This is a genomic window from Micromonospora sonneratiae (assembly GCF_042679305.1).
Taxonomy (GTDB): domain Bacteria; phylum Actinomycetota; class Actinomycetes; order Mycobacteriales; family Micromonosporaceae; genus Micromonospora_H; species Micromonospora_H sonneratiae.
Genome location: NZ_JBHTMP010000021.1, coordinates 1 through 93589 on the forward strand (window position 1 = coordinate 1; position 93589 = coordinate 93589).

Consider the following 93589-nt stretch of genomic DNA (forward strand, 5'->3'; position numbering starts at 1 on the left):
CGCGTCCGCGACCGGGGTCTTCGCGTCCGGCGAGCGGGTCTCCGCCGTACGGATCTGCGGCGACTTGGCGTCCGGGCCCTTGACGTCCGGGGCGGGGGTGCCGGTCGCGGCGGCCGGGCGGGTGGTGGCCGGCGGCGGCACGTCGGCCGCGCCCTTGCCCTTGATCGGGGTGCTCGGGTCGAACCCGGCCACGGAGATTCCGTGCTGGTCGGCGAGGCGCACACCGCGCAACGTCGAGTCACCGGCCGGCCCGTCGGCGACCGCGCCCTCGCGGGTGTCGGCAAAGCCGGCGAGTTGCAGTGCCATCTCCTTCAGCGTGCACAGCCGGGCACCCCGGGTGGGCATCGGCCGACCGCCGGTCTGCAACTCCTTGACCACGCCGAGCGCGGTCTCCGGCTCGACCTTGTCGAAGAAGTCGTAGTTGACCGTCATGACCGGGCCGTAGTCACACGCGGCCAGGCACTCGGCGTGTTCCAGGGTGATGCTGCCGTCGGCGGTGGTCTCTTCGTGCCCGACACCCAGGTACTCGGAGAGGGCGTCGTAGACGTCCTGCCCGCCGAGCGAGTTGCACATGGTGTTGGTGCAGACGCTGACCAGGAAGTCGCCGGTCGGCCGCCGCTTGTACATGGTGTAGAAGGTGGCTACCGCGCCGACCTGGGCCTTGTTGAGCCCGAGCACCTCGGCGCAGAACTCGACCCCGGCGGGCGAGACGTAGCCCTCCTCCGACTGCACCAGGTGCAGCATCGGCAGCAACGCCGACCGCGACCGGTCGGCCGGGTAACGGGCGATGATCTCCTGCGCCCGCTCGCGCGTCTCCTGGCTGAACACAAAACGCTCGCTCTCCGCGCCCACGCTCATCGGTCACACCCGCCCATCACCGGGTCCAGTGAAGCCCCGCCGGCGATCACGTCGGCCAGCAGTGCGCCTTCGGCCATCGCAGGAACCGCCTGCAGGTTGACGAAGCTCGGCTCGCGGTAGTGCACCCGGTACGGACGCGTTCCACCGTCGGAGACCGCGTGCACGCCCAACTCGCCGCGCGGGGCCTCGATGCCGACGTAGACCTGGCCGGGCGGCACCCGGAAACCTTCGGTGACCAGCTTGAAGTGATGGATCAGCGACTCCATCGACTGGCCCATGATCTTGGCGACGTGTTCCAGCGAGTTGCCCATGCCGTCCACGCCGATGGCCAGCTGCGCCGGCCAGGCGATCTTCTTGTCGGACACCATGATCCGGCCGGGCCGGAGCCGGTCGACCGCCTGCCGCACGATCTTCATCGACTCGCGGATCTCCGCCATCCGGACCAGGTAGCGGCCCCACACGTCGGCGGTGTCCGCGGTCGGTACGTCGAACTCGTAGTTCTCGTAGCCGCAGTACGGGTTGGTCTTGCGCAGGTCCCAGGCCAGGCCCGCCGACCGCAGCACCGGGCCGGTGATGCCGAGGGAGAGGCACCCGGTCACGTCCAGCACCGCGACCCCCTGGGTGCGCTGCTTCCAGATGAGCTGCCCGCTGAGCATGTCCTCGTACTCCGCCAGCCGCTTCGGCAGGTAGTCGAGGAACTCGTCGATCTTCTTGATCGCCTCGTCGGGCACGTCCTGGGCGACGCCGCCGGGACGGACGTACGCCATGTTCATCCGCAGCCCGGAGCAGAGCTCGAAGATGTCCAGGACGTACTCGCGCTCCCGGAATCCGTACAGCATCAACGAGATCGCGCCGAGTTCCATACCGGTGGTGGCGATCCAGACCAGGTGCGAGGAGATCCGGTTGAGCTCCATCATCAGCACCCGGATCGTGGTGGCCCGATCAGGGATCTCGTCCGTGATGCCGAGCAGCTTCTCCACTGCCAGCGCGTACGCCGTCTCGTTGAAGATCGGCGCCAGGTAGTCCATCCTGGTGACGAAGGTGGTGCCCTGTACCCAGGTGCGGTATTCGAGGTTCTTCTCGATGCCGGTGTGCAGGTAGCCCACGACCGGCCGGCACTCCCGGACGGTCTCGCCCTCCAGCTCGATCACCAGTCGCAGCACGCCGTGGGTCGACGGGTGCTGCGGACCCATGTTGACGACGATCCGCTCGTCGTTGATCGGGTCGATGTCGGCAACGACGGTCTCCCAGTCACCGCCGGTGACGGTGAAGACCTTGCCTTCGGTGGTCTCTCGTTCCGTCGCGTAGCCAGGGGTGGTCATTGGTAGGACCTCCGTTGGTCTGGAGGGGGAATCTGAGCGCCCTTGTACTCGACCGGAATACCGCCGAGTGGGTAGTCCTTGCGTTGCGGGTGGCCCTCCCAGTCGTCCGGCATGAGGATCCGGGTCAGACCGGGGTGGCCGTCGAAGATGACGCCGAACATGTCGTACGTCTCCCGCTCCTGCCAGTCGGCGGTGGGGTAGACGGACGTGACGCTGGGCACGTGCGGGTCGGCTGCGGTAACCGCGACCTCCAGCCGCACCCATCGCCGGTAGGTCATCGACGTGAGCTGGTAGACCACGTGCAGCCGCCGCTCGTCGGTGCCGAGGTAGTCCACGCCGGACACCGAGCTGCACAGCTCGAAGCGCAGCGACTCGTCGTCGCGCATGATCCGGCAGACCTCGAGGATCTTCTCGCGCCGGATGTGCAGGGTCATCTCACCCCGGTCGATGACGACCTTCTCGATGGCCTCGGCGAACCCGGGGTACGCCTCCTCCAGCGCGTCGCGGACCTCGTCGAAGTAGCCGCCGTACGGTCGTGGGCTGTCCACGACGGGTACCGACCGCCGCTTCAGGCCACCGAAGCCGGAGGTGTCGCCGGTGCCCTGGATGCCGAACATGCCCCGGCCGGCCGGACTGGCCGGCGGGAACTCGGCGGGTGCGCCGCTGGTCGCGCCGACCGGCGGCGCGGCGACGGGTACGCCGCCGCCGGGCTTCTCACTGGGCGCGGGTGAGGGAGAGGTCATTTGTTGCCCCCGAGCTTCAGGTGGTTCTGCGCCTTCATCCAGTTCTCGATGCGCAACTGCTCCTCGCGGCCCTCGCGGACCGCCTCTTCCCACTGAGCACGCCGGACCTTGTCGACCCGGTAGGAGGAGGGCATCGCACCGGGTGCGACGACGGGCACGTCACCGCGCTCGCGGCGGGCCTCGAGCATCTTGCGGCCGTTGGGGCCGAGCGGCTGGGCCATCACCTTCTCGCGCATCTTGAGGATGGCGTCGATGAGCATCTCGGGCCGTGGCGGGCAGCCGGGCAGGTAGATGTCCACCGGCACGATGTGGTCCACGCCCTGCACGATGGCGTAGTTGTTGAACATGCCGCCGGAGGAGGCGCAGACGCCCATCGAGATGACCGAGCGGGGCTCGGGCATCTGGTCGTAGATCTGGCGCACGACCGGGGCCATCTTCTGGCTCACCCGACCGGCGACGATCATCAGGTCGGCCTGACGGGGCGAGGCGCGGAACACCTCCATGCCCCACCGGCCCAGGTCGTAGTGCGGGGTGCCGGCGGCCATCATCTCGATCGCGCAGCAGGCGAGACCGAAGGTCGCACCCCAGAACGACGACTTACGTGCCCAGTTGGAGAGCTTCTCGACCGAGGTGAGCAGGATGCCGCTCGGCAGCTTCTCTTCGATACCCATGACGAAACCTCAGTCCCAGTCCAGCCCGCCACGCCGCCACACATAGGCGTACGCGATGAACACCGTGACGATGAACAGCACCATCTCGACGAACCCGAAGAGGCCGAGCATGTCGAACGACACGGCCCACGGGTAGAGGAAGATGATCTCGATGTCGAAGACGATGAAGAGCATGGCCGTCAGGTAGAACTTGATCGGGAACCGACCGCCGCCGATCGGCATCGGCGACGGCTCGATGCCACACTCGTACGCCGCGAGCTTCGCCCGGTTGGCCCGTTTGGGGCCGACAATGGGCGCAATCGCCACGGAGAAGAGAGCAAAGAGTGCGCCCAGGATCAACAGACCCACGATGGGCACCCACATGGAGAGTGACATCTCCTCCTGCCGTCCTTTCCTGTCCGGCCAACCACCAGTCCAACGTATTCACTTCTTCGCCAACACCCTCGGAAGGGTGCTGCGAATCACACAGAGTGACGGGATGACCACTCAAACACTGGGCGCCACCCTGGTCATCGCGTTGATGATCCGGTCCATCGCGTCACCGCCGCGCGGGTCGGTAAGGTTGGCCAGCAGCTTAAGGACGAACCGCATCAGCAGCGGACGCGGCATGCCGTGCTTGGTGGCGATCCGCATGATCTGCGGATTGCCGATGAGCTTCACGAAGATCCCGCCGAGCCGGTAGTAGCCGCCGTAGCGGGCCTTCAGCTCGGTCGGGTAGTGCGCCAGCGCCCGCTCCCGGTCCATCCCGGCCGGTCGCGCCAGCGCCTGCACCACCACCTCGGCGGCCAACTCGCCGGACTCCATGGCGTAGGCGATGCCCTCCCCGTTGAACGGGTTGACCATGCCGCCGGAGTCGCCGACCAGCAGCACGCCCCGGGTGTAGTGCGGAACCCGGTTGAACCCCATGGGCAGGGCCGCGCCGAGGATCGGACCGTCGGCGTTGGCGCTGTCGTTCAGCCCCCAGTCCGCCGGGGTGTTGTCGAGCCAGTCGGTGAGCAGTCGGCGGTAGTTGGTCTTGCCGAACGCCGACGAGGAGTTGAGCACGCCGAGCCCGACGTTGACCCGGCCGTCGCCCATGCCGAAGATCCAGCCGTAACCCGGCAGCAGCTTGTCGGCACTCTCCCGGCTGCGCAACTCCAGCCACGACTCCAGGTAGTCGTCGTCGTGCCGGGCCGGGGACCGGTAGTAGCGGCGTACCGCCACCCCGATCGGCCGGTCCTCGCGCTTGGCCAGCCCGAGCGCCAACGGGAAGCGGCCGGAGACCCCGTCGGCCGCGATCATCAGCGGCGCATGGAAGGTCGCCGGCTCCTTGCCGGGGCCGACCTCGGCGGTGACGCCGATCGCCCGGCCGTGGCCATCGAGCACCGGGCCGGTGACGTTCACGCCGGTCCGCAGGTCCACGCCGGCCTCGACCGCCCGCTTGGCCAGCATGTCGTCGAAGTCGAGCCGGGTGCGGACCAGTCCGTAGTTGGGGAAGCTGGCCAGCTCGGGCCAGTCGAGTTCGAGGCGTACGCCGCCGCCGATGACCCGCAGTCCCTTGTTGTGCAGCCAGCCGGCCTCGGGCGAAGTGTCGATACCGAGCTTGACGAGTTGCTTGACCGCGCGGGGGGTGAGGCCGTCGCCGCAGACCTTCTCCCGTGGGAACTCGGTCTTCTCCAGCAGGAGGACTCGCAACCCGTGGTGGGCGAGGTGGTAGGCGGTGGTGGAGCCACCCGGCCCAGCACCTACGACGATGACATCCGCGTCGTTCTCGACGGCGGTCATCTGCGCCTCCCTCGACCTCCGAGTGCTCGTGAAATGCTTCACAAGCTTGGTTCGGGAGGAGTCTAAGACCGCGACAAGGCCGGTAACTGGTTAGGTGACCCTAACTACCCGAGGTGGGAGCGTTGGGACGGCACCGGCGGGCGCGGAAGGCGACCGAAGTCACTATCGATCGGGGGAGAAAGCGCCACTTTCGATCGGCGAAAGACGACACGTCCGATCAGAACCAACGGCCGACTCCCGCCGGGATGACAGCCACCGATGCCACGGGTGACAGTCACTCCCGGTCGGGATGGAACGGGAACGCGTCGGGCGACTGGGCGCGCAACGCACCGCCTGCCGCCCGGTCGAGGGCGGCCAGCACGTCGGCGATCACCTGCTGCGCACCGGCCGGGTCCGCTCCGGCCAACTGTCGAAGTTGATCAATCAACTCGGCCGCGTCCGTGCCGGCCGGGTGCGCATCGGCCTCCAGCCGCTCTACCCCGGTCATGCGGGCAGCCTATCCGGGCAAAGCCCTCCAAATGCCCGAAACGGCGAATCTGGAACAACTAGCCCATCAGCCGAACGCCACCAACTTGATGGCCGGGTACAGCTAGTCGCGTACGGCCCGGTGCAGGGCCGCGATGCCGCCGGTCAGGTTGCGCCAGGCCACCCGACTCCAGCCCGACCCGCCGATCCGCTCGGCCAACCCGGCCTGGTCCGGCCAGGACCGGATCGACTCGGCCAGATAGACGTACGCGTCGGGGTTGCTCGACACCGCCCGCGCCACGGTCGGCAGGGACCGCATCAGGTACGACAGGTAGACCGTACGGAACGCCGGGTTGGTGGGGGTGCTGAACTCGCAGACCACCAGCCGCCCGCCGGGCCGGGTCACCCGGGCCATCTCCCGCAACGCGGCCTCGGTGTCCGAAATGTTGCGCAACGCGAAGGAGATGGTCACCGCGTCAAAGGTCTCGTCCGGGAACGGGAGCCGCAGCGCGTCGCCCGCCAACAGGGGCACCTCCGGTCGGGACTGCTTACCGGACCGCAACATGCCCAACGAGAGGTCGGCACCCACCGCGTACGCCCCGGACTCGGCCAACTCCTGAGTGGAGACGCCGGTGCCGGCACCCACGTCGAGCACCCGCTCGCCCGGCAACAGTCGTAGCGCGGCCCGGGTGGCCCGCCGCCATCCCCGGTCCTGCCCGAACGACAGCACGGTGTTGGTCAGGTCATATCTTGCCGCCACACCGTCGAACATCGCGGCGACCTCGTGTGGCTGCTTGTCCAGGCTGGCGCGCTGTCCGCGCGGAGTACGGCTCACCCGTCCCACTCTGCCAGCCTGGACTTGCCGGACCTCGAATGGGTCAGCCGGTCGACGGACCGTCACCGGGGGTCTGCGGTGGCTGTCGACGTCGCCGGGTCGCCAGGACGAGGGCACCCCCGACGAGCACCGAGGCCAACCCGATCCCGCCGAGCAGCCCGGCCGGCGCACCGGTCACCGGCAATCCTCCGCCTGCCCCACCCGGCCGTCCGGTGAACACCGTGAACCGATCCTCGTTGTCGCTACCGTCGAGGTCCACACCCCGAAGACCGGTCACCCCGTCGGGCAACACGGTGCTGGCCGCGACCTCAGGCTTCGACTCGATGTCGATCGGCTCGGCGATCAGCACACCGCCGGCCAGGTACCCGGGGGCCGGAGCGTCGACTGACACCCGCAGCCGGTGCGTGAACCGCACTGCGGAATGGAGGTCGTCACCCGGCTTCTCGTCGTTCTGCACCGGAATCAGCAGCAGCTTCCGATACACGCAGGTCGCGGTACGACCGGCCGGGTCGTACACACAGTCGGACCGGGACTCCGCGAAGGTCACGTGCCGGGGCAGCTCGATCTGCACCTTGAGTCCCCGGGCCGACAACGAGCCGTTGTTGCCGATCTCATACCGCAGTTCCGCGGAGTTCCCCGGCACCACCGCGCCAACCTTCCCCGCCGCACTGGTCGGCACGTCCGACACCCGCGCATACAGGTCGACACCACGACCACCCCGCATCATGATTCGACCGCCTGCCGAATTGTTGGTCGTCACCGGGTCGACACCGGCATGGGAGACGACTGCGGCGAGTTCGCCGATCGAGCCATGGACCCCGGCCCAGAGGAGCGTCCGCGAATACAGTTTGACCGACTGACCGGCCCGTAGATCGGGCACCTTGCACTGATGTCCGATGTCGGCGTTCCGGGGATTCTGCGGGTCCGACCCCGCCCGACGCGTCTGCTGGTCGATCCAGGGCGGCCGGCAGAAGTTGACCGTCCCCGGGTCCACTGTCTCGCTATCCACCCATCCACTGAACTTGACGACAATGCCCCGCGCGGTCGACGGGCCGTGATTGGTCACGGTCGTGGTAATGACCTTGCGCCGGATGGATGGGTTCAGTTGCAGGCCAGTGAGCTGTACGGAGAGGTCGCTGCTGCTGGCAGCGGGCGCGGGTCGGGCCGGCGTGGTCGGGCTGGCTGCATACCCGGGCTGGCTGAATGCGACCTGGCCGGACGCCGCCACGAACAATGCGACACACGTCCGCGCGATGATCGACAGATTCGACTGCATGAATTCGCACTCTAGTTCCACGCGTTCGATGCCGTCCCGCCCCTTTGTCCGCATCGGCAGCACTGTCGAAACCGGTCATCCGCACTGTCGGAACAGGTCCGTTCCCGGGTCTTCGACCGACCTGACCGTCACTTCCGATCGGTAGCCGAGGGCATGCGAACGTGGCCGGAAAACGACAATGGGCGGGATGGTCGACCATCCCGCCCATTGTCATTGGCCGTACGTCCTCAGTCGGTCGACCTCTCGTCGGCCGGGGTGACCAGGACCACCCGCCGACGGCGGGCCATCAGGAACATGACGCCACCGGCGGCCACCACGGCCACCCCGACGCCACCGATCAGACCGGCCTGCACACCGGTGACCGGCAGACCGCCGCCTTCTCCGCCATCCGACAGGGTGATGGAGATCGCAGCGGTGTTGTTCTCCGGCTTGCTCTCCGGCGAAGGCAACCCGTTGCCGACCGCGATGCTGCCGTTCGAGCCGACCGGTGCCGAGACCACCCGGAACCTGAGCGAGAACTTGAACTGCGTGCCGGGCCGGAACTCGCTCTCGAACGAGCACCGCAGCTCCGGTGCCTCGACGAACTCGATCGAGCCGGAAGCCGTACGACATGTCGGGTATTCCCCGGTCGCCGGTCGCAGGGCCAGCGTGCCGCTCGGCGCCTTCACCGTCACGAACGGGCTGCCGGTGGCCGGGCCGTTGTTGTCCATCGTGAACCCGACCTCGACGGTCTCGCCGACCGCCCCCTCCGCCGGGGTGCTGGTGATCGCGAGGTCGATCGAACTGGCGGCGGCGAAGACCGAGAAGGACGCGACGTTGTCCGACGGATCGGACTCCAGCCGCTTCCGGACCTTGGCATCGGCCTTCCGCACGGTGGTGTCGTCCTCGGCGGCCGTCCGGTTCTCAGCTTCCTCGGCCAGGTCGCCGAGTCCGTAGCCAACCACCCGGCCACCGGTCAGCGTCATCGGCCCGGGCGCGTTCGCCGCCACCTTCACCTTGATCGGCTTGGCCAGTTGGAGGACCTCGCCGGGGCGTACCGTGCGGTTCGGCCGGGTGCACACCGCCGTGTTGTTCTCGTCGTCGTAGGTGCAGCCCGTCCGCTTCTCGGCGAAAGTCACCCAGTACGGCAACGCGATCTCGAACCGGATGCCCCTGACCGCGCGGCTGCCCTGGTTGTAGAGCGCCCAGTCCAACTCACCGGTGCCGCCCGGGGCGATCGGCGTCCTGGCGACGGGGTCGGCGTGGACGTCGTAGGCGACCGCGGCCAGGTCGTATCCGGCCGGTGCGGCCTGGACCTGCACCGTCTGGCTGTTGTTGCTGGTGTCCGGGTCGGTCGTCGCCGAGGTCACGGTCACCTTGAAGGAACCGGCGTCACCCTGCTTCTTCGGGGTGGTCGCGAACAGCGCCGGGAAGTCGGTGAGGTTGCCGCCGTCGGCCAGTTCGCCCAGCCCGCAGGTGACCCGGGTCGGCCCGTCAGCGACACAGTCCGGCCCGGCGGGCAGACCGAAGGCCAGCACGTCCTGCTTGATCTTGCTGGCGTCGATGGTGACCCGGATACCCTGCGCCGCGTCCGGGCCGGCGTTGGACAGGCGTACCCGGAACTGCTTGATGGCCGCGTTCTTGACGACCGTGTTCCCGGCGACGAAGAGGTTGAGATCCGCCGAAGCGGTGGGGGTGGCGGACGCCGGGGCAGCCAGGAGACCGAGGGCAACCAGGGCGGTGGCCATCCCACCACCCGCGCCGGCTCGCAGTACGCGATTGTTCATCTGACCCCACAGACATGGAAGCGGTGGTTCTGGGACCGATAGCGATCACAGTCTGGAGCACGAAGTGGGCGGGCGGTCCCCCGCCCGCCCACGACATCTTGCGTTATGTGAACCGGCTACTCAGCCGGAGTGGGGCGACCGTCAGACGGTCGACTTCTCGTCACCTGGGGTCACCAGGACCACCCGCCGACGGCGGGCCATCAGGAACATGACGCCACCGGCGGCCACCACGGCCACCCCGACGCCACCGATCAGGCCGGCCTGCACACCGGTGACCGGCAGACCGCCGCCGCCACCGCCGTTTCCGGCGAGAACGACCGCGAAGTCGTCCACGTTGTCACTGGCGTCGACCTCGTTGGCCTTGACGCTCTCGGCGCTGATCATCTTGACGTTCTTCGGCAGCGGCTTGGCCGCCTTGCGGACCTGCTTCTCCGGGGCCACCTGGCCCAGCGCCTCGACCGTCCACGAACCACCACCGAGGGTCACCGGCTCCTCGGCGTCCTCAGCCACCTGGATCGGCCAGTAGAACGCCGCACCCAGGTCGCCCTCGCTGTCCGGGTCCATCGGCAGCAGCAGGAGGTCCGTGTACGTGCAGGTCGCCGTACGCTTGTCGGCGCTGTACTCACAGGTCTCCTCGGCCTCGGCGAAGGTCACCTGCTTGGGCAGCTGCACCTTGACCTTGAGGCCGGTGGCGGCCACGTCGCCCCAGTTGAAGACCCAGCCGGAGACGACCGTCCGGTCACCGGCGCGAAGCTCGGGCAGCTCGTCGCCTTCGCCGGGGAAGACCGGGCCGTTCTCCCAGTCGATCCGGAACTTGACGTCCGGGACCAGTACGCCGAGGTCGACGCCGCTGGCCTCACCGGCCGTAATCTTGACGGTCTTGGAGTTGTTGCCCTTGTTCGTGTCGTCCGGCGAGTTGATGGTGAACTTCACCGGAGCGCTGTACGGGCTCTTGACTTCGGTCTTGTAGACGAAGACCGGCAATTCCAGGGTCTCACCCGGCCCGGGAATGGTGTCGGGCGACACCTCACACGTGACCTTGAAATCGTCCTGGAAGTCGCAATCCCCGGTGGAGAACGGAAGCGCGATGATCCGCTCAAGGTCGACCTGGGACAGGTCGGCCGTGATGCTCAGCTTGCTCGGGGTGCCTGTCCCCTTGTTGGTGATCTTTGCCCAACCGATCTTGCCGTCCGCCCCGGCGGCAAGCCGCGTACCGACGACGGTGAGTTCGAGATCGGTCTGGGTACCGGCCGCGAGGGCCGGCGCACCGGTCGCGGCGAACACGCCGGACGCCAGCAGAGTAGCGGCGCCAACGCGCGCCAACGCGCGGTTACGGAAATTCATAAAGGAATCCCTTGGGGGTAAAGGGCAAATACCAACGGCACGTTAGCGCCCCGCCCGGCCGCCCGCTACCCCGGTCGGGGACCCCCGCTGAGCTGCGCACCTATGGATCCCTTAAGGAATGTCCGAAATGATCATCCTTGTCGGGGAGCCGGAACACCAACCCCGGCCAAACGTACCCGGCAATTCATCGACTCATCAGACAACCATCGACCGAAAGGACGATGAATCGCTTTACTCGAAGCCGCCGGCGAATTACGTTGCGTCAACCAATGGCAGGGTACGGCCAGCACCCCCACCAGGCAACGCAATCGAGGAGAAGTGTGAGACGACCCGGTCGTCGCGCGGATCGTCAGCGGGAGTACGGTGCACCGCCAGGTGACGGTAGAGGGTGTCCCGCTGCGCCGGAATCCGGCCAGCCGACCGGATCATCCAGATCAGCTCGTGCAGATTGGAGCGGTGCCGGGCACCCGCGGAGGAAATCACGTTCTCCTCCAGCATGATCGAACCAAGGTCATCGACACCCATGTGCAGAGCGAGCTGTCCGACATCCTTACCCGTGGTCAACCAGGACGCCTGTAGGTGCGGCACGGTCTCGAAGAAAAGTCGGGCCACCGCGACCAGCCGGAGATATTCCAAAGTGGTCGCCTGGGTGCGCCCCTTGAGATGGTTGTTCTCCGGCTGGTACGTCCAGGGAATGAACGCCCGGAAACCACCCGTACGGTCCTGCACGTCGCGGATCATCCGCAGATGCTCGATCCGCTCGGCGTTGGTCTCGCCGGTCCCCATCATCATGGTGGCGGTGGACTCGATGCCCTGCCGGTGGGCCAACTCCATCACCTCGCACCACCGCTCGCCCGACTCCTTCAGCGGGGCGATCGCCTTACGGGGACGCGCGGGCAGCATCTCGGCACCCGCCCCCGCGATCGAGTCCAGACCGGCGGCCTTGATCCGGGCGATCGCCTCGTCCAGGCTGACGCCGGAGACCTTGGCCATGTGCAGGATCTCGCTCGGCCCGATCGAGTGGATCGCAAGCTGCGGGTAGGCCGCCTTGACCGAGGAGAACAGCTCCTCGTAGTACTCCACGCCGTAGTCGGGGTGGTGACCCCCCTGCAACATCACCTGGGTCGCCCCGAGGTCGACCGCCTCACCGCACCGGCGCAGGATCTCCTCGGTGGGGTGCGTCCAGCCCTCGCGGTGCTTCGGGGCCCGGAAGAAGGCGCAGAACTTGCAGGCCGTCACGCACACGTTGGTGTAGTTGATGTTGCGATCGATCAGGTACGTGACGATGTTGTCCGGGTACCTCCGACGGCGCACCGCATCGGCCGCCTCACCGAGCGCGTGGAACGGCGCATCGGTGTAGAGCAGCAGCGCCTCCTCGGGCGTGATCCGTCCGCCATCCGCGCCACGCTGCAGGATGCTGTCGATCTCCCGGTTCACCGTCGTCACCCCCTGAGCCTACGTCGCCCGGCTGCGGCCGTGCGGTCGGCGGTCACGCCGCTGCGGTCCGGCCCACACCGCCCCGGGGACGGACCGTGGCCCGGAGGTCCCGGCTCAGTCGGGCCGGCGCGGGAGCCGGACCGTCCGGTGCCGTAATCGCGGACCGTCCCGCGTCGTAGCCCGGACCGTCAGGCGTCGTAGCCCGGACCGTCAGGCGTCGTAGTCGATGGTGAGTTGATCGGTGACCGGGCTGGACTGGCAGGTCAGGACATAGCCGGCGGCCAGTTCGTCCGGTTCCAGCGCGTAGTTGCGGGCCATGGTCACCTCGCCGGAGACCACCCGGGCCCGGCAGGTCGAACAGACTCCGCCCTTGCAGGCGTACGGCAGCTCACCGCGTACCTTCAGGGCCGCGTCGAGCACCCGCTCGTCCCGGCCCATCCGGAAGGTCGACTCCCGCCCGTCCAGCATGATCGTCACTTCGCTGCCCGCCGTCGTGTCAGCCGGCCGCTCGGGCGGTGCGGGCGGCTCGTCGACGTGGAACAACTCCGTGTGTACGGCTGCCGCCGGCAGTCCGCGTTCGGCCAGCACCGCCTTGGCGTCGGTGACCATCCCGTACGGCCCGCAGAGGAACCACTCGTCGATCCGTTGCACCGGCACGATCGTGTCCAGCAGCCGGTTCAGCCGATCGGCGTCGATGCGGCCAGAGAGCAGGGGCGACTCGCCCGGCTCCCGGGACAGCACATGGACCAGGTGCAGCCGGTCCGGGTAGCGGTCCTTCAGATCGGCCAGTTCCTCGACGAACATCACGCTGCGGGCGTACCGGTTGCCGTACACCAGGGTGAAGGTGCTGGTCGGCTCGACGGACAGCGCGGTGGCGACCAGCGCGAGCACCGGGGTGATGCCCGACCCGGCGGCTACCGCGCCGTAGTGCCGCACCCGGGCCGGGTCGAAGTCGGTGGTGAAGTGGCCCAGGGGTGGCATCACCTCGACGGTGTCTCCGGGCCGGAGGGCGGACCCGGCGAAGGCGGAGAAGGCACCGCCGGGGATCGCCCGGACCCCGATCCGCAGCCGGCCGTGCTCGGCCAACTCGGCGGGGGTGGAACAGATCGAGTACGACCGGCGCACCTCCTCGCCGCCGGCCTCGTCCACCCGACGTACGGTCAGGTGCTGACCGGCCTGGAACGCGTACCGGGGTCGCAGGTCGGCCGGCACCTCAAAGGTGATCGCGACCGCGTCGTCGGTGAGCCGGTCGACCGCGGCCACCGGCATCGGATGGAAGACCGGCCGGCGGCGGACCGGCCGGGTAATGATCACGCTCACAGTGCCTTCAAGTGGTCGAAGGGTTCCCGACAGGCGCGGCAGCGCCACAGTGCCTTGCAGGTGGTGGACCCGAAGCGGCTGACCTGCTCGGTCTCGGCCGACCCGCAACGCGGGCAGGCCACGGTCAGGGTCAGCCGGACCGGACCGTCCCGACGAACCGGTCCGGGCGGGGCGATGCCGGCGGCGGCGAGCTTCGCCCGCCCCGACTCGGAGATCCAGTCGGTGCTCCAGGCCGGCGCCAGGACGGTCACCACGTCGGTGTCGGGATGCCCGGCGACACTGAGCGCGTGCCGGATGTCGGCCCGGATCACGTCCATCGCGGGACAGCCCGTGTAGGTCGGGGTGATGGTGACGGTGACCCGGCCGGTGTCCGGGTCCTCGGCGACGTCCCGCAGGATGCCCAACTCGTCGATGGTGACCACCCGGATCTCCGGGTCCACCACCGCCGCGACCACCGCCCGCAGGCTCATCGGACGGCCCACCCGGTCACGTCACCCGACTTCATGTTCACGATCGTGCCCCTGGCTTCCCGTTCACCATCGCGCACCCGGGTGGGCCCGGTGCAGAACCTGCATCTCGGCCAGTAGGTAGGAAAGGTGTTCGGTGTGCAGTCCGGCACGGCCACCGACCGGAGCCCAGGCGTCGGCCGGCCGGTCCAGCGTCGCCTGTGCCAGGACCGGCTCCACGAGACCCAGCCAGGCCTCCCGCAGCGTGTCGGGGGCCGCGACGACACCGGCCTCGTCGAGCCGCCGGGTCGGTTCATCGGCCTGGAAGAGCTCATGGGTGTACGGCCAGAGCTGGTCCACGGCAGCCTGCATCCGCCGGTGGGACTCGGCGGTGCCGTCACCCAACCGGAGCGTCCACAGCTGGGCGTGGTCCAGGTGGTAGGCCACCTCCTTGCGGGCCTTCGCGGCGATGCTCGCCAGCCGGCCGTCGGTCGAGGCGACCAGCCGGTCGTAGAGCAGCCGCTGGTAGGCCGACAGGAACAGCAGCTTGGCCATGGTGACCGCGAAGTCACCGTTGGGCAGTTCGACCAGCAGGCAGTTGCGGAACTCCCGGTCGTCGCGCAGGTACGCCAGGGTGTCCTCGGTCACCTCGCCGTCGACGGCTCCCGCCGGCCGCTGGCCGGACCCGGTCATCAGCTCCCCGGCGTACGACAGCAGCAACCGGGCCGCCCCGAGCTGGTCGAGGGCGATGTTGGCGAGCGCGATGTCTTCTTCCATCTCCGGAGCGGCGGCCACCCACTCGCCCAGCCGCTGGGCGGCGACCAGTGCGTCGTCGCCGGTCCGGAGCAGGAACTCGGTCAGTTCGTTCACAGGTGGGCCGCCCCGTCGGGGACCTCGTAGAAGGTCGGGTGGCGATAGACCTTGTCCGCAGCCGGGTCGAAGAAGGCGTCCTTCTCGTCCGGGCTGGATGCGGTGATCTGGCTGGCCGGCACCACCCAGATCGACACCCCCTCCTGTCGGCGGGTGTAGAGGTCCCGGGCGTTACGCAGCGCCAGCGCCGCGTCCGGGGCGTGCAGGCTGCCGACATGGCTGTGCGCCAGCCCACGCCGGGGCCGGACGAAGACCTCCCACAGCTGGGACACCTGCTCACTCACGCTGCCACCTCTGTTCGGTCCGCCGCTGTCCGTTTGGCGGCGTACGCGGCGGCGGCCTCACGCACCCACGCACCCTCGCTGTGTGCCCGGCGGCGGTTCTCCATCCGCTGCCGGTTGCACGGCCCGTCACCGGAGATCACCCGCATCAGCTCGGCGTAGTCCGGCGGGGTGAAGTCGTACGCCTGGCGCTGCTCGTTCCACCGCAGGTGCGGGTCGGGCAGTTGCAGCCCCAGCACCTCGACCTGCTGTACGCACATGTCGACGAATCGCTGGCGCAACTCGTCGTTGGAGAATCGCTTGATCTTCCAGGCCATGGACCGCTCGGAGTTGGTCGAGTCGGTGTCCGGCGGGCCGAACATCGCCAGTGACGGGTACCACCAGCGGTCGAGCGCGTCCTGCGCCATGGCCCGTTGGGCGGGGGTGCCGTGGGCCAGGACGTGCAGGATCTCGTACCCCTGCCGCTGGTGGAACGACTCCTCCTTGCAGATCCGGATCATGGCGCGGGCGTACGGGCCGTACGAGCACCGGCACAGCGGCACCTGGTTGACGATCGCCGCCCCGTCCACCAGCCAGCCGATGGCTCCCACGTCCGCCCAGCTGAGGGTGGGGTAGTTGAAGATCGAGCTGTACTTCTGCCGGCCTTCGAGCAGCAGGTCGACCAGTTCCTCCCGGGTCACCCCGAGGGTCTCCGCCGCGGCATAGAGATACAGGCCATGGCCGGCCTCGTCCTGGACCTTGGCCAGGAGGATGGCCTTGCGTTTGAGCGATGGCGCCCGGCTGATCCAGTTGCCCTCCGGCTGCATGCCGATGATCTCCGAATGGGCATGCTGGGCGATCTGCCTGATCAACGTCTTCCGGTACGGATCCGGCATCCAGTCCCGGGGCTCGATCTTCTGGTCCGCCTCGATCACGGCATCGAAGTACGCCTGGAGTTCCGCGACCGTCGGCTGCGGGCCGACCGTCCCGGGCCGCCCGTCGAACCCGGCCGCCCCGGGCTCGGCCCTGGCACCTACCGACCCGACACCCGCCGGCCCGCGTGCCCCGGAGGGCACACCACGCAGCTCACGCACAGCGGCGGCCCGGAGGTCCGCCTCCGCCGCCTCCACCTGATCGATCAGGCTCTTGTCCGACCGGTCGTCGGGACCGGGGAAGTCGTTGCCGTACACCGGACAAGTGTTACAGCTCGCATGGCACGAAACCAAGATGTGTCACACGAAAGTCCGGATCGATCGACTTCTTCGGCAACTCGCCAACCGTCACGAAATATTCCTTAATGGACAAATGATGCTCGTCACATTCGAGTCGCCAAGTCGAACGCTGGCCCCATAACGGCGCAAATCGTCCTCCTTCATAAGAACTTGGCGCTTCACGCTCTGGCGTGTCGCAGTTCCGCGCGTAAACTTCGACGAAATCGCACCCACCGCTGCAACCGCGGACCGACGATCAAACGTCTTGTGGGCATGCCACTCCCCCGGCCATCCCACACTGTGACCGCCTCACGGCCCACACGGAATTCCGTCGTGGGAGGTCGACGCACGGCCCGCATCGCCTGAGACGAAATCGGAGCAAGGCCGCCACACATCCCGATCCCCCCGCCGTTTCGACCCTGATCCTGGAGTTGCTCCGACCATGCGCCCCCGCGTGATGCTCGCGTTCGCAATCGCAGCAATCGTCCTCGGCAGTGCCATGTTGATCCCTGCCGCATACGCCCAGCTGAACAGCGGTGACGATGCCGAAAAGAACGCCGTCCAGGCCGCCGCCGAGGAGGCCACCACCAAGGCGCTCTCCGCGCCCGGCCCCCCGACCCTCGCCCCCGCCAAGGTCTCGGTGGAATGGGAGAGCGGCTTCCTTTCCTGGGCACTACTCGAACGGAAGTCCGGCCAGATCTCCGGATCCAGGAACATCACCGCCACCAACTCGACCGAGTCGATGATCAAGGTGTGGTTCGTTTCCGATGTACTACGCCAATCGGGTGACAGCGGGCCGTCCGAGGAGACGTTGAAACAGGCCAGCACCGCGATCCGGGACAGCAACGACGACGCGACCAACGCCCTCTACAGACGCGCTGGCGGCACGAAGAGCATCGCCCGCATGATCAGGATGTGCGGACTGACCGAGACGAAGGCGGTCATCCCGCCGGGAGCGAGCTCCGTCTGGTGGAGCTACACTTCGATCTCCGCTCGGGACGCCGTACGGCTGGGCGAATGTGTCGGGAACGGCACGGCGGCCGGGCCGAAGTGGACCGAGTGGGTCCTGGACGAGATGAGCAAGGTGCGCGGCACCACCGCGAAGAAGGACCAGAAGGCCCGACAGGGTGGCGGACGTTGGGGCATCATCGACGGCCTGCCGAACGAGATCAAATCGGAGACCCGGGTCAGCATCAAGAACGGCTGGACCCCGATCAACGCCGACGGGATGTGGCACATCAACTGTCTCGCCGTCACCGACGACTGGGTACTGGCCGTACTCATGCGTTATCCCATCGGACGCGGCCTCGATCACGGTGCCCAGGTCTGCGCCAGCGTGACCAGGCAGTTGGTGACCGCCCAACCGGGAGCCGGCCTGAAGGTCCCCCTACCTGTTGAGAAGAGTTCATGACGGGCAAGACTCGAAGGCGCAGACGGCACACTGGCGACATGACGCCGTTTCGGATCGCCAGCGTCGTTGGCGTACTGCTTGTCTTCGCGCTGACCGCGCTCCGGCTGTTGCCGGGCTCACCGTTCGCGGCCAGTGCCGCAGCAAGGTGGGGCGAACCGAGTCAGACCACCGACCGGGACGCCTCCCAGGCCCCCAGTCGCGGCAACCGGCCAGCTCCCACCCCCACCCCGTCGCCGACCCTGCCACCACTGGCGGTGCAGCCGAGGCCGGTCAAGATCGACGCTGTCGGCTGGTACTCCTGGGCCATGATGGACACCCGCACCGGCAAGATCGTCGGGTCGCCCAACATGGCCGAGACCAACACCACCGCATCCTTGATCAAGGCATGGATCGGAGCGGACTACCTCCGCCGGGCGGCCGAGCAGAACACGAAGCCCAGCCAGTCCCGGATGCGTCAGGTCAGCATCATGATCCGGGACAGTGACAACGCATCAGCCTCGGCCCTCTGGACCCAGGTCGGTGGGTCGGCGACGGTCAAGCGAATGATCAGCATCTGCAAGCTGACCGACAGCAGTACGCACCAGAACAACTGGAGCATCACCCGCCTCTCCCCGAGGGACATCACCCGACTGGGTGCCTGCATAGCCGACGGGCGGGCCGCCGGCCCCACCTGGACCGACTGGCTACTGAACGAGATGCGTGAGGTCCGGGGGGTGGGCGACTTCGGGATCCGCAAGGCCTTCCCCGCCGCAGAACGCGAGCAGATCGCGATCAAGAACGGTTGGGTCACCCGCGACGCCGAGGGGACCTGGCACGTCAACTGCCTGGCCATGGGGGACGGCTGGACCATGGGCGTGATGACGCGCTACCCGGCCAGCAAGGGCTACTCGTACGGCGCCAAGATCTGCCAGAACGTGGCGCAGCAGCTGCGCACCCCCGCCGCGACCGCCGGTACCGACACCACGTCGACCGAACCGTCGGCCGCGCCGGTCAGCTACTGACCGACCGGCCACCACCCAACCGACCAACCACAGCCCAAGCCATCTCTGCGGCTCAGGACCTCTCTGCTGCTCAGACGGATACGGCTCGGGCGGATCTGCGGCTCAGGACCTCTCAGCTACTCAGACGGATACGGCTCGGGCGGATCTGCGGCTCGGGCGGATCTGCGGCTCGGGCGGATCTGCGGCTCGGGCGGATCTGCGGCTCAGACGGAGAAGAACGTGGGCCCGCCCTCGGGCAGTGCCGGGACGGCACCCCGCAGGGCGGCCCGACGAGCGAACTCCCGCAGACCGGCCACCTGCCGCTCACCGAGCGAGAAGTCCAACACCCGGAAGTACGACGCCAGCGTCGCCGCGTCGAACGGCTCCCACCGGGCGGCGGCCTCGGCCACCTCGTCCAACTCGGCCAGGCACAGGTCACGGGAACGCAGGAAGGCTTCGTGCACCTCCTTGACCAGACCCGGGTGGTTGGCGGCGAAGTCTCGCCGTACCGCCCAGACGGCGAAGACCATCGGTAGGCCGGTCCACTCGCGCCAGGCCTGCCCGAGGTCGGTCACGGTCAGCCCACGGCCGGGTGCCTCGTAGAGCGCCCGCAGCGCGACATCGCCGATCAGCACCCCGGCGTCCGCCTCCAGCAGCATCTGCGTCAGGTCGGGCGGGCAGGTGAAGTACTCCGGGTCCGCGCCGTACCGCTCGGCCAACAGCATCTGGGCCAGCAGCACCCCGGTACGGGAGGTGGAGCCGAGCGCCACCTTGGCACCGGTGAGGTCCGGCAGCGGTCGGGTGGAGACGACGTTGACCGACAGCACCGGCCCGTCGCTGCCCACCGCCAGATCGGGCAGGAGCAGCAGTTCATCGGCATGCCGCAGATATTCGACATGCGAGATCGGCCCGATGTCCAGATTCCCGGCGACCAGATCGGCGCTGAGCCGTTCCGGTGTGTCCTTGTGGAGGTCGACGTCGATCAGGGCGCCGGAGCGCATCAGGCCCCAGTAGATCGGCAGACAGTTCAGAAACTGGATGTGCCCTACCCTGGGTCGCCGGGAGTCGCTCATGACCCGACCGTATCCGGTCCATCCGGACACCGCTCAGGCAGCCGGTCGGACAGTGGCGTACTCCGCATCCACCGCGCGCTCGCCGTCGGCAGTCAGGTCGCCGGCAGTCGGGCCGGCCGATGATCAGGTCACCGGCAGTCGGGCCGGCCGGTAATCAGGTCGCCCGCAGCAGCGGCGAGGCGTAGGATCGTACGCTCGCGCGAGGCGCGCATCTTCCCGTATTGGGCACAGCCGGCACCGGGTCGACGGAGCAGCCGGGCGGCCCAGGTCAAGCGATCACAAACAAACGCACCGGAAGGTCTGTCGCATGACCCTGTCCGCCGCCCATCAGTCTCCCGTGCCCGCCGGCCCAGCCACCGGGTCGATCGATCGTCCTGCCGCCGTCGACAGCGCCGCCGCCCCCATGGAGGACGACCTCGACCGGCAACTCGCCGCTGAACGGGCCCACCTGGACCTCTCCAGAGCCGCCCTGCACCGTATGCGGGAACGCGCCGAGGCGCTGTTCAGCAGTGGGGACCAGGTCGCCGGCGATCCGTACGCAGCGGAGATGCTCGGTCGTACCCTGTCCCGACGGGTCGCCGAGTTGGCCGACGACCCGAGCACCCCACTCTTCTTCGGCAAGCTCGACTTCGGCACCGCAGACGATGGCGGCACCACGCAAGGGCAGGATCCGCGTGATCAGGGGCCTGACGGCTCGACACGCCGCAGCGACACGGACGTACTCCCTGATCACCGGGATCATGCGGGGCGGACTTACCACATCGGGCGGCGGCACATCACCGACGAGGTGGGCGAGCCGCTGGTGCTGGACTGGCGGGCCCCGGTCTCCCGGTCGTTCTACCGGGCCAGTGTGCGCGACCCGCAGGGCGTGGCGACCCGCCGCCGGTTCGGCTTCGGCGCGGGCGTACTGACCAGCTTCGAGGACGAGCACCTGGATCGGGGCGAGGAGTTGGGCACCGCCTCCCGCATCCTCACCGCCGAAATCGAACGCCCGCGCGTCGGGCCGATGCGCGACATCGTCGCCACCATCCAGCCCGAGCAGGACGAACTCGTCCGCGCCGACCTGGCCGACTCGATCTGTGTGCAGGGTGCCCCGGGCACCGGGAAGACCGCCGTCGGCCTGCACCGGGCCGCGTACCTGCTCTATCTGCACCGGGACCGGCTGCGCCGCTCCGGCGTACTCGTCGTCGGACCGAACCGGGCGTTCCTGTCGTACATCTCGGCGGTGTTGCCCGCGCTCGGCGAGGTGGAGGTCGCCCAGGCGACCGTGGAGGACCTGGTCGCGCGGCTCCCGGTCCGTGCCACCGACGACCCGGCCGCCGCCGTGGTCAAGCACGACGCCCGGATGGCCGAGGTGCTCCGCCGGGCCCTGCACGGGTACGTCCGCAAGCCCGAGGAACCGATCGTCGTCTCCGACGGTTCCTACCGTTGGCGGATCGGGGCGGACGTGCTGCGTCGGCTGGTCGACGAGGCCCGCCGGGAGGGACTGCCCTACGGCACCGGCCGGGAACGGGTCCGGGCCCGGGTGGTGGGCCTGCTGCAACGGCAGTCCGAAGCCCGACGGGGTGACTCGCCCAGCGACGCGTGGCTGCGCAGGATGGGCAAGGCGAAGCCGGTCACCGACTTCCTGGACGCGGTCTGGCCGGCGGTCACCCCGGACGGGCTACTGTTCACGCTCTTCTCCGACGCCTCGGCGCTGGCCGCTGCCGCAGGTGACCTGCTCACCGCCGAGGAGCAGGCGCTGCTGGTCTGGGCAAAGCCGCCCCGTACGGCGAAGGCCGCGAAGTGGACCAGCGCCGACGCGGTCCTCATCGACGAGGCGGCCGGGCTGATCGAGCGTACGGCCAGCTTCGGGCACGTCGTGGTGGACGAGGCGCAGGACCTGTCACCGATGCAGTGCCGGGCGGTGGCCCGGCGCAGCGAGCACGGCTCGATCACCCTGCTCGGCGACCTGGCCCAGGGCACCGCCCCGTGGGCCGCCACCGACTGGCGGGTGTCCCTGGCCCACCTCGGCAAGCCGGACGCCGCCGTGGTCCCGTTGACCGTCGGTTTCCGGGTACCGGCCGCAGTCGTGGCGTTCGCCAACCGGCTGCTGCCGGCGCTGGCGGTGGACGTACCGCCGGCCGAGTCGCTGCGCCGCGACGGGGCGCTCGACATCCGTACCGTGGCCGAGGCTTCCGGGGTGGACGATGCGACGGTGGCCGAGGTACGGGCGGCGCTGGCGTACGACGGTTCGGTCGCGGTGATCGCTGCCGACGCCGCAGTCGAGCGGCTGCGGTCGGTGTTGGTCGATGCCGGAGTCGAGGTCGCCAGCGCCGAGGACGTCGAGTCCACCGCACGGGTCACCGTCGTGCCGGCCACCCTGGTCAAGGGCCTGGAGTACGACCACGTCATCGTCGTCGAACCGGCGCAGATCGTGGTCGCCGAGCCGCGTGGCCTGCACCGTCTCTACGTGGTGCTCACCCGGGCCGTCTCCCGACTGGCCGTCGTACACGCCGAACCTCTCCCCACCCCACTCTGAGGTGCAGGGAAGGGCCCCTTCTCATCGCTTCCGGCCTTGACAGGGGTCCTTCCCGACACCTCAGCGCCGGCGCAGCACCGCGATCCGGCCCTGCTCGCCGGAGGCCCAGCAGGCACCGTCGGCCACGCATTCCACCGAGTCGAAGCTGCCGGTGTCGAACCGCCGCCAGTTACGCCCACCGTCATAGCTGATGTCGCTGCCGGTCGGGCCGACGGTCAACGCAGTCTGCCCGCCGGCCCGGGCGACCCAGGCTGCCCCGGACCGGTACTCGCCCGGCTGCCGACCGGCCAACGTCCAACTGCGGCCACCGTCCCGGCTCACCGCCGCGCCGTCCGGGGCACTGGTCGGCGTCGCGTAGTCGCCGCCCAGCGCGATGCCGTGCCGGGGGTCGCGGAACGCCAACGTGTAGATGCCGGCCGACGGGCCGCTCGGCATCGGGGTGTCCGTCACCCGCCAGGTACGCCCCCGGTCGTCGGTACGGAACACCCGCGCCTCGGTCCCGCCACCGGTGGCGAACCAGGCCACGTCGGGGCCACGGTCGGCGGTGATCAGGCAGGTGCCGCTGGCCGCGAAGGCGAACTCGCCCTCCAGCGCCGACGGCATCCCGGCCGACGGCAGCACCGCCCAGGATTGCCCACCGTCCGAGGTGGAGAGGATGCGGAACCTGCCGTCGACCGGGTCGGAGAGGGCCAGGCCGTGCCGGCGGTCGAAGAAGGCCATGCAGTCGTAGAAGGCTCGTTCGTCGTCGTTACGGAACGTCTCGGTCCAGCTCTGCCCACCGTCGGAGGTTCGGTAGATCCGAGATTCGCCGCCCGCGCCGATGGACAGGATCACGGCATGGTCGGCGTCGAACGCCTCGATGTCGCGGAACTGTAGGGTCGGCTCCACGTCGGGGCCGACCTGCTGCCAGGTCGCTCCACCATCGACGGTACGCAGCACGGTGCCGCCACTGCCGCTGGCCCACGCCACCCGGTCGTTGATCGGGGCGAGCCCACGCAGCCGGGCCGTCGAGCCGGTCTCGGAGAGTTGCCAACTCGGCTCAGGTCGCCAGGTGAACCCCGAGGTGGTGGCCAGTACCGCGACGGAGAGGGCGAGAGCCGAGAGCACACGTAGCCGCATGGCCCCGGAACGTACCTGATATCGGCGTTCTTGAAAATAGTCGGCGTTCGTCGCGCCGGCTCACCCGCTCGGAAGCGACCGTCGGAGCGTGGCCAGTTTGTGTCTGAACTGATCGAGCGTGAATGGTGTCCGCATCGCCGGCAGGGGTGCCGGCGCTCCGGGCTCGAGAAGTACCGATGATCGGGTCCGGAGCGAGGCCTCCTGGAGCACCAGGGTAGCCGTCAGCGCCGGGCCGGTCTCCACGCGATGCAGCAGATCAACCCCCATGGTGTACGACCCACCCGGCGCCAGCTCGACGACGAGACACTCTCGGATCCTGGCCTGGCCGGCATGTTCGAACCGCCAGGTGCCATCGGCCAGCGTGCTCATCTCGTGGTGGTGCACCATCGGCCGGCCGCTTTCCGCGAACTGGAACATGTGGTTGCGTAGGGTCCCGGCGAGTACAACCGACGCGAACCGGAAACGGTGATCATGGATGTGCTCCCGTCGCCGAAGTTCACCGGGCCACCAAACGTGCAGTCGCAGCTCGCCGCCGCGTACGGCGAACAGCACGAACTTGTCGAACCCGAGTACATGCCGCGACGAGGCCGCCGCGACCTGACCCGCCACCTCGTCGTCGTGCTGAATTGCGTCAAGCAGGCTCCAGAGCGCTGCCGGTTTCGCCAGATTGCGCAACGCCGCAAGGGCTGCGACCGATCCCCCGCCCGGGTGGGGCAGCACTTCGGCAAGGCATGAACGGACCGCCGGAACACCGGACAGGTCTGGTGCAAGGCTGGACATGGGTCACCTCATCGAGGGCCGGGCGTGGTTTCACGTCATCAGCAGTTCCGCCACACACAGGTGATGATCGGAGAAGGTGCTGACCACTCGCGTCTCGGCTCCGAACTCCCACTCCGCCGAGAAGAGAATGTCATCGATCGGCATTCCCCGGTGGGTCGGCTGCGTCTCGTTGGCCCGGCGAGTTGTTCCTGCCCACGCTGCGTGGTCCGAAAATCGGCCAGTAGTCGCTGGCGGGCACCCTCGAAGACCGCATGGGCGCTTTGCGTCGTCGACACTGTCCGGACCGGAGTCCGGGGCCTCGGAATGGGCGGGGTGGCAATCGGTGCCGGCTCTCGGGAAGTCAATTTCTGCAGCAACACGCGAAGCGCAAGGCCGCAACAGAGCGCGGCCAGGCCGGCAAAAAGATAACGCACCCAGTCGGCACCGAACCACCCGGTCGGCAAATGGTCAAGTAGCACGCTGTAGACGGGAAAGATCAGAGCGAATGGTCCGAGCGTTGCCAGATGGCTCACCATTCGCGTACGTCGTGGTGGCCGGGGGACGGCCTCGGCGGGATCGGAGGCTGGATCGGTACGGCGCTGAGTCGCTGTCGACGGCGTCTCTCCCTGCGGCACAGCACCTCCCAGCAGTGCGCCTATGCAGCACCTGTCGCATCACCCGTACACGTTCATCGAACGACGTCACCGAAGTGCGGTAGGTCACACGGTAAACGGGCCGATCGATGATCGCCATGGAGCACACGCCGGAGACTGCCTGGTTGATCGGGCCCAACTCAGCCATCCGCGTACACGATCAGGCACCGTTGGACAGCTCGGCCACCACCTGGAAACCGCCGCGCGGCCCGGCCTGGGCCACCAGCGTTCCGCCCGCCTCGGCGAGTCGTTCCGCCAAGCCTTTCAGCCCGTTGCCGGAGGTCGCGGCAGGCTGGTCGTACGGCCGGTGCGGGGGCGAGTTGGTGCCGTTGTCCGTGATCTCCAGTCGGATCCGCTCTGGGTCGTGTCTCAGGACGATCTCGACCTGGGTGGCGTCGCTGTGCCGGATGATGTTCGTAGTGGCCTCGCGTACCACCCAACCGAGCACTGTCTCGACGTCCGGGGGAAGCGGTGGACCGGTGAGCTGAACGTCCTGCGTGACACCTGCCGTGGTCAGCGCCGACCTGCCACGTTCCAGCTCGGCGGCCAGGTTGCTTTCGCGATACCCCGAGACGGCTTCCCGGATCTCGGTCAGCGCCTGTCGGCCGACGGTCTCGATGTCGGACGCCTGGGCGAGCGCCTGCGCCGGGTTACGGTCCATCAGCCGGCGTACCGCTTCGGCCTTCACCACGATGACCGACATGCTGTGTCCGAGCAGGTCGTGCAGGTCGCGGGCGAAGCGCAGCCGTTCCTGATCCACTGCGGACCGGGCCAGTTCCTCCCGGGTCCGGCGCAGCTCCGCCGTGGTCGCGGCGAGACCGATGATGGCGGCCGTCACCAGGCCGGATATGAAGGTGCCGTACCCGTTGATCATGGCGGCCAACGGGTCGTGGTCCCGCTCCCCGGAGATCACCCCCGCCGAGCCACCCAGGACGATCAGCGCCATGATGAGGTGCTGACCTCGGAGTACGGCACCGCAGGCCAACGCCAACGGCATGAACAACTGGATCCAGCTGCCGCCGTACGTCAGGGCGAGCGGGTAGGTGACGGCGGCCTGCGCGGCAAGCAGGATCAGCGTGGTCCGGTTGGCGCGGCGGGGATCGAACGCCCGGTACGCCACCACGACGTAGAGGGTGACGAAGGCCAGTAGGCCGGCACCGCCCAGCCAGGGCCGGGACACTTCGCCGCGGACCAGGTCGGCGACGGAGCCGGCGGTCAACATCAGCCACGGCAGGAAGGCGGTCCCGCTGGTCAGCTCTGGCAGTTTGTCGACGTCGACGTTGGCGTTCGGATTCGGCCACCAGCGCTTCTTCATGCCCATCCTGCTCGACTCGATCCTGTTTCTTCTGCCTCGACTCGACTCGCCCGGTCAGGCGCGACGGCCGGCCCGACGGTACGCGTAGCCGGCGTACGCGCCGAACACCACCAGCCAGCCGACCAGGACAAGTACGGTGTCGAGCCCCACGGCGGCACCCTGCACGGTGTCCCAGCCCAGTTCCCCGAAGCGGTGCCCCGGGGTCCACCGGGCAACGGCGGCCAGCCAGTCGGGGAACTCCGACACCGGGAACCACAGACCACCGAGGAACGCCAGGAACAGGTTGGTCACGATGTTGGTCACGTTGGTGGTCTGGGCGGAGAGGGCATAGCCGTTGGCCAGGCCGAGCATGGTGAACGGCAGCGAGCCGATCCACAGCAGCAGCGTCAGCATCACCCACTGACCGAGCCCGAGCCGTACGCCGTTGACGATCGCCCCGGTGAGCAGCACCACCACGATCGCCGGCAGCACCATCAGCGAACCGGTCACGGCCCGTCCGACGACCGCCTGGGCCGGGGTCAGCGGGGTGATCCGCAGTTGACGTAGCCAGCCGACGGCCTTGTCCTCGGCCACCGCCGTGCCGGCGGTCAGTCCGGCGCTCAGCGCACCGTACGCGGCCAAGCCCACCATCGCGGTGACCGCCCAGCCGGAGGAGCCGTCGGCCTTGCCACCGACGTTGGTGAACATCAGGTACATCAGCACGGGGGTGCCGATGCCGAAAATGACGAACCCGGTGTCCCGGAAGGTACGACGGAGTTCCAGCTTGACGTACTGGTAGACCGGGGCGATCTGGCCGAGCATCAGAAACCTGCCTTCAGGGTTGGTACGAAGGAAAAATGAGGAAAGAGACGAACGTCAGGAAGGCGGGGTGGCGGTGAGGGTCAGGAACGCGTCCTCCAGTCCGGCGGAGGTCACTTCGAGGCCCCGTACCGGTCCGAGCAGGGCAAGGGCGTGTACGGTCGCGTCGGAGTCGGCGGTCCGCAGGAGCACCCGACCGTCGCGAACAGCCACGGAGAGCACCCCGGGCAGCGACTCCAGGCCGGCGGGCGCCGGGCGACCCTGAAGGTCGAAGGAGACGAGACTCGCCCCGACGGCCTGCTTGATCTCGGTGTTGCTGCCGTCGGCGACGACCCGGCCCCGGTCGATTACCACGACCCGGTCGGCGTTCTGGTCCGCCTCCTCCAGGTAGTGCGTGGAGAAGAGCACGGTCTTGCCCCGCTGGGTGAAGGCGTGCATCGACTCCCAGAACGAGCGCCGGGCCGCCACGTCGAGTGCGGCGGTCGGCTCGTCGAGGACCAGCAGGTCCGGGTCACCGACGAGGGCGACGGCGAAGTTGACCCGCTGCGCCTGACCGCCGGAGAGTCGGTCCACGCGGCGGCCGGCGAGGTCGGTGAGCCCGGCCAGGGCCAGGGCCTCGTCGACCGGCATCGGCTTCGGGTAGCTGCTGGCCACGAAGGTCACCAGTTCGCGCACCGTGACCCGGGGTACGGGCTTGCTGTCCTGGAGCATCGCACCGACCCGCCCGGCGCGTACCGCCCGCTGCGGGGTCTCCCTGAAGAGTCGTACCTGACCGGCGGTCGGCTCGTCCAGACCCAGCAGCAGGCTGATCGAGGTCGACTTGCCCGCGCCGTTGCGGCCGAGCAGGGCGACCCGCTCGCCCCGCCCGATGGTGAGGTCGAGCCCGGCGACCGCCCGTACGTCGCCGAACGTCCGGACCGCGCCGGCAAAGGCCACCACCGGTGCCGCGTCGTGTGTCTTCGTCATGCCAAGAACGATATGAGCGCAGCTCAGGTGCCTTGTAGACGAAAATATCCGGACTCCGGCAGGACAAATGTCATTGCCGCCAGCGCCCGAACGAAGGACTCAGAACCAAACGAAAAATCAGAGCCAAACGAAGAACTCAGAGCCAGCCTCGTTCGTCGGCGATCCGGGCGGCCTCCGTACGGTTTCTTGCTCCGGTTTTGCCAATGGCCGAAGACAGGTAGTTACGTACGGTGCTCTCGGAGAGCCACAGTTTCGCCGCGATGTCCGCCACCGTCGCGCCGCCCAGCCCGGCCGCCAGTACCTCCCGTTCCCGGGCGGTCAACGGGCTCGGCCCGGCGCTCAACGCGGCAGCCGCCAGCGTGGGATCGATTACCGACTCGCCGCTGAGCACCCGACGGATCGACGCGGCCAGCTGATCGACCGGGCCGTCCTTGGACAGGAAGCCCCTCGCCCCGACCTCCATCGCCCGACGCAGATAGCCGGGACGGCTGAACGTCGTGACGATGAGTACCTTGCAGGTGGGCAGTTGGGTACGCAGGTCGGCGGCGGCGTCCAGGCCGCTGCGGTGGGGCAGCTCGATGTCCAGGACCGCGACGTCGGGCCGGACCTCCAACGCGACCGGCACGATCTGATCGCCCTCGGAAACCTGGGCCACGACCGTCATGTCATCTTCGAGGTCGAGCAGCAGGGCGAGCGCGCCCCGCATCATTCCCTGGTCCTCGGCCAGCAGGATCTTGACGGGCTCCGCAGCGGCGGCTCCGACCAGGTCGTCTGTCATGGCCACCACGATACGGGGGTGCTGATCATGAACCGTCGAGCCCGAGCGCGTCCAGCGCCGCAGCAAGGTCGCCGGCGACGATCACCTGCCCGGTCCGGCTTCCATCGGGTACGAACACCCGACACCCACGCCGGTCGGCTGCACGTTCACCTCCACACAGTTCAGTGCGAACCAAGCCGTTCAGACGGTCGGTTCGTTGGGGGCGAGCGGTGGCCGCCGTGACAGGCGATCAGCGCGTCTACCACGATCTCGGCGTCAGCTTCTGCGATGTCCGCCGGGTACTCCGGCAGCAGATCGTCCCAGACGACCAGCCACGACCCGAACAGTTGGGCCTGCCCCTCCGGCCGAGCGAAGAACCAAATGTGCAGATGGGCACCACCATCTCCAATGCGGTAGACGTGGGCCCGCGAGATGTGCGGCAGTGCCTGCATGTGGCGGACGATGCGAGTGCTCAACAGCCCCAGCTCGGCAGCCAGTTCGTCAGGTAGATCCGCCATGTCGTAGTGATCGCGCGGATGCAACATGAGTACCAGCGGGACGCCCACGCCCGAAATCCGCACCAGCCGCCAGTGATCGTTGAACCAGATTCCTTCGTCCCGATCGCGGCAGGCGTTGCAGTCCGACGGATCCTCGCCGTGCCGCGCAGGCTCCGGTAGCACCGGCGGGCGCAACGGCGCTACGCGCAGACCGTCCGGCTCGAACGGACTGATATCCCATCCCGTCATGCGCGCCAACGGGAGCCGACGCTCGCTGTCCGCGATGGCTACTGCGTGGTCATAGAACTCGTCCGGTCGCAAGGCCATGCGGCGAAGACTAGTACGACAAGGTCCCGAGTGATCGACAACCCTGTTGTGGCCGCCAGGCACCGCCCGATGGACTCGTGCTCGATGGCTCGGACGAACCCCGAAGCATCCGCTCGTCGGCACGTCCGAACGCTCCTGCACCTGTTACGGCAGACCACCGTGGCGGATTCGGCATCGCTCGTGCCGGACGAGCCGCGGCCGGACCTCGTCCCGGCACCTCCACCCGGACTCTGCTGTGAACCGTGCCACCGCGCGTCGCCAAGCATTGCCTGCACGCTGTCCTGGTCAACTGTGGAGGGCTAACCTCCCAGGCCATGCGTGAGTATTTCATGGTTGGTGGTCGAAGGCTTTCGTATCTGGACTTCGGCGGCTCGGGTACTCCGCTCCTGGCTCTGCACGGGCACTACAACGAAGCGTCGGCATTCGCGCCACTGGCTGAGGCGCTGGCGCCTCGGTGGCGGATGATCGCGCTCGACCAGCGCGGGCACGGAGAGTCCGACCGCGCCGAGAGCTACGAGCGGGACGACTATGTTGCTGATGTCGCCGCCTTCCACCGGCATCTGGGAGTCGGCCCGGTGGCGGTGCTGGGCCACTCACTTGGCGGAGTTAACGCCTACCAGTACGCCGGCCGGCACGCGGACCAGGTTGCCGCGCTGATCGTCGAGGACGCCGGCGCGGTCTTGGACGTCGACTGGTCCTTCACCACCAGGCTTCCCCGTCACACGCCGTCTCGCCAGGCGCTGGTCTCGGACCTAGGCGCAGCCGCTCCCTATCTGGAATGTTCATTCCGCCGGTCGGGGGACGGCTGGGGCTTCTCGTTCGATATTGATGACACGGTGGCGTCCCAGAAAGCAATCAACGGTGACCACTGGATGGACTGGGTATCGGTAAACTGCCCCACCCTTTTGATCCGTGGAACGCGCAGCAATGAACTGGCAGCCGACCACGCTCGCGAGATGATCGCCCGTCGCGCTGGCAAGGCCCGTCTTGTCGAGCTGCCAGCCGGTCACGTTGTGCACCAGGATGCTGCGGCGCAGTTCGCCAGCGCTGTCGATGCTTTTCTGTCTGAATCCTGCTGAACTGGCCGGTCGCGCTGATGTGCGCGGTGAGCGCTACGCCATCGACCCCGCCACGGCGCGGGTCTGGAGGGCAATCTCACGCTCCTCGTCGGTGCCGATCACGCAGACGGTCACCTCCGAGTCCGGCGGCGAGATGACCCGGTCGCCGGTGCCGGCGTTGCGCTGTGGGTCGACGGCGATGCCGAGGCGGTCCAGCCCGGCCAGGGCGGCGGCGCGTACCGGCGCGGCGTGCTCGCCGACACCGGCGGTGAAGGTGATCGCGTCCACCCGGCCGAGCAGGGCGTAGTACGCCCCGACGTAGCCGGTGATCCGCCGGCAGTAGACGTCGAAGGCGAGGGTCGCCGCCGCGTCGCCGTCGGCCCGGCGGGCGAGCACCTCGCGCATGTCGTTGGCACCGGTCAGGCCGAGCAGCCCGCTGCGGTGGTTGAGCAGGTCGTCGATATCGTCGACCGAGAACCCGCCCTCGCGGCGCAGGTGGAAGATCACGGTCGGGTCCAGGTCACCGCTGCGGGTGCCCATCACCAGGCCCTCCAGCGGGGACATCCCCATCGAGGTGGCCACGCTCCGGCCGCCGGCCACCGCGCAGGCGCTCGCCCCGTTGCCGAGGTGCAGGGTGATGGTGTTGACCTCCGCGTACGGGCGGCCGAGTAGTTCGGCGGTACGCCGCGACACGTACGCGTGCGAGGTGCCGTGGAATCCGTACCGGCGGATGCCGTACCGCTCGGCGGTGTCCCGCTCGATCGCGTAGGTGGCGGCGGCCTCGGGCAGCGTGGTGTGGAACGCGGTGTCGAAGATGGCGACCTGCGGCACGTCCGGCAACGCTGCCCGGGTGACCTCGATGCCGATCAGGTTGGCGGGGTTGTGCAGCGGCGCGAGCGGGATCAGGTCGCGGATGGCGGTCAGCACCGCGTCGTCGATCAGCACCGGCTCGCCGAACCGCTTCCCGCCGTGCACCACCCGGTGCCCGACGGCGGTCAGCCCGGTCAGGTCGAGCCCGTCGAGGATGCCCCGGACGGCCGTCTCGTGGTCGGCCGGCCCGCCACCGGGCTCCCCGATCCGCTCCACGATGCCCTTGTCGGTCACCCGGTCGCCGTCGTACAGCCGGAATTTGACCGACGACGACCCGCAGTTGAGGACGAGGACCCGGTCGGTGGGTGCATCCTGCTGGGCGGTGGCACCGATGGACGGCGCGATCATGACGACTCCTCGACAGCAGCCTGGATGGCGGTGATTGCCACGGTGTTGACGATGTCCGCCACGGTGGCACCCCGGGACAGGTCGTTCACCGGCCGGCGTAGGCCCTGCATGACCGGGCCGACGGCCACCGCCCCGGCGGAGCGCTGCACCGCCTTGTACGTGTTGTTGCCGGTGTTCAGGTCCGGGAAGATGAAGACCGTGGCCCGACCGGCGACCTCGCTGCCGGGCAGCTTCGTCGCCGCCACCGCCGGGTCGATGGCCGCGTCGTACTGGATGGGTCCCTCGACGAGCAGGTCGGGCCGGAGCTGGCGGACCAGTTTGGTGGCGGCCGCGACCTTCTCCACGTCGGCGCCCATGCCCGACCTTCCGGTGGAGTAGGAGAGCATGGCGACCCGCGGTTCGATGCCGAACCGGGCGGCGGTGTCCGCCGACGAGATGGCGATGTCGGCGAGCTGGGCAACATCCGGGTCGGGGTTGACGGCGCAGTCGCCGTAGACCAGCACCCGGTCGGCCAGCAGCATGAAGAAGATGCTGGAGGAGACCGAGACGCCCGGCACGGTCTTGATGATCTCGAAGGCGGGGCGGATCGTCGCGGCGGTGGTGTGGGTGGCACCGGAGACCATCCCGTCGGCGTGTCCCGTCTGCACCATCAGCGTGCCGAAGTAGTTGGGCTGCGCGACGATGTCGTAGGCCAGTTCGGCGGTGACGCCCCGGTGCGCACGCAGCTCGGCGTACGTGGCGGCGAACTCGTCGCGCCACTCGCTGACGACCGGGTCGACGATCTGCGCGCCGCCGATGTCGATGCCCAGTTCGCGGGTGCGCCGGGCGATTTCGTCGGGGCGGCCGAGCAGGGTGATGTCGGCGACACCCCGGCGCAGCAGGATCTCCGTCGCCCGCAGGATCCGTTCCTCCGCCCCCTCGGGCAGCACGAGGTGCCGGCGTCGGGTCCGGGCGCGGTCGATCAGGTCGTACTCGAACATCATCGGGGTGACCCGCTCGGAGCGGCTTACCCGCAGCCGGCGGGCCAGGTCGTCGGTGTCGACGCAGCGTTCGAACGCGCCGAGCGCGGCCTCCACCTTGCGCGAGTTGGCCGCGCTGAGCCGTCCCTCGATGCGGCTGGAGGCGGCGATCGTGTCGTAGCTGTCGCTGGGTACCGAGATCACGGCGAGCCCGGGCTTCAGCGCCTCGACCAGCCGCATCGCCCGTGGGTCCGGATGCTCGCCGAGGGTGAGCACCATCCCGGCCAGCGAGACCTGCCCCGCCACGTGCGCCGCGCTCGTGCCGACCAGGAGGTCGTCCCGGTCACCCGGCATGATCACCAGCGCGCCCTCGGTCAGGTGGTCCAGCAGCGTCGGCAACTGGGCCGCCCCGACCACGAAGTCGAGCACGTCGCGGCTGAGGGCGTCGTCGTCGCCGGCAAGCAGGGTGCCGCCGAGGGCCACCGCCACCTCGGCCACCGTCGGCGCCGACACGGTCGGCACCTCCGGGATGGCGTACGTGGGCACGGGCAGCTCGGGCAGCGTCATCGGGCCGGGCACCCGGTTGGCGATCACCGCCAGCACCGTCGCCCCGAGGTCCGCCAGATCGTGGTACGCCCCGCGCGCCGCCGCCGCGATCGCGGCCGGCTCCTGCCCGAAGCCGTCGATGACGGGCACCACCACGCTGCCGAACTCGGTGGCCAGTCGGGCGTTGAAGGCCAGCTCGCGGGGGCCGGCACCGTCGCCGCCGTCGGCGAAGTCGCTACCCACCACGACCATTGCGGGGCAGCGCCGCTCGACCTCCCGGTACCGCTCGACGATGCCGCCGATGAGTTCCTCGCGCCGCCCGTCGGCGACCAGCGCGGTCGCCTCGGCGTAGCTGGTGCCGCTCAGGTCGGCCAGTGGCAGGTCGATCCGGTAGCGTTCGCTGAGCAGGGTGAGTATCGGGTCGGGGCCGGTTCCACCGACCAGCGGCCGGAACACGCCGATCCGCTCGACCTGTCGGGACAGCAATTCCGCGAGCCCGAGGGCGATGGTCGACTTCCCACCGCCGGATCCCACGCTGGTCAGGTACACACTGCGCGCCACGCACCCACCCTAGAAGATCTTCGAGCGGTCGGCCCGGGTCCGACGGCCCCTCTTCCGGGTCGGTTGTCCGTGGTCACGCGGGGTTGACCACGCAAAACGGCCGCTGCGGACCTGCCCAGCCCGGGCGAAAGTGAGGCGACTCGCCCGGGTGTGGACGTCCGGCGGCTGCCGTCCGGAGGTTACGTCCGCCTGTCGGCGTAACCGTGGTCAGCACCTCGGGGGCAGATCATCGGCGGCATCCTCGGGCAGATCCGAATAGATGTCCGGAACCCAGACGTCGTCGGTGGTTTTGTTCCAGGTCGTGGAGGAGAGTTTCTGGCCGGAAACCTCGTCCGTCACCAACCGCCCGTCATGCACCTGGCAAATGACGTAGATCACGGCTCCTTCCGGATAACCCCGGTCGGCGCGGCCGGGAACGTACGGACTCCGGGCGGCGACCACACCACGGAATCGTCGCTGTTCCTCGGAGTAGGTATTTACGATCTTCGCGGCCCAGGTCTTCGGCACGGGCGATCTCGACATCGTCGGTCCCGCACCGGCAGTGCTGGGATCAGCCTTCGGGGCCTCGGCCGGGCCGCTGGTCACGACTCCGCTGGGGACCTTTTCGGGCGTCGGTTGGTTCGTCGACCGCACGTCGTTGAGCAGGGCGGTCAGCGCCACGAGGAGGCTGGCCGCGCCGATCAGGGTGGTCTGTCGTTGATGGTTCGAGACCCATTGCCGCAGCCGCCCGACCAGACGCCGCAGCCGGGTGAGGAGCATACGCGTCACGCGACGCATCCGACCCAGCCGAAGTTGCCGACGCACAAGGTCCCCTCCCATCAAGGAGCGCCCTTTCGACCAGTGTGCAATTACCGAGCGAAGTTGCCAAGGTACGACACGTCATATTTCGCCACATGCCATTGCCGTCAATCGATTAATGCGCCGCGCCCTATTGGAGAAGTTTGCGAGCTTCGTGGTCAAATGAGCCTGGGCAGTCCCGAATACTGTCCACAGAGGAGGCAATGTGCGGGGATTACCAAGGAAGATAACGCGAGCCGCTGGTGCCGCCGTGCTGGCACTGGCCATGCTCGTCACCACAGCGACGCCGGCCGCCGCCACCAGCGGCCCGGTCCCGGCCCATCGGCAGCACGGCGGGTTGCCCGGCAGCGAGCTACGAGCCGCCCTCACCAGGGTCACCGACGCCGGCATGATCGGGGTGTTCGCGGAGGTACGCGACGGTCTGGACACCTGGCGGGGCGCCAGCGGGACCGCCGATCTCGACAGCGGCCAGCCGGTGGAACCCGGCTATCAGCACCGGATCGGCAGCATCACCAAGACGTTCGTGGCGACCGCCCTGCTCCAACTCGTCGGTGAGGGCCGGGTGGCACTCGACGAGCCGGTCGGCAGGTACCTGCCCGACTTCGCGGTCGACGGGGTGACCGTACGGATGCTGCTCAACCACACCAGCGGTGTCGGCAGCTACGACCGGATGCTGTTCAGCAGCCCGGAGGACGTGGAGCGGCACCGGACCGCCACGTTCGACCCGCGCGAACTGGCCCGGATCGGCCTGGCGATGCCACCGACCAACGCCCCCGGCGCGAACTTCTCGTACTCGAACACCAACTACATCCTGGCCGGCCTGATCCTGGAACGGGTCACCCGTCGCCCCGCCCAACTGGAGATCTACCGGCGGATCATTCGGCCGCTGGGCCTGTTCCAGACGTACTTCCCGGGCACCAACACCAGCATCGCCGGGCCGCACGCCAAGGGCTACGTCCCGTGGTACGACGGCGAACTCCGCGACTTCAGCGGCTACAACATGTCCTGGGCGGGTACGGCCGGCGAACTGGTCTCGACCGCAGCCGATCTGAACCGGTTCTACCGCGCGTTGCTGGAGGGCAAGCTGCTCCGGCCGAGCGAACTGACGCAGATGCGTACCACCGTGCCGTTCGACCCGACCGCGCCCGGCACCGGTGGCTACGGCCTCGGCGTGTTCGAGCTGACACTGCCGTGCGGCCGGGTATGGGGCCATGACGGAACGGTGTTCGGCCACGGCGCGGTCTCACTGCACACGCCGGACGGCCGCCGACAGGTCACCCTTGCGACGAACCTGACGCACTACCAGGCACCGGGCCAGCCCGACCCGATCGGCGACGCGACGGTGGGTTTCCTGGCCGCGGCGCTGTGCGGTCCGACCGGGACGGCAGCGACCTCCACCATCGACGGTCGTGCGTTGTCCATCACCCCGACACCCGGAAGTCCGCAGTCGATCCTCGGACCGACCTCCACCCGGCCGAGCGACGGCTGACGGACCCGGTGGTACGCCGGGCGCGGTGAGGCCCCCGGCTGCGGGGTGACGAAGGGGGACCGGGTGCCATCGGTCCCCCTTTGTCGCGGCATTGACTTTGAAATGTAAAGTACTTTACGTGGATCTAAGCAATGCCGACGCCCCGCCCGCCGACGCCGCGTCCGCGCTCCGCCTGATCGAGGAGCAGCAGGCCCGGGCGGCCCGCCAACTCAACCCGGACCCACGCCTGTTCCACTGGCCCTGGGGGGTGGCCTGGCTGGTCGGCTTCGGGCTGCTCTTCCTGCGCTTCGGCCCGGACGGTCGGGTCTTCGTCGACCTGCCCAGGTGGCTTCCGCTGACCGTCCTGTTCGTACTGCTGGCCCTCGCCGGGACGATCTCCAGTGTCGCCGGGGCCCGGGCGTACGGGCAGGTCTCCGGAGAGTCCTCCCGGCGCGGCGGGTGGTACGGATCGGCCTGGTTCCTCGGCTACGCCAGCCTCATGGCCGTCAACCTCAAGGTCGCCGGGCTGCTACCCGAGGACCTACAGGGACTGCTCTGGTCGGCGACGGCGGTCGGCCTCACCGGCGTCCTGCACCTGGCTGGTGGTGCGATCTGGCTCGACCGCGACATGTTCCTGCTCGGTGCCTGGATCCTCGTACTCAACATCGCCGGGACGCTGGCCGGAGCGGGGTGGCACTCGTTGGTCATCGCGATCGGGGGAGGCGGCGGCCTGCTGGTCACCGGCACCGTGGCCCGGCTGCGGCGCTCATGACCACACCGCCGCCGGAACTCGACCCGGTCATCCACGCCCAGGCCCGGCTCCGGGTCGTCGCCACCCTGGCCACGCTGCCACCGGGTGACCAGATCGCCTTCCCCCGACTCCAGGACATCCTGCAGATGACCCCTGGCAACCTCTCCGTACATCTCCGGAAACTCGAGGACGCCGGATACGTCGACGTCACCAAGACCCACCACGGACGTACCCCGGCGACCCTCGTCGCCCTCAGCCGGCGCGGTCGGCTGGCCTTCGAGGAATACACCGCAGCGGTACGCGCCCTGCTCGATCCCACCGAACCGCCCGGCCCCGCAGAACCGAAGGAGCGGAAATGATCCTCGCCCGCGCCGAGCAGGCCACCCGCAGATACGGCGATGTCATCGCCCTCGACCACGTCGACCTCGAAGTCCGGGCCGGTGAGATGGTAGGTCTCCTCGGCCCCAACGGTGCTGGCAAGAGCACCCTGCTCAGCCTCCTCGTCGGCATGCGCCGCCCCACGTCCGGCCGCGTCGAGTTGTTCGGCGGCGACCCACGCGACCCGGTCCGCCGCCGGCGGATCGGGGTCACTCCACAGGAGACCGGGCTGCCCCCGACGCTACGGGTCGGCGAGGTGGTCGACTTCGTCTCCGCCCACTACGCCGACCCGGTGCCCCGGGCCGAGCTACTCGGCCGGTTCGGCCTCGACGACCTCACCCGGCGACAGACCGGCGGCATGTCCGGCGGCCAGAAGCGTCGGTTGGCCGTCGCGCTCGCCTTCGTCGGCCGCCCCCAACTGGTCTTCCTCGACGAGCCGACCACCGGTCTGGACGTCGAGGCCCGGCACGCGCTGTGGGACGGCATCCGCAGCTTCCACGACGAGGGCGGGACGGTGCTGCTCACCAGCCACTACCTGGAGGAGATCGAGGCGCTCGCCCACCGGGTGGTGGTGCTCGGTCAGGGCCGGGTGCTGGCCGACGACACCGTGGACGCGGTCCGGGGCGTCGTGGGCGTCCGCCGGGTAAGCCTCGACACCCGCGACGACCTGCCGGAACTCGCCGGGGTGGTCGGTGTCGAGCAGGCCGACGGGCGTACCCACCTGCTGGCCACCGACGCCGACCAACTGGTCCGGGACCTGGTCCGGTCCGGTGTCGCGTTCAGCAACCTGGAGATCCGGCCCACCTCGTTGGAGGAAGCCTTCCTGACCATCACCGCGCGCGGCGACCAGCCGATCGCCGCCTGACCGGGAGACCTGCCGTGCAACTCGCCCTCGTCCACGCCAAGTACCAACTCCTGGAGACCATCCGGATCCCCGTCGCGGTGATCGGCAGCACGTTCTTCCCCGCCGCCTCGATGCTGTTCTTCGTGGTGCCGTTCGCCGGGGACGATCCGGTCGGTGCCACGTTCGCGACCGCGTCGATGGTGACCTTCGCGGTAATGATCAGCAACCTGTTCCAGTACGGCATCGGAGTGTCCGAGGACCGGGCCCAGCCCTGGGATCCGTACACCCGGACCCTGCCGGCCGGGGCGTTCCCCCGCTTCGCCGGTCGCATCCTCGCCGGCCTGGTGATGCTGGCCCTCCCAATCATCCCAGTTGTGATCATCGCGGCGGTGGCCACCGAGGCGACGATCACGGTCGGCGGCTTCCTGGCCGGGCTCGGGGTCGTGGTGATCGCTGCGCTCCCGTTCACCCTGATGGGGCTGGCCATCGGCTACGCGTTGCCCAGCAAGGCGGCCCTGGCCGTGGCGCAGCTGATCTTCTTTCCACTGGCCTTCGGCGGTGGTCTTCTCTCCGCGCCCGGCAACGCACCCGGCTTCATCGAGATGATCGCGCCGTACCTGCCGACCCGTGGTGCGGTGGAGCTGATGTGGGCTGCGGTCGGCAACTTCGAGCCCAACCCGGTCTCGCTGGTCTCGCTGCTCTGCTGGATCGTGGCGATGGGCGCGCTGGCCGTGTGGGCCTACCGACGGGACGAGGGCCGGCGGTTCAGCTGACCCGGCCGGCCACGCCGGTCCGGAAGCCGGAGGTCATCGGGGCAGGTGGTCAGCCGACCTGCCTGCCCCGCCACGAGAAGATCGCCAGAACCGCGAAGATGGTGACGGGGATGGTCACGATCACGGCAATGCCGAGCGACCGACTCCGGGTCGCCTCGCACAGTGCCCGCTCGTTCTCCCTTACCGGCTGCACGACACGCTTGCCCGCGTTCGCTTCCTCCGCCCGGTCACCGGACTTGAGCCCATCCTCGGTGGCGTCCTGCGGCACGTGTAGCACCGATGCGCAGACCACCCGTACGCCGTCGCGCGGGTCTGACGAGCGGTACGCCGACGGTGTGGTGGACGAACCGAGCAACCACATCAGGTAGCCCAGGCCAACCAACACGATCAGCAGATAGCCGAGGGAAGCCCACCTGTCGCGTCGCATCGGGGCAGTCTACGTCGATCAACGCGAAGGACATTCTCGACTCTGCTGCCCGACCGGCCCTCGGACCGGCACCACCAGGGGACCGTGGGCACCGTCGACCACCCGTACCCGGGCCCGGTAGTGGGTGGCCAGCAGTTCCTCGGTGAGCACCGCACGCGGTGGCCCGGCCGCCACCACCCGGCCACCGGCCAGCAGCACCATCCGGTCGGCGTACTCGCCGGCGATCGACAACTCGTGCATGGTGGCCAGCACGGTCAGCCCGTGGTCGTGGCGCAACTGGTCGACCAGTTCCAGCACCTCCTGCTGGTGGCCGATGTCCAGCGCGTTCGTCGGCTCGTCCAGCAGCAGCAGGGTGGCCCCCTGGGCCAGTGCCCGGGCCAGGAACACCCGTTGCCGCTCGCCACCGGACAGCGTGGACAGTGCACGGTCGGCGAACCTGGTCAGGTCCAGCCGGTCCAGCACCTCCCGGGTGGCGGCCAGGTCGGCGGCCGACTCCCGGCCCAGCGGCGGCATGTACGGGGTGCGACCGAGCAGCACGTAGTCGAAGACCGCCATCCCGTTCGGGATGACCGGTGACTGGGCCACCGTGGCGACCACCCGGGCCCGCTCGCGACGGCCCAGCTTCGCGCTCGGCGTACCGAAGAGGGAGATCGACCCGGATGCGGGCAGCAGGCCGCCGACGGCGCGCAGCAGGGTCGACTTGCCGGCGCCGTTGGGTCCGATGATGGTGACCCATTCGCCGGCGGCGACGGTCAGGTCGACGCCGTCCAGGATGCGTGCACCGCCCAGCGACACCCGCACGTCGGCTGCCACGACCGCCGGTGCGACCGTGCCGCTCCTTTTGTCGGCACCGCTCCTTTTGTCAGCACCACTGCTCATGTCAGTACCCGCCGGGTGGTACGCAGCACCAGCACGAAGAACGGCGCGCCGAAGAACGCGGTGACCACGCCGATCGGAATCTCGGCCGGGGCTGCGGCGGTACGGGCGACCACGTCGGTGAGGGCCAGGAACGCCCCACCGAACAGGGCCGACAGCGGCAGGATGGCCCGGTAGCTGGACCCGGCCAGCAGACGGACGGCGTGCGGAACGATGATCCCGACGAAGCCGATCAGGCCGGAGACCGACACGGCGGCGGCGGTGCCCAGGGACGCGGCGGCGATCAGCAGATAGCGGGACCGCTGCGGGTGCAGGCCGAGACCGGTCGCCTCCTCGTCACCGACGGAGAGCACGTCGAGTTCCCGGCGGTGCAGCAGCACCACGGTCGCGGTGACCACCGCGTACGGCAGCAGCAGCTTGACGTCGTGCCAGCCGGCGGTGGCCAACCGACCGAGCAGCCACGAGTAGACCTGCTGGATGCTGTCCGCGTTGCGCTGCAACAGGTACGTCTGCCCGGCGGCCAGGAACGCGGAGACCGCCACCCCGGCCAGGATCAGTGTCGCCGGTGACCGGTCCCGGCCGCCGGCCGCCCCGAGCAGGTACGTCATCAGCACCGCCCCGATCGCGCCGACGAACGCGGCCAGCGGAATGGTGACCGGCAGCCCGCTGAGTTCGCCACCGCCCGCGCCCAGCGCGATCACTGCGGTGACCGCCAACCCGGCACCGGCCGCCACCCCGAGCAGGTGCGGATCGGCCAGCGGGTTACGGAACACCCCCTGGTAACAGCCACCGGCCAGGGCCAGCAGGCCGCCGACGAGCAGCCCGAGCACGACCCGGGGCAGCCGCAGCTCGGTGATGATGGCGATCTCACGTTCGTTGAGCCCGCTGTCGAGCCGTACGCCGGGCAGGAGGTTGAGCAGCTCGATGGCGACGCTGCCCGGGGGCAGGCTGACCGGCCCGAGCGCCACACCGACGACCAGTGCGACGAACACGGCGACGACGCCGCCGGCCAGCCATCCGGGCCGCAGACCGGCCGGGCGGGACTTCATGACTGGTCCCGCCGGCCGACCCGGGGGTAGGGAAGGGCCCCTTGTTGTCGCTTCCTGTCTGGGAAGGGGCCCTGCCAAACCACGAACCCGGCGCAACGTCACGCCGGCACCTTGGCCACCGCGTCGGCGACCGCCCGCATCAGGTCGACGACCCGGGGCCCCCAGCGGGACGCGATGTCGTCGTCGAGCGGAACCACCTGGTTGTTCCTGACCGCGGTGATACCGGCCCAGCCACTACGGGCCTTGACCGTGTCCGGGCTCTGCTGGCAGCACTTCGTGTCGGCGAGGAAGACGAAGTCCGGGTTGGCCTTGACGATGACTTCCTGGGACAGCTGCGGATAGCCGCCCTTGCTCCCGTCGGCATCCGACGGGTCGGCGATGTTCTCCATGCCGAGCTGGGCAAAGAGCGACCCGACGAAGGTCCTGCTGGTCGCCGAGTACAGCTCCGGCCCCAACTCGTAGTAGTAGGTCAGCTTCTTCACCCGCTGCGGCACGTCCTTGACCAGCTTGGCGATGTCGTCCTTCATCCGCCCGGTGAGGTCGGTGGCTTCGTCGACGTGTCCGGTGAGCTTGCCCAGGTCGGCGAGCTGGGCGTACGTGTCGTCGAGCACCTTCGCTGCCGGGGTCAGGAAGACCGGGATCTTCAGCGTGGCCAACTGGTCAACGATCTTGTTGAGGTCGTTGGAGAGCACCACCAGGTCGGGGTTCTTCGCGGCGATCGCCTCGGCGTTCGGGGTGAAGCCCGACAGGTCCGTCTTCGGGGCGTCGGGCGGGTAGTTGGACTGGTCGTCCACCGCCACGACCTGCTTACCCGCGCCGATCGCGAAGAGCATCTCGGTGGCGGCCGGCGACAGCGACACGATCTTCTCGGGCCGCTTGTCGAGGGTGAGGTTGCCCACCGTCACCGGGAAGCCGGCCGTACCGCTCGGTCCGGCGGTCGGCTCGGGCGAGGAATTGTCGGCGCACGCGCCGAGGGTCAGAACCGCCGCGAGCGCGGCGGCGAAGATCGCTGACGTACGTCTGCGTCTGCTCATCGGTCCTCCTGTCGGTCGAGGGCTGGTGCTTCGCCGACAGGGACCTGCGATAGGTGGCGCCCCGCCTGCGAGGCGCCCTTCCTCGAGAGCGCTGTTCGCGACCGCGCCGCAGGCGACCTGGCTCGTCCCCGCGTCGGCCTGCCGGGGCAGGTCGAGGACCTCCGGCCGGGCCGGCGGTACGGGGCATCACAGTTGCGGGACAGCACCGGTTTCGCACCGGCTTCGCTGCGGGATGGTCGGTAGCACGGTAGCGCACCGTCCGCTGGCACCGACACCGGCGGCTGCTGACCGCCCTGGTCAGGGGCGGTCAGCGCCGTCGCCGAGAGTTCTTGGGTCAGGAAGGGCCCCTGCCCTGACCCGGAGAAGCGTCAGGAAGGGCCCCTGCCCTGACCCGGAGAAGCGTCAGGAAGGGGCCCTTCCCTACCTCAGATCACGAACTGGTGATCGTCACGTTGTCCACGGCTGCCTCGACCAGGCTGGCGCCGCTGGCGTCCGCCGCCTCGACGAGAATGCTGATCGTCTGCCCGGCGTACGCCGACAGGTTGAGGTTGGCCAGCGTCCAACTGCCGTTACGGTTGCTGGCCGCCCCGTTCTGGGTGAGCAGGGCGGTGGTGCCACCGCTGTGCACGACGCTGATCCGCAGGTAGTCCGCGGACGACGAGTTCGAGCCGTGCGCGAGGTAGTACGCCAGGGAGAGCGTCAGCGTGCCGCTGGCCGGCAGGGTCACCGCCGGTGAACGGGCGCTGGTCACACCGCCGTCGATGTCGTAGTCACCGGCGCTGACGCCGGCCAGCCGGCCGGTGACCAGGTCGTTGCTGCCGCCGTACGGGGCGAGTTGCTTGGCGCCACTGGAGGTGGTCGCCTGGGCCGTACCGCGTTCCCAGGCCCCGGAGGTGGCGGTGTCCGTACCGGACGGGTTGATGGTCCAGCCGGTCGACGCCTCGAAGTTGTCGGACCAGACGGTGGTGCCGCTTCCGCCGTCCCCGCAGTACTCCGCCTGCTTTCCGATCACCCGGTACGGGCAGTCGGCGTACTCGCTGAGCAGCAGGACGGCCTCGCGGTTGCGGGAGGTCTGTGCGGGGATGACCTCGTCCGGCGGGTAGAAGCCGCCGCCACCGAACTGACCGGGGTACATCTCGAAGGTGTACGCGAAGATCTGGTGCTGGCCCCACATCCAGTCGATGCTGTCACCGTCGGTGATGTAGAGGTCGCTGGACTGTTCCGGGGTGTAGTTGTTGGTGGCCGCCATCTGCTGGCCGAGGGTGCGGAACGTCGCCTCCTGGTCGGTGTTCAGGCCGGGCGCGGTGTTCGCCGTGGTGTAGCCGAACGGCCAGAGGATCAGTTCCGAGTAGGTGTGGAAGTCGATGTTCGCCTTGATCTGCTGGGTGCCACCGACGACGCGACTGTTGACGAAGTTACGCAGCGCCGCGGTTTCCGGGGCGGAGAAGGCCGACGGGCCACGGTAGGTCTCCGACGAGGTGGAGCCGGACGAGCCACCGCAGCAGCCCCACTGGTAGGACCAGTTGCGGTTCAGGTCGGTGCCGACGTACGACGATCCGCTGTTGGGCTGACGGTTCTTGCGCCAGGACCGGTAGGAGCCGGTGGCGATGTCGTACTCGCTGCCGTCCGGGTTGACGGTCGGCACGATCCAGATCTCGCGGGTGTTGACGATGTTGGTGATCCGCGAGTCCGAACCGTAGCTGTCGGTGAAGAGGTTGAGCAGGTAGATCGCCATTTCGACGGTCAGGTGCTCACGGGCATGCTGTTGGGAGTTGAACAGGATCTCCGGCTCGTCCTCGTCGGCGGCGACGTTGTCGGAGATCTTGATGACCGGCAGGTCCCGCCCCTCGTACGAGGTGCCGATGCTGCTCTTGCGGGCGATCGACGGGTGGTCGGTGACCACCTGGTTGATCACGGCGGTCAGCTCGGCGTAGTCGTGGTAGTTGGAGTCGGCCGGTGGGAATCCGTTGATGCCGACGTCCCCGGTCGGTGTGGTCGGCACGGCCTCCACCTCGAACCCGAGCGCCGTGATCGCCTTCGCCTCGGCGCCGGTGGCGGAGACGTAGAGCTTGCCGTGCTCGCTGTAGTCGATGGCCGCGCCGGTACGGGCGACCGCGTTGCGGTCGGCCAGCGTACGTGGGCCGACCACCCGATACTGCGTGGCGGCGTTGACTTCGGTGCCTGCCGGGGCAGGCTGGGGGTTGGCGGAGACCGGTCCGGTCACGGTGACCAGCAGTCCGATCGCGAGGGACGCCGCGAGGACGGTGGTCCGGCGCAGTGCCCTTGGTCGGGTGCTCGAGGCGCGTATGCGCATGCAAACCTCCTGGGGTGGGGAGGATCGGCGTTGTCGATGAACAACTGGACCACCAATTCATGGTCATATCAATATCTGTCACTTTCCTTTCTTTGCCGGCCGACTGCCTTTCGTCAATCATTTTCTAGTCAGCTAGATCTGGCGGAACTTCTCTACAGACGGGATAGTGGCGGCAGAACCCCCGACCCATCGGAGCATCGATATGGCTGGACCACGCCCCCGCGCGGTCGCCCTCGCTGGCGTAACCGCGCTCGCACTGCTCAGCACCGCCGCCCCGGCGCACGCCGGAACCGGTCCGCCCGTCACCCACGACGAGCAGATCACCTACCAGGACTGGAACAGCTACGCCGAATGGCGTGGCGGCACCCACAACGGCACCGTCGCCCTGCCCGGTGTCCGTACCGGCATCACGCTGTTGAAGCCCGCCGGCACCACCGACTACACCGATCCGCACACCGGCGTCACCCGGACCTGGCAGTACGGCACCTGGACCTCGCCGGTCACCCGGGTCGGCTTCGACGCCAGTGAACTGATCGCCTCCTGGAACGCCGACACCCCCGCCGGCACCTGGATCCAGATCGAGATGCAGGGCACGTACAACACCGGCAACCAGACGCCCTGGTACGTGATGGGCCGGTGGGCCTCGGGCGACCAGGACATCCGGCGTACCACCGTCAACCGGCAGGGCGACCCGTGGTCGTCGATCTGGACCGACACCTTCTCGATCGACGACGTGGCCAACGGCGTGATGCTTCAGGCGTACCAGCTCAAGCTGACGCTCTACCGGGCCCCGGGACAGTTGCGCGCACCCCGGGTCTGGATGCTCGGCGCGATGAGTTCGTACGTCCCGGACCGGTTCACCGTCACCCCGAGCACCGGCGGCATCGCCTGGGGTCGGGAGTTGGCCGTGCCCACCTACTCGCAGAACGTCCACGCCGGCCACTACCCGGAGTACGACGGTGGCGGGCAGGCCTGGTGCTCGCCGACCTCCACGGAGATGGTCGTCGAGTACTGGGGACGTGGACCGTCCGCCGAGGACACCTCGTGGGTGAACCCGGAGTACCCGGACCACACCGTCAACCACGCCGCCCGGATGGTCTACGACTACGCGTACGAGGGTGCCGGCAACTGGCCGTTCAACACCGCGTACGCCGCCTCGTTCCCCGGGCTGGACGCCAAGGTGACCCGGCTGCACTCGCTGGACGAGATCGAGCGGTTCATCGCCGCCGGCATTCCGGTGATCACCAGCCAGTCCTTCCTGGCCAGTGAGCTCGACGGGGCCAACTACGGCACCGCCGGCCACCTGTTCGTGATCGTCGGCTTCACCGCCGACGGCGACGTCATCGTCAACGACCCGGCCTCGGCCTCGAACGACGTGGTACGCAATGTCTACAAGCGGGAGCAGTTCGAGCAGATCTGGCAGCGCACCAAGCGCTACAACGCCAGTGGCGGGGTGTCCGGTGGCCCGGGTGGCGTCGTCTACCTGATCAAGCCGTGGTGGAAGCCCTGGCCGAAGGTCGCCGGTTCGACCAACTGGTGACCCAGCCGATCATCGGCAGTTCAACCTGAACACCACGTACGTCGCCCACCCTGGTCGACGTACGTGGTGTTTCTGTGTTTCTGCCGACCAGTCGTCATACCGGCCGGTAGCGGCGACTCAGGCGATTCAGTAGAGGCGACGGGGATACTGTTCGCCCGGCAGTTGGTACCAGTCACCAGGAAGATCCACCGCGACTCTGGCGCCCGGATGCTCGTGGGCCGCCGCCTCGCTCAACGCACCGTCGTAGTGGTTGCCATGTGACGGCCCGACCCACACCCCGTTGGCCCGCACCCCGCTGACCATCGCGCCCGGGGCGTTCGGATCGTGATAGTAATCCAGACAGACAGCCACATACTCCTCTGGCGGCGGCGGTTCGGTGCCCTCCCCGACCGGGAGGCCCACATCCACCCCCGCCTGGTCCCGATCGCCCAGTTCGCCGACCCGCCAGATGACCATTCCCGAGTGCATCGGATCGCTGTCGTTGATCACCGACTCGTCCTCGCCCGCCACCGGTACCTCCCCCGTGTCGCAGCCGGTCCGACCCTGATTCGGACCTGCCCGGGCACAGGGTGGTTCCCGCTCGGTTCCGGACTAACCATGCTGGTCGGCCGCACCGGAGGACGACGGATCGACTGCGGGGGCCTGTGATCACCCCGCCGCCCGATCGCGGCCACGAGCCCACCGGCAATTCGGTAACGGCAGGATCGTCGAGAATCTCGGCTGGTGCTAGTCCCGCTTCGGCTTCCCGTCGTCCGGCTTCGTGGACGGGTCCTCGGCCGTCACCCCGGCGGACTCGTCGTCGGTACCGGCCAGCGCGGACCGCAGCCGCTCCTTCTCCGCCTTGCGTCGGTCCGCCGCCTCGGCCATCTGCTGGCCCATCTGGTCCCGCCAACCCCGGAGCAGGAAGAACGACAACGCTGCGGAGAAGACCAGGGCCAGGATCAGCTTCAGGAAGATGTCGATGTCGACCGGCCAGAGCGCCAGCACGACCACCACGAACAGGCCGAGCCGGCCCAGCGTGTACTTTGCCGCGGCACTCATCCATCTTCCCTTTCGATCAGCCGATCCGGCGGGTCAGCCACCGGACGCCCAGAAACCAGATCAACGCGTACGCCAGCGCGAAGACCGCCGCCGCCAGCGCGCCCGACGCCATCGGCGGCAGCGTCGCGGCCACTCCGGCGACCAGCAGCCCGGAGGTGATTCCGACGGCCGCCGCCACGAATGCCGCCGCGATCCGGGCCGGTCCCGGCCCCCAGGCACGGAACTCCTCGACGAACAGCCAGGCCGGCAGGATCACCGCCAACCAGCCGTTGGCCCGGCCGAAGCTGTCCAGTCCGAGCAGGGCCACGGCCCAGTCGAAGACCACCAACGTCAGCACACCGATGACCAGCCCGGCCAGGACCATCCCGATCAGGTCGGTCAGGGCCATGATGCGTCCGTCGTCGTCCCGGCGGGGGAAACCGCTGCGCTGCTGCTCACTCATAACCAGTCGAGGGTACGTGAGCAGCCGAGCCCGGCCGCTGCCGGCCGTACCGGGGCGGTCGGGCTGCTCAGGCCGCCCTCGGTCAGGCCCAGACCTGCTGCGGTTCGGACCGGCGCTCCGCCAGCGACGGCGGGGCGTCGTATTCGCGTACCACGTTGTAGCGGGTGTCCCGCTCGACGGGGCGGAAGCCCGCGTCCCAGATCAGGTTCAGCAGGTCCTCGCGGTGCATGGTGTTCGGCGTGCCGTACGAGTCGGCATCGTGCGTGATCTTGTATTCGACGACCGAACCGTCGAGGTCGTCCACCCCGAAGTTGAGCGACATCTGGGCCACCGAAAGTCCGTGCATCACCCAGAAGCACTTGACGTGCGGGATGTTGTCCAGCATCAGCCGGGACACGGCGAACGTCTTCAACGACTCGGCCGGCGAGGCCATCGTGGTCCGCTCCTGGATCCGGTTACGGATCTTGCCGTCCGCGGAATCGACGAAGTCGTGCTGGTAGCGCAGCGGGATGAAGACCGCGAAACCACCGGTCTCGTCCTGCAACTCGCGCAGCCGCAGTACGTGGTCCACCCGGTGGCGGGGCTCCTCGATGTGGCCGTAGAGCATGGTCGACGGCGTACGGAGTCCCTTGGCGTGGGCCAGTCGGTGGATCCGCGACCAGTCCTCCCAGTGGCAGGCGTGGTCGACGATGTGCTGACGGACCTCCCAGTCGAAGATCTCCGCACCGCCCCCGGTCAGCGACTCCAGTCCGGCGTCGATCAACTCGTCGAGGATGGCATCGGCCGACAGGCCACTGATCTTCTCGAACCACTGCACCTCGGTCGCGGTGAAGGCCTTCAGCTTGACCTTCGGCAGCACCGCCTTCAGTTCGCGCAGCACCTTCGGGTAGTAGCGCCAGGGCAGCGTCGGGTGCAGGCCGTTGACGATGTGCAGCTCGGTGAGCTGCTCGTCCTCCATCTCCTTGGCCTTGCGGACCGCCTCGTCGATACGCATCGTGTAGGCGTCCTTCTCGCCCGGCTTGCGCTGGAACGAGCAGTACGCGCAGGAGGCGCTGCACACGTTGGTGAGGTTCAGGTGCCGGTTGACGTTGAACATCACCCGGTCGCCGTTGAGTTCGGTACGTCGGTGGTGGGCCAGCCGCCCCAGCCAGGCCAGGTCGTCACTGTCGTAGAGATCCTCGCCGTCCTGGCGGCTGAGCCGCTCCCCGGCGTAGACCTTCTCTTCCAGCTCGCTCTTGCGTGCGGCATCCATGCCTGTCACGTCCCTTCCACCAGCGTTCCCGCCCGAGCCTACGTGCCCGGGTTGACCGACCCCTCGACTGGCCGGGGACAGCGACGTACTTCACTAGATTTTCGACGCTACCCGTCACCGGATTCTCAGTGTCTCGTTATCACCAGCCAATCGACATCGCCGGCATATTGAGGTAAGACAAACTAGGACCCGAGGAACACTCGACCTCAGACCACCCGCCGCGCCATCCGCGCGGCTCTTCCAGCACAGACGGGGAGCAGGATGGCCGAGAGCAAGCGCAGGTGGCAGACCCGACCCGGCGACACGATCTCCCCGGTCCTACGCCCGTTGGTGTGGTCGGCCGTGCTCGGCGCGGTGGTCGCTTTCGCCTTCGCCGCCCCCGGGTACGCCGAGCCGGGCCGCGTCCCCGACAGCGGATCCCGCCCGCTGCCGAGCGGGGTGCTCCAGCTGCCCGGTGCTCCGCAACTCCCCGGCGCTCCCCTCTCCCCCGGGTCGGGCATCGGTGTCGACCCGCTCCAGGCCCAGATCGACGCCGCGCAGACCCAGGTCGCGATGATCGGCCAGCAGTTGCTGGCGCTCCGGCAGGACCGGGACGACGCCCGGCTCGCGTTCATCAACGCCCAACGGGAGCTACAACTCGCCAACGAGGCGCTGACCAAGGCCAAGGCGGTCGCCGACACCGCAGCCGCCGAAGCGCTCAAGGACGCCGCCGCGCTGCCCCCCGGGTCGTACGACTCCGACCTGCAGGGGCTCGGTGCGCTGAGCCGGCTACAGAAGGGCCAGCACTCCGGGATCGACACCAGTGCACCGGTTCGCGAACTGGCCCGGGCACAGGAGGCCCAGCAGGCTGCGGACCAGCGCTACCTCGCCGCCGGTGCCCGGGTCAATTCCGCCGACCAGCAGTTCGCCATCCTCGAGACGACCTACCTGCAACTGGAGAGCGCGCTCACCAAGCTGCGACAGGCGAACATCGAGCGGATCACGGCGCTGGAACGCGCGCAGGAAGCCGCCGAGCAGCAGCTCGGGGGCAACTACCCGGACGGCACGACCGTCAACGGCAAGATGGCCAATCCCCGGGCCCGGGCTGCCGTCAGCTACGCGCTCGCTCAGCTCGGCGATCCGTACCAGTGGGGCGCCGAGGGGCCGGACCGGTTCGACTGCTCCGGCCTGGTCTGGGCCGCCTACCGGTCACCGGGGGCGAACTACCGGTTCCTGCCCCGGGTGGCCAAGGACCAGTACTACGCCACCCGTAACCGCCCGGTGGACCGGTCCGCCCTGCTGCCCGGGGATCTGGTCTTCTTCGCCTCGACCAGCAGTTGGACCAGCATCCACCACATGGGGATGTACATCGGCAACGGCAAGATGGTGCACGCCCCCACCACCGGGGACGTGGTGAAGATCTCCACCGTGCGGTGGTCGCGCCTGTTCGCCGCCACCCGGGTCTTCGACGCGGTACCGGCACCCACCACACCGTCGCCGACGCCGACCCCCAGCCCGACGACCAAGCCGACACCTTCGCCGTCTCCGACGAAGCCACCGACCCCCACGCCGACTCCGACGACCCCCCCTCCCAGCGAGACTCCGTCCCCGAGCACTTCGACGTCTCCCTCGCCGTCCGTCACCGAGTCGACCGCGCCGAACGAAACGACCGCCGCCCCGAGTGTCGGCTCGGTCAGTGGCACCCCGAGCGGCAACTGAGGCCAACAACCGACTCCGGCTGTGCGCTCCGGCGCGGATATGGCACGGTGAGTTCGGAGCACTGGCGGACCGAGACATCCGGTCCGGGCGCGAGCGTGGGCGCGGGAGGCAACAATGGACGAAAAGCAGGGTTCACCGTACGAGGGAGAACCCGCGCCCGGGCCCGGTAGGACGGCTGCGCCGCCGCCACTGAGTGAGGACTCAATGGAGCTGCCGCCGTTGCCACCCCTGCCCGAGGTCGGTACGAAGTTGCCCGACCTGCCCTCGGCGGAAGCGGTTGGGGAGGTGGACCCGGCCGAAGGCTTCGAACCGCCACCAGCCCCGACCGCCGGAGCACTTTGGCCCGCCCGGCCCGCGCCCACCGGAGATGCTCCCGCCCCGGCTGCCGGGCAGTCACCCGTACGGGGACGTGCCACCGTCGCAGCCAGCGTGGCACCGACCGTGGACGGGGCCGGTCGGATACGCACCGAGACGACCGGCGGTACGACGTACCGGGCCGGTGGGCTGGGCGATACGTCGCCTGCCCAGCCGGACGTTGCGCAGCCAGCCGTTGCCCAGTCGCCCGCCCAGCCAGCCGTTGTGCAGTCGCTTGCCCAGTCGGCGCCGGCCGCTGCGCGGGCCGCGGTGCCGCCAGCACCGGCCGTCGCACAGGCGGCTGTGGTACCGACTGCTGCAACGTCTGTGCAGCAGCAATCCGGATCGACCGCCGCCGCTGGTACACCATGGGATGCCTTCGGCGACGCGTGGCAGAAGCCGGCGGCGACGGCAACCCCGGCCGCACCCGCCGAGAGCGGACCGGCTGCGGATGTGTCGAGTCCCGCCGTGCCAGCTGCGGACGTACCAGCCGCCGCTGCTGCGCCGGCTGCGGTAACAGCCTCCCCCGTGCCGACCGCCGACCCGGCACCGGCGTACACGATGCCTGACCCGGCACCGGCGGGTGTCTACTCGATGCCCTCACCGGTCAGCCCTGGACCGGTGTTCTCGGTGCCGGCACAACGAAGCGCCCCAGCCGTCGAGTCCCTGCCGGCTCGGGCGAGTGTCTCGGTTCCCGGTGTGCGGACCGTGGCGCCGAACGGATTCCCGGCGACCGGCCAGGCCGGCACCGGCAGTTCCAAGATCTACCGGGCCGGTGACGCCGCCGGCACAGCCCAGCCGCCGGCATCCCCACCGCCACCGACAGCGCCATCGGCACCGGTCCAGCAACCACGGCCCACCCAGCCGCCGGAGCCGGTTCAACCACCGGAGCCGGTCCAGCCGCCGAAGCCGGAGCCGCCCCGCCCGCCGGGGCCGGGACCGGTGCCTGATCCGTTCCCCGCCCCACCACGGCCACCGTTGCCGGGACCGACCCCACCCGGGCCGACGCCACCGGCACCCACACCACCGCCCACGCCACCTACCCCACAACCGCCACCGCCGTACCCGCCGGCCCCGCCCGCACCTGCGCCCCCGGGTCCCGCTCCGGTTCCGCCGTTCCCGCCGCCGCCGGCAACGAGGGCCACAGCCAGCGTCGCGCCCGTCGTCGTCCCGGCTCCGGCGCTGCCGACCTGGCCACCACCGACCAATCCGACGGCCCCGAACAGCGACCCCGCCGCCGGGACGCCGACCTATACGCTGCCGCCAGCCGCGCCCGGATCCGGCGCGGGCTCTCCGAGCAGCGCACCGCCGTCATCCGCACCGCCGGCCCCGGTAGCCACAGCCTCCCCGTACGCTCCGTCATCCCCGTACGCTCCGTCATCCTCTGCCGGGCGGATACCCGAACAACGGGCATCCGGCCAGCTGTACGGCGGACCGGACAGTCCGGGTGCCGGTGAGATGACGTTGGCCATGCCGACGGAGAACACCTCGGAGATCAGCGGATCGCTGACCGGGCACATCCTGGCGCAGGGTTGGGACGACGCCCCGACACCGAAGAGCAGGACCACCAAGATGGTGGTGATGCTGCTGATCGGCCTCGGCATCGTCGTCACGGTCGGCCTGCTGGCCGCGACCCTCGCCGGGGACGCGGTGAGCAGCATCTTCGACGGAGTCCTCGGTCACTGAGCCGAACCACCCCGCCCCGCGACACTGTCAAGGGTGAGTCTGCCCACTGGGGGTGTCGCGCGGGTGGCAGCAGAGCCGCACACCCGTACACTTGTGGTAATCACTGACCTGGCGTGTCCAACGCACGCCCATGGGCGATCTTGCGGGCGAATCAGCGGCGACACGGAGTCGTGGCGGGCCATCGCGAAGATGCGCCCCGCTTGAGAGGTTTTTCTTGACGTCTTTCGCTGACCCCAGCACGTTCCCGTCCGTCTTCGACGCTCCGATCGAGCCCACCGAACCGACCACCGAGTCCACCGATTCGGCCAACTCCGCAGCCGCAGCACCGGACTTCGGCGCACTCGGCCTGCCCAGGGACCTTGTCCGGGCACTCGGCCGGGAGGGCATCACCACTCCGTTCCCGATCCAGCAGGCCACCGTGCCGGACGCGTTGGCCGGACGGGACGTCCTCGGCCGTGGCCAGACCGGCTCCGGCAAGACGCTGGCCTTCGGGCTGCCCGTACTGGCCCGCATGGCCACCGGCGGTCGGGCCCGTCCGCTGCACCCTCGGGCACTCATCCTGGTGCCGACCCGCGAACTCGCCATGCAGGTCAACGACGCGCTCATGCCGTTGGGCAGGGCGCTCGGCGTCTTCCTCAAGACAGCGGTCGGCGGGGTGCCCTACGACCGCCAGATCGACTCGCTGCGGCGTGGCGTCGAAATCATCGTGGCCACCCCGGGGCGACTCGGTGACCTGATCTCACGCGGTGTGTGCAACCTCGACGACATCGAGGTCACCGTCCTCGACGAGGCCGACCAGATGGCCGACATGGGCTTCCTGCCCGACGTCACCGAACTGCTGGCCAAGACCCCGGCGGATGCTCAGCGGCTGCTCTTCTCCGCGACCCTCGACGGTGACGTCGACACGCTGGTGAAGCGGTTCATGACCGACCCGGTCACCCACTCCACCGCCCCGCCGACCGCAGCGGTGTCCACCATGGACCACCACCTGCTGCTGATTCCGCCGCACGACAAGTTCGCGGTGGCCGCCTCGATCGCGGCGCGGCAGGGCCGCACCATGATGTTCGCCCGGACCCAGATGGGCGTCGACCGGCTCGTCGAGCAACTCGCGGCCGTTGGCGTACGGGCCGGCGCACTGCACGGCGGCAAGACCCAGCGGGTACGCACCCGCACCCTGGCCGAGTTCAAGGAAGGCCGGATGAACGTCCTGGTCGCCACCGACGTGGCCGCCCGGGGCATCCACGTCGACGGGGTGTCGCTCGTGGTGCACGTCGATCCGCCGAAGGACCCCAAGGACTACCTGCACCGGGCCGGTCGTACCGCCCGGGCCGGCGAGTCCGGTGCGGTGGCCACCCTGGTCCTGCCGAAGCAGCGGCGTACCACCCTGGCGATGCTGGAGAAGGCCGGAGTCGAGCCCGCCCAGACCCGGGTCCGGTCCGGTGACGCGGCGTTGGCCGAGCTGACCGGGGCCCAGGAGCCCAGCGGCGTACCGGTGGTCGACGAGCCGGCTCCGCCACCGCGCCGGGGCGAGCGTCGCTTCGGCGACCGGCCACGCGGTGAGCGGCGGTTCGGGGACCGGGCCGAGGGCCGGGGCGAAGGCCGGTACGGTGAGCGTCGCTTCGGCGACCGGCCATCGGGCGAGCGTCGCTTCGGCGACCGTCCGCACGGTGAGCGTCGCTTCGGCGACCGGGCCGAGGGGCAGGGCGAGAGTCGGGGCGAACGCCGCCCCGGCCAGCACGGCTTCGGTGACCGGAGCGAACGCCGGGACCGTGGCGAGGGCCGCTCCACCAGCGGTGGCTGGCACTCCGGTGACCGACGGGGTGGCTTCCGGCACGAGGGCCGCTCCCGGGACGGCAGCCCCTCGCGGGACGAGCAGCGCCCGTGGGACGACCGGCCCCGGGCCGACCGGCCGCGCGAGGAGCGCCACGCCTCAGGTGACCGCCGCTTCGGCGGCCGTCGTCCGACGCGTACCCACTGACCCTTCCGTAACATCAGGCGCCGTTGCCGGCGCGGGTGTAGGCCGTACGGCCCGCCCGTTTTCCGGCAACGGCGCTTGTCGTCGTACGAGATGGGGTGCCGGCAGGGCCTACGGACGGTAACGTCCGCGACATGGCGACCATGCCGAAGTCACTTTTCTGGTCCCGGGTCGACACTGCCGGCAGTGACCAGGCGCTGTTCGACGACAGACGGGGACTTGCCGTACGGGGAGTCGCGCTGGCCGCCGACCCGCTGCCCTACACCTGTCGCTACGAGTTGGTCGCTGACGAGTCCTGGTCGGCGGCACGACTGGAGGTCGGCGTCGAAGGTGCCGGTTGGCTGCGTACCCTCCGGCTGGAACGGGCCGCCGGCCAGTGGCGGGCCAGCACCGCCGAACAGGGCGACCTGGATGCCGCCCTGGCCGCCGCCGGACGGCCGGGGGCCGGGTTGCCGGGAACCGACGACCCGGGCCGCCTCGACGACGCCATCGACGTCGACCTGGGTGCGTCCCCGCTGTTCAACACCCTGCCGGTACGCCGGCTCGGCCTGCTCGACGCTGAACCGGGAACCACCCATCGGATAGTTGTCGCCTGGGTGCAGGTGCCGAGTCTGCTGCTGGCACCCGCGGAACAGGTCTATACGGCGTTGGGGTCCGGCCGGGTGCGGTTCGAGAGCGAGGGCTTCACCGCCGAGATCCAACTGGACGCCGAAGGCTACGTCGTGCACTATCCGGGGCTTGCCCAGCGGTACGACGTCGGGCGCTAGGAGAGGGCCTCCTCGCCCCCTCAAACCGGCCAGGCTCCGGTGGCCAGGAACCGGTCGATGATGGCCAGGTACGGTGCCAGGTCCAGCCCCTGGCCGGCCACCCACTCGTCCGAGTAGTAGGTGTCGGTGTAGCGCTCCCCGCCGTCGCAGAGCAGGGTCACCACCGAGCCGGTCTCCCCGCTGGCCCGCATCCCGGCGATGAGGCCGAAGGCACCCCACAGGTTGGTGCCGGTCGAGCCACCCACCCGGCGGCCCAGTACGGCCGAGGCCGCCCGCATGGCGGCCAGCGACGCCGCGTCCGGGACCTGGGACATCCGGTCCACCACGGCCGGCTGGAACGACGGCTCGACGGTGGGGCGACCGATCCCCTCGATCCGAGATCCCTGGCTGGTCGTCGTCGTCCACTCACCGTCGCGCCAGGCCGGGTAGAAGGCCGAGTTCTCCGGGTCGACCACGTAGAGCTTCGTCGGCAGTCTCCGGTAGCGGGCGTACCGACCGATCGTGGCGCTGGTGCCCCCGGTGCCGGCCCCGACGACGATCCAGGCCGGTACGGGATACCGCTCCAGGGCCATCTGGTTGTAGATCGACTCGGCGATGTTGTTGTTGCCCCGCCAGTCGGTGGCCCGTTCGGCGTAGGTGAACTGGTCCATGAAGTGCCCGCCCAGGTCCTCGGCCAGCCACCGGGCCTCGACCACGACCCTGGCGGGATCGGTGACCAGGTGGCACTTGCCGCCCTGGAACTCGATCAGGGCGATCTTCTCCGCGGACGTCGAGGTCGGCATGACCGCGATGAACGGTAGCCCGAGCATCCGCGCGAAGTACGCCTCGGAGACCGCCGTCGATCCGGAGGACGCCTCCACGATCGTGGTCCTCGGTCCGATCCAGCCGTTGCAGAGGCCGTACAGGAACAGCGAGCGCGCCAGCCGGTGCTTGAGTGAACCGGTCGGGTGCACCGACTCGTCCTTGAGGTAGAGGTCCACTCCCCAGTCCCGGGGCAGCGGGAAGGGCAGCAGGTGCGTGTCGGCGGACCGGTTGGCGTCCGCCTCCACCGTGGCGATCGCTTCGATCATCCAGGCGCGGTCAGCGTCGTTACACCGGTCCACAGGTTTCATGTCGAGACCGTAACAAGTTTCGGCCGCCGCTCGGACACTCCCCCACGGCGGGCACCGGGACCGATCAGGACGGGCTGATCGGCTGGGGCCGGTTCTCCCACTTGGTCGACAACGCGATCGCCGTACGCGTCGACGCGACACCGGCTGTCCGGTTCAGCCGTACGATCAACTGCTCCAACTCGGCGATGGTGCCGACCCTGGCCTTGAGCAGGAAGGACTCCACGCCAGCCATGAAGTAGCAGGATTCGATCTCGGGCATCGCCCGCAGGGTTTCGAGGACGTCGTCGGTGTCGCCACCGGAGTCCTGGACGATGCCGATCAGCGCGGTCACCCCCAGCCCGACCGCTTCCGGCTCCACGTCGGCGCGGTAGCCCCGGATGACCCGGCTCGATTCCAGCTTGCCGACCCGCTCGTGTACGGCGGGCGCGGACAGGCCGACCTGTCGAGCGAGTTCGGCGTAGGAAAGTCGGGCGTTGCCGCGTAGTAACTCCATGAGCCTTAGGTCGATGGCGTCCACGGACTGAGACCCTAACCGTACGGATGAGTCGTACTGCCGGCGGTAACCCCTACCTCCACTATCGGTGGGATCAACCGGTGTGGCGACAAAAAGATTAAATGACCTGAATCCTAGCCGACTAACTTCCCACAAAGTGCGTTTTCGCGTTTGCCGGACACGCCATGCCGGCGGTGCTGTAATTGCCATACGTCCCTAACGAGGTCTCTGGCAGGCACCTGTCCGGGGGCGGTCTTATCAGTCCGGGGGCTTCGTCGACGCGAGGAGGGGGCTGTGGACACTGGAGATCGTCTCCTGACGCCGGGTGAGGTTGCGGCCTTGTTCCGGGTCGATCCAAAGACCGTCACACGGTGGGCCGCGGCCGGTCGTATCGGTAGTATCCGCACCCCTGGTGGCCACCGCCGGTTCCGCGAATCGGAGGTCCGCGCACTCCTCGAAGGCGAGGGCATGCTCGAGGAGATCGACGAGAGCGCGATCAACCGACCGACCGGTCCCGGTCCCGCCACCCCGGGCAGTCCGGGCGGTCCTGGCGGTCCGGGCGCAGGGGCCGCGCCCCCGCCACCCATGTACTGAGGGCGACCGCTCAGGCCAGGTCCGGATTCGGACTCGGGTTCGGGTTCGGGTTCAGGCCAGGTCCGACCGGCCAGCCGGGTCCGGGTTCGGGTTCGGTCCGGGTCGACGATCAGATACGGGCCGACGATCAGATACGGGCCGACGATCAGGTACGGGCGGCACCCAGCTCACCGGACCAGCGGCGGAAGAGCGAATGGGGGACGCCGAGCGCGTCCAGGACCTTGCCGGCGACGAAGTCGACCAGCTGCTGCGCCGACGCGGAGGCACCCGCACCGTAGAAGCCGGGACTGGCCGGTAGCACCACCGCTCCGGCATCGTGCAACGCGATCAGGTGCTCGAGATGGCTACGCGTCACCGGGGTCTCCCTCGGCACCACGACCACCGTCCGTCGCTCCTTCAGGTTGACCTCGGCCGCCCGCTGCAACAGGTCCTTGGACAGGCCGATGGCGATCCCGGCACAGGCTGCCGTACTCGCCGGGACGACCGCCATCCCCCGTACCGGGTAGGACCCGCTGCTCGGCCCGGCGGCCAGGTCACCCGCCGACCAGTACGCCAGGTCGGCACCGGTCAGGTCCCGGCCCAGCCAGTCGGCCAGATCGTCCGACCAGTGCGCGTCGCGGAACGCCCGACCGGTCTCGTCCAGGATCGTCAGCCGGGCCGCCCGGGACACCACCAGGTCGACCGCCTCCCCCGCGTCGAGCAGGCCGCCGATCACCGCAGCGGCGTACGGCGTACCTGACGCACCGGAAACCCCGACCACCCACGGCCTACGCATACGCCAAGCTTCCCCTGTCCGCTGCGACGCCGCGCAGCCGCCCCTGAGATGCTGTGCGCCGTAAACTGGCAACACCGCTGGCGGAGGCGATCGGCGTGGATAGCGACGTCCTACGGGCGATGCAAGCGGACTGCCCGATTCCGTCACGCATCTCCCCTCACGCCGCAGCCGTGCAGGACTGGCTGAATGGTTGGCTCCGGGGCTTTGCCCTGCCACTCGACCTGCCCGACCTCGAGCGGCTGGGTCACGCCGACTCCGCCTACTACGCCAGCCGGCTGTATCCGGACGCCACCCGGGCCGACCTTCAGACCATCGCCGCGCTCTTCACCTGGTTCTTCCTGCTCGACGACGTCTGCGACGGTCCGCCCGGGGCCGCCGCGCCGGACGTACGCGGGCTCTGCGACGGGGTGCTCCACACACTGCGACACGACCCACCCGGCCGGCATCCGGCGTTCGCCGGGCCGCTGCGCCGGATGCTGGTACGGGTCTGGCAGCCGCCGCGCCTGCGGATGGGGCCGGAGTGGCAGGCGCGCTTCCTCGACGCGGTCAGCCACCACGTCGACGGGATACTGGTCGAGGCTGCCAACAAGGCGGTCGCCCGACGCCCGTCCGTGGCCGACTACGTCGAACTGCGCCGGGCGACGTCAGCGGCGTACGTGGCGTACGCGCTGATCGAGTTCACCACCGGAACACCACTACCTGCGGCGGTCCACCACCATCCGCTGGTCCGGGAGATCGCCGCCACCGCCAACGACCTGCTCTCCTGGTTCAACGACCTGGTGTCGCTGGAGCGGGACACGGCCACGTCGGGCGGGCACAACCTGGTGCTGGCGGTCGCCCACGAAGAGGGCGTTCCGGTCGACGTCGCGTTCTCGGCGGTGGTCCACCGCTGGCGGGAGACGATGTGCCGGTTCGGTGAACTTCGGGCGGCCGTACCTTCCTTCGGCCCGGCGATCGACGGCCCGCTGCACCGCTACCTGGACGGGGTGGCCGGCTCGATCCGCGGCACGATCGACTGGTCGTTGGAGAGTGCCCGGTACGCCGGAGCATCGGCGACACCGGGCACCATCACACGTTCGCCCTACCCTGCTGCGCTCCCGGCCTCCGGACCGGGTGCCTGACGTTCCCGGTCGGCCAGGGCGTTGAGCAGCCCGGCGGCCGTCCGGGCGTCGGGAACCGTCACCACCAGCGACCGGCCACCGGTCCGTTCGACCAGCAGCGCCGCACCGGCCCGCAGCACGATGCCGACCCGGCCGCCCCGGCCGACCCGCCAACCCCAGCCACCGAACTCCCGCAGCGGCCGGACCTGGATGACGTCGGCCCGCACCACCTCGTCCAGCGGTACGCGGGTGCGGGGCCAGCCGAGCGCGGAGTGCACGGCCAGGCCGGTCCGGTCGACGCGTACCACGAACGAGAACATGGCGGCCATCGACACGAGCAGCAGCGCGGGAACGACCAGCATCCCCCACATCCTGGTGAACAGGACCAGACCGATCGTCACCGCGACGACCACGATTCCGACCGCGATGCCGGGACCTGCCTCGGTACGGCCGATCCACGCGGCCTGCTCCTGTGGGGACAGCCGCTCCCGGGGTGCCTCGGCGCTGACCGGCCCGACCGCCGGCTGTCGGGGGTCACCGGGGACGAGTAGGCCGACAGCGACCGCCGGCAGCAGGGAAGCCACGATCGCCAGCAGGATCACCCCGCTGACGTCGACGTCGGAATGCGCATCGGCCAGCCCACGCTGGACGTGCAGGGTGCCGAGCAGCAGCACCGAGGTGAAGAGCGCTGCCCAGATCGTGGTGGCCGCCCCCATCCGCCGGGTCGTCGCGGAGTGGCCGAGGAACGCGGTGACCGCACCGAAGACCAGCACCAGGACGGCACCGACGCCGAGCAGCCCACCGAGCGCTGCGTTCAGCGAACCGAAGCGGTCGGCGGTGCCGTCGATCCCCCAGTGGGTGGCCACCCGGTCCGGAAGGTCCCCACGCCAGGAGTAGGCAGTGACGGCGGCGCCGGCAAGGACGGCCAGGCCGGCGACGGTGGTCCATCCGGCGGTTCGGTGGCTGCGCCGGGCCGTACGGCGGTCGTGGTCGAGGGTGTGGGTCATGTCGGGAATGCCTCCTTCAACAGTGCAGCCACCACCTGGGGGGTGAGGTTGAGGGCGCGGGCCTCGCGTACGACGGAGTCGATGGCTGCCAGCAACGCGGTGTGGTCGGCGTTGGCGTGGGCGGTGACCACTGCACCGCGGCCCCGGCGCAGCTCGATCAGTCCCTCGTCCCGCAGCACCTGGTAGGCGTGCAGGACGGTGTGCACGTTGAGCTGCAACGACTCGGCAAGCTCACGGGCAGCCGGCAGCCGCTGACCGGCGCGGAGGGCACCCCGGGCCACGGCCAGCCGCACCTGCGTGGCGAGCTGGCTGAACAGCGGCTCGGCAGCGGACGGGTCGACGCGAAACATCACCCGGTTAGCATAGTTGTTATAGCGCTAACCGAACAAGTTGCGAGCTGATCTAGATACCCAGACCGAGTCGCAGCACCAGGTCGAGCAGGGCGAAGACGAACAGCGCGATGCCGACGAACCCGTTGGCGGTGAAGAAGGCCCGGTTGACCCGGGAAAGATCGGTCGGGGTGACCACCACGTGCTGGTAGCCGAAGGCCACGGCGGTCAGCGCCAACCCGACCCACCACGGCCAGCCGTAGTCGACCAGTTGGCCGAACCAGACGAACAGCACGAACGTCACCACGTGTGCCACGGTCGAGGCGTGCAGGGCGAACCGCAGACCGTACCGGGCGGGGACGCTGCGTACCCCGATCCTCCGGTCGACCTCCGCGTCCTGACACGCGTAGATCAGGTCGAAGCCGCCGATCCACAGCCCCACCGCCGCCCCGAGCAGCCAGGCCGGGCCGGAGCCGGTCAACGTACCGGTCACCGCCAGCCAGGCACCGACCGGGCCGACCGCCTGCGCCACCGCCAGGATCGCGTGCGGCCAGTTGGTGAAGCGCTTGCCGTACGGGTAGAGCACCAGCGGCACCGTCGCCAGCGGGGCGAGCGCCAGGCAGAGCGGGTTGAGCAGCGCCGCCGCGCCGAGGAAGACCACCAGCGCGACGGCCGCGCCGGTCCAGGCGGTACGGACGCTCACCGCCCCGGTGACCAACTCCCGATTCACCGTACGCGGATTGCGCGCGTCGATCTCGCGGTCGATGATCCGGTTCGCCGCCATGGCGAAGGTACGCGCCCCGACCATGGCGACGGTGATGAGCAGCAGGTCGAACCAGCGCACCCGCCCGCCGTTCACCTGCATCGCGGTCAACGCCGACAGATAGGCGAACGGCAACGCGAACACCGAGTGTTCGATCATGACCAGGCGCAGGAACGCCTTCACCCGGCCGGGGCGTTGCCCTGGTTCGACGGCGACCATCAGATCCCGTACTCCTTCCAGCGCTTCTCCACCAGGCTGACGATCTCCGGCGACATCCTCATCTCCTCCGGCCAGCCCCGGGTGTAGCCCTCGGCGGGCAGTTTGCGGGTTGCGTCGATACCCGCCTTACCGCCCCAGAACTGCTGGTACGACGCGTGGTCCAGGTGGTCGACCGGCCCCTCGGTGACCATCAGGTCCCGGGCGTAGTCGACGTTCCCGAAGGCCCGGAACGCCACCTCGTTGTAGTCGTGCACGTCGCAGTCCTCGTCGACGATCACGATCAGCTTGGTCAGCGACATCATGTGCGCACCCCAGATCGCGTTCATCACCTTCTGCGCGTGCTTCGGGTAGCGCTTGCGGATCGACACGATCGCGCAGTTGTGGAACACGCCGGCCGCCGGCAGGTCGTAGTCGACGATGTCCGGGATCAGGAAGCGCAGCAGCGGCGCGAAGATCCGCTCGGTGGCCTTGCCCAGGCCGTGGTCCTCCTGGGGCGGCTGCGACGTGACGATCGAGTGGTAGACCGGGTTCCGCTGCATCGTCATGCACTCGACATGCAGCACCGGGAACGGCTCGACCGGGGTGTAGAAGCCGGTGTGGTCACCGAACGGCCCCTCCGGCAGCCGCTCCCCCGGCTCCAGGTAGCCCTCCAGCACGATCTGGGCGTTCGCCGGCACCTGGAGCGGCACGGTCAGGCAGTCGACCAGTTCGACCCGTTCACCACGCAGGAAGCCGGCGAACAGGTATTCGTCGATGTCACCGGGCAGCGGGGCGCTCGCGCTGTAGGACACCACCGGGTCACAGCCGATCGCGATCGCCACCGGCAGCCGCTGCCCCAGCCGTTCCGCGACGGCGTGGTGGGCGGTGGAGTTCTTGTGGATCTGCCAGTGCATGCCGAGCGTGTTGTGCGAGTGCTGTTGCAGCCGGTAGAGCCCCAGGTTGCGCTTGCCGCTCTCCGGGTGCTTGGTGTGGGTCAACCCGAAGTTGTGGAAGATCCCACCGTCCCCCGGCCAGACCTGGAGCCCGGGCAGCCGGTTCAGGTCCACGTCGCCGCCCCGGTAGACCACCTGCTGGCAGGGCGCGGTCTTGACCTTCTTCGGCGGCATCGACGTGAGCTGCTTGACCTTGCCGAGGCCGTCCATCATTCCGGACAGACCGACCGGCAGCTCCGGCTTGAGCATGTTGCCGATCCGCTCGCCGATCTCGTCGAGCGAGTCGACCCCGAGGGCCATCGCCGTACGACGCTCGGTGCCGAAGAGGTTGATCGCCACCGGCATCTCGCCCCGGGTGGGCCGTTCGAAGAGCAGCGCCGGGCCACCCGCGCGGACCGTCCGCGTCACGACTTCGCTGATCTCCAGCGTCGGGTCGACCGGCACGCTCACGCGCCGCAACTCACCCGCGCTCTCCAGCGTCGCGAGGAAGTCCTTGAGATCGGTGTACGGGAAGCCACGAGCCGCCATGCTGCCAGTCTCGCGCACCGGTCATCCGACGGTCGGAGCCGGGTCAGCCAAACGGACGGACGTCACCTGGCGGGCATCCGGTCGATACGGACATGCGCTTAAGATCATCATTACCCCTCATCGGAGGATAGTGATGAAATCAGACAACAGACGGCGTACCGCGACGCGACTCGGTGTCGCCGCGATCGCCGCATTTTCGCTCGGGGTGGCAGCCGCCCCGGCGTACGCTGACCCGTCCGACCCACCCTCGTTCAGCGGGTCCATGCGCGACTACCTGATCAGCACCGGCTCGACCGGCAAGACCGGAACCTTCGACACCTTCCGGTACCAGGCCACGAATCCGAAGGTGGTCTTCGACCTGACCGACATGACCGGTGTGGCCAAGGTGACCTTCCCCAGCGACTGCCAGGTCGCCGGCGGCAAGACCACCTGCCTGGTCGACAAGGTCGGCGAGCTGATCAGGTTCACGATGACCCCGGTGGCCGGCGCAAAGGCGGGTCAGAAGGGCACCATCGAATACACCACGTCCGCGGACAACGTGGCGGCGGAGACGTCTTCGGCGACCGTCACACTCACCGGCAGTGGCGTGGATCTGGTCGCCCTCGACCAGGTCGAGAGCAGGGACCCGGTCAAGCCGGGTACCGAGGTAGAGGTACCAATCACCTTCTACAACGCCGGTGACCGGACCTCCCCGGGCGTCGAACTTGGCATCTCCTTCACGCATGGGATGGTGCCCGAGCAGTACGAGAACTGCCGGTACGGGACGGACGAGGAAAACCCGGCACTCACGTTCGCCCGGTGCGTCCTCGAAGAGGAGATCCTGCCGGGCATCGAGTACGGCATCGAAGCGCCGTTCGAGGCCAGGCTGGGAGCCGATGCGGTCGGCATCGAACGGGCCGACTATGCAGTCTGGCCGATCGGTGAGGGCCCGGCGGTCAGCAACAAGGCGAAGCTGACGAAGGGCAACGGCCCCAGGCTGACCCTGAAGGCCAAGGGCAAGCATGCCGCCGCCCGGACGGCCAGGGACCTGGACCAGCAGGACAACTACGGTTACTACCACCTGCTGAACGTGCAGAACAGCCTGGACCTGGCCGCAGTCGGCGGCAACCTCTCGGGTGCGGTGGGTGACGTCGTCTCCCTCGATCTCGGCATGACCAACCGCGGTGCCGGGGCGCTGAAGGGCCGCGGCGAATTCCTGTTCGGCTTCATGGTGCCGACAGGGGCGACCGTCACCGAGGTGCCGGCTCACTGCCGGTCCATCACCAAGCAGGCCGATGGCGGCTGGCGGTGGGAGAACGGTCGACCGGGCACACCGGGGTACGCCTGTGCCCACCCGGATCCGATCCTGAAGCCAGGCGCGAGTCACCTGCTGACGTTCAAGTTGAAGATCACGTCCTTGACCGGTACGGCGGGTCAGGTAAGCGTCGGTGACCCCTCATTCGACCCGGAATTTGCCTGGAAGGACGACAACAACGCCAACAACGTCGCCGAGGTCACCGTCGGTGCGAACGGCGGTGGCGGCGGTGGTCTGCCGGTGACCGGCGCCAAGGCCGGCCTGCTGGCCGGTGGCGGTGCGGTACTGCTGGCAGCCGGCGTCGCGTTCTTCCTGATGACCCGGCGTCGGCGGCTCGTCCTCGTTGCCGGTGACGACGAAAAGCTCAGTGCCTGATGTAACGAGAAAACGAAGAATGGGTGGTCGCCGGTCTACCGGCGGCCACCCATCCCGTTTCGGGCTCGGATCAGCGGATCAGTCCGTGCCGGCGTACGAGTGCAGGCTGTCGCCCGCGAAGAAGTTCACGCCGAACAGGTTGACCAGCATGGTCAGGAAGCCGAGCAGGGCGATCCAGGTCGCCACCGAGCGCTTGACGCTCGGCGTGAGCCGGGCGTGCAGATAGCCGGCGTAGACCACCCAGGAGATGAAGGCCCAGGTCTCCTTCGGGTCCCAGCCCCAGTACCGGCCCCAGGCCGCCTCGGCCCAGACCGCACCGGCCATCACGGCGAAGGTCCAGATCGGGAACGAGAAGGTGTGCAGCCGGAACGTCAACCGCTCCAACTCGGCAGCCGCCGGTGCCCGCCGCCCGAGCGTGTACGGGAAGCTCCGCTTGCCCTGCTCGTAGCCGGAGCGGATCAGGTACATCGCGGCCGGTACGGCACCCAGCACGAAAATTCCGGAGGAGACCGTGATCGTCGAGATGTGGATGATGAACCAGTACGAGTTCAGCGCCGGGATCAGCGGCACCACCGGGGTGTAGAGGATCAGGCCGGCCACGCCGAGCAGCAGCACCATCGCCAGCGCGACGAACAGGCCCAGGTGCCGGACCGCCGGGCGGCGGAACAGCAGGAAGAGCCATACGGCCACCCCGACGAACGTGCCGGAGAGCACGAACTCGTACATGTTGCCCCACGGCATGCGGTCCGCGGCGATGCCGCGCGTAGTGATCACCGCAAGGTGGAGTACCGCCGCGACGACCGTGACGATGGCGGCGATCCGGCCGGCGATCGCCCCCCGACCGGGACGGTCCACCGGAGCTGCCGCGTCGGCCCTGTCCGGTGCGTCGTCGGCTCCGGCCGGCGTCGCCGCCCCGTCGGCGCCGTCGGCCCCGCCGGCACCGACGGTGACCAGTTCACGGGCCGGGCGTACGGCGGCCCGAGCGGCCACGCCACGGGTGCCGAAGGCGAACTCGGCGGCATGACAGATCATCGCGACGAGATACGCGAGAATCGCGACCACCAGAAGCTGGTCGGAGAGTGCGGCCATCAATCGGTCCCTTCATGCACCCGGACACCGCGTTCCACATCGGCGACGAGCTGTTGGAATTCCTCGCCGAAACCGGAGTAGTCGGTGCGCGGGAGCCCACCGGCCTCAATCAAGCTACTACCGCTCGTCGTGGAACCGCTGACGGGGGCCGAAATCGAGTCTTCCGCTGCGGTAGAAGTCGCGCCTCCACCGGCCGGCACCGGCGTCACCCGGAACCACACCCGCCGCCGTCGGCCCGTCAGCGACATCATCAGACCGCCGAGCAGCAGAACCGAACTCACCAGCACGATCATCTCGCCGGGGTCGTGCCGGATGGAGATCGTGACGTACTGCCGGGTGCCGAGGAACTCCACCGTCGTACCGTCGTCCAGCGTCCACTTCTCCCCCGGACGCAGCAGCTTGGAGTCACCGACCTGCTTGAGCTTGCCGGTACGCACCTGTCGCTGGTCGAGGCTGTAGACCGACCCCGGGATGCCCGCCTCCATGCCCAGGTTGCCCCGGTAGGCGATCAGCATCACCGCCGGCGAGCGTTCCGCCGGGTGCACCGAGCGGGTGAACGGGGGCTGCTCCGGCGCGGTCGGCAGGTAGAGCCCCTCGAACGCGACCTGTAGGTCGAGGTTCCGTTTGCCGGTGGCCGGGTCGATGTTCACGTCCGGGAACGGGGCGACGCCCTCGCTGGTCATCGCCCCGTCGATGTTGAGGAACGGCGCGACGCTGGTCTGCGACTGCCCGTACCGGTCGGTGTAGCGGATGATCGGGGCGTAGCCGTGCCCGAGCAGGTAGACGTTGGCACCGTCGAGTCGCAGCGGCGAGTTGACCGAGAACTTCTCGCTACGCGGCTGCCCGCCCCGCTCGTCGACGGTCACGGTCGCCTCGTACGACTCCGGCTGTCCGGTCTCCAGGAACGTCGCCTTGAAGTCGGTCAGTTCCAGGCAGAACGGAGGCAGGTCGCTGGCGTCCACCCGTGGCCCGAGGCCCGACTCGGCATGCTGCTGCAGGTTGTTGCAGAAGTTCGTGTCCCTGCCGGCGACCAGGAGGCGGTTGCCGTGCCAGCCGTACCAGGCCCCGTAGCCGACCCCGAGCAGGACGGCGACCAGCGAGAAGTGGAAGAGCAGGTTTCCCGTCTCCTTGATGTACCCCTTCTCGGCCGAGACCGTGTTGTCCCGTATCTCCACCCGCCACCGGCGCTTGCGCAGTACGGCGGCGATCGACTCTGCCGTGACCGCGTCGCCGGAGGCGGTGGCATCGTCGGCGACGGTCAGGACCGTGTGCTGGGGCAGCCGGTCCATCCGCTTCGGTGCCGCCGGTGGAGTGGACCGGATCGCCCGGAGATGGTCGCGCAACCGGGGCAGGATGCAACCGACCAGTGAGGTGAACAGCAGCAGGTAGATCGCGGAGAACCAGACCGACGAGAAGACGTCGAAGGCACCGATCCGGTCGAGCACCGGGGCGAGCTTCGGATTCTCCCGGAAGTAGGCGTTGACGCTCTCGATGTTGAGGTTGCGCTGTGGCAGCACCGACCCCGGGATCGCGGCGACGGCCAGCAGGAAGAGCAGAACCAGGGCGGTACGCATGCTGGTGAGCTGCCGCCACGAGTTGCGCAGCAGGGCCAGCAGCGGGTTCGGTCGCCGGGGTGGCACCTGCTTCGGCTCGGTCGCCCGGTCCGCGACGGATGTCATCAGATGCTCACCTCTCCGACGCCGAAGGTCGTCTGCAACCAGATGACGAAGTCCAGCCAGTCACCGGTGATGAGGGCGACCCCGATGACGATCAGCAGCGCTCCACCGGTACGGGTGACCCACCGGCTGTTGCGCCGAATCGCCTTGAACAGACCGAGCATCCGCTGGAAACCCAGCCCGAAGATCACGAACGGCAGCCCGAGACCGAGGCAGTACGCGACGGCCAGCACCACGGCCCGGTCGGTCTTGCCGCTGGCCGTGGCCATCCCGAGCACCGCGCCCAGGGTCGGACCGACACAGGGCAACCAGGAGAGCGCGAAGACCGCGCCGAAGACCGGCGCGCCGAGCAAACCCGCTGCCGGTAGCCGCTGGATCCGCAACTCCCGCTGTAGGCCGGGGACCAGTCCGAGGAAGGCCAGCCCCATCAGGATGATCAGTGCCCCGACGACGATCTCCAGAATCCGCTTGTGTTCGGAGAACACCCGGCCGAGGCCGGCGGCGAGGATCGCGGTGGTGGTGAAGACGACGGTGAACCCGGCGATGAACAGCAGCGTCCCGGCCAGCACCCGGCCCTTGACCGCCCGGGTGCCCCGGGTGGCGGTCGCCACCGCGACGCCCGCCGAGGTGGCCCCGGGGGTGCTGGGCGGGTTGGCAGGTGGCCCCTCCGCTGCTGATTCCGCTGAACGGCGGTCCTTCCTTGCACCGGCCGCGTCGAGATCGCTGCCGGCCAGTCCGGTGACGTACGACAGGTAACCGGGCACCAGCGGCAGGATGCACGGGGACAGGAAGCTGACCAGACCGGCCAGCATCGCGCCGCCGATCGCCAACAGCATCGGGCCGTTTCGGGCCAGTTCCTCGAAGGTGGCGCCCATCAGCGCGGACCGGCCTGCGGCGGTTGCTCGGCGGCGACCGTCCGGACGATCGGCTCCAGCATCTCCTGCCGTACGGCCTTACGGATCACCACCGCGATCCGGCCCTCCCGGTCGAGGACGATGGTCGCCGGGGTGAAGCTCGGCGGGATCGCGAAGTTGAGCGCCTGCCGGCTGGCCGGGTCGAAGATGCTCGGGTAGCTGACCCGGCCCCGCTCGAACGCGATGGCCTTGTCCCGCATGTCCTGGACGTTGATGCCGATGAACCGGACGCCCAGGTCCCTGGTCGCCTGGTAGGTCTTCTCCAGGTCGTCGGCCTCGGCGACGCAGGGCGGACACCAGGAGCCCCAGAAGTTGACCACTACGACGTTGCCCCGGTCCTGCGTGACGTCGTAGTGGCTGCCGTCGAGCAACTCACCGGCGATCTTCGGCGCGGGGGCCCGGTTGTCCGCCCCGCACTCGATCACCCCTTCCGGGGTGGTCTCGCACCTGTCCTCCCAGCCGCTGTCCGAGCAGGCGGCCAGCGCCACCACGGTGACGGCGGCCAGCAGCGTGCCGATCCAGGTGCGGGCAGGACGTCTCATGTCACGCTCCCTTGGCCGTCCGGGCGGTCGGCGAGGTGGCCACCAGGTGCGCGGCCGGCTCGGAGTAGCCGATTCCGACGATCCTGTCACCGTCGAAGTGGAACGAGGTAAGGCTGGCCAGGCCGCACTGCCGCCGACGCGGATCGTGCCAGAGCCGTTTGCGCTCGACGTGCCGGCGCAGGGTCCAGATCGGCAGCTGGTGCGAGACGCAGACCGCCTCCCGCCCCTCGGCCGCCTCCCGGGCCGCCTGTAGCGCACCGAACATCCGCTCGGCGATCGCCAGGTACGCCTCACCCCAGGACGGGGTGATCGGATCCCGCAGCACCCACCAGTTACGGGGGTCCCGGAACGATCCGTCCCCGGGCGACACCCGTTTGCCCTCGAACCAGTTGGCGCTCTCGATCAGCTGCTCGTCGACCGCGATCGGGAGGCTGAACTGCTCGGCGATCGGTTCGGCGGTCTGCTGGGCGCGTTCCAGCGGGCTGGCCACCACGTACGCGATGTCCCGGTCGGCCAGCGCCTGCGCCGCCGCCTTGGCCATCTGGACGCCCAGCTCCGACAACCGGAACCCGGGCAGCCGGCCGTACAGGATCTTGTCGGGGTTGTGCACCTCGCCGTGCCGCAGCACGTGCACCACGGTGTTGCTCATCGCGTCGGCCTCCCAATTGCGGCTGAGAGACCCGCCGGTACGCTCCCAGCAACCACCGAACTATCCTCCGTGACTCGCCGCTGCCGCCGCCGCTGCGGGCAGTGCCGCCGCGAACTGGTCCAGCGCGTCGTCGTCCAACGCCGTCGAGACGAACCACGACTCGAACGCACTCGGCGGCAGGTAGACCCCGCCGGCCAGCATCGCGTGGAAGAACGCCCGGAAGGCGGCCACATCCTGGGTACGCGCGCTGTCGTAGTCCCGTACGTCGGCGTCGGTGAAGAAGACGGAGAACATGCTGCCCGCGTACGACAGCCGGTGTGGCACACCGGCCGTGGTGAGCGCGTCGGCGACCAGCCGACCCATGGTGGCGGCGGTGGCGTCGAGCCGACGGTAGAGCGCGTCGTCGGCCAGCCGTAGGGTCGCCAACCCGGCGGCACAGGCCAACGGGTTCCCGGAGAGCGTGCCCGCCTGGTAGACCGGTCCGGCGGGGGCCAACCGGGCCATGACCTCGGTACGGCCACCGAACGCCGCCGCCGGCAGCCCACCGCCCATCACCTTGCCGAAGGTGTAGAGGTCGGCGTCGACCGGGTCGACCCCGGCCCAGCCACCCCGGGAGACCCGGAATCCGGTCATCACCTCGTCGAGGATGAGCAGTGCACCGTACTCGTGGGCGATGCTGGCCAACCGCTGGTTGAACCCGTCACGGGGAGCGACAACGCCCATGTTGCCCGCCGCCGCCTCGGTGATGATCGCGGCGATGTGCTCGCCCTCGGCGGCAAAGGCAGCCTCCACGGCGGCCACGTCGTTGTACGGCAGCACGATCGTCTCGCTGGCCGCGGCACCGGTGACTCCGGGCGAGTCCGGCAACCCGAAGGTGGCCACCCCGGAACCGGCGGCGGCCAGCAGCGCGTCGACGTGTCCGTGGTAGCAACCGGCGAACTTGACGATCTTCGACCGACCGGTGAAGCCACGGGCCAGCCGGATCGCCGACATGGTGGCCTCGGTGCCCGAGTTGACCAGTCGTACCTGCTCGACCGGGGTCCGGGCCACGATCTCCTCGGCGAGGGCCACCTCACCGGGGGTCGGGGTGCCGAAGCTGGTGCCGTCGGCGGCGGCTGCCTGGACGGCGGCGACCACCTCGGGGTGGGCGTGGCCGAGGACCAGCGGACCCCACGAGCAGACCAGGTCGACGTAGCGCCGGCCATCGGCGTCGAACAACCAGGGGCCGGCGCCACGCACCATGAACCGGGGCGTGCCACCGACTGCGCCGAAGGCGCGTACGGGAGAGTTGACCCCGCCCGGCACGATGGCGCGGGCGCGGTTGAACAGGGCTTCGGAGGCCGGCGCTGAGGCTGGGTAGCGGTCCCGGCCGGCAGAATGCGTAGTGGTCACGGTGCCGTCATTGTGTCAGCGTCGCTGGGCTGGGCGGCAGCGACCCCGGCCCGGGTTGCCCGGCTCACCCGCTCATGGACGCCGGACGCCTCGACAGGCCGGGGCGCATAGATCGCGATAGGCTGACACGTGTGGAACGCGCGGAGCTGACCATCACGGTGCAGCGAACCGCCGGTGAGGTGGTACTCAACCTCACCGGCGAGATCGACATGCTCACCGCGACCCGGCTGTCCAGCGTCGTCAACGAGGTGCTGGCCGAACCGCCGCCGCGCATCGTGCTGGACCTGACCGGGGTCACCTTCTGCGACTCGCAGGGTCTGGGCACCCTGGTCGTGCTGAGCCGCAAGGCGAGTCACGCCCAGAGCCTGCTGGTCCTGACCAACGTCGGCGCGTTCCTGCTCCGCGTACTCGACATCACCGGCCTGCGGTCGGCCCTGATGATCCGCAACGAGCAGTCCACCGGCTGACCCGCCGTCCGGCGGCGACCGCCGCCCGCATCGTGACCGATGAAGCCGGACCGGGGACGGCCCCGGTCCGGCTTCACTCAACCCGTCACGCCCAGGGACACCTGGCACGTCTCAGGTGCGCGTCGGCCCGTTTCAGGTCACCGGCACGTCGCGCCGCCGGAGGCCCGTCATGCCGAGTCCGGCCAGCAGTACGGCGAGTCCGGTCAACCAGGCCAGCGGGGTCACGGTCAACTCCCCGCCGGGGATCTTCGGAATGTGGGTGAACGGCGAGAGGTCCAGCGCCCACTGACTGAGCTGGAGAATCGCGCCCATCTGGCCGAGGAGCAGACAGATGCCGAGCACCGCCCAGCTCACCATGGCGAGCCTCGGCAGCAGACCGAACAACAGGACGGCGACGGCCGCCAGCACCCATACCGCAGGCAACTGCACCACGGCGGCGGCCAGCACCCGGGGCAGTTGTCCGCCGACGTCTCCGCTGGCCAGCCCGTACCCCAACCCGGCGGTCAACCCGGCGACGGTCAGTGCCACGGCTGGGCCGAGTGCGGCGAAGAGCAGATGGCTGGCGGTCCAGCGCAGCCGGCCGACCGCCCCGGCCAGCACCGGTTCGCTACGTAGCGCGGCCTCCTCGGTACGCATCCGCAGGGCGGCCTGGATGCCGTAGCCGGCGGCAGCCAGCGCGACCAGGCTCATCGTCCCCGAGACGTAGGCGTCGGTGACGGCGCTGACTCCGCCGAGCCGGACGAGGATGTCACCGACCTGCTGGCTGTCCCGTACCGCCGCGTCGATCGCGTCGGCGGCACTGCCCAGCACCGCGCCGAACACCGCCAGGCCGGCGGCCCAGCCGAACAGCAGACCACGGTGCAGTCGCCAGGCCAGGGCCAGCGGGCTGCCCAGGCTGGGCGCGGCGGTAGCCGGTCCGAGCCGGGGCGGCAGGATGCCGGCGGCGACGTCGCGGCGGGCCGACAGCAGGTACGCCGCGCCGACCAGTACGACCACCAGGCCGACAGCCGGGGTCAGGGCCCACCAGCGTTCATCGGCGTACGACCGGACGTGCTGCCCCCAGCCCAGCGGTGACAGCCAGCTCAGCCAGGACAGACCACCCTCCGTACCGCCAGCGTCACCAGCCATCCGCAGCACGTAGGCCATCCCGAGGACCGCCAGGCCGATGCCCCGGGCGGCACCCGCACCTTCGGTGAGCTGCGCGACCACCCCACCGACTGCGGCGAACACCCAGCCGGTCGTGGCCACCGCGAGCCCGAATGCGACGGATCCGCTGGCGGGCAGGCCCTGGCTGATCAGGCCGAGTGTGATGAGCCCGCCCAGCAGTACGTTGGCGGCGAAGGTGGCCAACAGCGCGGCGGTGAGTCCCGCCTGCCGGCCGAGGACGGTCGCGCCGAGCAGTTCCCGCCGGCCCGCCTCCTCCTCGGTACGGGTGTGCCGGAGGACGGTGAGCAGGCTGATCAACCCGGCGATCAGCATGATCATGTTCGACCGTTGTGCGGTGAGCGCGCCGAGGCTGGCGCCGTACGCCGGGCCGAGCAGGGAGACGATGGACGGGTTGTTGGCCATCCCGGTCGCGTACCCCTGTCGGGCCGCCTCGGTCGGGTACAGTTCCGCGATCGCCGACGAGTAGCTCATCGGCAGTACGGCCAGGACCAGGATCCAGAGCAGCAGCAGCCACCGGTCGCGGCGCAGGATCAGCCGGACGAGCTGGCCGCTGCCGACGGTCCCGGTCACCGTGCCACCGCCGCAGGCTGGCCGCCGTCGGCCGGCTGGACCTCGTAGTGGCGGAGGAACAGCTCCTCCAGGGTCGGCGGTTGGCTGACCAGTCCCCGTACGCCGATCGAGGTGAGGTGGCGCAGCGCGGCATCGAGCGCGCCGCCGTCCACGGCGAAGCGGACCCGGTTGCCGTCGATGCGTACGTCGTGCACGCCGGGCAGCCCGGCGAGGCCGTGCGGCGGGCCGGCGAGTTCGGCGTCGATCGCCGTACGGCGCAGGTGTCGCAGCTCGGTCAGGGTGCCGGTCTCGACGTCACGCCCGTCTCGCAGGATGGTGACCCGGTCGCACAACGCCTCCACCTCGGCCAGGATGTGGCTGCTCAGCAGCACGGTGCGGCCGTTGCGCCGCTCCTGCGCGATGAAGTTCTGGAAGACCTCCTCCATCAACGGGTCGAGACCCGACGTCGGCTCGTCCAGGATGAGCAACTCGACGTTGGAGGCCAGGGCGGCGATCAGGCCGACCTTCTGCCGGTTTCCCTTGGAGTAGGCCCGCCCCTTCTTACGCGGGTCGAGATCGAAGGCGTCCAGCAACTCCGCCTTGCGTTTCGGGTCGAGGCCGCCGCGTAACCGGCCGAGCAGGTCGATCACCTCTCCGCCGGAGAGGTTGGGCCAGAGTGTGACGTCACCGGGGACGTACGCGAGCCGCCGGTGCAGTGCGACGGCGTCCCGCCACGGGTCACCGCCGAGTAATCGCGCGTTGCCGCTGTCGGCCCGGAGCAGGCCGAGCAGCACCCGGATCGTGGTCGACTTCCCTGCGCCGTTGGGGCCGAGGAAGCCGTGCACTTCGCCCGTACGAACGGTGAGGTTGAGTCCGTCGAGTGCCCGGGTCTGCCCGAACGTCTTGATCAGCCCATCGACTTCAATGGAATTTTCCATACTTCGGAAGCTACGCTTGTTTCACGAATTTGTGAAGCAAGTGAATCTGCGAAGATCCGGTCAGCCGGAGACCGACCCGAGGGAGACACAGGCATGTCTGATCCGAGCCCACCGCGCCGCGACGACGAGGCCGTCGACCGGTTCGTCGAACGGATCGCCATGCTCTTCGCCGACTGGGGTTTTCCGCGGATGGCCGCGCGGGTGCTCTTCGTCGTGATGTCCGCCGACGAAGACGCGTTGACCGCCGCCGAGATCGGTGAACGCCTGGGGGTCAGCCCCGCAGCGATCTCCGGTGCGGTGCGCTACCTCACCCACCGTGGGCTGCTGGTCCGCGAGCCGGTACCGCGCTCCCGTCGGGACCACTACCGGATGCCCGACAATCCCTGGTTCGAGGCCGCCGTCGTCAAGCGGTCGACGCTCAAGGTGATGGCTGATCTGGCCAGCGACGGGGCCCAGGCAGTCGGCGGTGACACGACACCCTCAGGGCAACGGCTCGCCGAGATGCGGGACTACCTGATCTTTGCCCAGGACGAGGTCGACTCGATCAACGAGCGGTGGCGGGCATATCGGGCCACTGGCCAGCACGCTCCGACCGACCGGTCGAAGGAGAGTTGACGCCGCCACCCGGCAGGGCAGTGGTGCCGGGCGAACCAGGCGACGAGGACCACCCACACGTCAGCCTGTCGAGTTGGGCGCACAAACGGGGCACCCCCAGGTGGGCCCTAGCCCCGGCCGACAACTGGGCGGCGACGCGTTACGCCGCCCGCCGAGGGCACAGCCGTACCGGACGTCGGTGACTGCGGACTGCCTGGGCCACACCAACAATCCACGCAGCATGACGGGACACCTGTACCGCATTTCGGCGACCATGCGCAGTATCGACCACCCGAATCTGCACAGTCTGCCGAAGACGCAAAAGGCAGATCAGATTCATGTGCGACCGATCAGGGTCAACAATGTCGACCACGTACGACTTGCAGCATCCGCACAACCCATTTGCAGGGCATGGATACGAAGAGGGGCCGGAGTGCAGTCCGGCCCCTCTTCGTGCGGTGTCAGGCTAGCAGCCTGTGCCCCCCCGGACGTACTGTCCGGAGTGGCACCAGGGCCGTGCAGGGCGCTGGGCCGCTTCGTGCAGGAGGACGCCATGCCAGCGCGCACCCAGACCATTGTTGATCCCAGATGGAAATCCACCCTCGCCCGACTTCGGCACGAGCAAGGGCTTTCGCTACGCGAACTGGCCCGACAGGTGCACTACAGCAAGAGTCATCTGTGCGACCTGGAAAAGGGGCGTATCCAGCCCACAATCGAAGCGGCTGAGGCGCTCGACGCGGCACTTCAGGCAAACGGCACGCTGACTGCGCTCGTCGTCGACACCGCGCTCTTCACCACCCCGGACGATGATCAGCGGATCGCGCATGCGATCTCGAACCCAGCCCGACTGGATGCCCAAACAGTGACCCTGCTCGCGGACATCCTGGCGGCGCAACGGCGGCTGGATGACGCCGTGCCCGTGGCGATGCTGCTGCCCTGGGCAGTCCCACAGTGGCGGACAGTGCAAGACCTCGCGGAATCCGCCCGGGGGCCGCACGCACCGGCAATCCGGGCTGTCGCTGCGGAGTCCACCCAGTTCGTAGGATGGCTGTATGCCGAGGGGCAGCGGCATACTGACGCGGTGCGGATGCTGGTTGACGCGGCGAGCCAGGCTGACGCAGTCGACTGTGGCATCCTGGCCGCGCAAGCGGCCAACTTCCGAGGCTACGTGGAGCGGCAACGGGGCAATCCACGCGGGATCGTGAGTCACTTCCTGACCGCATACCACACGCCGGGGGCCACACCGCTCCAACGCGTAGGAGACGCGGCGCAGGCCGCCCACGGGTATGCACTCCTGGGCGACCGCGCAGCCGCGCACCGGCTGCTGGGCGACGCCAGCGACCTCACCACCACGGCGGCCGACACCACGCCGCCATCGACCGCATACTGGCTGAGCGCCACCTTCGGCCGGATGAATCTGGGGCTCGCGTACCTAGGGCTCGGCGACAGGACAGCGGCGGCGGACAATCTCCGGGCCGGCTTGAGCGGGCTGCCTGCGGACCAACGCGATGCGGAATGGACTGCTGAGTACCGAGCGGCGCTCACCATCACCGGGGCTGACTGACGTCCGGAGGTTTCCGGACAGGTACCGGACACCATCCACTTTTGCACCGCGTAACAGCGTCAGCACCATCGCATTACGGGCGCGGCGCTACCCCTCTCAACCACCACACCAGCGGCGGCGCGCCCACCCAGACCGGCGCGGCGGTCACGGGAGAAACCCGACCGCCGCACCCCCGAAACCTGGAGGTGCGGAATGGTCAAGTGGTGGCAGCCCAAGTACGACGAGGTGGTGGCAGCCCAAGTACGACGAGACAGAGGAACCCTCCGAGTTGCCCGGCCCGAACCCGGCTCTGCGGAGACATGCGGTGAGCCGGCGCAGCACCGGCTACCAGGGGCGGCACCGGCCAGAGAACATCCGGCCCGCCAACCCACACCACCGTACCGAACCACGGCCGATCGGCCAGCAGCCCCGGCCCATGTGGGACCAACCCACCGCCCTCATCGGCCAAGTCCTCACGCACGCGCAACGGATACGACTGCATTTTGGCGACATGTGTAGCATTGGCCACCCCGAATCAGCACACTCTGCCAGAGAATACAAATGGCAGATCAGGATCATGTGCGACCAATTGGGGCCAGCAATGTTGACCCACGTGCAACTTGCAGCATCCACATAAGGCATTCGCGGGGCACGGATACGCGAAACGGGGCCGGTAGGCAGTCCGGCCCCGTTGAAACGCGCGCGTCGACAGCGTAGCAGCGAAACCGTCCACGACGTACCGTCGCATACAGCGACCGATCCCAGGCAGGGGACCGGCCCAACCTCCAGGCAGGGAGGGCACCATGGCGGCCTACATAGGACTGCGCATTGCCCGCTGGCGGGATGCCGCTGGCATGACACAGCAAGAACTGGCCGACCGAATCGGCAAGAGTCGCGAGTACGTGTCGATGATCGAAAACGGAAAGCGGCCAATCACCAAGCGAAGTTTGCTATTTGCGTTCGCGTCTGCGCTGCGTGTCAGCCCAACTGATCTCACCGGACAGCCCGAGCCGCCACGATCAGCCGATGACCTCGCCATCTACAACGCCATCCCCGCGATACGGGGCGCGCTCGACGACGACCCCGAAGACGTCAACCCGCTCGTTCTAGCCACCCTCGCCGCCGACGTCGACCGCGCGATGGCCGCCCGCATGGCCTGCGACTATCAGGCCCTAGCCGCACTCCTCCCGCGACTGGTCGCCGACACCCGACGTCTCGCCCACAGCAGCGACGGCCCCGCTGGGCCAGCCTTGTTCGTACGTGCCGCCCTGACTGCCGCACTGGCGATCAAGCCCCTGGGCTATCTCGACCTGTCCGCCCGGCTCGCTGAGCGCGCCCAGCTCGCCGCCGGCATACTCGGTCAGCCGGTCGAAACAGCAGTCGCCCAGTTCGCCCTGGCGCAGACCGCCCTGTCCAGCGGTACCCCCGGCGGCCGGCGGCGGTCGCTGGCCACCGCCCAGGCCGCTGCCGACCAGCTCGGCGACGTAGGCGACGATTCCACTCTCACCTGGTACGGGATGCTGCATCTCCATGCGGCTCTGTCTGCCGCATCACTCGGTGAGGGCGACCGCGCCCACGAGCACATTACTGAAGCAGAGGCTGCCGCCGTGCGTGCCGGCTCGGACCCATGGCGAATGGAGTTCAGCGTGGCGAACGTCGGTATCTGGCGGGTCGGTGTCGCCGTCGAGAACGGTGAGCCCGAGCGAGCACCAGAGTACGCCCGGAGGGTCGACCGATCGCAGGTCCGAACGGCGAACCGTATGGCGCGGCTGCACATCGACACCGGGCGAGGCTGGTATGCGGCCGGCGATCAGGCCGCCGCCGTACGGCAGTTCCTTGCGGCTGACGACGTAAGCCAGTCGGAGCTGCGTAACCGCCCCAGCGTGCGGGAGCTGGTCGGGCAGATGGTGCGAGACGCCCGCCGCCGGGGATCCGCCGAGTTGCAGGAGTTGGCCGTGCGGGTCGGTGTCGATCCCCTGGATCCGACGTAACAGCGTGTTACGCCCCAAGGGCTGATACCGACCTAGCGTCGCCGTAACAGCACGTCATTACCCGATCACCAATCGGGCGGTGGGCTTGCTGTGGCGCGGCGCTGCATCCCTCTCGGTCACCACACCAGCGGCACCGCGCCTACCCAGACCGGGCGCGGCGACCTCCCCCGATACCGCTGCGCCTCACCGGGTGCGGCGGTCACGGGAGGGACCTGACCGCCGCACCCCCAAAACCTGGAGGTGCGGAATGGTCAAGTGGTGGCAGCCCAAGTACAACGAGACAGAGGAACCCCCCGAGCCGCCGCCAACCCCGCCGATCCCGAGGCCGCTACCGGCCACCAACAACGAGGACCAGGAGCCGCCCGGCCCGACCCGGCTCTGCGGAGACATGCGGTGAGCCGGCGCAGCACCAACTACCAGGGGCGGCACCGGCCAGAGAGCATCCGACCCGCCAACCCACGCCACCGTGCCGAACCACGCCCGACCGGCCAGCACCCCCGGCCCGCATGGGACCAACCCACCGCCCTCATCGGCCAAATCCTCACGCACGCGCAACGGATACGACTGCCTGACGTCGGGGACCGCCGATGACCTGCCCGGACCTGCCGAACATCCCGCCCGGCACGGTACTCAACCTCAACTCCGAGGACTGGTACCACCCCGACGAGGCCACCGGTGACAGCCTGCACGACATCGTCATGGTGGTGGAGAAGGTCCATTCGGACGGGGCCACCGCCACCGCAGTCTCCGTGTGGGTCACCGGCCATGGCATCGCCTGCGGCTGGCCCACCAGCGACACACATCCGCCGTGCATCGAACTCCGCGTACGCGTGGAGGCCATCCGGCGAGCCGTCACCGAAACGGCCGGCACCGATGGCTGACGAGGTGCCGGTCGGCCGCCGGGTCGCCTACTGGCGGAAACGCCGGAGCATGTCGCAGCAACTGTTCGCCGACCGGCTCGGCAAGTCGAAGAGCTGGCTCGACAAGGTCGAGCGGGGTGTACGCCGGCTCGACAAGTTCTCGGTGCTGCAAGAGATCGCCGACAGCCTTCGGATCGACGTGGCGCTACTGCTCCCCGAGGGGCAAGCACCGCAGCCGGTGGGGCCGACTACCCTTATCGATCTTGGCGACCTCGATGCCGTGCAGGCGGCGCTGGAACGCTACGAACAGGTGGGGCTCTGCCCCGCGCCCGCGCCGCCGCCGCTGGCTGATGTCCGCAAGTCGGTACGTCACGCCTGGTTGACGTTCCAGCACGGCCGCTACCCCGTACTGGTCAGGGCGGTGCCGAAGCTGCTCCGCGACACACAGGCCGTCGAGCTCGCCTACCGGGTGCCGGCCGAACGCATCACGGAAACCGCCCACCTGCACGGTCAGGCGTACCTGGTCGCCTCGACAGTGTTGCGGAAACTTGGGCATCACCGGCTGGCGTGGATTGCTGCCGACCGGGCCATGGTCATCGCCGGCCGGGCCGGGGACAAGCTGCTCACCGGGCTCGCCGCCGGACACGCCGGCCAGGCCCTACTCGGTCTCGACCGGCCCCGATCGGCGCTGGAGATCACCACCCTTGCCGCGACCGCCCTCGCCCCCGGTGGTGCGACCTACCCGGAACACATCTCCGTGTACGGGCATCTGCTGCTCCAGGCCGCGCTGGCAGCGGCCACGATCGGCGACAGCGTCAGCGTGTACGGCCTGCTCGGCTCCGCCGGCGAGGCCGCCGCTGACCTGGCCGACGACGCCAACCACCTGTGGACCGCGTTCGGCCCCACAAACCTCGCCCTGCACCAGGCGGCTGCCGCCGTGCAGCTCGGTGACGGAGAGCGGGCCATCCGAATCCACCAGAAAATCGATCCGGACCTGCTGACCGCGCTGCCGGCGGAACGGCGAGCCAACCACCAACTCACCCTCGCCCACGCGTACGCCCAGATCGGGGCCGTCGACCGGGCTGGTGACGCGCTACTCCTGGGGGACCGGCTCGCCAAGGCGGAGATCCGGTGCCGGCCGATGGCCCACGCCGTGATAACTGACGTGCTACGCGGAACCCGGGGCACACCACCCGCGCCGGTGGCGGCGCTGGCGGAACAGATGGGTGTGGGCATCTGAGCTGGTAGGGGCTGGCGGCAACCAGCCCCTACCACACCCCACTCATGATCGGCCGGTCAGGCGGTCGATCCCCAACGCGCCTGTTCCAACAGCTCCACCGCCCGATCCCGGGCATCGGAGTCGTCGGAGCGGAGCAGTGTGGTCGCCTCGTCGACCGCGTCGGTCAACGCCCGCCACTGCGCCTCGCGCTCCCGTACGGCCTGCGACTGTGCGGCAAGCTGCCGGGTCTTGGACCACAGCTCGACGAAGACGGACACCTTGGCCCGCAACACCCACGGATCGAACGGCTTGGTCAGGTAGTCGACCGCCCCGACCGCGTAGCCACGCAACGCCAGCTGGGCGTCCCGGTCGGCTGCGGTGAGGAAGATGATCGGTACGTGACGCGTACGCTCACGCCGCTTGATGTGACTGGCCGTCTCGAACCCGTCCATGTCCGGCATCTGCGCGTCCAGCAGGATCACCGCGAAGTCGTCCACCAGCAACTGTTTCAGCGCCGCCTCGCCGCTCTCCACCGCGACCGACTGCACCGGCAGACCCTGCAGGATCGCCTCCAGAGCCAAGAGGTTCTCCCGCCGGTCATCCACCAGCAGCGCCTTCGCCAAGTCGCTCATGGCATCGCCTCGCTCCGCTCGCTCATGGTCGAACCTCCCGCCCGTCGCCGTTGACCCACGAGGCCATCAGCTCGATCAACTCATCCAGGTCGACCGGCTTGGTGATGTAGTCGCTGGCCCCGGCGTTCAACGCCGACTCCCGGTCACCTGGCATCGCCTTCGCGGTGAGGAACACCACCGGAAGGTCGGTGAAACGATGGTTACGGCGAATCGCCCGTGTCGTCTCGTACCCGTCCTGATCAGGCATCATCGCATCCATCAGGACGATGTCCACCTCAGGGTGCTCGGCCAGTCGCCGTACACCGTCGGCACCGTTGTCCGAGTAGAGCACCGTCATGCCGTGCAGTTCCAACGCACTGGTCAACGCAAACACGTTTCGGACGTCGTCATCGATGATCAGAACGGTGGCACCGTCGAGCTGCTGCGGAGCTGGCGAGGCCGTACGGATGGTCTCCTCGGCGGCCGGGAGCAGCAGTGGCGGCGGTGGCGGGAAGCTACCGCGAGCCGGTAGCACCGGCACCGGCATCGGTGCCACCACCGCATCCGGGGCCAGCACGTCCGGTATGAAGAGCGTGAAGGTCGACCCCTGGCCGGGAGCCGACGACACGGTGATCGTGCCGCCGATCAGCCGGGCAAGGTCCCGACTGATCGACAGTCCGAGACCGGTGCCGCCGTACCTCCGGCTGGTCGTGCCGTCGGCCTGCTGGAACGCCTCGAAGATCAGGGACAGCTTGTCGTCGGAGATGCCGATACCGGTGTCGATCACCGTGAACGCCACCACCCGCCGGGCCGTCGCCAGCGCCGGAACGTCGAAGAAGGCATTCTCCGGCGCCGGTGCGATCCGCAGAGTGACCGCGCCGTTGTCGGTGAACTTCACCGCGTTGGAGAGCAGGTTACGCAGGATCTGCTGCAACCGCTGCGCATCGGTGACGACCGCTGGCGGCAGCTCCTTGGAGATCCGTACCTGGAAGTCCAGGTTCTTCTCCTCGGCCTGCGGCGCGAACGCCTGCTCGACGTAGCTGCGGATCTCGGAGAACCGCACCTCGGTCGGCTCCACGTCCATCCGTCCCGCCTCGATCTTCGACAGGTCGAGAATGTCGTCGATCAGCCGGAGCAGGTCCGAACCGGCGCTGTAGATCGTCCGGGCGAACTCGATCTGCTTGGCGGTCAGGTTCTCCTCGGAGTTGTCGGCCAGCAACCGGGCCAGCAGCAGCAGCGAGTTGAGCGGCGTACGCAGCTCGTGGCTCATGTTGGCCAGGAACTCGGACTTGTACGCCGAAGCCCGGGTCAACTGCTGCGCCTTCTCCTCCAGACCGATCCGGGCCATCTCGATTTCGAGGTTCTTGGTCTCGATGTTGCCCTTCTGTTCCGACAGCAGCTTCGCCTTGTCCTCCAGTTCGGCGTTGGTGCGCTGCAACTCCGCGGACTGCTCCTGCAACTCGTGGGCCAGCCGCTGGGACTGGGCCAGTAGTTCCTCCGTACGCCGGTTGGCCTGGATCGTGTTGACCGCGATGCCGATGGTCGACACCAGCCGTTCGAGGAAGGCCAGGTGCAGTTCGGAGAAGACGGCGATGCTGGCGAACTCGATGATGCCGAGCAGTTCGCCTTCGAACAGCACCGGCAGCACGACCAGGTCGGCCGGGGGTGTTTCGGCGAGTCCCGACCGGATCATCAGTTTTCCGTCGGGCACCGCGCCCACCCGGATCGTCCGCCGGGACAGTGCTGCCTGTCCGACCAGGCCTTCACCGGGACCGAAGGTGACGTCCTGCTGGCGGGCGACATAGCCGTACGACGCGGTCAGCCGTAGCCGCAGCACCGCCTCCTCGCTGTCGGCCAGGAAGAACGCGCCGAGCTGCGCGTCGACCAGCGGAGTGACCTCCATCATGATCATCCGGCAGACCTCGACGAGGTCGCGCTGCCCCTGGAGCAGGCCACCGATCCGGGCCAGGTTGGAGTCCAGCCAGCCCTGCTCCGCGTTCTTCTTGGTGGTCTCGCGGAGCGTCACGATCATCTGGTTGATGTTGTCCTTGAGCTCGGCGACCTCGCCCTGGGCCTTGACCGAGATCCGCTGGGTCAGGTCCCCCTTGGCGACCGCGGTCGACACCTGGGCGATCGCCCTCAGCTGCGTGGTCAACGTCGAGGCCAGCTGGTTGACGTTCTCGGTCAGATCACGCCAGGTGCCGGAGACCCCCTTCACCTGGGCCTGTCCGCCGAGCTTGCCCTCCGTACCCACCTCACGGGCCACCCGGGTCACCTCGTCGGCGAACGACGACAGCTGGTCCACCATCGTGTTCACCGTCGACTTCAACTCCAGGATCTCGCCCTGCGCGTCGACCGTGATCTTCTGGCCGAGGTCACCCCGGGCCACGGCGGTGGTGACCGAGGCGATGTTGCGCACCTGCGAGGTCAGGTTCGACGCCATCGAGTTCACGTTGTCCGTCAGATCACGCCAGGTACCGGAAACGCCCTTCACCTGCGCCTGACCGCCGAGCTTGCCCTCCGTACCCACCTCACGGGCCACCCGGGTCACCTCGTCGGCGAACGACGACAGCTGATCCACCATCGTGTTCACCGTCGACTTCAACTCCAGAATTTCGCCCCGGGCATCGACCGTGATCTTCTGCGACAGGTCGCCCCGCGCCACCGCCGTGGAAACCTGGGCGATGTTCCGTACCTGGGCGGTGAGGTTGGAGGCCATCGAGTTCACGTTGTCGGTCAGGTCCCGCCAGGTGCCCGCGACACCGCGTACCTGGGCCTGTCCACCGAGCTTGCCCTCGATGCCCACCTCACGGGCCACCCGGGTCACCTCGTCGGCGAACGACGACAACTGGTCCACCATCGTGTTCACCGTCGACTTCAACTCCAGGAACTCGCCCTGCGCGTCGACGGTGATCTTCTGTGACAGGTCGCCCTTCGCGACCGCGGTGGTGACCGAGGCGATGTTCCGTACCTGCGAGGTCAGGTTCGACGCCATCGAGTTCACGTTGTCCGTCAGATCACGCCAGGTGCCGGAAACGCCCTTCACCTGCGCCTGACCGCCGAGCTTGCCCTCCGTACCCACCTCACGGGCCACCCGGGTCACCTCGTCGGCGAACGACGACAACTGGTCCACCATCGTGTTGACGGTGTCCTTCAGCTCCAGGATCTCGCCCCGGGCGTCGACGGTGATCTTCTGACTCAGGTCACCCTTGGCGACCGCCGTCGAGACCTGCGCGATGTTCCGTACCTGCGAGGTCAGGTTCCCGGCGAGCTGGTTGACGTTCTCGGTCAGGTCCCGCCAGGTGCCGGAGACACCGCGTACCTGCGCCTGACCGCCGAGCTTGCCCTCCGTACCCACCTCACGGGCCACCCGGGTCACCTCGTCGGCGAACGACGACAACTGGTCCACCATCGTGTTGACGGTGTCCTTCAGCTCCAGGATCTCGCCCTGCGCCGCCACCGTGATCTTCTGGCTCAGGTCGCCCCGCGCCACCGCCGTCGAGACCTGCGCGATGTTCCGCACCTGCGAGGTCAGGTTCGACGCCATCGAGTTGACGCTGTCCGTCAGGTCCTTCCAGGTGCCGGCCACGTTCGGCACCTCGGCCTGACCACCGAGCTTGCCCTCGGTACCCACCTCGCGGGCCACCCGGGTCACCTGCTCGGCGAAGAGTCGCAGCGTGTCGGTGAGCGAGTTGAAGGTGTGCGCCAGTTCGGCCACCTCGCCCTTGGCCGCAACAGTGATCTTCTGCGACAGGTCACCCTTGGCCACCGCCGTGGCCACCTGTGAGATCGAACGCACCTGGTACGTCAGGTTGGACGCCATCGTGTTCACCGAGTCGGTGAGGTCCTTCCAGGTGCCGGCCACGCCGCGTACGTCCGCCTGGCCGCCCAGTTCGCCCTCGATGCCCACTTCCCGGGCCACCCGGGTCACCTCGTTCGAGAACGAGGAGAGCTGGTCGACCATGGTGTTGACGGTCCGGCCGATCCGCAGGTACTCACCCCGCAGCGGCCGACCGTCGATCTCCAACGCCATGTGCTGGGACAGGTCCCCGTCGGCAACGGCCACGATGACCCGGCCGATCTCGGTGGTGGGACGTCCGAGGTCGTCGATCAGCGAGTTGATCGCCTGCTGCGCCTCGACCCAGGAACCGTCCAGCCCCTCCTCGTCGAGCCGCTCGTCGAGACGACCGTCCCGGCCGACGATCCGGCTGATCCGCCGCAGGTCGAGGTGTTGCCGCTCCTGCAACGAGACGACCTCGTTGAAGGCGTCGGCGACCTCGCCCGCAGCACCGGAACGGCGCGGCAGTCGTACCTTGAGATCGCCCCGGCGGACCCGCCGCAACGCCTCGGCGAGCTCGCCGAGCAGGACCGCGTCCTCGGAGGCGGGCTGGTCCGCGGCAGACTTCTGTTTCGCCGTGGTCATCATTCCTCGCTCAGCTCGGGGAGAGGGCAGTACGCAACGCCGACCCGCGTCCGGGTAGGGGTCGGCATCCCCATCATTGTGCCCCGAGCAATCCGAATCGACCGGCGCTGACCTGCGTCGTCGGCACTGTCTCCGGCCCTGGCTTGGAACTGGGCCGGGTTATGTGGAGGATACGAAGGGTGTCAGCGGAGACGGGGCCCGCGTTCACCAGCGGCGCGGACGAGCACATCCGCCGGGTGCGGCTCCCCGCCGACCGGCGGACGCCTGCCGCTGCCCGCGCGATCGTCCGATCGGTGCTGGCCGAGGCGGGCCTCGACGAGCTGCTCAACGAAGCCCTGTTGCTGACCACGGAACTGTCCACCAACGCCGTCGAACACGCGGGCACCGAACTGGACATCGAGGTGGTCGCGGACCATCAGGGCCTCACCGTTACGGTCTCGGACTTCGCGGCCGGCCGGATCGAGGACGTGACGGCCCGCCCACGAACTGACGCAACAGACATTTCGCAGGTGTCCGAGCGCGGTCGGGGACTGTTGCTCGTCGACCACTTCGCCAGCCGCTGGGGCACCACCCACCAACCGACCGGAAAGGGTGTCTGGTTCCGGCTCGACTGTAGGACCGGGGATCCCGCCCCGACGACGACCGGTCCGGACCCGGCTGGCACCGGCTCGTCCGGAGTCGACCCGACACGATCCGGAGCGAAATCGACGCCGGCCGGAGCGAGGTCGACGAGCGGTCCCGGCTCCGTGCTCGGTCCGCCGGCCCCGACGACCCCTGGCAGCGCCACCCTCGTCAGCACCGCACCCAGCGCCGGCGCGATGAGCGCCCTGATGCAGGTCGCTCCGGACCCGTACGCCGACGATCCACTGCCCGAGTTCGCTGCCGACCTGCTGACCAGGGTCGGCGAGATGGTGGGCGCCGCCGGTGGGTCCGTACGGCTCGACCGTGGCGACGGTGCGGGGGAGCAACTCCTCGCCCGCTACGGGCGGCAGCCCCGCCCCGGCGACGACCTGGTTCGGGTGCCGTTGGCGGTCAACCGCCCGTACTCGGGAGAGCTGGAACTCGACGCGGCTCCCTCGGCGTACGCCCAGCCGCTGGCCGCGCTCATGGCCGAACGCCTGTCGCTGCACCTGGAGAACGACCGGCTCCGCCGGGCGGACGTACGTCGACAGGCCTGGCTGACCTTCCTCGCCGAAGCCAGCGAACTGCTCGCCCAGTCGCTGGACGTCGAGCTGACCATGGCCCTGGTCCCGCAACTCGTGGTGCCCCGCCTCGGCCAGTGGTGCGCGGTGCACACCACCGACGAGTGGGGACGGCTCCGGCTGGCGGCGGCCAGCCACGCCGACGAGTCGGTGCTTCCACAACTGCACAAGGTGCTCCAGGAAACCGGGCCCGACTCGGTGCAGGCCCGACTACGGGAGGCGTCCCGGACCGGATCGCAGGTGCCGATCGGTGCGCCGATGGACGGTTTCGCCGTACCGCTGGTCGCGCGCGGACAACGGCTCGGCACCCTGGCCGTGGGCCGGCACCAACGCCACCGCCACGATCCTGACGAGGTCGCCGTACTGGAGGACGTGGCCCGTCGCGCCGCCCTCGCGATCGAGAACGCCCGTATCCACGCCGAACGGCGCCGAGTCGCGCAGACCCTGCAACGGTCCCTGCTGCCGCCGGTGCTGCCGGTGGTCGACGGGATCGGGTTCGCCGCCGAGTACGTACCGACCGGGGACGACGCGGAGGTGGGCGGCGACTTCTACGACGTACTGCCCCTGCCCGACGGCCGGTGGCTCATGGTCATCGGCGACGTCTCCGGCAAGGGCGTGCAGGCAGCCACCGTCACCGGGCTGGTCCGGGACGTGATCCGGGTGCTGGTCGGTGACGGCAAGCCCCTGCCGGAGGCGCTGTCCCGGCTCAACGAGACCCTGCTCGAACGGGGTGGGGGCCGCTACTGCACGCTCGCGCTGGCCGCCATCGGTCGGGGTCCCGACGGGCACCTCGACATATCGCTGCACCTGGCGGGCCACGACCGACCGGTCCTGGTACGTACGAACGGCCGCGCCTCCCTCGTCGGTACGGGCGGCACCGCGCTCGGCCTGCTCGACACGATCACGTCCCCCTCCACCGACGTGCTCCTCGGTCCGGGCGACGCGTTGGTGTTCTACACCGACGGCGTCACCGAACGGCGTCGTGGGCGGGACCTCTTCGGCACCGAACGGCTACGGGATGCGGCGGCACCCCTGGCCGGCTACTCGGCCGAGGTGATGGCCGCACGGTTACGCTCGGCCACGATCGGCTTCTCCGCTGAGACGCCCAGGGACGACATCGCCATCCTGGTGTTGCGCAATGACACGATCGGGTGATTCAGTATCATCTATTCGATGATCATCCACGCCGACCCGGTATCTCGCGTCACCTTGCGGCCGATACCGGTAGGTCGGATAGTGTCGTCGAGGATTGTCCGGAACCTGGTCTGCGTCGCCTGCCATCCCGATTGGCCAGCCGTCCTGCCCTGACCCAGGAAGGTCGTAACCGATGGCCCGCCTGCTGCTCGGACGCGGAGCCGGTGCGTCCCCGGGTGCAGGCCCGCAGTCGCCGACGTCGTCGCGTCCACCTGAGCGCGACCGCTACCTCGACCTGTGGCGGGCCGCCGCGTTGGTACGGGTGGTCGTCTACCACGTGTTCGGCTGGGTCTGGCTGACCGTCCTCTTCCCCGCGATGGGGCTGATGTTCGCCCTGGCCGGTTCGCTCATGGCCGGTTCCCTGGATCGCTCCGGTCAGCGGGCGGTCGTCCGCCGGCTACGTCGGCTACTACCTCCACTGTGGGCGTTCGCCGCAGTGGCCGTACCACTCATGCTGTTCACCGGGTGGGGCGCCGCGCCCGCCGCCGACCTCGGTTGGGGCGAACTGCTCTGGTGGCTCCTGCCGGCGCGTACGCCGCCGACCGGCAGTCAGTCCTGGGCGTGGGCGTTCAACGCGGTGCTCTGGTACATCGTCACCTACCTGTGGCTGGTGCTGCTCTCGCCCGCACTGCTGGCCGCCTTCCGCCGCTGGCCATGGCGCACCCTGGCGGTGGCGGTCGCCCTGCCGGTCGCGTCACTCTTCGGCGTGCTGGAGATCGGCGGCTACTTCAACGAGCAGGCGACCAACATCTCCACCTACGTCGCCTGCTGGCTCCTGGGCTTCGCCCACCACGACGGACTGCTCCAACGGATACCCGCCCGCCGGTACGCCGCACTGGTGGCCACGTTCGCCGTCACCGGTGCCGGTTGGGTGCTGGTCTCGGGCTGGTCGAGCGGCACCTTCGACATCAACCGCATCGCCGGCGGCAACACGTTGTGGTCCATGGCCTTCGTCGCCACCGTCCTCCGGTTCCGGCCACCGCTGACCTGGCTGGCCCAGATCCGACCGGTCAACCGCACGGTCGAGTTGCTGAACGCCCGCGCGGTCACCGTCTACCTCTGGCACATGCCCGCCGGGATGCTGGCCGCCATCCTGCTCACGCCGGTCGCCCTGCCCGGCTGGGCCGGGAACATCTTCCTCCGACTGCTCGTGGTGGTGCTGCTGACCGCCGTCGCCGTCGCGCTCCTCGGTTGGGTCGAGGATCTCGCCGCTGGCCGCTCACCCACCCTGCTCCCACCCAGCGCCGCCGCCAAGGTGTCGCCTGCGACCGGTGCCGCTCCGGTCAAGGTCGTGACGACGCACCGGCCCGCACCGGGGAACCGGTGGCACCGGGGAATGGTCGGGTTGGTCGCCACCCTCGCCGGGTGTCTGGCGTTCATCGCGCTGAACGTCCTGCCCGGTACGCCGACCAACAGCCAGGACCGCCAGCCCCGGCACGAGACCCTGCACTACCTGTCCGACCTGCTCCTCGTAATGGAGGACCCAACGGCACCGGAGCCGGCCGAGCCGAAGGTCGCCGTGACGCCCGAGGCCGTGACCGGGAACGACGTCCACCCGCGTGGCGTCGTCACGCCGGCCCCCAGCCGGCTGCGGGTCCACCCGCCCCCCGGCTGTGAACGGTTGCAGGCGGTCATCGCGGTCGGCGACGTCGACGGTGACGGCGTCGAGGTGACCTTCACCGTACGCACCGACGGGGTGACCGTGTTCGACTCCGGTGCCCGTACCCGGGCCAACAGCGCGGAGGAGATCGACGTCGACATCGCCGCCGCCACCTTCGTGGACCTGGTCGTCACCAGCACCTCGGCGAAGGCATCGGCGATCTGGGCCGATGGGCGCTTCGTCTGTGCCACGTAGCCGGGAGGGCCTGGTTGGGATGGGGCCCTTCCCGTACCGAACGCGGTAAGCAGGGCGGCGGCCACCTCTTCGATCCGTTGCCGGCTCATCGTCCGACCGGCACACCGTCGGTGACGTCCGCGCCGGCTACCCGCCGCACCCGCCAGGACGGCCACTGCGCGTTGGTGACCGCCCGCAGCAGCCACTCGACCGGCCCGTACCGGTACTGCCGCAACCAGAGTGCGCTGACCACCAACTGCCCGGCGAAGATGGAGATCGCGATCAGCAGCACACCGGCGGGTGGCACCGTACCGATCAGTCCCAGGCCGAACCCGGTGAAGATCATCGCGCAGATCAGCGACTGCCCGAGGTAGTTACTCAACGCCATCCGGCCCGCTGGGGCGAGCATGGCAGCCAGCCGCTGGCCGGGACCGGTGTGGAAGATTCGAAGCATCGAGGCGGCGTACGCGGCGGCCAACAACGGACCGGTCAGCGTGGCGAGCGCAACACCGGGCATCGTGTTGACTCCCCCGAGAACGACGACGGCTGCCGCACCACCGAGACCGACCGGATAGCCGACCAGTTGGATCCTGCGTAGGGCACGGAAGTGCGCCGGCACATCAGCCAGCAGTCGACGCTGGCCGGCAGCCATACCCAGCAGGAACATCGCCATGGCAACCGGCGCCTGCACCATGATCAATGCACCGAACATCCTCGGCAGCGAACCCAGGTGCTCGGCGATCACCGATCCCGGGCTGCCGGCCAGCGCGGCGGTGCTCTGCCGACCGGCCACGAGGGCAGCCGCCTCATCCACCGGAGGTACGGCAGTCAAGGCCATCACCAGGAAGAACAGCACGACGGTTCCGACCAGGACACCCGCCGTGATGAGCGCGGTCCGCAGGCGGATGCGGCGCAGCGCCAACAGGATCAACCCGAGAATCGCGTACGTGGTGAGGATGTCGCCGTAGAACAGCAGTACGGCATGCAGCCCGCCGAGCACCAGCAGGCCGGCCAGCCGGCGCAGGAACCGTGGTACGAAGGCAACGCCCCGCCGCTGCGCGGAGTCCATCTGCAGGGTGAAGCTGTAACCGAACAGGAACGAGAAGAGCAGGTAGAACTTCATCTCGAAGAGGAACGCCACCACAGCGTGGACTCCGTGATCGAGTTCGGTGGAGAACGCCGGATCCGGCACCTGGTGGAAGGGGTAGCCGGAGGCAAAGTAGGAGATGTTGACGATGAGGATGCCGAGCAGCGCGAACCCGCGCAACGCGTCCACATCGGTGATCCTCTGCCGGATCCCGCTGTCCGGTCCGGACCGTTGAGCATTGGCGTACGTCGTCATGCGCCAGACGTTATTGACGTCCGTACGCCCGATGAATCCTGTCACCTGCCGCGTTGGTGGTGGGGCTGTCCCTACCGCCCAGCCCCACCTGCGTCGTCACGTCTGGGGGTTGAAGACGAGCTTTTCGCCATCCAGGCTGACAATCCCCCGGACCCGGAACGAAATCGTCTCTGACCGAGCGGTTCCGCTGCTGTTGTAGCTGACCTCCGCCTCGCCCCTGGTCTCGGTGTCGACGACCAGCCCGGAGCCCGAGAATGCGATTTCGATCGTCGGCTTCCGGGTTATCTTCCACGAGACTTCGGTCGCCTCACCCCAGATGTACGTGGAGAACGGGCAGCCGTCCGGATCCAGGTCCGCGCTCTCTGCACAGCGGTTCAGGTAGGCGTCGATCTGCTGGTCGATCTCCTGCCTCGTCGCTTCCTTCAAGCGTACGGTGAGCCGTACATGGCCTGGTTCGACATCCTCAGACGTGTCACCGGGCCGGGTCATGTCCTCGTAGGACACTCCTGTGACGTACAGCGTGCCGGGTTCCGCCTCGAAGAACCGGTTGTCGCCAACGCCGAACTTGTAGGCACCAATCAGCGCCGGCCGGCCCAGGTCGTTGTCCTCGTCGGCCACGATCTCCTTGCCGTTCAGTACGAACGACTTGACGGCAGCCGCCGAGACGGATGCGCTGAACAAACCGTTTGTGATGTGCCACCGACGGAACATGCCAAGGGTCGATTCGTCGCTCCTGACAAGTTTCATGGTGATCTGATACTGTTTTCCAGCCAGGGCGTAGCTGACCTCTACGGTCGCCTTGTCACCCTCCTTCTCCGTCGACACGATCTCCATGTCCGACGGCGGGGTGTAGTCAGGGCCGTCGAGCACGGAGCCCTGAAGCAGTTCGCGGTATTCGGTTGGCACCGACTCTGCAACCACGTTCTCGAGCGCAGCTTCGGGATCACGATCCGCCAACGCATCAAAGTACGCTTCGACCGCCGAGGCAGGCCCGAAGAACAGCGCCCCGATTCCGGACATGGCAGCCAGTCCGAGAAGCATCGCTGCCAGCACTCCGGCAGTGATGATCAGTGGCTTCCGGGTCGAGCCGGCAGGCCGGACAGGTCGGAGGCCGGGAGGCGGTTGGCCAACTCCAGCCATCACCGACGGCGACATCACGGGCGCGGCTGGCGGGAGCGGCAACACAGGCTCGCCTGACGATGGTGACGACACCGGCTCGCCTGACGCCGGAGGTGTGGCAGGAGGCTCTGTTGCCAGGGAAGGCTCAGCTGCCTGCCCGGCCCCGACACCTGCGACCGGACCGGCGAGAGACATCCCGCAAGCCGAGCAGAACTTCGCGCTTTCAGAAGCTTGCGCTCCACATGTTGCACACCTGCGACCGGACTCGTGGACGGCTCGGCCGCATCGGAGGCAGGTGTCGAGGCCGGGAAGTAGAACCGTACGGCAGTGCGGACACGCTTGCCGCGTCGTCATTTCTCACCTTCCTGGGAGACAGGGCCAGTCGACCCGATGGCCTCAGCAATGAAACGGCGGGTACGGGCCCGGCGATCAGCCTGAATCTGCTGGTGGTGCCGGACTGGTGGTTCATGCGTGCAGCTGGCCAGCTCACGCCACGCATTCGCGGATCGGCGTAGCGACTCATGCCAGTTGATGCCATCCACCGGGTTGGGCTGGCGGCTGCGCTCCACGTCGCGCCGATACCAGTACCAGAACAGCTTCAACTCCAGAACCAACGCCTCATGCGCTGGCCAGCAGGCGGGCAGAATAACCCAGGCGGCGTACGATTCCTGAAGCCATTCGACCCACTTGCCGAACGCTTCCCAGTTTTGTGCGATTCGTTGCGGAGGAAGGGGACGCCAATCCCAAAGAGGGGAATTATCGCTCATCGGCCAGCCCCCTCATCGCGATCCGGCGGCTCGTACCCCTTGTCCACTTCCGTTCCCCCCGACGACTCGATCGAATTCTGATCAGCTTGCTCTTTGGCATCCCACATCTGATCCAATTCGTCCTGCTGGTGTTGCGCGAAATCGCCATCCACACCTGGTTCCACGGAGTCCACATTCGAGTCCACGCTTGACTCGACATTCGGCTCAGCGTTCTCCCCGGCGTTGCTCTCCACCTCCGAGCCGCCCTCTACCCCTGGGTCCGCCTCGACCTTCTCCCCGGACTGCTCCCCTACCTCCGGATCCGCCTCCACCTCTTCCCCGGACTGCTCCCCTACCTCCGGATCCGCCTCCACCTCTTCCCCGGACTGCTCCCCTACCTCCGGATCCGCCTCCACCTCTTCCCCGGACTGCTC

The 93589-nt window shown here is 68.9% G+C and carries 84 protein-coding genes and 1 pseudogene; 26 read left to right on the forward strand and 59 right to left on the reverse strand.

Features of this window, described 5'->3' with window-relative positions; translation table 11 throughout:
- The 17 genes from nuoE to paaA form a co-directional block, all read right to left on the reverse strand.
- Window positions 1-858 (reverse strand): NADH-quinone oxidoreductase subunit NuoE (gene nuoE, locus ACFQ4H_RS15350; protein ID WP_377571546.1); only part of this gene is annotated, 858 nt, incomplete at its 3' end.
- On the reverse strand, window positions 855-2180 hold the full coding sequence (locus tag ACFQ4H_RS15355; protein WP_377571547.1) for an NADH-quinone oxidoreductase subunit D: 1326 nt from the start codon (window positions 2178-2180) through the stop codon (window positions 855-857). The genes nuoE and ACFQ4H_RS15355, both read right to left, overlap by 4 nt.
- Window positions 2177-2923, reverse strand: coding sequence for an NADH-quinone oxidoreductase subunit C (locus ACFQ4H_RS15360; protein WP_377571549.1), 747 nt, complete (start codon window positions 2921-2923; stop codon window positions 2177-2179). The genes ACFQ4H_RS15355 and ACFQ4H_RS15360 overlap by 4 nt, the downstream gene beginning before the upstream one ends.
- Window positions 2920-3594 (reverse strand): NuoB/complex I 20 kDa subunit family protein, encoded by a 675-nt coding sequence (locus tag ACFQ4H_RS15365; RefSeq protein ID WP_377571550.1) that lies wholly within the window; start codon window positions 3592-3594, stop codon window positions 2920-2922. Before ACFQ4H_RS15365 ends, ACFQ4H_RS15360 begins: the two co-directional genes overlap by 4 nt.
- Before the next feature lie 9 nt (window positions 3595-3603).
- Window positions 3604-3969, reverse strand: a complete 366-nt coding sequence (locus ACFQ4H_RS15370) for an NADH-quinone oxidoreductase subunit A (RefSeq protein ID WP_377571551.1) — start codon at window positions 3967-3969, stop codon at window positions 3604-3606.
- A 111-nt stretch (window positions 3970-4080) separates the two neighbouring features.
- The gene (locus tag ACFQ4H_RS15375; RefSeq protein WP_377571553.1) at window positions 4081-5358 is read right to left on the reverse strand and encodes a geranylgeranyl reductase family protein; all 1278 of its coding nucleotides are present in this window, start codon (window positions 5356-5358) and stop codon (window positions 4081-4083) included.
- A gap of 274 nt (window positions 5359-5632) precedes the next feature.
- Window positions 5633-5845, reverse strand: coding sequence for a hypothetical protein (locus ACFQ4H_RS15380; RefSeq protein WP_377571554.1), 213 nt, complete (start codon window positions 5843-5845; stop codon window positions 5633-5635).
- Between the two features lie 102 nt (window positions 5846-5947).
- On the reverse strand, window positions 5948-6658 hold the full coding sequence (locus ACFQ4H_RS15385) for a demethylmenaquinone methyltransferase (protein WP_377571556.1): 711 nt from the start codon (window positions 6656-6658) through the stop codon (window positions 5948-5950).
- Window positions 6659-6701: 43 nt separating this feature from the next.
- Window positions 6702-7934, reverse strand: coding sequence for a hypothetical protein (locus ACFQ4H_RS15390; RefSeq protein ID WP_377571557.1), 1233 nt, complete (start codon window positions 7932-7934; stop codon window positions 6702-6704).
- Between the two features lie 227 nt (window positions 7935-8161).
- Window positions 8162-9700: a hypothetical protein gene (locus ACFQ4H_RS15395; protein ID WP_377571559.1), complete on the reverse strand. Its 1539-nt coding sequence runs from the start codon at window positions 9698-9700 to the stop codon at window positions 8162-8164.
- A gap of 141 nt (window positions 9701-9841) precedes the next feature.
- Complete coding sequence (locus ACFQ4H_RS15400; protein ID WP_377571561.1) at window positions 9842-11044, reverse strand: hypothetical protein; 1203 nt, start codon at window positions 11042-11044, stop codon at window positions 9842-9844.
- A gap of 252 nt (window positions 11045-11296) precedes the next feature.
- Window positions 11297-12490, reverse strand: coding sequence for a cyclic dehypoxanthinyl futalosine synthase (gene mqnC / locus ACFQ4H_RS15405; protein WP_377571562.1), 1194 nt, complete (start codon window positions 12488-12490; stop codon window positions 11297-11299).
- A gap of 201 nt (window positions 12491-12691) precedes the next feature.
- Window positions 12692-13801, reverse strand: coding sequence for a 1,2-phenylacetyl-CoA epoxidase subunit PaaE (gene paaE / locus ACFQ4H_RS15410; protein ID WP_377571564.1), 1110 nt, complete (start codon window positions 13799-13801; stop codon window positions 12692-12694).
- A complete protein-coding gene (paaD, locus tag ACFQ4H_RS15415; protein WP_377571566.1) occupies window positions 13798-14271 on the reverse strand; it encodes a 1,2-phenylacetyl-CoA epoxidase subunit PaaD in 474 nt (157 codons plus the stop codon). The genes paaE and paaD overlap by 4 nt, the downstream gene beginning before the upstream one ends.
- Before the next feature lie 63 nt (window positions 14272-14334).
- Window positions 14335-15117 carry a 1,2-phenylacetyl-CoA epoxidase subunit PaaC gene (gene paaC, locus ACFQ4H_RS15420; RefSeq protein ID WP_377571567.1) on the reverse strand — a complete coding sequence of 261 codons (783 nt, stop codon included), beginning with the start codon at window positions 15115-15117 and terminating at the stop codon, window positions 14335-14337.
- A complete protein-coding gene (paaB, locus tag ACFQ4H_RS15425) occupies window positions 15114-15401 on the reverse strand; it encodes a 1,2-phenylacetyl-CoA epoxidase subunit PaaB (protein WP_377571569.1) in 288 nt (95 codons plus the stop codon). The genes paaC and paaB overlap by 4 nt, the downstream gene beginning before the upstream one ends.
- Window positions 15398-16567, reverse strand: coding sequence for a 1,2-phenylacetyl-CoA epoxidase subunit PaaA (gene paaA / locus ACFQ4H_RS15430; RefSeq protein WP_377571571.1), 1170 nt, complete (start codon window positions 16565-16567; stop codon window positions 15398-15400). Before paaA ends, paaB begins: the two co-directional genes overlap by 4 nt.
- 463 nt (window positions 16568-17030) lie before the next feature.
- On the opposite strand from paaA, the gene ACFQ4H_RS15435 reads away from it, so the two are divergent.
- Together ACFQ4H_RS15435 and ACFQ4H_RS15440 are read left to right on the forward strand one after the other, a co-directional pair.
- On the forward strand, window positions 17031-17999 hold the full coding sequence (locus ACFQ4H_RS15435; protein WP_377571573.1) for a serine hydrolase: 969 nt from the start codon (window positions 17031-17033) through the stop codon (window positions 17997-17999).
- 38 nt (window positions 18000-18037) lie between these two features.
- Window positions 18038-19000: a serine hydrolase gene (locus tag ACFQ4H_RS15440; protein ID WP_377571574.1), complete on the forward strand. Its 963-nt coding sequence runs from the start codon at window positions 18038-18040 to the stop codon at window positions 18998-19000.
- 203 nt (window positions 19001-19203) lie between these two features.
- Here ACFQ4H_RS15440 and ACFQ4H_RS15445 read toward each other — a convergent pair whose 3' ends face one another.
- The gene (locus tag ACFQ4H_RS15445; RefSeq protein ID WP_377571576.1) at window positions 19204-20052 is read right to left on the reverse strand and encodes a menaquinone biosynthetic enzyme MqnA/MqnD family protein; all 849 of its coding nucleotides are present in this window, start codon (window positions 20050-20052) and stop codon (window positions 19204-19206) included.
- Between the two features lie 403 nt (window positions 20053-20455).
- Here ACFQ4H_RS15445 and ACFQ4H_RS15450 point away from each other — a divergent pair, with 403 nt between their 5' ends.
- The gene (locus ACFQ4H_RS15450) at window positions 20456-22573 is read left to right on the forward strand and encodes a HelD family protein (protein ID WP_377571704.1); all 2118 of its coding nucleotides are present in this window, start codon (window positions 20456-20458) and stop codon (window positions 22571-22573) included.
- 60 nt (window positions 22574-22633) lie between these two features.
- Here the strand turns inward: ACFQ4H_RS15450 and ACFQ4H_RS15455 are convergent, their stop codons facing one another.
- The 7 genes from ACFQ4H_RS15455 to ACFQ4H_RS15485 form a co-directional block, all read right to left on the reverse strand.
- Window positions 22634-23692 (reverse strand): WD40/YVTN/BNR-like repeat-containing protein, encoded by a 1059-nt coding sequence (locus tag ACFQ4H_RS15455; RefSeq protein WP_377571578.1) that lies wholly within the window; start codon window positions 23690-23692, stop codon window positions 22634-22636.
- 60 nt (window positions 23693-23752) lie between these two features.
- Entirely contained in the window at window positions 23753-24472 is a 720-nt protein-coding gene (locus tag ACFQ4H_RS15460; RefSeq protein WP_377571580.1) for a hypothetical protein, read from the reverse strand.
- Between the two features lie 792 nt (window positions 24473-25264).
- Window positions 25265-26419, reverse strand: coding sequence for a sensor histidine kinase (locus ACFQ4H_RS15465; protein ID WP_377571582.1), 1155 nt, complete (start codon window positions 26417-26419; stop codon window positions 25265-25267).
- A 54-nt stretch (window positions 26420-26473) separates the two neighbouring features.
- Entirely contained in the window at window positions 26474-27220 is a 747-nt protein-coding gene (locus tag ACFQ4H_RS15470; protein ID WP_377571584.1) for an ABC transporter permease, read from the reverse strand.
- A gap of 54 nt (window positions 27221-27274) precedes the next feature.
- A complete protein-coding gene (locus ACFQ4H_RS15475) occupies window positions 27275-28183 on the reverse strand; it encodes an ABC transporter ATP-binding protein (protein WP_377571585.1) in 909 nt (302 codons plus the stop codon).
- A 136-nt stretch (window positions 28184-28319) separates the two neighbouring features.
- Window positions 28320-28961, reverse strand: coding sequence for a response regulator transcription factor (locus tag ACFQ4H_RS15480; RefSeq protein WP_377571586.1), 642 nt, complete (start codon window positions 28959-28961; stop codon window positions 28320-28322).
- A gap of 161 nt (window positions 28962-29122) precedes the next feature.
- Window positions 29123-29764 (reverse strand): hypothetical protein, encoded by a 642-nt coding sequence (locus ACFQ4H_RS15485; protein ID WP_377571588.1) that lies wholly within the window; start codon window positions 29762-29764, stop codon window positions 29123-29125.
- 314 nt (window positions 29765-30078) lie between these two features.
- Here ACFQ4H_RS15485 and ACFQ4H_RS15490 point away from each other — a divergent pair, with 314 nt between their 5' ends.
- Window positions 30079-30843, forward strand: a complete 765-nt coding sequence (locus ACFQ4H_RS15490; RefSeq protein ID WP_377571590.1) for an alpha/beta fold hydrolase — start codon at window positions 30079-30081, stop codon at window positions 30841-30843.
- 33 nt (window positions 30844-30876) lie between these two features.
- Here ACFQ4H_RS15490 and ACFQ4H_RS15495 read toward each other — a convergent pair whose 3' ends face one another.
- The 3 genes from ACFQ4H_RS15495 to ACFQ4H_RS15505 all read right to left on the reverse strand — a co-directional run bounded on the left by ACFQ4H_RS15495 (window position 30877) and on the right by ACFQ4H_RS15505 (window position 34874).
- Window positions 30877-32040, reverse strand: a complete 1164-nt coding sequence (locus ACFQ4H_RS15495) for an acetate/propionate family kinase (RefSeq protein WP_377571592.1) — start codon at window positions 32038-32040, stop codon at window positions 30877-30879.
- The gene (pta, locus tag ACFQ4H_RS15500; protein WP_377571594.1) at window positions 32037-34106 is read right to left on the reverse strand and encodes a phosphate acetyltransferase; all 2070 of its coding nucleotides are present in this window, start codon (window positions 34104-34106) and stop codon (window positions 32037-32039) included. Before pta ends, ACFQ4H_RS15495 begins: the two co-directional genes overlap by 4 nt.
- 207 nt (window positions 34107-34313) lie before the next feature.
- A complete protein-coding gene (locus ACFQ4H_RS15505) occupies window positions 34314-34874 on the reverse strand; it encodes a hypothetical protein (protein WP_377571596.1) in 561 nt (186 codons plus the stop codon).
- 235 nt (window positions 34875-35109) lie between these two features.
- Between ACFQ4H_RS15505 and ACFQ4H_RS15510 the strand changes: the two genes are divergently transcribed.
- The 5 genes from ACFQ4H_RS15510 (at window position 35110) to ACFQ4H_RS15530 (ending at window position 39118) form a co-directional block, all read left to right on the forward strand.
- Window positions 35110-36393 carry a serine hydrolase domain-containing protein gene (locus ACFQ4H_RS15510; protein ID WP_377571598.1) on the forward strand — a complete coding sequence of 428 codons (1284 nt, stop codon included), beginning with the start codon at window positions 35110-35112 and terminating at the stop codon, window positions 36391-36393.
- A gap of 118 nt (window positions 36394-36511) precedes the next feature.
- Window positions 36512-37144, forward strand: coding sequence for a transporter (locus ACFQ4H_RS15515; protein ID WP_377571600.1), 633 nt, complete (start codon window positions 36512-36514; stop codon window positions 37142-37144).
- Entirely contained in the window at window positions 37141-37482 is a 342-nt protein-coding gene (locus ACFQ4H_RS15520; RefSeq protein WP_377571602.1) for a transcriptional regulator, read from the forward strand. The genes ACFQ4H_RS15515 and ACFQ4H_RS15520 overlap by 4 nt, the downstream gene beginning before the upstream one ends.
- Entirely contained in the window at window positions 37479-38366 is an 888-nt protein-coding gene (locus tag ACFQ4H_RS15525) for an ABC transporter ATP-binding protein (RefSeq protein WP_377571604.1), read from the forward strand. The genes ACFQ4H_RS15520 and ACFQ4H_RS15525 overlap by 4 nt, the downstream gene beginning before the upstream one ends.
- A 14-nt stretch (window positions 38367-38380) precedes the next feature.
- Window positions 38381-39118, forward strand: a complete 738-nt coding sequence (locus ACFQ4H_RS15530; RefSeq protein WP_377571606.1) for an ABC transporter permease — start codon at window positions 38381-38383, stop codon at window positions 39116-39118.
- Between the two features lie 49 nt (window positions 39119-39167).
- On the opposite strand, the gene ACFQ4H_RS15535 is transcribed toward ACFQ4H_RS15530, so the two are convergent.
- From ACFQ4H_RS15535 to ACFQ4H_RS15555, 5 genes are all read right to left on the reverse strand, one after another.
- The gene (locus ACFQ4H_RS15535; RefSeq protein ID WP_377571608.1) at window positions 39168-39545 is read right to left on the reverse strand and encodes a hypothetical protein; all 378 of its coding nucleotides are present in this window, start codon (window positions 39543-39545) and stop codon (window positions 39168-39170) included.
- 18 nt (window positions 39546-39563) lie between these two features.
- Window positions 39564-40424, reverse strand: a complete 861-nt coding sequence (locus ACFQ4H_RS15540; protein WP_377571610.1) for an ABC transporter ATP-binding protein — start codon at window positions 40422-40424, stop codon at window positions 39564-39566.
- Window positions 40421-41470, reverse strand: a complete 1050-nt coding sequence (locus tag ACFQ4H_RS15545) for a FecCD family ABC transporter permease (RefSeq protein WP_377571612.1) — start codon at window positions 41468-41470, stop codon at window positions 40421-40423. The genes ACFQ4H_RS15540 and ACFQ4H_RS15545 overlap by 4 nt, the downstream gene beginning before the upstream one ends.
- Before the next feature lie 98 nt (window positions 41471-41568).
- Window positions 41569-42504 carry an ABC transporter substrate-binding protein gene (locus ACFQ4H_RS15550; protein ID WP_377571614.1) on the reverse strand — a complete coding sequence of 312 codons (936 nt, stop codon included), beginning with the start codon at window positions 42502-42504 and terminating at the stop codon, window positions 41569-41571.
- Window positions 42505-42934: 430 nt separating this feature from the next.
- Complete coding sequence (locus ACFQ4H_RS15555; RefSeq protein ID WP_377571615.1) at window positions 42935-44818, reverse strand: M14 family zinc carboxypeptidase; 1884 nt, start codon at window positions 44816-44818, stop codon at window positions 42935-42937.
- 202 nt (window positions 44819-45020) lie between these two features.
- Between ACFQ4H_RS15555 and ACFQ4H_RS15560 the strand changes: the two genes are divergently transcribed.
- Window positions 45021-46358 carry a C39 family peptidase gene (locus ACFQ4H_RS15560; RefSeq protein ID WP_377571617.1) on the forward strand — a complete coding sequence of 446 codons (1338 nt, stop codon included), beginning with the start codon at window positions 45021-45023 and terminating at the stop codon, window positions 46356-46358.
- Between the two features lie 126 nt (window positions 46359-46484).
- On the opposite strand, the gene ACFQ4H_RS15565 is transcribed toward ACFQ4H_RS15560, so the two are convergent.
- The 4 genes from ACFQ4H_RS15565 to mqnE all read right to left on the reverse strand — a co-directional run bounded on the left by ACFQ4H_RS15565 (window position 46485) and on the right by mqnE (window position 49093).
- Window positions 46485-46868 carry a hypothetical protein gene (locus ACFQ4H_RS15565; protein WP_377571619.1) on the reverse strand — a complete coding sequence of 128 codons (384 nt, stop codon included), beginning with the start codon at window positions 46866-46868 and terminating at the stop codon, window positions 46485-46487.
- 216 nt (window positions 46869-47084) lie between these two features.
- Window positions 47085-47399: a DUF4229 domain-containing protein gene (locus ACFQ4H_RS15570; protein WP_377571621.1), complete on the reverse strand. Its 315-nt coding sequence runs from the start codon at window positions 47397-47399 to the stop codon at window positions 47085-47087.
- Window positions 47400-47415: 16 nt separating this feature from the next.
- Window positions 47416-47841, reverse strand: a complete 426-nt coding sequence (locus ACFQ4H_RS15575) for a hypothetical protein (protein ID WP_377571623.1) — start codon at window positions 47839-47841, stop codon at window positions 47416-47418.
- Window positions 47842-47923: 82 nt separating this feature from the next.
- The gene (gene mqnE / locus ACFQ4H_RS15580) at window positions 47924-49093 is read right to left on the reverse strand and encodes an aminofutalosine synthase MqnE (protein ID WP_377571706.1); all 1170 of its coding nucleotides are present in this window, start codon (window positions 49091-49093) and stop codon (window positions 47924-47926) included.
- A 261-nt stretch (window positions 49094-49354) separates the two neighbouring features.
- On the opposite strand from mqnE, the gene ACFQ4H_RS15585 reads away from it, so the two are divergent.
- The 4 genes from ACFQ4H_RS15585 to ACFQ4H_RS15600 all read left to right on the forward strand — a co-directional run bounded on the left by ACFQ4H_RS15585 (window position 49355) and on the right by ACFQ4H_RS15600 (window position 55573).
- Complete coding sequence (locus ACFQ4H_RS15585; protein WP_377571625.1) at window positions 49355-50791, forward strand: C40 family peptidase; 1437 nt, start codon at window positions 49355-49357, stop codon at window positions 50789-50791.
- Window positions 50792-50995: 204 nt separating this feature from the next.
- Window positions 50996-52831 (forward strand): hypothetical protein, encoded by a 1836-nt coding sequence (locus ACFQ4H_RS15590; protein ID WP_377571627.1) that lies wholly within the window; start codon window positions 50996-50998, stop codon window positions 52829-52831.
- Between the two features lie 214 nt (window positions 52832-53045).
- The gene (locus ACFQ4H_RS15595; RefSeq protein WP_377571629.1) at window positions 53046-54809 is read left to right on the forward strand and encodes a DEAD/DEAH box helicase; all 1764 of its coding nucleotides are present in this window, start codon (window positions 53046-53048) and stop codon (window positions 54807-54809) included.
- 131 nt (window positions 54810-54940) lie between these two features.
- Window positions 54941-55573, forward strand: coding sequence for a putative glycolipid-binding domain-containing protein (locus ACFQ4H_RS15600; RefSeq protein ID WP_377571631.1), 633 nt, complete (start codon window positions 54941-54943; stop codon window positions 55571-55573).
- 20 nt (window positions 55574-55593) lie between these two features.
- On the opposite strand, the gene cds1 is transcribed toward ACFQ4H_RS15600, so the two are convergent.
- Window positions 55594-56685: an L-cysteine desulfhydrase Cds1 gene (gene cds1, locus ACFQ4H_RS15605; protein WP_377571633.1), complete on the reverse strand. Its 1092-nt coding sequence runs from the start codon at window positions 56683-56685 to the stop codon at window positions 55594-55596.
- Between the two features lie 64 nt (window positions 56686-56749).
- Window positions 56750-57202: an Lrp/AsnC family transcriptional regulator gene (locus ACFQ4H_RS15610; protein ID WP_377571635.1), complete on the reverse strand. Its 453-nt coding sequence runs from the start codon at window positions 57200-57202 to the stop codon at window positions 56750-56752.
- Window positions 57203-57472: 270 nt separating this feature from the next.
- Between ACFQ4H_RS15610 and ACFQ4H_RS15615 the strand changes: the two genes are divergently transcribed.
- Entirely contained in the window at window positions 57473-57772 is a 300-nt protein-coding gene (locus tag ACFQ4H_RS15615; RefSeq protein ID WP_377571636.1) for a BldC family transcriptional regulator, read from the forward strand.
- A 145-nt stretch (window positions 57773-57917) separates the two neighbouring features.
- Here ACFQ4H_RS15615 and ACFQ4H_RS15620 read toward each other — a convergent pair whose 3' ends face one another.
- The gene (locus ACFQ4H_RS15620; RefSeq protein WP_377571637.1) at window positions 57918-58547 is read right to left on the reverse strand and encodes a UbiX family flavin prenyltransferase; all 630 of its coding nucleotides are present in this window, start codon (window positions 58545-58547) and stop codon (window positions 57918-57920) included.
- 95 nt (window positions 58548-58642) lie between these two features.
- Here ACFQ4H_RS15620 and ACFQ4H_RS15625 point away from each other — a divergent pair, with 95 nt between their 5' ends.
- Window positions 58643-59668, forward strand: coding sequence for a terpene synthase family protein (locus ACFQ4H_RS15625; RefSeq protein WP_377571638.1), 1026 nt, complete (start codon window positions 58643-58645; stop codon window positions 59666-59668).
- Here the strand turns inward: ACFQ4H_RS15625 and ACFQ4H_RS15630 are convergent.
- The 4 genes from ACFQ4H_RS15630 to ACFQ4H_RS15645 are packed head-to-tail and all read right to left on the reverse strand — an operon-like array spanning window position 59629 to window position 63425.
- Window positions 59629-60654: an SdpI family protein gene (locus ACFQ4H_RS15630; RefSeq protein ID WP_377571639.1), complete on the reverse strand. Its 1026-nt coding sequence runs from the start codon at window positions 60652-60654 to the stop codon at window positions 59629-59631. The two genes, ACFQ4H_RS15625 and ACFQ4H_RS15630, sit on opposite strands and share 40 nt — an antisense overlap.
- Window positions 60651-61004, reverse strand: coding sequence for a GntR family transcriptional regulator (locus tag ACFQ4H_RS15635; RefSeq protein ID WP_377571708.1), 354 nt, complete (start codon window positions 61002-61004; stop codon window positions 60651-60653). Before ACFQ4H_RS15635 ends, ACFQ4H_RS15630 begins: the two co-directional genes overlap by 4 nt.
- A 52-nt stretch (window positions 61005-61056) precedes the next feature.
- The gene (gene mqnP / locus ACFQ4H_RS15640; protein ID WP_377571640.1) at window positions 61057-61965 is read right to left on the reverse strand and encodes a menaquinone biosynthesis prenyltransferase MqnP; all 909 of its coding nucleotides are present in this window, start codon (window positions 61963-61965) and stop codon (window positions 61057-61059) included.
- Window positions 61965-63425, reverse strand: a complete 1461-nt coding sequence (locus ACFQ4H_RS15645) for a menaquinone biosynthesis decarboxylase (RefSeq protein WP_377571641.1) — start codon at window positions 63423-63425, stop codon at window positions 61965-61967. Before ACFQ4H_RS15645 ends, mqnP begins: the two co-directional genes overlap by 1 nt.
- Window positions 63426-63558: 133 nt before the next feature.
- On the opposite strand from ACFQ4H_RS15645, the gene ACFQ4H_RS15650 reads away from it, so the two are divergent.
- The gene (locus tag ACFQ4H_RS15650) at window positions 63559-65094 is read left to right on the forward strand and encodes a hypothetical protein (RefSeq protein WP_377571642.1); all 1536 of its coding nucleotides are present in this window, start codon (window positions 63559-63561) and stop codon (window positions 65092-65094) included.
- Between the two features lie 78 nt (window positions 65095-65172).
- On the opposite strand, the gene ccsB is transcribed toward ACFQ4H_RS15650, so the two are convergent.
- The 6 genes from ccsB to hemL are packed head-to-tail and all read right to left on the reverse strand — an operon-like array spanning window position 65173 to window position 71356.
- Window positions 65173-66183 (reverse strand): c-type cytochrome biogenesis protein CcsB, encoded by a 1011-nt coding sequence (gene ccsB, locus ACFQ4H_RS15655; protein WP_377571644.1) that lies wholly within the window; start codon window positions 66181-66183, stop codon window positions 65173-65175.
- Window positions 66183-67862: a cytochrome c biogenesis protein ResB gene (gene resB / locus ACFQ4H_RS15660; protein WP_377571645.1), complete on the reverse strand. Its 1680-nt coding sequence runs from the start codon at window positions 67860-67862 to the stop codon at window positions 66183-66185. Before resB ends, ccsB begins: the two co-directional genes overlap by 1 nt.
- Window positions 67862-68734, reverse strand: a complete 873-nt coding sequence (locus ACFQ4H_RS15665) for a cytochrome c biogenesis CcdA family protein (protein WP_377571646.1) — start codon at window positions 68732-68734, stop codon at window positions 67862-67864. Before ACFQ4H_RS15665 ends, resB begins: the two co-directional genes overlap by 1 nt.
- Window positions 68734-69315, reverse strand: a complete 582-nt coding sequence (locus ACFQ4H_RS15670) for a TlpA family protein disulfide reductase (RefSeq protein WP_377571648.1) — start codon at window positions 69313-69315, stop codon at window positions 68734-68736. The genes ACFQ4H_RS15665 and ACFQ4H_RS15670 overlap by 1 nt, the downstream gene beginning before the upstream one ends.
- A 1-nt stretch (window position 69316) precedes the next feature.
- Window positions 69317-69964, reverse strand: coding sequence for a histidine phosphatase family protein (locus tag ACFQ4H_RS15675; protein ID WP_377571649.1), 648 nt, complete (start codon window positions 69962-69964; stop codon window positions 69317-69319).
- Window positions 69965-70024: 60 nt separating this feature from the next.
- Window positions 70025-71356, reverse strand: a complete 1332-nt coding sequence (gene hemL, locus ACFQ4H_RS15680; protein WP_377571651.1) for a glutamate-1-semialdehyde 2,1-aminomutase — start codon at window positions 71354-71356, stop codon at window positions 70025-70027.
- Between the two features lie 131 nt (window positions 71357-71487).
- Between hemL and ACFQ4H_RS15685 the strand changes: the two genes are divergently transcribed.
- On the forward strand, window positions 71488-71823 hold the full coding sequence (locus ACFQ4H_RS15685; protein ID WP_377571653.1) for an STAS domain-containing protein: 336 nt from the start codon (window positions 71488-71490) through the stop codon (window positions 71821-71823).
- A 132-nt stretch (window positions 71824-71955) separates the two neighbouring features.
- Here ACFQ4H_RS15685 and ACFQ4H_RS15690 read toward each other — a convergent pair whose 3' ends face one another.
- Window positions 71956-73560: an ABC transporter permease gene (locus ACFQ4H_RS15690; protein ID WP_377571655.1), complete on the reverse strand. Its 1605-nt coding sequence runs from the start codon at window positions 73558-73560 to the stop codon at window positions 71956-71958.
- On the reverse strand, window positions 73557-74477 hold the full coding sequence (locus tag ACFQ4H_RS15695) for an ABC transporter ATP-binding protein (RefSeq protein WP_377571657.1): 921 nt from the start codon (window positions 74475-74477) through the stop codon (window positions 73557-73559). Before ACFQ4H_RS15695 ends, ACFQ4H_RS15690 begins: the two co-directional genes overlap by 4 nt.
- A 93-nt stretch (window positions 74478-74570) precedes the next feature.
- Here ACFQ4H_RS15695 and ACFQ4H_RS15700 point away from each other — a divergent pair, with 93 nt between their 5' ends.
- From ACFQ4H_RS15700 to ACFQ4H_RS15725, 6 genes are all read left to right on the forward strand, one after another.
- Complete coding sequence (locus ACFQ4H_RS15700; protein ID WP_377571659.1) at window positions 74571-75092, forward strand: GbsR/MarR family transcriptional regulator; 522 nt, start codon at window positions 74571-74573, stop codon at window positions 75090-75092.
- A gap of 532 nt (window positions 75093-75624) precedes the next feature.
- A complete protein-coding gene (locus ACFQ4H_RS15705; protein WP_377571660.1) occupies window positions 75625-76635 on the forward strand; it encodes a helix-turn-helix domain-containing protein in 1011 nt (336 codons plus the stop codon).
- A gap of 782 nt (window positions 76636-77417) precedes the next feature.
- Window positions 77418-78605 carry a helix-turn-helix domain-containing protein gene (locus ACFQ4H_RS15710; RefSeq protein WP_377571662.1) on the forward strand — a complete coding sequence of 396 codons (1188 nt, stop codon included), beginning with the start codon at window positions 77418-77420 and terminating at the stop codon, window positions 78603-78605.
- Window positions 78606-78852: 247 nt separating this feature from the next.
- On the forward strand, window positions 78853-79002 hold the full coding sequence (locus tag ACFQ4H_RS15715) for a hypothetical protein (protein WP_377571663.1): 150 nt from the start codon (window positions 78853-78855) through the stop codon (window positions 79000-79002).
- Between the two features lie 190 nt (window positions 79003-79192).
- A complete protein-coding gene (locus ACFQ4H_RS15720) occupies window positions 79193-79486 on the forward strand; it encodes a hypothetical protein (protein WP_377571665.1) in 294 nt (97 codons plus the stop codon).
- A complete protein-coding gene (locus tag ACFQ4H_RS15725) occupies window positions 79479-80705 on the forward strand; it encodes a helix-turn-helix domain-containing protein (RefSeq protein ID WP_377571666.1) in 1227 nt (408 codons plus the stop codon). Before ACFQ4H_RS15720 ends, ACFQ4H_RS15725 begins: the two co-directional genes overlap by 8 nt.
- 56 nt (window positions 80706-80761) lie before the next feature.
- Here ACFQ4H_RS15725 and ACFQ4H_RS15730 read toward each other — a convergent pair whose 3' ends face one another.
- A complete protein-coding gene (locus ACFQ4H_RS15730) occupies window positions 80762-81316 on the reverse strand; it encodes a response regulator (RefSeq protein ID WP_377571667.1) in 555 nt (184 codons plus the stop codon).
- Between the two features lie 22 nt (window positions 81317-81338).
- Entirely contained in the window at window positions 81339-85721 is a 4383-nt protein-coding gene (locus ACFQ4H_RS15735; protein WP_377571669.1) for a hybrid sensor histidine kinase/response regulator, read from the reverse strand.
- Window positions 85722-85897: 176 nt separating this feature from the next.
- Between ACFQ4H_RS15735 and ACFQ4H_RS15740 the strand changes: the two genes are divergently transcribed.
- Both ACFQ4H_RS15740 and ACFQ4H_RS15745 read left to right on the forward strand, forming a co-directional pair.
- A complete protein-coding gene (locus tag ACFQ4H_RS15740; RefSeq protein ID WP_377571671.1) occupies window positions 85898-88075 on the forward strand; it encodes a SpoIIE family protein phosphatase in 2178 nt (725 codons plus the stop codon).
- A gap of 172 nt (window positions 88076-88247) precedes the next feature.
- Window positions 88248-89969, forward strand: coding sequence for an acyltransferase family protein (locus ACFQ4H_RS15745; protein ID WP_377571673.1), 1722 nt, complete (start codon window positions 88248-88250; stop codon window positions 89967-89969).
- Between the two features lie 85 nt (window positions 89970-90054).
- Here ACFQ4H_RS15745 and ACFQ4H_RS15750 read toward each other — a convergent pair whose 3' ends face one another.
- The 5 genes and pseudogenes from ACFQ4H_RS15750 to ACFQ4H_RS15770 all read right to left on the reverse strand — a co-directional run.
- Window positions 90055-91290 (reverse strand): DUF418 domain-containing protein, encoded by a 1236-nt coding sequence (locus ACFQ4H_RS15750; RefSeq protein ID WP_377571675.1) that lies wholly within the window; start codon window positions 91288-91290, stop codon window positions 90055-90057.
- A 96-nt stretch (window positions 91291-91386) separates the two neighbouring features.
- A complete protein-coding gene (locus ACFQ4H_RS15755) occupies window positions 91387-92343 on the reverse strand; it encodes a nuclear transport factor 2 family protein (RefSeq protein WP_377571710.1) in 957 nt (318 codons plus the stop codon).
- Window positions 92344-92601: 258 nt separating this feature from the next.
- Window positions 92602-92763, reverse strand: a pseudogene (locus tag ACFQ4H_RS15760) (zinc-ribbon domain-containing protein); the annotation flags it as partial.
- A complete protein-coding gene (locus ACFQ4H_RS15765) occupies window positions 92760-93176 on the reverse strand; it encodes a hypothetical protein (protein WP_377571677.1) in 417 nt (138 codons plus the stop codon). The pseudogene ACFQ4H_RS15760 and the gene ACFQ4H_RS15765, both read right to left, overlap by 4 nt.
- A partial coding sequence (locus ACFQ4H_RS15770) for a hypothetical protein (RefSeq protein ID WP_377571678.1) occupies window positions 93173-93589 on the reverse strand: 417 nt, incomplete at its 5' end. The genes ACFQ4H_RS15770 and ACFQ4H_RS15765, both read right to left, overlap by 4 nt.

Bases quoted from the DNA above. Each gene is read 5' to 3' on its own strand.
- ACFQ4H_RS15355 (WP_377571547.1), bottom strand. From the start codon at position 2,180: ATGACCACCCCTGGCTACGCGACGGAACGAGAGACCACCGAAGGCAAG.
- ACFQ4H_RS15360 (WP_377571549.1), bottom strand. From the start codon at position 2,923: ATGACCTCTCCCTCACCCGCGCCCAGTGAGAAGCCCGGCGGCGGCGTA.
- ACFQ4H_RS15365 (WP_377571550.1), bottom strand. From the start codon at position 3,594: ATGGGTATCGAAGAGAAGCTGCCGAGCGGCATCCTGCTCACCTCGGTC.
- ACFQ4H_RS15370 (WP_377571551.1), bottom strand. From the start codon at position 3,969: ATGTCACTCTCCATGTGGGTGCCCATCGTGGGTCTGTTGATCCTGGGC.
- ACFQ4H_RS15375 (WP_377571553.1), bottom strand. From the start codon at position 5,358: ATGACCGCCGTCGAGAACGACGCGGATGTCATCGTCGTAGGTGCTGGG.
- ACFQ4H_RS15380 (WP_377571554.1), bottom strand. From the start codon at position 5,845: ATGACCGGGGTAGAGCGGCTGGAGGCCGATGCGCACCCGGCCGGCACG.
- ACFQ4H_RS15390 (WP_377571557.1), bottom strand. From the start codon at position 7,934: ATGCAGTCGAATCTGTCGATCATCGCGCGGACGTGTGTCGCATTGTTC.
- ACFQ4H_RS15395 (WP_377571559.1), bottom strand. From the start codon at position 9,700: ATGAACAATCGCGTACTGCGAGCCGGCGCGGGTGGTGGGATGGCCACC.
- ACFQ4H_RS15400 (WP_377571561.1), bottom strand. From the start codon at position 11,044: ATGAATTTCCGTAACCGCGCGTTGGCGCGCGTTGGCGCCGCTACTCTG.
- paaD (WP_377571566.1), bottom strand. From the start codon at position 14,271: ATGAGCCTGCGGGCGGTGGTCGCGGCGGTGGTGGACCCGGAGATCCGG.
- ACFQ4H_RS15435 (WP_377571573.1), top strand. From the start codon at position 17,031: ATGCGCCCCCGCGTGATGCTCGCGTTCGCAATCGCAGCAATCGTCCTC.
- ACFQ4H_RS15440 (WP_377571574.1), top strand. From the start codon at position 18,038: ATGACGCCGTTTCGGATCGCCAGCGTCGTTGGCGTACTGCTTGTCTTC.
- ACFQ4H_RS15445 (WP_377571576.1), bottom strand. From the start codon at position 20,052: ATGAGCGACTCCCGGCGACCCAGGGTAGGGCACATCCAGTTTCTGAAC.
- ACFQ4H_RS15450 (WP_377571704.1), top strand. From the start codon at position 20,456: ATGGAGGACGACCTCGACCGGCAACTCGCCGCTGAACGGGCCCACCTG.
- ACFQ4H_RS15455 (WP_377571578.1), bottom strand. From the start codon at position 23,692: ATGCGGCTACGTGTGCTCTCGGCTCTCGCCCTCTCCGTCGCGGTACTG.
- ACFQ4H_RS15460 (WP_377571580.1), bottom strand. From the start codon at position 24,472: ATGTCCAGCCTTGCACCAGACCTGTCCGGTGTTCCGGCGGTCCGTTCA.
- ACFQ4H_RS15465 (WP_377571582.1), bottom strand. From the start codon at position 26,419: ATGAAGAAGCGCTGGTGGCCGAATCCGAACGCCAACGTCGACGTCGAC.
- ACFQ4H_RS15470 (WP_377571584.1), bottom strand. From the start codon at position 27,220: ATGCTCGGCCAGATCGCCCCGGTCTACCAGTACGTCAAGCTGGAACTC.
- ACFQ4H_RS15475 (WP_377571585.1), bottom strand. From the start codon at position 28,183: ATGACGAAGACACACGACGCGGCACCGGTGGTGGCCTTTGCCGGCGCG.
- ACFQ4H_RS15480 (WP_377571586.1), bottom strand. From the start codon at position 28,961: ATGACAGACGACCTGGTCGGAGCCGCCGCTGCGGAGCCCGTCAAGATC.
- ACFQ4H_RS15485 (WP_377571588.1), bottom strand. From the start codon at position 29,764: ATGGCCTTGCGACCGGACGAGTTCTATGACCACGCAGTAGCCATCGCG.
- ACFQ4H_RS15490 (WP_377571590.1), top strand. From the start codon at position 30,079: ATGCGTGAGTATTTCATGGTTGGTGGTCGAAGGCTTTCGTATCTGGAC.
- ACFQ4H_RS15495 (WP_377571592.1), bottom strand. From the start codon at position 32,040: ATGATCGCGCCGTCCATCGGTGCCACCGCCCAGCAGGATGCACCCACC.
- ACFQ4H_RS15520 (WP_377571602.1), top strand. From the start codon at position 37,141: ATGACCACACCGCCGCCGGAACTCGACCCGGTCATCCACGCCCAGGCC.
- ACFQ4H_RS15525 (WP_377571604.1), top strand. From the start codon at position 37,479: ATGATCCTCGCCCGCGCCGAGCAGGCCACCCGCAGATACGGCGATGTC.
- ACFQ4H_RS15535 (WP_377571608.1), bottom strand. From the start codon at position 39,545: ATGCGACGCGACAGGTGGGCTTCCCTCGGCTATCTGCTGATCGTGTTG.
- ACFQ4H_RS15540 (WP_377571610.1), bottom strand. From the start codon at position 40,424: ATGAGCAGTGGTGCTGACAAAAGGAGCGGTGCCGACAAAAGGAGCGGC.
- ACFQ4H_RS15545 (WP_377571612.1), bottom strand. From the start codon at position 41,470: ATGAAGTCCCGCCCGGCCGGTCTGCGGCCCGGATGGCTGGCCGGCGGC.
- ACFQ4H_RS15550 (WP_377571614.1), bottom strand. From the start codon at position 42,504: ATGAGCAGACGCAGACGTACGTCAGCGATCTTCGCCGCCGCGCTCGCG.
- ACFQ4H_RS15555 (WP_377571615.1), bottom strand. From the start codon at position 44,818: ATGCGCATACGCGCCTCGAGCACCCGACCAAGGGCACTGCGCCGGACC.
- ACFQ4H_RS15560 (WP_377571617.1), top strand. From the start codon at position 45,021: ATGGCTGGACCACGCCCCCGCGCGGTCGCCCTCGCTGGCGTAACCGCG.
- ACFQ4H_RS15570 (WP_377571621.1), bottom strand. From the start codon at position 47,399: ATGAGTGCCGCGGCAAAGTACACGCTGGGCCGGCTCGGCCTGTTCGTG.
- ACFQ4H_RS15575 (WP_377571623.1), bottom strand. From the start codon at position 47,841: ATGAGTGAGCAGCAGCGCAGCGGTTTCCCCCGCCGGGACGACGACGGA.
- mqnE (WP_377571706.1), bottom strand. From the start codon at position 49,093: ATGGATGCCGCACGCAAGAGCGAGCTGGAAGAGAAGGTCTACGCCGGG.
- ACFQ4H_RS15585 (WP_377571625.1), top strand. From the start codon at position 49,355: ATGGCCGAGAGCAAGCGCAGGTGGCAGACCCGACCCGGCGACACGATC.
- ACFQ4H_RS15590 (WP_377571627.1), top strand. From the start codon at position 50,996: ATGGAGCTGCCGCCGTTGCCACCCCTGCCCGAGGTCGGTACGAAGTTG.
- ACFQ4H_RS15600 (WP_377571631.1), top strand. From the start codon at position 54,941: ATGGCGACCATGCCGAAGTCACTTTTCTGGTCCCGGGTCGACACTGCC.
- cds1 (WP_377571633.1), bottom strand. From the start codon at position 56,685: ATGAAACCTGTGGACCGGTGTAACGACGCTGACCGCGCCTGGATGATC.
- ACFQ4H_RS15620 (WP_377571637.1), bottom strand. From the start codon at position 58,547: ATGCGTAGGCCGTGGGTGGTCGGGGTTTCCGGTGCGTCAGGTACGCCG.
- ACFQ4H_RS15630 (WP_377571639.1), bottom strand. From the start codon at position 60,654: ATGACCCACACCCTCGACCACGACCGCCGTACGGCCCGGCGCAGCCAC.
- ACFQ4H_RS15635 (WP_377571708.1), bottom strand. From the start codon at position 61,004: ATGTTTCGCGTCGACCCGTCCGCTGCCGAGCCGCTGTTCAGCCAGCTC.
- mqnP (WP_377571640.1), bottom strand. From the start codon at position 61,965: ATGGTCGCCGTCGAACCAGGGCAACGCCCCGGCCGGGTGAAGGCGTTC.
- ACFQ4H_RS15645 (WP_377571641.1), bottom strand. From the start codon at position 63,425: ATGGCGGCTCGTGGCTTCCCGTACACCGATCTCAAGGACTTCCTCGCG.
- ACFQ4H_RS15650 (WP_377571642.1), top strand. From the start codon at position 63,559: ATGAAATCAGACAACAGACGGCGTACCGCGACGCGACTCGGTGTCGCC.
- ccsB (WP_377571644.1), bottom strand. From the start codon at position 66,183: ATGGCCGCACTCTCCGACCAGCTTCTGGTGGTCGCGATTCTCGCGTAT.
- resB (WP_377571645.1), bottom strand. From the start codon at position 67,862: ATGACATCCGTCGCGGACCGGGCGACCGAGCCGAAGCAGGTGCCACCC.
- ACFQ4H_RS15665 (WP_377571646.1), bottom strand. From the start codon at position 68,734: ATGGGCGCCACCTTCGAGGAACTGGCCCGAAACGGCCCGATGCTGTTG.
- ACFQ4H_RS15670 (WP_377571648.1), bottom strand. From the start codon at position 69,315: ATGAGACGTCCTGCCCGCACCTGGATCGGCACGCTGCTGGCCGCCGTC.
- ACFQ4H_RS15675 (WP_377571649.1), bottom strand. From the start codon at position 69,964: ATGAGCAACACCGTGGTGCACGTGCTGCGGCACGGCGAGGTGCACAAC.
- ACFQ4H_RS15695 (WP_377571657.1), bottom strand. From the start codon at position 74,477: ATGGAAAATTCCATTGAAGTCGATGGGCTGATCAAGACGTTCGGGCAG.
- ACFQ4H_RS15700 (WP_377571659.1), top strand. From the start codon at position 74,571: ATGTCTGATCCGAGCCCACCGCGCCGCGACGACGAGGCCGTCGACCGG.
- ACFQ4H_RS15705 (WP_377571660.1), top strand. From the start codon at position 75,625: ATGCCAGCGCGCACCCAGACCATTGTTGATCCCAGATGGAAATCCACC.
- ACFQ4H_RS15710 (WP_377571662.1), top strand. From the start codon at position 77,418: ATGGCGGCCTACATAGGACTGCGCATTGCCCGCTGGCGGGATGCCGCT.
- ACFQ4H_RS15715 (WP_377571663.1), top strand. From the start codon at position 78,853: ATGGTCAAGTGGTGGCAGCCCAAGTACAACGAGACAGAGGAACCCCCC.
- ACFQ4H_RS15720 (WP_377571665.1), top strand. From the start codon at position 79,193: ATGACCTGCCCGGACCTGCCGAACATCCCGCCCGGCACGGTACTCAAC.
- ACFQ4H_RS15725 (WP_377571666.1), top strand. From the start codon at position 79,479: ATGGCTGACGAGGTGCCGGTCGGCCGCCGGGTCGCCTACTGGCGGAAA.
- ACFQ4H_RS15730 (WP_377571667.1), bottom strand. From the start codon at position 81,316: ATGAGCGACTTGGCGAAGGCGCTGCTGGTGGATGACCGGCGGGAGAAC.
- ACFQ4H_RS15735 (WP_377571669.1), bottom strand. From the start codon at position 85,721: ATGATGACCACGGCGAAACAGAAGTCTGCCGCGGACCAGCCCGCCTCC.
- ACFQ4H_RS15745 (WP_377571673.1), top strand. From the start codon at position 88,248: ATGGCCCGCCTGCTGCTCGGACGCGGAGCCGGTGCGTCCCCGGGTGCA.
- ACFQ4H_RS15750 (WP_377571675.1), bottom strand. From the start codon at position 91,290: ATGACGACGTACGCCAATGCTCAACGGTCCGGACCGGACAGCGGGATC.
- ACFQ4H_RS15765 (WP_377571677.1), bottom strand. From the start codon at position 93,176: ATGAGCGATAATTCCCCTCTTTGGGATTGGCGTCCCCTTCCTCCGCAA.